We start from the raw sequence: 115343 nt of genomic DNA, 5'->3' as shown, positions 1-115343 counted from the left end.
CCGACATTTTTAACGGTTACAAAGTATATGCCGGTACTTACGTTGATGGACGTGGAAGAACTTGGCAGCCTCAACTACATGGTCTACTTCCAAATAAATACTTCGAATTACTCGCTTATGTAGTTTTCAAAGGCGATTCGGTTAACGTGTTTTATCCAAATCATTTTCTTACCAATACAATTATGGAGGTAATTCACGAATTTATAGGCAATAATTCCCAAGATAAAGCCAGAATGACCTGGACCGAATACTTTTGTTTCGAACTCGATTTTGGCCGCAAATACAAGCCCGGAATGATTAAAGAAAAGCAGGAACCCTCTTCGATCTGTCTACTCCGTTACAACTGTACGACTTTTTTTAGTCAACATCAAGTCGATAATTTAAATTAATAATATGGAAGGTTGGATAAAACTATATCGCAAAATTGCCGAAAATCCCCTCTGGTTAATCAAGCCATTTTCGCGAGGACAAGCATGGATTGATCTCTTAATTTTGGCTAATCACAAACCCGGATTCTTTTATGTCCGCGATGTAAAAGTAAAGGTCGAACGTGGTCAGGTAGGTTGGAGTGAACCCAAACTTTCCGAGCGATGGGGATGGTCGCGCACAAAAGTTAGAAAGTTTTTAAAAGACCTTGCAGAAGAACAGCAGATTGTACTTGGCAAAAAGTCTGTAACACAAATAATTACAATCCTTAATTTCGACGAATGTCAGAAAAAAGAACAGCAGGAAATACACCAGCCAATACCGCAAGATGGACAGCAGCAAGACAGCAGCAGAACAGCAGCAGAACAGCAGCAAGACCCTAACAAGAATGATAAGAATATAAAGAATGATAAGAACTCTCTTTTTAGACAGAGATTTTTTTCAGTTTTAGAAATATTCTATTTCAAGAATTTTAAAAACCCTATTGCTGTTACAAATGCCTTCTTTAACCACTACGAAGGAGTAGGATGGAAAAATGCCCATGGCCTCGAAATTGAAAACGTGGAATCGGTTGCCGAAAATTGGGACAACAAAACCACCGAAGGAATAAATTGCCCCGAAAATTTACTGTTAAAATGGAAAGTAATGTTCGGAATTCTGAAGAACAATACCGAGCACTATAATAAATTCCTTCGTATTCGCCCGGCTAGAATCGAAAATGGGATCCTATTTGTTCGTGCAAAACAAAATGACATGAAACTCATTGAAGACGATAAAAAGCTTTTGGGAGTATGGAAAATTGCTCTGCTTAAATCATTCGGGAAAATAGATATTAAGTACGAAATTGATAAACAACTTGTATAATGAAATCAACAACACTAAAAATTGGCAACAAGGAAATTCCCATATCTGATCTATATTCTTTTATCACTTCCCGACTTAGTGAAGGAGAATTTGATGCAAATCAGACGAAAGCAGTTTTAGAGATGCTAAGTGATTTAGATTGGATTGAACCTGCAATTTGTGGTATTCCTCTATCTGGAAATTCTGAGATTTACCGAACGATATTAACAGAAATGAAAAAGGACATTTTACAGGTTCATTCGCTCGGGTGGTCTGCTATGTGTCATTTTTTTTCAGAGGTTGGAGTTAATACAAGAGAAATGGTCAATACTATTAATGCCAGTGAGAAATTAAGAATAGAAATAGAGTCATCAATCTTATATGAACTAATATGCAATTAACAGTAAAACAAGAAAATTTCGCACAACTAGTAGCAGCTGGAAGTACTTATGCTGCTGCCTACCAAGAAGCATACGACGTGAAAACAGCTTCTAAAAATAACATTTATGTCAAATCTTCCCAGTTAATGGATAGGGATAAGATAAGGATAAGGGTTGAGCATCTTCAAGAAGAAAGTTTAAGACGAAATCAGGTCAATCTTGATGAGGTTTTGACAGAGATGTCGCGATGGATCCGTTTTGATATTCGAGATTTGTTTAATTCGGACAATACTCTAAAAAATATTGACAAATTATCCGAAGATGTAAGAAAAAACGTTGCATCATTTGAAGTGCTAGAGTGTTATGAAGGTTCTGGGAAAAACAGAAAGTTAGTTGGATTCTTGAAGAAAGTGAAACTGCATGATAAAACAAAAGTAGCTGATATGTTTATGAAGAAATTTGGAGCGTATATAACAAAACTAAAAATGGAGGAAGAGGATTTAAGTCATCTTGAGGATTTATTAAATAGCATAAAATCTTAAGAAGATTCTACGGATCATGATGAAGCTTCTAAGTTTGTCAGGAAACTGTATCAATATTCTTCTAATATTAGCTATTAAATAGCCATAAAGGTATACTATATGACAATTCCCGCGGTTACTTGTACTTCTTTAAGCTAGTCGGATTTCTTATTTTTGTTATTAATGGTATTAACGATAGCGAATATAGTACTGAAATAAATTTCAAATTCTCCTTTCAATTTATTTATATTTGTCCAGTACTTATGAATATAAACGCAGATAAAGAATTATGGGAAGACTTCCTTAAAGGGGAAGATTATGCACTTTCTCATATTTATTATCAGCATGTACAGGGACTTTATCGATACGGTAAAAAGTTTACAAATGACGATGAATTGATAAAAGACACCATCCAGGATCTTTTTTTCGATTTGATTCGAACACGGAAAAATCTTCACGGTACAGATAATATTGGCTTCTATCTTATTGCATCCTTTCGTCGAAAACTGGCAACAAGTATTCGGAAAAGTAATGTGTTTTCTGACACCACAGATGAAGAATATTTTCAGGCAGAAATCGTTTATTCGGTAGAGAAGGAGTTGATTGAAAAAGAGGAGCTAACGGAAAGAGAACAACTTTTGCAAGCCGGATTTAACGAGTTAGCGCCAAAACAGCGTGAAATCCTATACTACCGCTATATATGTGAATTTTCGTATGATCAAATCTGTGAAATTACTTCCCTAAAATATGATTCAGCGAGAAAGCAAGTGTTCAGAGCTTTAAAGTCTCTACGTAAGGCAGTTGAAGGTAAGAGCAGTATTGTGTTTTTCCTGTCGTTTTACGCTAAAGAAATACTTTTTCCAAAAAAAAGTTAGCGAATACTGTCCACAAAATTTTCATCCACATCTTTCTATAATAAACAGAGGCAATTAATGTCTTTGTGACGAATAAGGAATTTCGCTTTTCCAGAAAGGAGATAATTCCGAATCAATAATGATCAAACTGAAAGATGGATAAAAAATACTTAAAATATGGTCTGGAAGATTTTCTCGAAGACAAACAATTTGTCGCTTGGATTTTAAAAGGCCATCAAAATGAGGAGTGGAGTACTTTCATTGCTAATCACCCCGAATTACAGAGCAAGGTTAATACAGCCAAAGAAATTGTTCTTTTACTAAAAGATAGATACGACATTCTTGACGAAGAAGAGGTGTTGTCGATGTGGCATAACATTGATCGATTTAATAAATCATACAAGAATAGAGCCCGTACAATTCATCTTCGTCGCACAATTACAATTGCTGCTTCAGTACTAATAGTTATCTCATTAGGGATTTTGGGATATTCCTATTTAAATAACCGGAATTTGGAGTATCAATTTGCATCTTCGGATATACCTAATAGTACCGAGAATGCTCGTTTGGTTCTATCTGATGGTGAAGAGATTGATCTTGAGAATGATAAGTCAACTATTTCTATCGATGACAAGGAGAAAATTACTATCAACGATGAAAGTGTGATTGATCTGTCGGAAAATGAGGAAAAGGACACCGACGACACTAAAATGAACGAAGTAATTGTTCCCTATGGCAAAAGCTCTGAGTTGTTGCTTGCAGATGGAACAAAAGTTTGGCTAAATGCCGGAAGTCGACTTGCATTCCCAACAAAATTTACAAAAAGTACAAGAGAAGTATATCTTGAAGGTGAAGCTTGTTTTAAGGTCACAAAAAATGAGTCGCAGCCATTTATTGTTAATGCCAACGATATAGGGGTAAAAGTACTGGGAACCTATTTTGATGTTTCTGCTTATCCCAATGATGAGCACATTGAAACCATTCTTGTAGAAGGAAGTGTAGTTGTAGGAAAAAAGACAGCATTTGGTATTAGTAAAAACAGTGTTGAGTTAAAACCTTATCAAAAGGCAACGTTTGATAAAGAAGAAAACGACATTGTAGTAGCTGAGGAACCTAATGCAGATGTTTACCTTGCCTGGACAGAAGGTTGGTTTGAGTTTTCACAACAAAATCTGGATAATGTTCTGACCAAATTAGAACGCTATTACAACGTAAAACTTGTTGTTCCGGAAGATTTCAACACAAATAGGAAAATTACCGGAAAACTTGATTTAAAAGATTCATTGGATGATGTATTAAAAGCTCTGTCAGATGTAGCAAAAATGGACTACCGAATTGATGGGAGTAAAGTATTTATTACGAATAAAATGGAGGAGATTCCTATGAAATAAAAAGAGAAAACCGGTTAGCGGGCAGGCTCTCCGGTTTTCAAACTAAATTAAATAAAGTATTTAATCTAAACGTTTCAAAATTATGAAAAAAAAGCGAACAGCGCTTTACTTCCCTAGAGGAAGTATGGCCAAAATTCTATTAAAGATGAAATTACTAACTATCCTGTTGCTTTCAGTCGTTGCTGTTTCTGCAGCAAACGATTCCTATTCGCAACAAACCAAATTTAATCTTGATCTTTCGGAAGTTAGTGTGAAACAGGTGTTTCTTGAAATTGAGAAAAGCAGTGAATTTATTTTACTGTATGATGAGAACACTGTTGACGTCAACAGAAAAGTGGATGTTCAGGTTGTTGACCAAACAGTAGAAAGTATCCTTGATCAGGTACTGAAAGGAACGAACAATTCTTATAAAATTTACGACAGACAGATAGTAATCTTAGAAGAAGAAAATACAAAAGTTCCTGAAATAGATGAAGAACCTTCCGAACTGAAGCCGCAAAAGTTGGTGAAGGGTACGGTAACTGATTCAAACGGAGAAACACTACCCGGAGTGACTGTGGTTGTAAAGGGAACGACCATTGGAACAACAACCGATATGGATGGAAATTATACGCTTGAAGTTCCGAGTGATGATGCTATACTTCAGTTCTCCTTTGTGGGAATGGAAACAATCGAGGTGCCTGTAAATGGACAAAGTACGGTTAATACAACTTTAGCACTTAGTAATATTGGACTAGAGGAAGTTGTTGCTGTAGGATATGGTACACAGAAGAAAAGTGATGTGGTTAGCTCGGTCGTATCTGTTGCAGTTGATGATGTGGTAAAAGTTGCCAGCTCGGATTTAGGTGAAATGCTTCGTGGTAAGGCTACTGGTGTTCAAATTACAACTGCCGATGCCAGTCCTGGAAGTAGTTCTTCAATTTTGATTAGAGGGAAAAGATCAATAAATGGAGGTAACGATCCTCTCGTAATAGTTGATGGAGTACAGGTAACAAACATCAATGAGGTAAATCCGAATGATGTTTCAAATATGGAGATACTTAAAGATGCTGCTGCCCAGGCTATCTATGGAGCCAGAGCGTCAAACGGAGTGATTTTAATTACTACAAAAAGAGGAAAGTCGGGAGAAACTCAGGTTAGCTATTCTGGGTATTTTGGTTTGCAAACTGTTCAAAAACATTTTGAAGCTTATAGTGGAGATGAATTTATCGCCTATAAAAGAGAGGCATTTCGCGCTAATGGAGGACCTGACGGAGATTTCTTGCCAGATGATCAGGTGTTTACAGCTGATGAACTAGAAACCATCTCAAGTGGTGATTATATTGATTGGGAGGATAAAGTGTTGCAACTTGCACCTATAACAAATCATAATGTCAGCATAACCGGTGGAACCGAAAAGACAAAGGTTTTTACAAGTATTGACTATTTTAGTCAGGAAGGAATTATTAAAGGAACCGATTATGATCGCGGAACTGTTCGTTTAAATGTTGATCAAACATTAACGAACTGGTTAAAAGCGGGGGTTAATTCTTCCTGGCAAATTTCTCAAAAGGAAAACCCTGGAACTAGCCATGCAACAAATGAACCTGCCGCTGCAATGTTGGTGAGAACAATTACAACATCACCATTAGGACAAGTTTACAATGATGATGGCTCTTTAAAACTTCATCCAAGTGATGTACAAGATAGCTGGAATCCATTGCTTGATTTACAGGAAATTACAAATGATACGAAGGAAAGCCGGACTATTATGAATGTCTTTCTGGACGTAACTCCATTTAATGGATTCAAGTATAGGTTGAATGCGAGTAGAAATGGATTAAATCGAAAGAATTACCTGTATAACTCATCAAAATCACTATCGGGCACATTAGCAGGTGGAGTTGGATTGGGATCGATTGATTATACTGACAATGCAAATTGGCAGCTGGAGAATATTTTAACTTATAAACCAAATTTAGGTGATGGTACGCATGCACTGGATCTTACATTTGTTCAGAGTTATTTGAAATCAAAATATTCTCGTTTTCTAAACGAAGCAACCAACATTCCAAGTGATGCGATCGGTATTTACTACCTCGCAGCCGGTGTAAATCAACCAAGTATTTTTGCTACAGAAAGAAACTTATTGTCTTATGTATTCCGGGCTCAATACAATTATGGTGGAAAATATTATTTATCAGCATCCATGAGGGCTGATGGATCTAGTGTTTTTGGAGACAATAATAAATGGGGATACTTTCCTGCAGTTGCAGCCGGATGGAATATAAACAACGAAGATTTTTTAATTGACAGCGAAACTATTAGCGTCCTGAAATTACGCGGTAGTTACGGAAGTGTTGGTAATGAAGGTATTCAACCTTATCAAAGTTTAAATACAGTTCTTCCTTACGATTATATTTTCGGTGGTTCCAAAACTGCCGGACTTTTACCTGGAGGAACTCTACCAAATCCCGATCTAAAATGGGAAACAACTACTTCGTTAAATATTGCACTTGATTATGGCTTGCTAAAAAATCGAGTAACAGGAACCATCGAATATTATAGGACCAGAACAAAAGATCTATTGGTGAACAGAGCAATTGAGCAGGTAACCGGATATTCGCGCAAAATTGTAAACCTTGGAGAGATAGAAAATAAAGGGCTTGAGTTTGCTCTAAACGGAGACGTAATTAGAAATTCAGACTTTACATTAAGTCTTGGAGCGATGTTTAATTTAAACAGAAACAAGATAATAAGTCTGTATGGCGAAGACAACGATGGAGATGGTATTGAAGATGATGATATTGCCAATCGTTGGTTCATTGGCCAACCGATAGATGTTTACTACGACTATAAGATGGTTGGTATTTTTAGCACTGCAGAGGAAGTAGCAGCATCAAACACTCCAAATGCTGAACCTGGAGATATTCAAGTTTGGGACAGGGATCCCAACGATGGAGTGTTGAATCCGGATGATAGAGTGATAACTGATCAGACACCAGACTGGTATGGTACATTTAACCTGGATATGACATACAAAGGACTTGATTTTTCAGCTAGTTTCTATACTGTTCAGGGAGTAACAAAGTTTAATACTTTCCTGGTTGATTACTGGACAGGTGGTAACCCAAGAGGTATTTTAAATGGTATTAAACAGGATTATTGGACTCCTGAACATACCGATGGAACTCGTCCAAGGCCGTTAGAAGCGACTGGAAGAAGATTTATGGATCAAGGTAATGTTACTGCTGGTTTGCAGGATGCTTCATTTATCAGACTCCAAAATGTGACAATCGGATATTCGTTACCCGATGCCGTTATCAGTAGGTTAGGTTTATCTAAAGTAAGAGTGTATTGCACTGGCCAGAACCTATTTACAATAACCGATTTTGAAGCCTATAGCCCGGAAAACGATGCACGTTCCTACCCGGAAACTGTTTCGGTAATCGGTGGACTTCAAATTGGGTTTTAATTAGTTAAAAATTAAAATTTTAGTAAAATGAAAGTAATTTTTAAAATATATACCCTATTAAGTATATTCCTTATCTTCTCATGTACTGATCAGCTAGATGAGACACCAATTGATGCGATAGATGCTGATTACATATATAGCTCTGAAGCCGGCCTTGAAGCCGGTGTTACCGGATTGTACAATAAAATGCGGGAATTAAATTACGACGAAGGTACAGGTTCTATATTTTCAAGTGTATTTTTCCGGATTGCTACCGACTTAGGTATAGGACGAGTAAACCTGGATCAATGCTATAATCCTAATAGATATAATGCTAATTGGCCCATGCAAAATTGGGGGCGATTGTATTATATTATTGACAGAAGCAATGCGATAATTGCTTACGCACCAGATATAGAAATGGATCAGACCAAGAAAGATATATTATTGGCTCAAGCCAGAGCAATTCGGGCTGAGGTATACATGCAATTGTATACAACTTATAATAATATCCTCTTTAAACCTGAGCCTACAACAATTGAGAACATAGATGAAATAGATTATACACCTGCAGATCCCGCTGATATTTGGGCATTAATAGACAGTGATCTTGATTTTGCCATATCAAAACTTGACTGGGAGGTTGAACCAGGGAGATATGGCCAAGGCGTTGCAAGACATTTAAGAGGAGTTAGTGCTTTGTGGCAGGAAGATTGGCAAGAGGCTGTTAATCAGTTTGATGCTATTGTTGAAAGTGGTATTTATCATCTCGTAGAAGTGGATGAAGTATTTACGGGAGATAAGAACCATGCGGAGTCACTTTATACCTACCAGGCAAGTCGCGCCTTAGGAGGTGGAAATGAACTTGCCGGTGGTGGACCTTCCGCTTTAGCAAGTATGTTCAATTGCCGCATTTACGAATTATCGAGTGGAGAAATGATCCCGGAAGTTAAGTATGGAGGATTAGCATTCGGATGGGCTTTCCCCAATGACTATTGCCAGTCTTTATACGATCGGGAAAATGATAAGCGATATACGACGTATTATTATGAACAAAATTATATTGTGAATAATCCAGACCACCCGAATTTTGGTCAACCTCTACCGGAATCCTCTATTGAAGATAATTTTAGGAGGTACCATTTTAGTCTGAAAAAGTTCCATGATCCAGACAAACCGGCAAGTTCGGATCAGAGTTACCAAAATTTTGTTCATTATCGATTTGCAGAAACCCTGCTTTTTGGAGCTGAAGCTCACTGGCATTTATCGGGAAGTAACACGGATACAAAAGCTTTAGAGTATATCAATATGGTTAGACGAAGAGCTTTTGGAGACAATAACCACGATTATACAACAATAGATTTGGATAGCTATCTTGAAGAACATGCACGTGAGATGGCTCTAGAATCTTCGCGTTGGTATGTGCTTAAAAGGCTTGGTGTGTTAGTAGAGAGAGTGAATCTTCATTTCCAGGGTGGTTCAAATTCTGGTAATGTTCACGGAGTTCAAATGGAAGATTATATGGTCAACTATCCTATTCCTCAATCTCAGTTGGATTTGATGAAAGGATTTCCACAAAATGACGGCTATACTCAATAGTTAGTTTGGTTAGAGTTAGGGAGGTATCTTCGAAAGAAGGTATCTTCCTTTCTTACTCTATACTATTTTTATGATCAATGTGATATTTTCTGATCAATAGCAAAATATCATTTAAAGTTAAGAATTATGACTCATTGCTTTTCGTTTAGAAGGGGTGAGTTTGAAATTTGATTCTTGACTATCTGTTTCCTGTACAAGGACTGCAAACTCGATATAACGAGATTAACTTTTCATTGTGTAGATCGGTTATTTTCTTTTTCAAATATTCTAAGAAAAACCTGAATCCTACTAACATAAATAAAATTTTATAACCTAAATCGATGCATAATAACAGAAGAAACTTTTTAAAAACCATAGGCTTGGGATCTGCCACACTTGGATTTGGAGGAATAACTTTGTCCTCCTGTTCTACTGAATCCGAACCAAAAGAGTCCTTACCGGAACAAACAGTTGAAGTATCAGAAAATGGAGCTATTGTTGAAACGAAATATGGGAAAGTAAGGGGTTACCGTAGAAACGGAATTTATACTTATAAAGGAATACCTTACGGAGATTCAACAACAGGAAAAAATAGATTTATGGCTCCTCTAGAGCCGGAGCCATGGACCGGTGTGCGAAATGCATTATACTGGGGAAATGCAGCTCCAGCTGAAGCTGGCTTAGGCTATCCGTTCGAGCCTAGTTTTGACCATTTTGATAATAGTTTTACCTACAACTGGGGCCATAAACGATTTGGAGAAGATTGCTTGTCTGTTAATGTGTGGACCCCGGAAATAAATGATAATACAAAGCGGCCGGTACTTGTTTGGTTCCACGGTGGTGGTTTTGCCGGAGGCTCTTCACACGAACTTGATGCCTATAATGGGGAAAACCTGAGTAACACTGGAGATGTAGTTGTAGTAACAATCAATCACCGCCTCAATATGTTTGGGTTCTTAAACCTTGGTGCCATCGGGGGCGAAAAATACAAAGATTCCGCTACTGCCGGAATGCAGGATTGTGTTGCATCCCTGAAATGGGTAAACGAGAATATCATAAATTTTGGAGGTGATCCTGGAAATGTGACCATCTTCGGCCAGTCGGGTGGTGGCGCTAAAGTAAGTATTCTAATGGCTATGCCAGAGGCAAAGGGGCTTTTCCATAAAGCCATGACTATAAGCGGTGCTGCTTTAAACGTTGCATCCTACGAAGCCCAGGCCGAATCTGCAAATGCCCTTCTTAAAGCTGCAGGAATCAGCCCTTCAAATATTGATAAGATACAGGAAATCCCTTGGCGTGAGCTTTATAAAATAAGTCTGGATTCAGGACTAGGAAGAGGTTTTGGAAGATTTGCGCCCTGTTTGGATAATTTGCACATACCTCAACATCCATTTGACCCAACAGCACCTGCTATATCAGCAGGTATTCCTATGATTATTGGCAATACCACCGGAGAACAGTCTCATAGTGGTAATGATCCTTCAATGGAGGACATCACTTTTGATGAGCTGAAAGACAAATTACGAAATTCAAAACAAGGAGGAATATTTGACAGAGGTATACCTTTTGGTAACAACAGAATCGATGAGCTGATAGATGCTTACGCTAAAGTATTCCCTGAGAAAAAGGCTGTTGCTATCTGGTCGATGTTGGGTGGCCGAAATGGTCAGCTAAAACAAGCAGAACTACAAACGGCAAATGGTGGAGCAGTTTACAACTATTGGTTTGACTGGGCTACACCGCTTTATGACGGGAGACCAAGAGCTTACCACAATACTGACATTGCATTCTGGTTCAACAATACGGACTTAATGGACACTATTACTGGTGGTGGTGCAAGACCACGAAGGTTGGCTGAGAAAATGAGTTTGGCGCTTACCAACTTTGCACGAACTGGTGATCCGAATCATCCGGGAATCCCGAACTGGCCAAAATATAATACTACCGATGGAGCGGTAATGATATGGAACGATACCTGCGAAGTAAAGAACGATCCTGACCGCGAAGCCAGGAACCTGGCAAACGAAATAAGAAACTCAAATGCTTAAATAAAACTATGAAACCAATAAATAGAAGATCTTTTCTCATTACCACACTTTCCGGAATCCCGGCAGTAATGTTGGCAGGAAACGGAATTATGAGCTTGCCATTGGCAGATGTTGAAACTGAAACCATTTACGGAAAAGTTAAAGGATATGACTTTGATGGTGTCAAGATTTTTCGAGGAGTTCCTTACGGGGATTCAACAGCCGGAGAAGCACGATTTTTACCACCGAAGAAACCACAAAGCTGGCCCGGAGTAAAAGATTGCACCTCCAATGGGCCACGTTGTATTCAGGGAGGGCGCAGCATTTTTGAGACTGACCGACTAGGCCCTTATTTTTCTGGAGGTCGTACCGATCGATTTGAGCTTAGCCAACAACCCAGTGGAGAAGATTGTCTGAATCTTAACGTTCTCACACCGGGTTTAAAAGGTAAACGCCCGGTAATGGTTTATATTCATGGTGGCGGGTTTCAGGATGGTGGCGGATTACTCGCTGTTTTTTCCGACCGGCATGTGAGGGAGCAGGATGTGGTACTTGTAGGTATTAGCCACCGTTTGAATGTATTTGGATACACCTATTTTGGAGGTATCGATAAAAAATATGAAGTTGGTAATCCCGGTCAACTGGATTTGGTTGCAGCCCTGGAATGGATTCGTGACAATATCGAAAATTTTGGAGGTGATCCTGATAATGTGATGATTTTTGGAGAATCAGGTGGTGGTGCAAAGATTTCCACTCTATTGGCGATGCCTGCAGCAAAAGGATTATTTCATAAAGCTGCTATTCAAAGCGGAAGTTTTGTTGGGAAAGCCACAGACATTGAAACTGCTACACAATCAGCCAGAGAGCTGATGTCGAAACTGGGAATGGATAACGTTGCCGATTTGCAGAAAATACCAGCAGAGGAATTATTTAAAATAAGCACTCAGAGTAGAATCAGAGTAGGACCTGTTGTAGATAATCATTCTTTACCGAGGGATCCATGGTATCCTGATTCTCCTGAGATTTCAGCTGATATTCCATTGTTGATTGGGAACGATAAAGATGAATCTTCGCTTTTTGCATTGAGTAACGAATCACTTTTCAATCTCGATGATGCAGGATTGCGAAGTGCATTGTTGAAAGCAAAGATCCCGGAAAACAAAGTGGATGATTTACTAAAACTTTACAAAAAGAACCACCCGGAAAATAGTCCGAGTGATTTGTATTTCCGTATTTCAACCGATCGTGGAGCCCGCTTCAATGCGGTTAAACAGGCCGAAATGCAATTATCAAGAGGTAAGGCAGAAGTCTTTATGTATTATTGCCAATACAATACTCCTCTGGAAGATGGCAAACTTAGATCATTTCATACCTGCGATCTTCCACTAATCATGCGACTAACTCTATTTCCAGAAACGGAACAACTATCACGTCAATTAAGTGCTGCCTGGGCTGCATTTGCCCGTAATGGTAATCCAAGCACCAAAAATCTTCCCTGGGCTTCGTATGATGTTGAGGACAGGGCTACTATGATTTTTGATGTCGACGAGAGTAAAGTTGTTAATGATCCGGATAAGGATATTCGAAAAATGCTGCTTGAAATGCCGTCTGGTTCATTATTGTAGTTGAAGTATTAAATGTAAACTATCAACAAGAAATTCAAACCATAAAAGAAACCATAAATGAAAAAAACACTCTTAATAATTTCCCTTCTGACTTTTCTATTCGGAAGCGTAAATGCACAGAAAGTTGTGCGCCTTTACGAGGGGAAAGCTCCAGGCTCAGAGGATTGGAACTATGCTGAAGTAGAATTTGCCAATCCCGGTACGGAAACAAAAATGATTCGCAATGTTGTTGATCCAACTCTTGAGGTATATGTGCCGGAAGAATCAATTTCTACTGGTACAGCAGTGGTAATTTGTCCCGGTGGGGGTAATGTCTGGCTTTCGTATGAAAGTGAAGGAACTGCGGTTGCTGAATGGCTCGCTAATAAAGGGATTACAGCATTTGTGCTCAAATATCGGTTGAATAAGACTCCCGAAGCTCCCGAAGAGTTCGATGATTTTTGGAACAACTTTGGAAAGCGGATAAAAGCAATGTCAAAGGAAAGTTCTTCAGAAAATAAACCGGTTGTAAATCCTCGTAACTATGGAGGGGAAGATGGTTTAAAAGCGGTTCAATATGTAAAAGAACATGCCGGTGAATACAATGTCGATCCTGAAAAAGTAGGGATAATGGGATTCTCTGCCGGAGCAGGAGTTACTACACATGTGATTCTTAACAGTGATCCGGAATATATGCCTGACTTTGCAGCACCTATATACGGAGGATGGTTAAGAGGGGAGAGTGTTCCTGAAAATGCTCCACCATTATTCATATTGTGTGCGGCTGACGATCGTATTGCAGCAGGAAGTCCCGATTTGTTCAAAGCATGGCTCGCTGCCGGTAAATCAGCAGAACTCCATATCTATTCCAAGGGCGGACATGGATTTGGAATGGATAAAAAGGGATTACCGGTGGATACCTGGATTGAAAGACTCCACGATTGGTTAACAGCTACCGGCTTCTAATAATCCCGAATTTCAAAAAAAATTATATCAACACATAGAAAAACTAATTATGACTATAAAACGATTTCAACTATTCATTATCACTCTCTTCATAATGACTGTGAGTTTTGCTCAGAGCAATAATGAGGGAAATTCATCTACTCCAATTGACAGACATGAATTGGTAACCCGTCACAACATTCGATGGGGTTGGGAAGAGCGTGGACAGATTCCAATGGGTAATGGCGAGTTTTGTTTTAACGTTGATGGAACGGGACTTCAAACCTTTGGCGGAAATACAATGTCGCACTGGGGATGGCACTCGTTTCCGCTTCCCGAGGGTGTAACTCCTGATGAGGTTCCAGAGACCGGATCTTTCATTAATGTGAAAAATGGAGAGCGCTATATCGGTGCAGATACTGTTCCTGCAGGTAAAGAATCAATCAGGAATTGGATGTATGATAATCCCCATATTATGAATCTTGGGCGATTACGGTTCGTAAGAGGTGACGGTTCGGAACTTACTGTTGAGGATATTACAAGCAATGGTAGCCGGAATCTTGATTTGTGGACCGGAACGCATAGTTCCCGATTTGTGGTAAGCGGTGATTGGGTAACCAAAGGCGATTGGGTGAATCCGTCAGAAGCAGCAGGCAGTGGTTTTCAGGTGATAGTTACTACCTATGTTAATCCGGAGACTGATCAGGTTTCAGTAAAAGTAGAGTCTGATTTGCTTGCCAGGGGGGTAATCAAAGTGGCACTTGATTTTCCTTATCCCACACTAAACAATGAAATTGATTGGGTAGGTGATTTTAAACGAACTGAGAATAATTTAACCACCTTAACACAAATCAGTAAAGTAAGAGCAGACTTTAAAAGACAAGTAGATGATTTTACTTATTACGTTGCGTTGAATTATACGGAAGGCGCTAAGGTAACTCCTTCAACTTATGACGGTGGTAAGGTTTGGTATCTTGAAGGAAATGGAGTATCAACCGTCGAATTTAGTACTACTTACTCACCGACACCTATAGGTGATGAGGTGCCAAATTTTGAGTCAACCAAAAAGGCAAACGCAGAATATTGGGAAAACTTCTGGATGAATGGCGGTGCTATTGATCTTTCTGAAAGTACCGATCCAAGGTGGTATGAATTGGAGCGTCGTATTGTTCTTTCGCAATGGGTAACTGCTGTACAGACAGCTGGAAGTTGGCCATCATCTGAAAGTGGACTTCGGAATATAGATCCCTGGCGTGGACAATTTCATTATGAAATAATCTGGTTTCACCAGGCTCATTATGGATTTTGGAATCGTTGGGAATTAACTGACGAAGCTGTACAGTCATATCAACGTTTTATCCCAACAGCACGTAAACGGGCACAACAATTCGGATTTAAGGGATTAGAATGGCCTAAATCGGCAAGTCCGTCAGGACGCAGTGCACCGTGGGAAGGCAATCAGTCTTTGTTATGGAAGCAGCCTCAACCGCTTCATTTTGCAGAACTGGACTACAAGATACACCCTACGACTGAAACACTTGATAAGTGGGCTGAAGTAGTATCAGGGACAGTAGAATATATGGTAGACTTTTTAACTCTTGACGAAGAAACCGGAATCTATCATATTGTCCTTAATCAGGGACGTGGAGAATGGGGAGCCAACATGGATAATCCTCAAGTTCTGGCTTTCTGGCATTGGGGAATTGAGCAAGGGCAAATCTGGCGTGAGCGGATGGGATTAGAACGTAATAAAGAGTGGGACGAAGCATTGGATAAACTGGCAAAATTTAAAATTGAAGACGGGATTTATGTTGGTGCTAATGGTCGACCATTGTGGTTGACAGGGATCCTTGGTTTGATGCCTCCTTCTAAAGCTATAACGCTCGAAACTGCAACACGCACTCAGGCTAAGATGAATGAACTGAGAGCAGCATCCCGTCATGGGGTTGAAAGTATCTCCGGTGGTGTTGGCTGGGGATCAGGAATGAGTGCAGTAGGCATGGCTAAAATGGGGGATCCTAAAGGTGCTGTAGAAGCGATGCTCGGTGGACTTGGAACCGGCTTTGATAAAGCTGGTATAAACCGTGGACTTGGTGGTGACTACTTACCTACAAATGGTGCTTTGTTATACGCCGTTGCTGTAATGGCTGCAGGCTGGGAAGGAGCACCGGATAGAAATGCACCCGGATTCCCTGATGACGGTTCCTGGGTTGTTAAGTGGGAAGGGCTTATACAAGCACCATAACAGGATAAGATTTAAAAGTGTAAAAACAATACAAAGTTTAGATGAGAAAAAATTCGATTTATCACATATCGCTGTTAACAGGCCTATTAATATTTTTCACATCCATACATAGTTTAGCGCAGATCAAAAAATCAGAGGTGGTTTATATCATCTCTGATTTAATTGACGCTAATGAAAATGTAACGGTTGTTGGTAATCCGATGGAAATTGATTCTCCGTATGGAAGTGCGGTTCACTTTGATGGTAAAGACGACGCTATTTTTATTGATGAAATGCCGTTAAAAGATCTAACTGAAATTACCATTGAAATGATTATCCGTTTCGACAGTGGAGGTAATCAGGAACAGCGCTACTTTCACACCGGTACGGTGAAAAAGGATCGTTTACTAATGGAGATGCGATCGAATGCTGATACCTGGTATTTAGATGGCATGTTCGAATCCAGAAAAAAATGGGTTGTGTTAATGTCTCCGGAATTGACTCATCCCCTGGACGAATGGTACCATATTGCCTTTACCGTTAAAGATGGAGAACAGGCCACGTTTGTTAACGGACAAAAGGAACTGGAAGGCGATGTCGATTTTGCATCCCTTAAAAAAGGAAAAACTTCCATTGGCGTTCGTCAGAACAAAATTTCCTGGTTTAAAGGAGCAATTTATAGCATCAGAATCACCGATAAAGTACTAAATCCCGATGAGTTTAATTTTTCCAAATAGAATGATTTTAACAATGTTGAAAATGAACGTGAACAAAATATTGATTCTTTTAGCCTGCACGTTTTGTGTTACTTCAGTATGGGCTCAAAAGGGAGATTTTTTAAATAACCTATCCTATTACATCGAGAATACTGAGGTATTTGAGCAGGGTCAGGAGGAAGGCAGAGCATTTCATATTCCGGAGCAAAATATTTTACTAAATGGTAGTTGGAAATTCTTTTACTGTGATGTGACTGAAGGTATCCCAACTGATTTCTTTAAAACAGAATTTGATGATTCAGGATGGGATCAAATTGATGTTCCATCCAACTGGGAAATGAAAGGTTATGGAGACCGAATGTTCCGAAATATCAGTTTGACCTATCAATACGGAAGAACAGAAGAGGAAAAAAAGTCAGCAGGCGAATTTGCAGTAATACCTCCGGAAGTACCGGATGAATACAATCCTACCGGAGCATATCGCAAGTCATTTGAGCTGCCATCTGATTGGCAAGGTGAGCAAGTATTTTTACATTTTGAAAAAGTTGCCTCAGCTTCTTTTGTCTGGGTGAACGGTAAAGAAGTTGGATATAACGAAGGTGCTCAAGAACCTTCGGAATACAATATCACATCTTATTTGAACCCTGGTAAAAACACGATTGCGGTTTTAGTGTTGAAGTTCTCAGATGGATACTATTTGGAAGGACAGGATTATTGGCGTTTGGCCGGTATTTTTGACGATGTTTGGGTGTATGCTTCACCACAGGTTCGTCTTTTTGATTGGCAGGTAATCACTGATTTTGATGAAAGTTATACTGACTCAAAACTGTCTCTCAATGTAGATGTGAAAAACTATGGCACGAATTTAACGGGTCATAAGTTGAATGCAACTTTGGAGAGAAACGGTCGGGAGATTTCCACCATTGAAAGTCCGAAATTCGATGTGAAAAACGGTAAGCAAACCATTAGTCTTTCAGAATTAGTTAAACAACCGGAAAAGTGGACTTCAGAAACTCCAAATCTATATGATTTGCGAATGGAGTTACTCAACAGCGAGGGCAATGTAGTTGATCAAATACAGACCAGAATTGGTTTCCAGAAAACAGAAATCATTGGGAACGTTTTTTACCTAAACGGTGTGCCGGTAAAACTGAACGGTACAAATACGCATATGCAGCATCCGGAAATGGGTCATGTTGTGGATGAAGCTACCATCCGTAAAGACATGGAACTGTTGAAGCAATTCAATTTTAACCTGGTTCGTATTTCACACTATCCTCCGGTCAACAGGTACCTGGAGCTGGCGGATGAATACGGTCTCTTTATTGTTGACGAGGTGGGTAATGAATGTCACGCCACTCAATATATGTCAGAATTGCCAGAGTATACTGAAATGTACAGGGATCGAACCCGAAAAGCGGTACTTCGTGATCGAAACCATCCAAGTATTCTGTTTTGGAGTGCCGGCAACGAAGCCGGAGAGGGAGAGAATATAACGGAGGTCGTAAAGGAAGGTAAAAGACTCGATCCTACACGATACTGGATGTATGGCGGAAATGATATGGTTCATCCTTCCGAAGATATAATTGGGCCACGTTATCCATCACCACTGCAGGAAGAAGTCAATCTTGGACTTGATACGACTGATAACAGGCCTTCATTTATGGATGAATATCTTTCTGTAACGGGTAATGGTGGTGGAGCACTTGATGAGTACTGGCGGGTTATTTACAGGCATCCGAGAATTATGGGTGGTGCAATATGGGATTTTGTTGGTAATGGTTTAACCGACTCGGTTCGTATTCTATCTGATAAATCACCGTTTGAAACACCAAGCTACGCAATGGGTAATTCAAAACTGGTAGAAGGAATAAACGGAAAATGTCTGAATCTGAACGGGCATGATGAATGGGTTGAAATATACAGAAGTGAGAATTTAGAAATTTCGGGAGATCAGTTGACCATTATGATGGATGTTTATCCCCGGTTGTTAAATCGTAGTTCCGGTAATTTCTTAACAAAAGGGAGCAACCAGTTTGGAGTGGTACAAAACGGAAAAAATACCCTGGACTTTTACATTTTTACAAACGAGAAACAGGTATTAAGTGCAGCACTTCCCGGAAATTGGGAAGGAAATTGGCATAACATTGTTGCTTCCTACGATGGAACCCAAATGAAGATTTTTATAGACGAGACAGAAGCCGCAAGTATGAAAGTGAGCGGGGAAATTAAAAATTTACCGTACCCTGTAAACGTCGGGAGAAACGCCGAATCTCAAACGCAGGATACGAAAGACTATACCTCTGATTCGAAGATTGATAATGTAAAGTTATTTGCTAAAGCTGTGGCACCAGGTAGCGATATGAAGCCATCCGATGCCATTTTATGGTTAGATTTTGAGAGAACAACAAACGGAGGAACATATTACAGCAATGGTATGGGTGCCCGAACCTATGGCAGTATATGGGCAGATCGCACCCCACAGCCGGAGATATGGCAGATGAAAAAATCGGCACAGCCAATTTCATTTAAATTATTGAACGGGGAAAAAGGAGTTGTTGAAGTTTGGAACCGAAGCAATTTTACAAATGCCTCTTATTGGGAAACAACCTGGACACTTACCGAAGATAATAAAGTACTTCAGGAAGGTAAATTAAACTTAGATATAAAACCCGGTCGACGAATGAAGCAGGTTATACCTTACACAAAACCTGAGATTATTGCCGGTAAAGAATACAGGCTCAATATAAGTTCATCCTTAGTAGATGATGAGACCTGGGCAGATAAAGGACATGAAGTATCATGGGACCAATTTGAATTATCAAGGTGGAACCTGCCGGAACCTCCAAAAGTCCCAACAGAAAAGGTGGCAACACTGTCAACCACAGGGGAATCACATATAGTTTCCGGCGAAGGATTTACTTATACCTTTGACAAAACAGCAGGAGAACTAAAATCCATGTTGATAAATGGAGACGAGATGCTTCAAGCTCCTGTAAAACTAAATGTTTGGCGGGCTCCGGTCAACAATCAAAATGACAGGTGGGCAGGCAGAAGTTTTAGCCAGACCTATTGGAAACCAGAATATGGAACTACCATGGCTACAGATTTATATTCTCAGGGAGTAGATGAGCTGAAGTTTGTTCCACTTGAAGTAAGAGCTGATGAGGCAGAAGGTATGGTATATATTTATGTACGCGAAGTTGCGCTCACCAGGCAGGATGATGATGTTTCAAGTCTTAATTTTCTTATTGAAGGAGGGGCAGCCGGAGCGATAAGCGGTTTTGAAAGTATCTATGAGTACAGGATTTATGGCGATGGCATTGTTGAGGTTAACCACGAGGTAATGCCACAGGGTAAAATGCCTCAGTTGCTGCCACGAATTGGAATTAGTTTGATGATGGATAATGAATATGACCAGGTGGAATGGTATGGCAGAGGTCCCCAGGAAAATTATCCTGATCGTAAAAGTGGGTACAGACTTGGTATTTACAATTCAACTGTAGATGAAATGTACGAGCCCTATTTGGTCCCGCAGGATTATGGCTTGAGAATGGACAATCGTTATTTAAAAATGACGAATGGAAAAGGAAAAGGTCTTATGTTTTCCATGGATCAGCATTTCAATTTTAATGTTCATGCGTTTACAACTGAAAACATCACAAGGGCGCTCTATGCATTTCAATTGAAAAAGGCAGACGGAATTACGATTAATCTGGATTATAAAACTACCGGCGTAGGTGATACCTCGCAACCGGTTTTAAATTCTTACCGCGTGTATCCGCATGCCTATTTGCGAAAATTTACAATAAAACCGATAGGATATTAAATAATAAGTAGTTGAGACAAGAAATCACTTGTCTGGAGAAGGTTCTTTGAAATATTAGAAGATTAGTAATTAGGACTAATTTACCGCTTAGGTTTATCGATTATAAAGTAGTAAATGCTCAAATACCGGTTTAGATACTGTTTAACATTTTTCAGGATTAGAATCCTGATATAAAAAATTGTTTTCTATCTTCACGTTGGAAGAAATGTCAAAACCAATAAACGATACTACACTGGATATTGAACTAGTCAAAAAGCTTCAAAAGGGTGATGTAGAGGCATTTGATAGACTTTTTAGTAACTACGGGAAACGATTATATCATTTTGCCTATGGTTATCTGAAATCAAAAGAAGATGCTGAAGGTGTAGTTCAAGAGGTTTTTCTCCGGGTTTGGAGAAATCGAAAACAGCTAAAATCGGACTTATCTTTTAAAGCATATCTATTCAAAATTGCTTACCATTACATACTCGAACTCTTTGAGCAAATAAACCGACGTAAGGCGTACCAACATCAAATTATTGATGAAACTGTCAGTTTTACTGACGACACCAATGAACGTCTGAACTACCAAATCCTTTTGGAGAAAGTGGAAACTCTTATTGGAAAGTTACCTTCCCGACAAAGAGAAGTACTTATAAAACGGAAAAAAGAGGGAATCCCGGTAAAAGAAATTGCAAAACAATTGAGAGTTTCTCCGAAAACCGTTGAGAACCACTTAACTGAAGCACTCAAGAACATAAAAAAAGGATTGGGCGAGGAAGATATTTCTGCGATGCTGTTTTTTTTACTTTTTGTAAAACCTTGATAGATAGCATTTTCTTTCAAATTTGTCAATTTTTTTTATTTTTCACTAGGGGAATATTTCATTTCTACCCTATATCTTTAATAGAACAATAAAACGAACATCAAACTTTATGGATTTCAATCCGGAAATACTGAAACGTTTCTTTAAAGGGAAGTATTCAAGAAAAGATTTTTTAGCTATAAAATCAATTTTTGAAAAACCTGAAAAACGTGAGGAGATAATTGATCTACTCCAAGATCATTGGTTTGATTATAACAATGAACCACTTCCTGAAGGGAATGTCAACCATGTTTTAGATAAAATTCATCATCAAATAAATCTTGAAAAAAGACGTGAAATCTTTACCGGTTTTATCGGTACTTTCCAGCGTATAGCAGCGATATTAATTATCCCGCTTATTCTTACTTTTTTGGTGGTATTTTATTATCAATCCAATAAACCAGTAGAAAGTGCACTTGCTGAAATTCAGTGTCCGATGGGTGTGCGTACTAAATTTATACTTCCTGATGGAACCACTGGTTTTCTAAATAGTGGATCAACATTGGAATACCCGGTATTATTTGCAAAAAACAGGAATGTTAAACTAAGTGGCGAGGCTTATTTTGAAGTAGCTCATGATAAGGCTCACCCATTTGTTGTTAAAACTTCGAATTTATCCACAAAAGTATTAGGTACACAGTTTAACGTAATTGCCTATGAAAATGAAAATAGGGAAGAGGTTGTTCTTCAAGAGGGGTCTGTGGAGGTATATTCCAATCAGGGCGACAAGCTGGAAACACTCCAGCCCGATCAAAAACTGGTTTTGAATACCGAAACAGGGCAACATAACAAAGACAATGTTGAAGCTTCACAATTTGTATCATGGACGGAAGGTAAACTGGTATTTAGAAATGAAAGTATGGAACTGGTGATCCAGCGACTGGCAAGGTGGTACAACGTTGAAATTGAAGTTGAAGATTCGGAATTGTTAAGTTATGCTTTCCGTGCAACATTTATCGACGAATCGTTGGATGAAGTATTAAAACTAATGGCGTTAACTGCACCAATAAAATACAGGGAAGAAAAACGCGAAACTACAAACGATGGAACTTATAATAAGAAGAAAATAATAATCAGTTTAGACCATAAACGAGAAGAATCTTTTAAATAGAAAAAGGAGAGTGTTACCAGCACTCTCCTAACTATCAAGCAGCGTGAATTAGTCCAATAATTATTAAACTACTTAATGTTTCAAACTTATGAAAAAAAAATGGATTCGAGACGCCATATACGTGTGTCTCAGAACTAAAACTTGGAAAATTATGCGATTAAGTGCTTTTTTTCTTTTCCTCTTTCTCTCCCAGGTTTGGGCGGGAACAGGATACTCACAACAGTCAAAACTTACCTTAAAAATGGACAATGTTAGGGTAATTGATGTACTGGACGAAATTGAAAACAACAGTGAATTTTATTTTTTGGTTAACCAGAAACTTGTGGATCTGGAGCGGAAAGTAAATGTAAATGTCGAAGATTTATCCATCGATAACATCTTAGATGATTTATTCGAAGGAACTGATGTTACTCACCAGGTGAACGACCGGCTAATTATTCTAACAAACGCAAAATCAGAGACGAATGCGGGGACGGTTTTACAACAACAAAGATCAATCTCTGGAAGCGTCACTGACCAGTCAGGGGAACCGCTCCCGGGAGTTACGGTTATAATTAAAGGCACGGCTAACGGAACGGTAACTAATTTCAACGGCGAATATTCATTAGATGATATTCCCGCAGGTGCCACCTTGCAATTTTCATTTGTTGGAATGAAATCAAAGGAAATATTAGTTGAAGACCAGAGTGTAATCAATATAGTTTTAGAACAGGAAACGGTAGGTATTGAGGAAGTTGTCGCTATTGGCTATGGTACCCAAAAGAAAAGTAATGTAACAGGAGCAATTGCTTCGGTGAAAGCCGAAGCGTTAGAGAATCGCTCAACAGGAGATGTTGGACGTGCAATACAAGGTAAAGTTGCCGGTGTTCAAATTATGGCTCTGAGTGGCGCTCCGGGATCAGGTACAAGTTTCCGAATCAGGGGATATTCCAGTAATGGTTTATCGGACCCACTTTTTATTGTTGATGGATTAAAAGTCGATAATATTGATTTTCTCGATCCTGAAAATATTGCATCGATTGAAATTTTAAAAGATGCTGCATCGGGAGCAATTTATGGTACTGAGGCAGGAAACGGGGTTGTGCTAATCACAACCAAAAAAGGTCAAAAAGGAAAGAGTCGGGTTTTCTACAATACACAGTATGGTGTTCAGTCGATGACCAATAAGGTTGATATGATGGATGCCCAGGAGTTTAAACAGTTTTGGTCGGATGCCGGTGTTGCTGACGGTGCTTTTCAAAGTGCTAACACCGATTGGCAGGAAGAAGTATTTGAAAACGGTGAAACTCAAAGCCACATTTTAGGTTTTGAGGGAGGTAACGACCGAGGATTATTTTTTGCGTCGGTAAAATACAGTAAAAACGACGGAATGGTTGTTGGCAACAAGGATGTCAACAAACGTTATATCGGTCAGCTCAACGCTTCCTACGAAATTAGTGATTGGTTAAAGGTTGGAACAACTAATTCGATCGATCACAGCACTACTACATCAATATCTCAAAATGCCTATAACTCAGTTAATAGTGTTATAGGTAGTGCTTATTTTTTCGATCCTACTGTACCAACGTTTTATGGCAATGATGCGGACGCCCCAACAGAAAACGGTTACAACTTACTTCAAGCAGAAGCTGAAGGTTACAACGTACTTCGAAATGATCAGAATCAACTTTACGGTACTTCCCGTTTTATAATCGAACCACAGAACCCTTTGGGGATGATACATAATTCCGATAATTTGAGACGTAATTCATCGATTGGCGGAACGCTTTACGCAGAACTAAAACCTTTCGAAAATTTCTCCTTTACTTCAAGGTTGGGTTATGGTATTGGATCTACTCATAATAAAACATACAGGGAGCCTTATTGGTGGAGTGCAACTAAATACCTTATCAATCCGGCGCTCTCTGAAAGTATGTATCAATCAATTTACTACCAATGGGAGAACTTTGCGAATTACAGCTTTACAAGAGGTAATAGCGAATTTACAGCTATGGCCGGTATGCAGTATACGCAGAATCTTATGGAATACATGTCGGCAAGTACTGACGAGTTAATTAGTACACTGCCGAATTTCCATAATTTGAACAGTTCGTTTACCGATGCAAACGATGGTATTGGTGGAAGTTCTGATAAAACCAGCAATATCTCCTATTTTGGACGACTTGGCTGGAATTATGCTGACAAATATATGGTTCAGGCAAATTTCCGTGCTGATGCCTATGATGCTTCAAGGCTTTCAAAATCTAACCGATGGGGATATTTTCCTTCAGTGTCTACCGGATGGGTTGTGTCGAATGAAAATTTTATGCAGGAAATGAATCAGGATATTTTTTCCTATTTCAAAATTCGAGGATCATGGGGTATAAATGGTAACGTTAACTCATTGAGTAATTACAGGTACACAACCTATGTGACATTGGCAAGTGATTATTATAATTTTAATAATTCGCTTATTGCCGGATCTGCTCCATCAGATGTTCTTCCTAATGAGGGTTTAACATGGGAAGAATCGGAACAGTTCGATATTGGTGCTGATGTTCGTTTCTTTAATGACCGGTTGTCTTTTTCATTCGATTATTACAATAAAACAACTACAAACCTGCTTACTGAGATGACTGCACCTGCAGTTTCAGGAACTTCAAGCCAGTGGGTTAACCTTGGTAAAATTGAAAACTCGGGATTAGAATTTGATCTGGAATGGAAAGATAGAATAGGTGATTTTAGCTATGGAATACAAGCTAATATCTCCACACTTCATAATGAAGTTTTGGAAAGCCCTTATGAAGAAGGTCGTTACCCTGGTGGTGGTGGATTCTTTACTGAGGCTACCTATTTTGAAGTTGGTTACCCGATATGGTATCTAAGAACCAATATTATAGACCACATCGATTATTTAACCGGTCAACCAGTTTATAAAACTAGTGAGGAACTTGGAACAGATGATGGAAAAGATTATGTGGGGTCCAGTATTCCTGATTATACCTATGGAATTACTTTGACAGCAGATTATAAAAACTTTGATTTGAAAGTATTTGGTTCGGGAGTTGAAGGATCAGAACTGTTTTGGGCTATTGCCAGGTTAGATCAACCCAAAGGTAATTTACCAACAGCTATTACCAACGATCATTGGTCAATGGATAATATTGACGGAGTACATCCGTCTCCAAGCATATGGAATAATACTACCAGCTTATATTATTACGGATCATCTGATGATTTCGTATTTGATTCATCATATTTTAAGATAAAACAAATACAGTTGGGATATACATTTCCAACACGTATGATTTCCAAAATAAAAATGTCTTCATTAAGAGCTTATGTCTCACTGGATAATTTCTTCACGTTTACGAAATATCCTGGTAATGATCCTGAAGTAATGTCAGGGCTCTCAAAAGGAGATGAACCAAGAAGTTCGAACGGTATGTCTCAAGGTGGAGGAATGGGAGTTGACAGGGTGCGCTATCCTGCAATGAAACAAGTATTATTTGGTCTTAATGTATCATTCTAATTTTAAGGTATTACAACAATGAGAAAATTCAAAATAATAATAGCACTACTGGTTACCGGGTTTTTATTTACCATGTGTAACGAGGATCTTTTAGATATTGAACAGCAGAGCGTCGCTAACTTAGACAGTTATTATGCAAATGCAACAGACGCTGATGCAGAATCGCTTATCGCATTTGTTTATGCGGAAGTGTACAATGTAACCGGATATTTCTGGGTGAACTTACTAAACTCACTGTCTGATGATTCACCAGCAACAGGAGGTCTTTATTCCAATATTAACGTTACCTCTTCAAATCATAGAGGCAATCAATATTTCACAAATTTCTACAATATCAATTATCTCTGTAACCTGATAATTGAAAAGCTTGAACCTACTTCAGAAGTAAAAGAACAGATTATTGGTGAAGCTTATTTTTGGAGGGCTTATGCATACACAAATCTAATTAGGTTATGGGGTAATCCTCCACTTGTTGATCACGTTCTGGCAACAGAAGAATTAACACCAACAAACGGAACCACTGAAGAACTTTGGAATTATGTAGAGACAAGTTTACAAGAGGCAATTACAAGGCTTCCTGAAAAATCAGGATTAGGTGGTCAACAGGAAATTGGTGGACGAGTAACCCTGCATTCTGCTTATGCCCTGTTAGGTAAAGCACAGTTACTAAGAGGAGATTATACCAGTGCCATAGCAAGCCTTGAGAAAGTTATAAACTCAGGTAAATATGACCTGATTGATGATTTTACTGAATTGTATCACATGCCTGCAGATTTTTGTGATGAATATATGTGGGAGTGGAATGTGGACGACAATTCTACTGCGAGCACTTATATGAATGAAGGAGACTTCAGGTTTATGAGATTTACCTGGAATACTGCAAATGTTACTGTTCCGGGAGGTATAACAGAGCAAGGAGTAAGCGGAGCAGATCTAAATAAGGACTTCTATGACTTTATGGTTGACCGGGGAGAGAAAGGAAAACCCCGTTACTATGGAACCATTTGGGATTACGAAGATATACTACAAAGATTTGTTGATCTTGGTTTAGCCACTGATACAGAAGAGGCAGTATCTAAATTCTGGAAAACGGATGCATCTATGATTAACTGTCAAGGGTATTTTAGAAGCAAAGTTCTTGCCTGGGCCGACGAAGTAGTTCCTGATTCAAGAGAAGCCGGACTACCTTATACCTACACCAATTGGCCGGGAATGAGATATGCAGAAGTACTTTTACTCTATTCAGAGGCATGTGTTCAATCAGGAACAAAAGTTTCGGAGGGACTGGTCGCATTAAATAAAGTTCGTGTTCGTGCCGGCCTAAGTGAGTTAGGATCTTTCGACCTTCAGGATGTTAAGGATGAAAAGAGAGCGGAACTTGCTTTTGAAGGAGAACGCTATCTTGATCTTATTCGTTGGGGAGACGCATCAACAGTACTGGAGAACCGCGGTGTTACAAGCTATACCTTCTATGGGTATGTTCAGTCTTCAACCGAATACGACGTTGTTGAAGAGGCCTTTGCCGGAGCATCAGGTTTCCAAACAGGGCGGGATGAATTATTCCCTTACCCATATTCAGAAACCCTTCTTAATCCAAACCTGATCCAAAATAATGGATGGTAGATTAGGACAGATGTTAAACAATTAGAGTATAAAGTTTTAACAAATCAAAATGAACGTAATGAAAGAACTTAAAATAATATTAGCTGTTTTAATAATCTTTTCATCAGCCTGTGTTTTCACATCATGTAGTGAAGACGATGAAGTAATTATTAAGGCTACCCTTGAATTAGAGCAAGGTGATGTGAGTGTTCCATATACGGAAGGAAGCTTTACAATAGGCGTTGCTGCAAATGGTGAATATAATGTGACTGTTGATGAGACCGGAACAGATTGGTTGTCTTATGAAATAGTTGATGGAGGAGATTCCTTAAAGGTGTCTTTTGTACAAAACGATAGTACTCTTGTGAGAACTAGCCGTTTGATTATCATAAATGATGATGTGATGCGATTTTTGAATGTTGATCAGGAAGGTTTCCCAACAACAAGTATCACTACAGTCGATTTAAATTATACGGTAACTACTGGTGGTGGATATACCATTCTCAGCGTTCCGGACGAAGATTGCGACCAGATTCCTATTGGATCAACCGTAGTCTTTGAATGTGGCGATGCAGGATCAATATCATTCCTTGATGCAACCTACACAGAATATGCAGGAGGCATACCAGTGAATGGAATGTTTAGCTTCGTATGGACCCAGGAAATTGCAAATATAACAGCGGGATCAGGAATCACCACAGGTATTCTTCGAGATGGATTTGAGGTTACGGGAGCGTACGCCATGTTTTCGAAAACCAGTCTTGAGTATACAATTACCGAAGGAGGAGGTTATACAATTTTCTCTGTTACAGCTGAAGAATGTGAGAAAATACCAGTAGGAGCAACACTTAATTTCTCATGTCCGAGCGATAATGGATCTATTTCGCTTCTTGATGCCACATACGCTGAATATGCAGGAGGAAGCCCGGTTAATGGTAAATTCAGTTTTGGCTGGACAAATGCGATTGCTGCCACTACAGCAGAAAGTGGAATAACTACAGGAGTTATTCGCGATGGATTTGATGTATCATCTTTATTCTTCATCGACATGAATACTGAACTTGAGTATTCAATAAATGAAGGTGGAGGTTATACCATTTTTTCGGTATCGCTTGAAGAATGCGCTAAAATTCCTATCGGAGCAACAGTAGTTCTCGAATGTCCAAGTGATGCTGGTACTATTTCATTACTCGATGCAACTTATACCGAATATGCAGGAGGAAGCCCGGTAAACGGAGAGTTTAGCTTTGTTTGGACGAAAGAAATAGCTGCTATAACTGCTACTTCTGGAATCACAACAGGAATACTTCGCGATGGCTTTGATGTAAGCAGCATGCGTTGCCACAACTAAGGATAAGTTTTGTATCAAAAAAAATTAAAGACAATGAAAAAAATATTAGTAATAATCACGAGCCTTATTTTGTTGTTATCCTTTAATCTTTCCTATGGACAGGATGATGCCGATTATTTTGTTGGCAATTGGGATGTTGTAGTTAAAGGTACGCCTAGCGGCGATGCAAAAATGAAAATGCATCTGGAACGTGCTGAAGGGAAGTTAACAGGCAATATCAAACCTGAAGGTGTTGATGCTGTAGAAATCAGCAAAGTGAATGAAGAGGAAAATAAGATCACTGTGTACTACAGCGCAGCTGGATATGACCTTTATATGTCTTTTGAAAAGAAAGATCCGAATAATTGTGAAGGTAGTTTGATAAATATGTTCGATGCGAAAGGAGAGCGCATCGAGGAAGAATAATGTATCTCTTTGATATAAGGGTGGCTATGATGCCACCCTTATTTTAATTCCATAATAATCAGATAAACAATTTTAGAATTTAGAATAATTCTTTGCAAGCAGTCTTAATCCTAATCAGGAGCTAATCAGAAGGCTGTTCAATCTTACACAACAGAAATGAAACGATTTAAAATAATAATATTTGGTCTTTGTTTGCTTACATGTAATGTGATACCACTCGCAAACGTGTACGGACAAGATACGTCAGACCTCCCTCAGTTAGGAAAAGCATCAATCGAGGAAGTAATAGTTGCTATGACGCTTGAAGAGAAAGCTGCGCTAGTGGTTGGTACTGGGTTGAAGATGGGGGAGAAAGAAAACAACATGGGATTTCAGATTCCGAATCAACCTATTCCCGGTAGTTTAGCAGATCAAACAAAAGTACATGTTTCAGGAGCAGTGGGAAGAACCCTGGAAATTCCACGTCTTGGAGTAACAACCATTGAAATGGTGGATGGACCCGCCGGACCTAGTTTTGGCTCTCGAACAACTGCATATCCTATTGCAACTAATCTGTCTTCAACATGGGATGTAGATCTTGTGTACGAGGTTGGAAAATGCATGGGTAATGAGGTGTCAGAATATGGACTTGATTTATTGCTGGCACCTGGTATGAACATTCATCGGAATCCGTTGGGTGGTCGTAATTTTGAGTATTACTCAGAAGATCCGTTGCTCTCGGGTAAAATGGGCGCTGCCGTTGTTAACGGAATCCAATCGCAAGGTGTGGGAACTTCTGTAAAGCACTTTGTTGCAAATAATCAGGAAACTAACCGGATAGCTGTTGATGCTCTAATTAGTGAACGTGCCCTTCGTGAAATTTACCTGAAAGGCTTCAAGATTGCGGTTAAAGAATCTGATCCATGGACACTGATGGCTTCATATAACTCCGTGAACGGTGCCACAGCAACAGGAAATTATGATTTACTAACGACCATTGCCAGAGATGATTGGGGATATGAAGGAATCATCATGTCGGATTGGGATACCGGCAAAGATCCGGTAGAACAAATGAAGGCAGGATTGAGCCTGATCATGCCCGGGCCATATCAGGATACGGTGATTATTCAAGCTGTTAAAAGCGGAAAATTGAGCGAAGAAGTACTGGATAAAAATATCGCATGGATTTTGAAAAACACCATGAGGTCACCAAAATTCAAAGGATATGAATATTCCGGCAAACCTGATCTCGAGAATAATGCTGAAATAGCAAGAAAGGCCGGAGCAGAAGGTATGGTTTTGCTGAAAAATGAAAACAAGGCCCTTCCAATTAAAGATAAAAATCAAAAGATCGCCTTATTTGGAAACGGATCCTATGTTACCAATGTAGGAGGATCGGGAAGTGGATTCGTAATGCATGCCGGTCCAACTGTAAATATTATTGATGGCCTGATCAGTGGAGGACAATCAATCGAAGAAACATCGAAACAGGTTTATACTGATTACATCAAAGAAAATACGCCCAAACAAAATATGATGCGGGCTATCAGGGGCTACATAAAAAGAGCTGTGGAGATGCCTGTGAATGAGGATTTGGCAAAAGAAATTTCTGAAAAAGCAGATATTGCAGTTATTACAATTCGTAGAAATTCAGGTGAAACAGCAGATAGAAAAATTGAAGATGATATTAACCTGACTGATACTGAAAGGAGCAATATTGAAAACATTACTAATGCTTTTCATGCCTTGGGTAAAAAGGTGGTAGTTGTACTGAATATTGGTGGTGTGATTGAAACAGCCAGCTGGAAAAGTATACCAGATGCTATTTTGATTGCCTGGCAACCCGGTCAGGAAGCCGGAGATGCAGTGGCTGATGTAATAACAGGTAATATTAATCCATCAGGCAAACTACCAATGTCATTCCCGGTTAAATACGAAGATGTTTCTTCAGCAAAAAACTTCCCGGGAACACCAGCCGAAAAACCTGAGCAGGTTATTTACGAAGAAGGTATATATGTGGGGTATCGTTATTTCAATTCGTTTAATGTTGAAACGTCTTATCCTTTTGGCTATGGATTGAGTTATACTGGATTTAATTACAGTAACTTAAAACTAAGTTCTAAAACTTTCAAAAATCAAATTGAAGCGAGTATTCAAATAACCAATACCGGAGATGTGGCCGGAAAAGAAGTTGTGCAATTATACATTACTGCCCCTGAAAAGAAACTGGATAAGCCATCTGAAGAATTGAAGGGTTTTGCAAAAACCAAATTATTACAACCTGGCGAATCACAAACAATATCTTTTAAAATCGATGCAGAAAAACTGGCCTCGTTCTATTCTAACAAGTCCTCATGGATAGCAGATGAGGGTGAATATACTGTGAAAATCGGTGCATCGTGCGAGGAAATAAAACTTTCACAAAAATTCAATCTGAAAGATGATATTCTGATTGAGAAGGTGAGCAAAGCACTGGCTCCCAAAGAAACTTTTAACGAATTAAAAAAATAACAAGAAAAACTGGAACATGAAAAACCTAAAATTATTAATAGTTCTACTGGCTGTATTGACTATTTCAAGTTGTACAAATGCGCAGGAACAAAAGCAAGAGCAAAAACAGGGACAACCTGCAATATCGGATGAAGTTAAGCAATACCTGAAGCAACAGGGAATTGACATAAGTAAGCCCGTAGGACCTATGATTTCAACCAGCGTGGCTGAAGCTGAAATAAATGTGGATTGTGCAGAAACGTTAGGTGATTTTTTACATGTTGAGCGCTATAATAATTTCGAAAGCAGCATGGAATTTGTCGATAACAGAGATGCTGATATTGAATTTTTCAACGAGAGCGGTTTGCACGGTAAAGTTTATCGTGTTTGGTTCATTGGAAACAGCTATTATGATGAAAGTACTGATGAGGTAGATCTTAGTACTATTTCTGATTATTTAGCTGATGCCAGCAAAATCTCAGATTATGTATTGGTTAATTGCAGCCATCTTGGAGTTGTGAGAGGATGGGATGTTAATGATGATGTAAAGGTTGAGCGTCTTTCAAAAATTCTAAAAGAGCTAAAAACAAACTTCCCGAAAATAAAATACATTGAAGCAACCAATGAGCCTGATTATGCCAATGAAGGTGTAACTCCAGACAATTACTACAATTATTACAAGATTTATTATCGGGCAGTAAATAAGGTTAATGCTGAATTAAATCCTGAAATTCCATTATTGGTTGGAGGCCCTTCAGTTTCGCAATTCTCGATGGTATGGTTACGACCATTCCTGGATGCCTATGTTGCGGATGCTTCACCTGATAAGCGACTTGATTTTATATCATACCACGGATACTATAAAAAACCCGAAAATGAATATATTTTATTTAAGGATAATCCATCGTTGGTAAAAGATCAGCGTACCCAGCTTAACAGCGAACTTGCAAGTAGAGAAATAAGCACTGATATTCCCGTATTTATTACTGAAATGGGAATTTATCCGGGACCTGCGTTTGACGATTTTGTTACAATGAAAAATGATCATTTACGACAGGCTGCAGGTATGGCTTCATTGTTTTATTGGTACCTGACTACGGCTGATAATACCTATCCTTTTAACTGGGTAATGCGTCACCGTATGGAAGGAAGAAAAGATCAGTTGGTTACACGGGATGAATATGCTCAACCTTTTGTGCAAACAAATAAATTCACTCCGTATGGAAACATGATGATCATGTTGTCGAAAATGAAAGATGAGAAGATTGCTTCTGTTGTTAGTACTGAAATAAAAGAAGGGAAAGGATTGTATTCACTTGCCACAAAAGACGAGTCGGGTATTTCAATTATGCTTTGGAATTTTCAAAGTAGAAATACCGAAGGATATGACGCCAATTTAAAGGTGGATAATTTACCTGCCGGATTAAACGGAAAAAATGTGAAGGTAAAACTTTACAAAATTGATGCTGAACACAGTAACTATCATGCCGACCTGGAGAATTGTAATCTTCAATTGGTAGAAGAAAAAACAGTGAAAGTTGATGCTGTTTTTCAATCGGCATTGCATTTTGAACCTAATACTTTGCAGCTTATTGTTTTGGAACCCGCAGAAACAAACTAAAACATTTGCTATCAGAAGCGAGTACAACATAACTGATGAAAGGCATTTCAATAAATTGAAATTCGAGTAAGCAGGAAAAATTAAAAATATGAGGCCTAAAATTCTTACGATTACTATCTTATGCATTGTAGCGCTTATAAGCATTCAATGTAAAAGGGATACCGGACAAAATCCAATTGACCGTTATTCCCTGGTTACCCGGCACAATATTGAATGGAACGACCTGACTGGGCAAATTCCGCTTGGTAATGGTGAGTTTTGCTTTAATGCAGATGGAACAGGCCTTCAAACTTTTGGAGGAAATACTATGTCGCATTGGGGCTGGCATTCATTTCCACTTCCTGAGGATGTAACATCGGAACAGATTCCTGCAACCGGTACCTTTCAGCAAGGGCGAAATGCAGGACCGGATATTTTTCCAGAAGACAAGGATAATATTCGTCAGTACATGTTTGATAATCCTCATATTTTCAACCTTGGCAGAATTAGTTTTGCATTCGCAAATGGAGTGGAACTGACTCCGGATGACGTAGAAGGTTTGTCACGATCACTTGATCTGTGGACCGGGATATTAAGTTCATCATTTATTATAAATGATCAGCCGGTTCATGTGGCCACTTGTGTCAATCCTAATTCAGATATGGTTTCTGTACAAATTGAATCACCACTTTTGGAAACCGGAGAACTTGTTGTTGCCATCGACTTCCCATATCCTAACTTAGAACGTTACAAACCCTGGGTTGGCGATTTTGAGCAAACCGATAAGCATAAAACAATTCTTCTAGATGGTAATGATCAACGTGCTGATTTTCGTCGAGAAGTTGATTTGGTAACCTACTTTACGTCTTTGATATGGAGTAAAGGAGCTGAGTTAAAACCTATTTCCGAGAATAATGCGCATGCATGGCAACTTGCAACAGAAGGAGTGAACTCGCTTGAGTTTACATGTGCCTATTCGAAATCATCAGACAAGGAAGAGGTTCCTGATTTTGTGCAAACGTCAACAGCTTGTAAGTTACATTGGCCGGAATTTTGGCAAAGTGGCGGAGCTATCGATCTTTCAGAAAGTACCGATCCAAGATGGAAAGAACTTGAACGAAGAATTGTATTGTCTCAATATCAAACTGCGGTACAGTCGGCCGGAAGTTTTCCTCCTGCCGAAGGAGGACTTATGGGAATCGGCCCATGGAAGGGACAATTTCATATGGAAATGATCTGGTGGCATACTGCACATTTTGCTTTATGGGATCGTTGGGAGTTGGCAGATAGTGCTCTAACAATCTATAAACGATTTACTCCCTCTGCACGTGCACTTGCTGAGCAGTTGGATTACGAAGGACTTAAATGGCAGAAATCAGCAAGTCCCGGTGGACGTACGGCTCCGTGGTTAGGAAATCAGGTTTTGTTATGGAAGCAACCTCACCCAATCTTTTTTGCAGAGTTGGATTATCGTTTACATCCAACGCAAAATACACTTGAAAAATGGGCGGATATAATTGATGGAACAGCCACACATATGGCTGATTATCCGGTAAAAGATGAAAGTGGAATTTATCATTTAGATCCGGTAATGCCGCCAAGTGAACAGGGAATTACAAAGGATGCTGTATTTGATTTGGCCTACTGGACCTGGGGATTGAATCAGGCCCAGGTGTGGCGTGAACGAATGGATTTGGAACGCGTTCCGCATTGGGACGAAATTATTAATAACATGGCTTCTTTGCCAGTTGATAGTGGCGTTTATGTGCACTCAGCAGAATGGAAAGATACTTATACAACAAGAGCCTGGGAACACCCTGATCCGATTGGAGTTTTGGGAATGCTTCCTAATCAAAGTAACGTAGATCCGGAAATAGCTCATCGTACACTCCTTAAAGTATGGGATGCATGGCAATGGGAACGATGCTGGGGGTGGGATTTCCCATGGACAGCAATGGCAGCGGCACGTTTAGGGGAACCGAATCTGGCCATAGATGCTTTGTTGAAAGATGCAGGGACTAAGAATTATTATGACGAACGAGGTGTATGTACCGGTGGCCCGTGTCCTTATTTGCCCGGGAATGGAGGATTGTTGTATGCCGTTGCAATGATGTCAGCAGGATGGGACGGTGCTCCTGATAAACATGCTCCGGGATTTCCTGATGATGGTTCATGGACAGTAAAATGGGAAGGACTTAAGCCGGCACTTTAAAGAAGACATACTAACAGAGTAGAGGGCGGTATACTACTCCGAACTTTGAATAAAATTTAAATCAAACCTAATATGAGAAATATAGTTACACTTCTTTTTCTATTGTTAATTACCTATTGCAGTTATGGTCAAAAGGTAATACCTCTGTATAATGGTGAGACACCTCCGGGTAATGAGCTATTAACATTGGAAGAAAGAGTTCGGCTGGATGAAAACGATGAGATTGTTACCATTCGTAATGTCTCAATGCCTACTTTAACTGTCATTCAACCCAAAGAGGAAAACAATAGGGGAACGGCTCTTATAATCTGCCCGGGTGGTGGTTTTCAGGGGCTGGCCTATCAACAGGAAGGAACAGCTACCGCAAAATGGTGTGTAGAGAATGGCATTACAGCTTTTATTTTGAAATACAGATTGATGCCTTTCCCATATGCTGAATTAGACCAGGCAGAGCCATCAGAGCGAGATTCGCTCTTCTCTAAATTTGTTAGTCTTGCTGCTGCAGATGGACTTGAAGCAATAAAATATGTACGGAATCATGCATCGGAGTATGGACTTGATCCTGCCAGAATTGGTATTGTGGGATACTCAGCCGGAGGAACACTCGTTGGTTCTGTTGCCCACATTTATACCCCGGAAAGTAGGCCTGATTTTGTTGTACCTATTTATGCGTATTGTGGAGCAATGCTTGGAGATGAGGTTCCTGTTGATGCTCCTCCCATGTTTCTGGCATGGGCTGCCGATGATCAAATTGCGAGTGGCAATCCCGGACTATACGACAAATGGAAGAAAGCCGGTAAATCAATAGAGATGCATAGTTTTTATTCCGGAGGACACGGCTTTTCAGTTATAAAGCAGGATAAGCCATCAGACATTTGGCCTGAATTGTTTATGGGTTGGATGGAATATCAGGGATTTATAGAATAATATAAAAATGGACAGATGAAGAAACAAAGTATAATTTTAAGTCTACTGTTGGTGTTGTGTTTTTCAGGAATGGCGCAACTCCCTCCAGTGTTTAAGAATCAGGATCCGGATAAAGTCCGATCGTCAAGCTTAATTCGTAAAAATCTTACACCCGAACGAATTGTTTGGAGTTCTGATACTACTGGAAATTATATCCTGAATGCAGAATCGTTGCTAAAACCAAGTAGCGGACAAGCAGATTTAAGCTTTGGAGAGTTTTTTACAATTCAAAATGATGAGGAAACTCAACACGGAATTATACTTGATTTTGGTAGAGAAATTCAAGGGGGGATCGAAATCGTAACGACAAGGGGGAATACAAGTCCTGCAGGAAAAGTGCGTATTCGTTTTGGTGAATCTGTAGCAGAAACAATGTGTGATGTTGGAGAGAACGGGGCTACCAACGACCATGCCATGCGTGATTTTGAAGTGACATTACCAACAATGGGCCGGTTGGAAGTTGGTGAATCCGGATTCCGTTTTGTACGCATCGATTTAGTGGGACCAAATGCCAAAATCTTAATCAAAGAAATTAGTGCCAGTTTCAGGTATCGAGACATTCCTTATTTAGGATCATTCATATGTAATGATGAAGAACTGAATAATATTTGGATGACCGGCGCATATACCGTCCATCTTAATATGAATGAATATCTTCTGGACGGAATAAAAAGAGACCGTCTGGTTTGGGCCGGTGATATGCATCCTGAAATGATGACAATTAATTCTGTATTTGGGTACAATGATGTGGTACCTAAGAGTCTTGATTTTGCCCGTGATCAGTATCCATTGCCCAATTGGATGAATGATATTAGTTCATACTCAATGTGGTGGATACTTCTGCAACAAGAATGGTATAAATCACAAGGAGACTTTGAATACCTTGCCAAGCAAGAAGAGTATCTCGTAGGAATACTTAACCAACTTGCAAAATACATTGACGAGGATGGAAAAGAAACGTTGGATGGAATGCGCTTTTTAGACTGGCCATCCAGTGAAAACGAAGCAGCTATTCATGCGGGGCTGCAATCAATGATGGTAATGAGCTTTGAGGCAGGTGCCGAACTTTGTAGCTTGCTCGACATCCCGGAGACCAGGGAGATGTGTCTCCAGTCAATAGAGAAATTAAAAAAACATATACCAGATATGGCAGGCTCGAAACAAGCTGCAGCATTGTTGGCCATGTCGGGATTAATTTCACCGGAAAAAGCAAACTCTGAAGTGCTTGCTAAAGATGGCGTTCATAAAATGTCAACCTTCTATGGTTATTACATGCTAATTGCACGTGCTATGGCTGGCGATTATCAGGGAGCGATTGACAATATCAGGGAATATTGGGGAGCTATGCTCGACTTGGGAGCTACTACTTTTTGGGAAGATTTTGACATCAGTTGGATGGAAAATGCAGCCCGAATTGACGAGTTGGTACCTGAAGGAAAAGTAAATGTACATGCAACTTATGGCGGCTACTGCTATGAGGGATACCGACATAGTTTTTGTCATGGATGGGCATCAGGTCCGACAGCCTGGTTAACACAGTATGTACTTGGTATAAATGTGGTAGAAACGGGATGTAAAACGATAAAGATCAGTCCACATCTTGGCGACCTTGAATGGGTTAAAGGAACTTATCCTACTCCGATGGGCATTTTGACTGTCGAGCATAAAAAAATGCCGGATGGTTCAGTGCAAACAAAATATACAGAACCTGATGGAGTAAAAATTATTCTGGAATAATGAAGTACTGCCTGATTTTCTCGCTTTTTCTATTTTTTGTACACGAGGCTGTTGGTCAAAATCCAATTGTCCCGGCCGGTATGTATATTGCCGATCCATCAGCACATGTCTGGAACGATGGAAAATTATATGTTTATGGTTCATTGGATGAAAGCACGGAATATTACTGTTCGTTTAAACATCATGTACTTTCAACATCCGATTTAAAGAAATGGGAGATAACTGAAAATGTTTTTTCTTCAATCGGCGAAAATGACCAGGTTCCTTATTCGGATAAAGAACTATATGCTCCGGATTGTCAGTATAAGGATGGTACATATTACTTGTATTATTGCCAACCAGATCGAAAGGCCGCAGAAGGTGTCGCTACAAGCAGTTCTCCCTTAGGGCCATTCATGAACGGCAGAAAAATGGACTTAACAGGAATAGAAGAAATTGATCCTGCTGTGTTTATCGATGATGATGGTCAAGCTTACTATTTATGGGGACAATTTCAGGCAAAAATTGCCAAACTAAAACCCAATATGACAGAAATTGATACTTCGACCATTGTACCTGATGTGATTACCGAAAAGGTGCACTACTTTCATGAAGGAAGTTACATGGTTAAACGCAATGGTATTTATTACCTGATATATTCAGATATGAGCCGTAATAACCGGCCAACTTGTATCGGGTATTCTACCAGCACTTCACCAATGGGGCCCTTTAAATATGGCGGGGTAATAATTGATAATGATCAGTGTGATCCGGCAACCTGGAACAATCATGGTTCTATTGTTGAGTTTAACGGACAATGGTACGTTTTTTATCATCGGTCGACGCATAACAGTCGCATGATGCGGAAAGCTTGTGTGGAACCCATTTTTTTCAATGAAGACGGTTCTATTGATGAGGTTGAGATGACATCACAGGGCGCAGGTCCGCCATTGAATGCCTTTGAAAAAATAGATGCCGAACGTGGCTGCCAGTTATTCGGGAATGTAAGAATCCAACAATTCGAACCTACAAATGAAAAATTAGGTGCAATTCAGGATGGCGATAATGTAGCTTATAAATACGTCGATTTTAAAGATGGAGTAGATGAAATAAAAATGAGGATTAAACCACTCAAAAACGGAGGGACAATTAGCCTTAAACTCAATCAGCCCTGGGGTACCACCATTGGGGCATTGACAATTCAGGGAAATGAAGAAGCAGAATGGGAAACTATTACTTCCAAAATCAAAGGAGTAAAAGGCGTTCATGCGGTTTGGATAACATTTAAAGGGAAAGATAACGAGATATGTGATCTGGATTGGTTTGAGTTCAGTTCATCAGCAAATACCGAAAACTAAAAAATTTAGAAAATGAATTTACAATACAAAACAATAGTTGTTACCGGTGGTGGTAGCGGAATGGGGCGAGAATTGGTGATCGCTTTGTTGAAGAAGGGTGCTAAAGTAGCTGCCATCGATATTAATAAAGACTCATTGGAAGAAACGGTTCGAATTGCGGGAGATTATGGCATTAATGCTAGCACATTTGTCTTAGATATTACAGATAAATCTGCCGTTGAAGAAACAGTAAAAGAAATGCTTGTGCGGCTTAAGTCAATTGATGGGCTCATTAATAATGCTGGAATAATTCAACCATTTGCCGCGGTAAACGATCTGGATGATAAAACCACTGAAAGGGTAATGAACGTCAATTTCTGGGGAACATACTATTTAACCAAAACCATACTTCCGCATCTATTAACGCGTCCCGAAGCACATATTGTAAATGTTTCCAGTATGGGAGGATTTATTCCTTTTCCAACACAAACCATTTATGGTGCTTCGAAAGCAGCCGTAAAAATATTAACCGAAGGGCTTTATGCAGAATTAAAAAATACAGCAGTAAACGTGACAGTAGTTCATCCCGGCGCAATTATGACGAACATTACACAAAATTCGGGATTAGGTGGACCGAAGGTTGATAACAACGATAAGAATAATATGGCACTTTCTCCTTCAAAAGCAGCTCAGATAATCATCAGAGCAATGGAGAAAAACAAATTCAGAGCTACTGTTGGGAAGGATGCCTGGTTTTTGGATAAGCTTTATCGATTAGCTCCAAAATTTGCAACTAACTTTATCGGTAAAATGATGAAAAAGAGCCTGGCTCAACATTAATTGTCAGGAGTTTTGCTTCCTGTATCCTTAATTCAAAAACTACCAATCTTTAAAACCCGACAATATGATCTTTCATTATAGAACAGGAATGTTCGTTTTAATCATTTTATTATCGATGAATTGGGGGTGTAATCAAAAACCAGGAGACATTGCTTTTGAGCGAGAAAAGTTATTTAATAACGGATGGAAGTTTATACGTGATTCTATTGAAGGAGCGGAACAATTGGTATTTAACGATTCTGCCTGGTTGGAGGTTGATCTTCCTCATGATTTTAGTTTGATGGACATCGATGGAGAAGATGCTGCTGACCAGATTGGTCCTTTCTCAAAAAAGTCTCCCGGTAACGGAAATTCAACCGGACATTTTTTGGGAGGAACCGGATGGTACCGAAAAACTTTTTCGATCGATAAAAAGGATGAAGGGAAAACCGTCATATTAAAGTTTGAAGGTGTTTACATGGAATCGGAAGTTTGGGTGAATGGCCATAAAGCCGGCAGTCATAAAAATGGCTATACTCCTTTCTGGATCAATATTACACCGTTTTTGAACACGGCAGAAGAATCGAATGTAGTTGCAGTAAAGGTTGAAAATATTGGCCGAAATTCGCGCTGGTATAGCGGTTCTGGAATTTACCGAAACGTGTATTTACAGGTCACTGATCCTGTTCATGTTGGAGTTTGGGGAACAAAAATAACTACGCCGGAAATCAATCCCAACGAAGCAGTTGTCGAGGCTGAAGTTACGGTTCAGAATGACAATGAAAAGGAGGTAAATGCTGAGATAACAATTAATATTAAGGACGCGAATAATATCTTAGTAGGTACTGTCGACGGATCAGATGTAATTCCATCAAAATCAGAGGCAGTATTAAGAAGTCTGGTCAAAGTTGAAAATCCGGTTCTCTGGTCATTGGATTCGCCTAATCTTTATACCGCAGAAGTGGTCGTTAAAGTAGGGGATGAGGTAAAAGACATATACAATCAAACTTTTGGAATCCGTACTATTGAGTTCTCTGCCGATAAAGGATTTCTTCTAAACGGAGAATCAGTTTTACTAAAAGGAGCGTGTATCCATCATGATAACGGATTGCTTGGTGCAGCTGCATTTGAAAGAGCAGAAGAGAGAAAAGTTGAGGTATTAAAAGCCAATGGTTTTAACGCAATTCGCTGTGCTCATAATCCATTTTCTGACGCTTTTTATAAGGCCTGCGATAAATATGGAATGCTGGTGATTAGCGAATTTACAGATATGTGGCAGAACTATAAAAATCCTCAGGATTATTCGCTGTTTTTCAAGGATTGGTGGGAAAAAGATTTAACCAACTGGATGATGCACGATCGAAATCATCCAAGCATTATTATGTGGAGTATCGGAAATGAAATTTTTGAGCCGGTGGATTCAACTCGTTTACGAATTGGTACTCAACTGGTGAATCGTGTCAGGGAGTTGGATGATAGTCGTGGTGTAACCATGGGAGTAACAGGATTTTTCTATCCAAAAGGGTGGGAGTCAACAACTTCAATGTTTGATCTGCTTGATGTTTGTGGTTATAATTATATGATCGATGAAGTAGAATCCGATCATCAGAAATTCCCGGAGCGAATAATTTATATGTCAGAGTCCTACGCTACATCTGCTTACGATTATTGGGAAACTGTAGAAAAATACCCTTTTGTGATAGGCGATTTTATATGGACAGCCTGGGATTATTTGGGTGAAGTTTCTATTGGAAAACCGAATTATGTTCCGGAAAGTCAGGGACTGGGATTTTCAGGGAATTTCTCCGGATTTAAACTGCCGGAAGGTGTAAATATATTTGATCTACAGGCGATGCGTCCATCTAATTGGCCCTATTTTCTTGCCAATTGCGCAGATATTGATATTACAGGAGAGAAAACTCCTCAAATGCTTTATCGAGATGTAATCTGGGGAAATAGTAATCTTGAAATAAACGTACACGAGCCAATTCCTGATGGAATGATAGAAACAGCTGGAGCGTGGTCGTGGCCAATGGAATTTCCTCATTGGAACTGGCCGGGAAGTGAAGGCAAACTACTTCAGGTAAGAGTGTTTACAAGGGCTTCTCAGGTTAAACTGGAATTGAACGGTGAATTGTTTGCTGAAAGTGAATTAACTGAAGCAGATAAATACATCGCCACATTTGAGGTGCCATATCAACCTGGAGAATTAAAAGCCACTTGTTACGAGAACGGGGTTGAGGTTGAAAGCAAAATATTAAAAACTGCTACGGAACCAAAGACCATCAGGCTTACTGCAGAGCAGAGTAAATTGAAGGCTGATCGTAAAGAAGTATCATTCGTAAATCTTGAAGTGTTGGACGAATCCGAACAACTTGTTCCAACTAATGATATAACAATTGAATTATCTATATCAGGTAATGGAGAAATTATAGCTTCGGGCAATGCAAGTCCCAATGACATGGAGAGTTTTAATAATACAACCATCAAAACATATCAAGGGAAAGCACAGGTAGTCATTCGTCCATTCGCTACAGCTGGTGAAGTAGTATTACAAGCTAGCTCTCAAAAGTTAACAGATGGAGTATTAAAAATTGTTTCCGAATAAATAAAAACATTGAATAGAAAAAATAGGTTCATGGTCATTTAATGTTGTAGGTTTGTAGAAATGATCGATAAATTGATAAATACAATAAAGGAAGACGAGAAGAATTGGTCGCGCTTTCAGAAGGTATTTGTTGAAAGAGAAATTACCTCAAAAACAATCTTGTTACAGGAAGGGGAAATTTCGAAGCATATTTACCTCATTAAACAGGGCTGCCTGCGTGAGTGGTTTAATAAAGATGGAAAAGATATAACCTTCCAATTCTTTTTTGAAGGACAAGCGGTGGCTTCCATTGATAGTTTCATGAGCAATAACACAAGCCTTTTTACTATTGAAAGCATTGAACCAACCACTTTGATTTCAATTCGGAAAGATGATTTCGATGAACTTCTAAATACATACCCTAAATTGCAGCTTGAGTTTCAAAATTTAATTTTTCAACGACTCAGAAATTACAGTCAACTTTTTCTTTCAAGAATCAAGGATACCCCGGAAGAACGGTATAAAGATTTAATTCAGAACCAACCAGAAATCATAAAAAGGGTTCCGCAACATTACATTGCTTCTTTTTTGGGAATTACAGCAATCTCACTTAGTCGGATCAGGAATCGTTAAGGATATAAAAGTTTAAAAATGAAATTATTAAGCGGGAAAATAAAATTGTGGAGTGTTCTGGTTTTTCTGATTCTGTTCAGTCTTGAGTTGGTGGCACAACCACCGGCACATGATCCATGTAAAATAATGCGTGATGGGGAGCGGTACTGGACTTTTAAAACCGAAATGGGTATTGGAGCGGTTTCTGCATCGAGCAGCGATTTTTCCGATTGGCAAAGTGAACCATCAGTTTTTGGCAATACATGGCCATCATGGATCAATACTTATGTTCCTGATTTTGCAGGACATTTTTGGGCGCCGTCGTGTATCTATTTAAATAACAAATACTATTTGTATTATTCATGTTCAACAATGGGGTCGCACGTTTCCGCAATTGGATTGGCAACGACTCCTTCTTTAAATAATCCAAACTGGACTGACCAGGGAATGGTGGTTTATTCAGATGGAAATAACACCGCAACCGTAAGCAATGCTATTGATCCCGCTCTTTTTAAAGATGATGATGGAAAAGTTTGGATGACTTATGGTTCGTGGTTTGGTGGTATTTCGATTGTAGAACTTGACTCAATTACTGGAAAAACAATTGGAGGAAAAACAACGCTTGTTGGAGGTAATCATCAGGATATTGAGGCCTCTTTTCTGATGAAGCATGACAACTATTACTATTTATTTATAAATCGCGGACTTTGTTGCAGAGGTATTGAAAGTACCTATTACATTGAGGTAGGAAGGGCTAGCAGTGTAACAGGGCCATATGATGGCTGGCGAACGTTCTTACAAACTGATGGAAGATATATTGGGCCAGGGCATATTGGATATAATGAAGGCCGCCTAACTTATCACGTGTACGATCGTGATGATGATGGTACTGCAAAAATGATGAACACTACCCTTGACTGGAGTGATGGATGGCCGGTAGCAGGAGAAGTCTCGCAAGATCCTCCGGGTGAACTGCTTCCTAATGGAACATACCGCATTCAATCCTATGATACAACGAAAATTGTAGGTGTAGCTAATAATGCGCCTTTTGAAGGAGCGAATGTCGAGCTTTTGGATTTCTCTGATGATAATCTAAATGGGAATAGTTGGGTAATTAAAAACGTGAATCTTCACCAATTCCAGATCGCCCCTAAAAATTATACAAACCTTGGTATGGATGTGTATAACTGTATCGGTGATGATGAAGCGAACATTGGTCTTTGGAGTTATTGGGGAGGGCAATGTCAAAAATGGGTTTTCGTTGATATGGGTGACCAAAACTACCAGGTAAGGTCGGCATTAAGTAATAAACCCATACAAGTGAATGGAGCATTTGATAATGGTACTAATATCGTTCAAATGAGCAATAATGGCTTGGACTCAACTCAATTATTTATGCTTATTCTGTTGGAAGCTGAAGACACAACAAATAATCAAGAGTATCCACTAATCGTTTCATACAGTTCTGAACAATCGGGTAATCCTGCTTCAAATATTATTGATGGAAATAACTCTGATGGTTACAGGTGGTCGGCTGAAAATTTTCCGCAAAATGTCGTAATCGATTATGGAGATACTTTATCTATTTCCGGAACAAAAATCTGGACTTATCTGGACCGGGCTTACCAGTATACTGTGGAGTTTGATACAGATATTGACTTCTCGGATCCATATATAGTTGACAGAAGGACAAATACCAGTTCCGGTCAACCGATTACAGATAATTTTGAACCTGTAGCGGCCAGATATGCAAGGCTAACTGTTACGGGTGCCTACGATTATACAGGGCCGTGGGTAAGTATAACTGAATTTGAGATTATTGAAGAAGAAGTTGTTGGTGCCGATGTTTTAACCTTAAATGATATTACAAAGATATTTCCGAATCCTGTTGTGGACATTCTGAATATTCAGTTACCTGCAGAATTATCTTCCGGGGCAGATCTAGTAATTTATAACAATGTTGGGCAAGTTGTATTCCGTAAAACTGGCTTAAATAGCGCAACGGAATTATTGAATCTGAGTACATTGAAAAAAGGTATTTACAGTCTAATAATTACAAACAACAAAACATTTGTAACCAAACGATTTGTCAAGTATTGATTCAATAATGCACCGGAAACAGCTATTTTATTTTAATATTTTTAATCCCATGCGGAAAAAGTATTTACTATCCACATCCAGGCTTAGTTCTTCTTTTAAATCTTCGTTCTGAATCGCCAAAATATTCCTCACTGAAATTCCGATGCCGGTATCCAAATATAAGTCTCCAAAGAGTTTGAACTGGTATTCGGGGCCAATAGTTATTCTTGAATAGGAGGCTTTGTTTAAATCTATTGTTGTGGGAATAGCATCAAAACGCACATTATAATAATCTCCATTAACATTTGCCGAAAGACCTATTCTGGAGCTTTCGTTAAAACAGTAAAACTGCGACATGTAGGTTGGTAGCAAGACTGATGTCAGCCAATTATTTTTTCTGTATGTCAGGTTTATCAAAGGGAGCAAAGTTAGTTTTCCAAATCTACTGGTATAGGCTATTCCCATTCCATATTGAAGATTATCTTTTGCTCTTTTTACAGCTAAAGCCGAAAATTGATATATAAAGTCGTCTGAACTTAATTTGTCTTTAAAGTCTGATGCCAATGTTGGAGAAAAATTTAACGCCAATCTCCAATTTTTTGGCAATACTTTTATCAACCCAACAGTGAAGTCTAAAGAACGATATGTCTCCTGAAATTCTAAATCTGTAGATTCCAGGAAAACATTATAACTGAATACAGAAAGATCAATCTTATTATAAAAATATAATTTCCGTTCTTTTAAAGGAATGGCATATTGTAGTGTAAAGTTATATTCGTTCATGCCAATTGTTCCATTTCCCGATTTGGTTTTAAAGTTTGACTTTGGATAATAAAGAAAATCAGTCGTAGCCAACGGAAATTTTGTTAGCGAAACTTGGGATGCCGTATCTATACTGTTTTTTGTATTTAATCCCTTTTTTGAATCTTCGGCTGTTGTTTGCGCGCATAAAACATGTGTAAACAGAATAAGTGCAAGGATTAGGAGGTAGCCTTTACTACTTTCTTTAAACGCTAAATAGAAGTCGTTTGTATTGGTTGCCATAAGAGAATTTGATAATAGATTTTGAAATCAATTTTCTATAAAAGAAGAGGATGCCCAACTATTCCTGGACACCCTCGTTTCTGTCTATTATGTGTTGATACTTGATAGTACTTTTAAGTTCTCATTACTGCGCCACCATCAACACAGATTGACTGCCCTGTAATCCATTCTGACATATCTGAAAGCAGGAAGGCGACAATGGATCCCATATCTTCAGGTTTTCCAACGCGTGGTGCCGGAATCATTTGCAATACCATACCCACAATTTGCTCCGAATTTTGGAGACCACTTTCGGTCATAACCAAACCTGGCGAAACTGCATTACAACGAATACCTTGTTTTCCGAATCGGCTTGCCACATTTCTTGTCATAGCACCGATTCCTGCTTTTGTAACTGCATATGTCACCTTATCGGGCATACCTGCATACAATGCATCTGAAACAGTATTAACTATCGATCCTCCACCTGCTTCCAGAATGTGTGGAATTGCATATTTTGATGTAAGCATAAATCCGGTAAGATTAATATCAATGTTGCGCTGCCAATCGGCTAAGTCAATATCAACCGGGTTTGTGTCTTTCATCACTTCCGCAGGATTGATATTGGCTGCAACATTAAACAAACCATTTATTTTACCATACTCACTAATCGCCAAATCGATTAGTGCCTTCACGTCTTCCGGACTTGAAATATCAGTTTTGGTTGCGATTCCATCTCCGCCAGCTTCTTTTATTGAAGCAACGCATCGTTCAGCGTTTTCTTTTACAATATCGCCTACAACAATTTTAGCACCTCCGGCACCTAAAAATTTAGCAACTCCATCAGCGATTTCGCCTGCACCGGCGAACACTATTACTTTATCTTTTAAACCTTCCATACTATTAAATTTTTTAGTTTGTGATTTTATTAATGCTTTTAAATCTGTCAGTCATACAATTTGTTAAGAGCCTGACAACAGCTCTTTTAATACATGAGCTTTATTTCTGTTTCGACATCTTTATTCAAAAGAATGCTACAATCTTTAAAATCGGGACGCGACAAACCTGGTTTAACGTTTTTTGAAAATCCATACCCTTCTTTTGGCATACCGATTATCGACTTGTCCATTTTTTTATTGTCGTTTTCGTCGTGATAAATTATGAGAGCATATTCTTTTTCAGGTAAATCATTAATAACAAAGCTTCCTTTGGCCTCTTCAACTTTAAACCGATAAATTTTGTACTCTTCATTTTCTTTTAAAAACGATTCGTCATTATCATATACACTTACTTGTATTTCACCTTTTAACGGATTGATATTCGGAACAGTTACGATTAATGTGGTTGATTGACCATGTGCATATTGCCCTATAATTGACAAACAAACAACAACCAAGAATTTGAAAAATCTCATAAATACATTCTTTAATTACACTACTAAATTAGCTGGTAATGAGGAGGGTTTTAATGAAAAATATAGTCAACGGGGCAAATTGGGGAATGAATGGGCACTATGTGAAATGAATGAATTAGCGTCGATAAGAAAAAAGAATAAAAAAAGGATGTCCGAATATTTACGGGACATCCTCAATTCTATTTCTATTTCAATTAAAGAGCAATATTTGCAATGATTTATTCCGAGTATTCAAGCCAGTTAAGAAACTTGGCTACATTTCCTTTACTCACAATAATCTTTTCTTTATAGGGAACTTTCAGGTGCAATGAAATTCTTCTTCCAAAATATTGGGCAGCCTCAATTATTGATTTTCGATTAATGATAAATTGGCGATTTACCCTAAAAAAGTTTGTCCCTATAGTTTGTTCCAGCACTTCAAGCGTTTTGTTCGTTGTATAATTTTGATTGTCGAATGTTGTCAGGTAGGTAATGCCATTCTCAATGTAGAACATAGCGATGTCGTCCAGTTTTACCGGCTTTATTTTGTCTTTAATATAAACCAGAACTGAAGATGAAACCTGATTCTCGTTCTTTTGCAGAATGCCCATAATTGCTCTGTACTGTGCATCATTGGGCAAGAGCATCTTTTGTAAATCTTTATACTTCTTAAAAGCATCTTTAATCGAGCCTAATGTAAACGGTTTGACGATATACGCGATACTATTTGTTTCAAAGGCATTTATGGCATAATCATCATATGCCGTACAGAATATTATCGGAGTTAAAACATTAACCTCTCTAAATATCTCAAAACTTAATCCATCTCCTAACTGAATATCGCTAAAGATTAAATCCGGAGCAGGATTATCCTGAAAATATTCTATTCCTGTCTTCACCGACGAAATAGTAGTGACTATCTCTGCATTCGGTTCTGATTCTTTAATAAGGGCCGCCAAATAATTGGCCGAAATCTTTTCATCTTCTATTATAATTATTTTCATTCTCGATGATTTTTAGAATTACTGAAAATTCCAGATCATTGTCTTCGATAATAATATCTTCATTCGCTAATAAACGGTATCGTTCAGATAAATTAGCCAATCCTGTTTCTGTCGATACTTCCTTGAATCGTTTGATTTGTTTTCGGTTACTGACTTTTATCCATCCATCCTTTTCTTTAATACTAATAACCAGTGGATTTTCGGATGTCAGTTCGTTGTGTTTTATCGCATTTTCAACCAATGGCTGAATCGAAAATGCAAGTATCGATTTCTCTTCCTGAATTTCTTCCGGTATATCCACCGAATAAGAAAGTGCGTCGCCAAATCTTACTTTCTGCAACTCTATATATTCATTACAAAATTTTAATTCATCCTCTATTTTAACTATTTTTTTGTTCTGATTCGATATTGATCTTCGAAGAAAATCAGATAGATTAATTAAATACTTTTCTGCGGCCTTTGTATCCGTCATTATTAATGACAACAGTATACTAAGCGCATTAAATAATAAATGAGGATGTATCTGTTGTCTCAACAATTGGTTTGAAGCCTCAACATTCGCAACCTTTAGTCTTGAATTTTCAATTTCGGCTTTAGTTTTTGCATAATTGACCAAAACAAAATTTTGCATCATTAAGACTAAGGTATTCAGAATTACTATATCTACAATAATGAAGAAGCTTATCCCGATTGTAAAACTTACATCCCTAATAAGACCATAAATAAAAACTATTATAATCGCTATAACCGTATTAATGGTATTACTAATTAGCACAAAAGCCAGTTTATATTTTGAAGCATTTTTGGACCAAGGTTCCGTTAGAATACATAATCCAAGATTTGTAAACGAGGTAAGCAGCGTAATTACAATACTCATTGATGAAATAGTGATTGCCTGTGTTAGGCTATCTGAATCGTGCTTCATTATCAAGGAGAATGTTAATGCAAACAGCGTAACAGCTACTGTTATCCCAAAATTTACAAGGCTTATTTGTCGAACAGGAATGTTTGATTTCGCCTTTTTTATTTTATTCAATTCAAGCAACATACATATTGTTTTAAATCATTGAAAATTAACTACAAAATTAAATAACTCGATAGATGCCTGAATCTTTTTTTTAGGCAACGGGACAAATTCCCGGTTGAACAACTAATTTAATCATTTAGACGGTACACAAATATTTTCTCTAAATAGAATGAAAGGAGATTAATTAACAATTGTTATCGTCCGGCCATTGTTGATAGCTGACCTTTGTGCTGTAATTTTTAAACAAAACAGTTATGAAACTTTCAATATTATTATTCGGATTATGGTTGAAAATGAGAATGGCGAATAAAAAGAATGAACTTTTTAAGCGTCGATTAAATACCAGAACCGGATCGATATTAATTAGGACAGTCGATCACAGTACCGGACGACTTTTTAGCTTTACGAAAGGCCACATATTTACAAAAATTGAGAAAACCGGAGATGCTGATGTGCAGATGGTTTGGAAAGATGCCAATATTGCTTTTAAAACTATGACCAGTAGCGATCCTCAGGCTTTATTCCGTGCCATGGATAAGGGAGATGTGGAAATGGTGGGTGATTTATCGGTAGCACAATGGTTTGGTTTGCTGACAAAAGCGATGAAAGCCAACGACAAAAAGGCAGAAAACAAAAAACCACAACGCGTGGCTATGATTGGGCTCGGTAAAATGGGTAAAGGCATAGCAAGTAACATTCAAAAAGCGGGATTTGATTTGGTTGTGTATAATCGCACAAGCGCGAAAGCAAAGCCATTTTTGGATAAAGGTGCTACATTAGCCAAAACTCCGGCAGAAGCTGCCAGTCTGGCAAACATAGTTGTTACCTCGCTTATGGACGATGCTTCAGTGCTGAATATTGTGACCGATGAAGATGGGATATTAGCTGGTTTAACAAAAGGAGGCATTCATCTTTGTGCTACAACCATTTCACCTGAAATGTCGAAAAAACTGGAAGAGATACATCGTCAACATGGAAGTCATTTTATGATGGGTGCCGTAGTTGGAAGACCCGATGCCGCAGAGGCAGGGGAACTATTAACCTTGATGGCGGGCGATGAATCGCTCATTGATCAATGCAGAGCTGTGTCTTCGGCATATTCGGCAGCAACGCTCATAATAGGTAATAATCCATGGTTGGCAAACTACGCCAAATTATCGGTTAATTACTTTGCGGTTTCTAATATGGAATTAATGGGACAATTATATGCCATGGGAGATGCAACCGGTGTCGGCCGTATGTTTTACAAACAAATCTTTGAATCAAGCTATTCAAATCCGATACTCAGGTTTTATGCGCAAAAAATTATGGATCAGGAATATGATAAGAATGTTGGCTTCGAGCTTTCGGGAGGTTTGAAAGATGTAAAGCTTATGCTTCAGGCATCAAATGTTACCTCAGGTTCATTAAACTATGCACCTATTATTATTTCAAAAATGGAGCAAGCTATGGAATTAGGCAAAGAACATTGTGATTGGAGCGTATTTACAAGTATTTCGGCAGTTAAATAGAAGATAGGTAACGGAAATTTAGGAAGGCATGAATTAATCCCATACTATTAGTGTTTTTATAATAGTGTTAATCCCTGTTTAGCTTGTAATAATCGATCCAGGATTTTATTCTACCAACAAACATCTTTAAATAGTTTTCAGTCAGGAATATATTTGACCAGTCATACCTTTGAGCTTGTACACCGAGATAAAAGATGAAAATAGAAGCACCTGCTTCCGGAATTAGACTTATCTCTTCATCTGTAAGTTGACTTCTTTGCTGGTAGCCTGTAAGAAAGCTTTGAACTTTTGATTCGTATATTTTTTTCTCAGATTCGATGAAAAATAATTGTTTGCAGAAATAACCAACATCTAAAATCAATAATCCATTGCCGCAATTGTCAAAGTCAAATATGGTAATCTCGCTCTCATCTTTAACGCTAAAATTGTCATACCAAATATCAAGATGGACTATTCCTTTTTGAAAATCAGATTGATTAATTTTTTGAAACGTTTTAGAAATCTCATTTCCTATTTCTTTTAGATATTTCATTTCGGGCAATTCCTCGGAAAAAAATTGGGTTAATTGCTTATATGAGTTAATTAAAAGCTGTTCCGAATTGTAATTTGTTCTGTTAATTGATTTGTTTTTCGTTATACTATGAATTTCACTCACTAGAGAACCAATTGCAAAACACGTATCATTGCTCATAAACCGCATTTTTTCACCTTCTGCAAATGCAAATAATACGGCGTAACGAGTTCCTTCGGGCGCATTTATTTCTTGAATGTAATTGAAATTTTTATCGGAAATTGGAAATGAAACTGAAAGGTTATTTTCTTGAAGTAATCTCAGAAGATTTAGTTCTTCTTGAATTTCGATTTTAGTTCTCCAATTATGGCAGTATACTCTGACAACATACTTCTTAGTAGGATTTGAAATGATATAAGTATGATTTACTCCTGTTCTGAATAATTTACATTCAAAATTCTCACTTAATTGGTATCTTATTTTTATGAAATCGCCGAGTTCCTCTTCTGACAGGATAGAAGCGATTACTGGAAAAGTTGTCATTAGGATTTTTTTGTGTTGATTATTGAGAATGATTTGGTTATTGATTTCTTAGGTCTTACCTGATTGTTGTAGGTTTTACATCAATGACTTTTTCGAAAAGGATTCCACCTTTGTACATCCCTTTTAGGATGGGATGAATTTCTTTGCCCAGCTCAGTCAAACTATATTCGACCCTTCGCGGAACTTCAGGGAATACTGTCCGGCTGATCAATCCGTCTGCTTCCAATTCTTTAAGTTGTTTTGTCAGCATGCGTTCGCTAATATCATCCAATAGTTTAACTAACTCACTATACCTCTTGTCTCCTTGATATAGGTGTAGAATGATTGTTCCTTTCCGCTTTCCTTTAACTGTATTAATGAATGTATCAATCGGACAATAACTTTTTTTCATTTTTTTCTCCCCCTCTAAGCCTTGAAAATAGTAAAAACAGTAATAAATGTTCGTATGCTACCTTTTTGTAAGTTGTTGATAGGCAAAATATTTATACCGAGATTTGTACAAAAATAGGTAAAATAAAAAACAAAATATGGTACAGAATACGTCGACATTTAAGGCTTTTCGTGTTGAAGAGAAAGAGGGTAATTATATTGGTTCGATTCAAGATATGGAATTTGGTACTTTAAAGGAAAATGAAATCCTGGTAAAAGTGCACTTCAGTTCGTTAAATTATAAAGATGCATTGTCGGCGTCAGGAAATAGGGGAGTAACAAGAAGCTATCCACATACACCGGGGATTGATGCCGTTGGAATTATCGAAAAATCTAATTGCGAATCGTTACAGGTGGGAGATAAGGTCATTGTAACCAGTTATGATTTAGGAATGAATACTGATGGTGGATTTGCTGAGTATATTCAAGTTCCATCTGAATGGGCAGTAAAACTGCCTGAAAAGATGACCATGAAAGAAGCGATGATATATGGGACTGCCGGATTAACTGCCGGAATGTCTGTTTTACGACTAACAGAGTTGATTAAACCTGAAGATGGTAAAATAGTGGTTTCCGGTGCTACGGGAGGTGTTGGCGCATTAAGTGTTTCTATATTGAGTAAATTAGGTTATCATGTAGTTGCAATTACCGGAAAGGAAAAGGAACGCGGTTACCTCCTAAACCTTGGCGCACAAGAAATAATATTGCGCAACGAATTTGAAGAACTAGATAAAAAACCATTATTGAAACCAATGTTTGTTGGGGCAATAGACACCGTTGGTGGTGTTATTCTTGAAAATGTAATAAAATCCCTGGCACCAATTGGGGTAGTAACTTGCTGTGGTAATGTGGCCTCTCCCAAACTGGACTTAACTGTTTTTCCGTTTATTCTTCGAGGCATTACACTTATTGGAATTGATTCTCAAAACTATCCAATGAATTACAGAACCAAAGTATGGGAGAAACTCGCTCACGACTGGAAACCGGAGCAATTAAATTATACCTGCGATGAAGTTAAGCTTGAGGATATTCAGGATAAAATAGAATTAATGCTTCAAGGCAAGCTTAAAGGACGTACTGTTTTGAAGCTTATTGAATAGAAGGTTGCGGTATGGTTCTGTAGAGTTCGGACCTTTTTAAGTATTCATTGTCAGGCTGCTATTGGTCCATTTCGTGTATTCATATTTGAGTTTTTATAGCAAATCGTCAAAGACGAACTTGAGGTGTTGCAACGAAGAACTGTGGTTGAATTATCCACTGTCCCTCGCATTACATATAGCTTTTATTAAAGGGCGATTTTTATTTCATTTTCCAAATTCTTATAGTATTTGTAATCAAAAGAATATTTTCTGATTAATCGATTTCTTTGTCGTTCTCTTAAAAACTCAAATATATTTTGAGGACTATATTGTTTCTTGAATATGATGAAAAATAGATAAGTGATAATTGCGGGAATTAAACTAATCGGGAAAATATAGTATTGGAATTTTTGCTTATCAATTAATATATAAATAATGATTATTGCAATCAATGGAAGTACTGTATAAAATAACATTTGAATTGTTGCAAAACTTGTTGACTTCTTTTCTAACGCTTCAAATGTAGGTTTTAGCTTGCTATATGTTTCATATTTGTTTTGTTTTATGGCTTCAATCTTTTCTTTATTAATCTTATCTTTTGAAGATTCTATTTCCTTAATTCTATTTTCATATTTGCTGTTAACAGCTTGTATTTTTTCTTTGATTCTTGCCTCTGAATTAGTTGTAATATCATTAATCAGTTTTGCTACTTTTGCGTTCAGTTCTTTTTCCTGCTTTTCATTAAACTCAGAAATTTCATGAATTTGTTTAACAAATTCATCAGGTTTCTTATTTGCAAGTTTATTTAATTCTTCTAAGTTAGTTATTGTTTTACTGGCAATTGCAGATGCAACTCGTACAACATCTTCTGCTTCTACACCTTTAGAGGAATACTTTTGCATGTTCGCATCAAGCTCCTTTAAAACTCTAATATTAGGCATTGAATTACTAATTGCACACGATACAAGTTTTGATAAACCAATATCAATAACATCACTAACATTTATACCTGGATTTGTAAGCCATAAAACATTGATAAGATTATCAGCTCTAATAATCTCAGGAAGAAAACCATTGTTTTTATTAAGTTTTAATTTATGACTCGTATTAGTCACAAACCAACATTTTGATTTATTAAATTCCGAAACATTTTTCTGACGTTTACCTTTCACATATGTAATAGCTGTCGCATCGTGAAGTGCACTGTAGTCAGTAGAACGTATCTTTTGATAAAAAGCATAATCCTTTGAAAAACGTGCTTTGTTTCTTAGTTTAACTGTATTCGGAACCAGATATACATTAAAATCTTTATTCAGCCTAACTGCTAAATTGTTTGAGATAGTTTGTAAATCAGTTTTAGAAATATCTTTTCTATCACAAGCATTGTATATACTTTGGGGGTCAATTTTTTTAGGTAAAAATGAGTTCTCAAAATCTTCAGCCGTTCTGTTTAGTAATGCTTCAGTTTCTTGGATGGTAAAATCTAAAACACTAAGCTTACATCCTAAGTTATTTGCAATCTCAACAATCTTAGAGCATGTATGGTGTTCCTCAATACTTCCCAAGTCCAATAATCCAATTATAAAATTAGTATCAATCAGAAACTCTAAGTCGGTTTTTAGATTTTCTTCTTGTATTGTCAAGTAAGAGGAAATAATCGAGCCTAAGTATACTTTCTTGAGGATTGAATAAATTCTTTTATTGTTCTGTACTGCATTAATAAATTCGGCTTGTAAATGAAAATCCAACTCAGGATCGACCAATTTTTGCTCTGAGAAGTATTTTGAAAGAGAAAGTTTATTTTGTTCGAGAAATTCAAATATGGTTGAATTATTTTCTATACTTTCTTCTCTAGAAATTAGGAAGTTATTATATACTTCATTTAAATAATCAACTTCTGCTTCTTGCTCTTGAACAACTTCTTCATATTCTGAGAATGTAAAATTGTTTATTATAAAAGAACCGTCATCAAAAAACTGGAAATTTGTTTCGCCATCTTTGTTTTGCTCAACGGAAATACTCTTTACTATCTTTGATAAAATAGGATAAGGAATATCTAAAGAATACATATCAAAAACACAGTCCTTAATTTCTTTTAAGTTTTCACCCTTATTTTGTTCGAGACAATTCATTCTTGAAATAACTCTTTTAATAAGAGGACTAAAGATGTCATTAAAGTCTCTGATTCCTACGTTGTTGTTATTTATGTGAGCTAATAAACTATATGTTACGATTCGGTTTTCAAGCATAGGCTCAATGTTGGTTTCTGATTTTATATTTTGATTAGTATGTTGGTCTTCTTAAAATGCCCTATAACGTATACGTATATGCAGTACGTATTTCTATTATAGCCCTAGTTCTTTAGTTTCTTTATTGTTTTATAATGATTATATGCGTATTGTAAATACGTATAGACGTTCGTTATCTTTTACAAACGGCTATTTATTAAGTAAGGGTGGCAGTTCAACTTCTCGGAATCCTCAGCGTGTCACCGGGTTTTATGCGGATGAAGGTAATATATTATTATCATAATATCAAAGGTCTTATGAACAATGTCCATCTCGCAATTGAAAATAATTGCCAGTTTTTGTACCTTCATAATTCAATTCTCATTACAGTGGATATTGAAAACAAGCATATACCCGAAGATGCTAAGTACCTTGCAGAATGTGGCGAGTAGAGGTCTTGAACCGTCTGACTTATGATTACTAATAATTTGATTTTTTGTAAACTAAAAACGGTAATCCCATGTTTTTAGATGGTATTTATATTTTTATGGTACTAGTTTAATTTTTGATGAGGTCCCATATTAAGCCAATGGATAATTTTCTTATTGGCTTCTGAAATCTTATCAATATTGCGTTCAATATAAATATTAGTTGTTTTATGTGCCGATGAGTGACCAAGTGCCAGCGCAATGGTTTCTTCCGGAATATTTAAGTTATGTGCTAATGTCGCCCATGTATGTCGCGACCAATAAGTAGTAATAGGACTTTTAATACCGGCCTTTTTCCCGGCTACCTTTAATTTCTTATTGATTTCCTTTTTAATCGAATCATAATTTTCGTATCTGTCTGCCAGGTTGATGAGGTATATCCCACCACGTAGCTTTTTAACAATCTGCAGTGCTTCCGGCTCCAATTGGAGGTAATATTTCTTTTTTGTTTTAAATCGTGTGTATATCAAGTATCCATCTGTTACGTCTGTCTTTTTTAAATATGCAATATCTTTTAGGCTAATTCCAACCAGGTAGAATTGAAGCATAAAAAGATCGCGGGCCAATCCCGGAACACCAGAAAGCGGAACAGACTTTAACCGACGAAGATCCTCTATGTTTAAATTTCGTTTTTCTGTTTCTTCCTTTTTTATTTTTAAACGACGAAACGGATAAAGACCTAGATCGATAACTTCATCGTCTATTGCCATATTAAATACGTGCCTGATATTTCGCAGGTGAATAGCAAAACCATTTGTAGATTGATTGTAAAAATGTTCCAGTTCGCGTAAGAATTTAGGATTAATGTCGGAGAAAGACAGAGGTGTGCTGTGAAACTTTTCGATTAATTGAAGTGTTCGCCGGTAGATCGTGGCTGTACTTTCTGATTTTATTGAAATAACATACTCAAAGTAAGTATTGAAATTATATTTCTCTTTAACCTGTTTGTTAAGGTATCGTTCTTTAATCTGAGTTGCTGTTAATACCTCTATTTCGTTCTTGTTTGTGAGTTCGGTAAGGAAATCCTGTATGTGTGTTTTTTTACGTAATAATTCGGCATTTTTAGCATTGTGGTCGATAACCCCATTGGCACCCTTTTTAAGCATCTTCTTTTCGTCCCAATGGTTTTTATGAACTTTTATCCCGGAATTAATATGTGTGTGCCTGGATTTGTGTCGTATGACAAATATAACCGGAGATCGCTTTTCTTTGTCTTTGTATGACGAGTTATAAACAATTGATACGGTAGCCATAAATTTTGACTGTTTTGTGACTGTTTTATGACGTAAATGTACAATTTTATTCCACGCACGTCCAAAGGTGTGAATAATTATTTTTGGCAGTGGGCATTAAAAAACCCTGCCAAACCTTAGTTTTAGCAGGGTAATCAAGTGTTTTGAATTTGTCGGGATGACAGGATTTGAACCTGCGACCCCTGGTCCCCCAGACCAGTACGCTAACCGGACTGCGCCACATCCCGAATCAGGAAGGCAAAAGTAACTTTAGAAATTATTTTTACAAAACTTTTTTCTTTCTTTAATCTACAATTTTATTGGGCGTATAGAATTCAGTTATCAAGACTTCATTATTATCGATTGAATTTATGACAATGAATGAGCTATGTTTTGTATTTTTGTGCAACTAAAAATTTAAATGATGTTTAAACCACTTGATATTAACGATAACAACGAGAATAATAACGTTGAACCAACCGGTGCAGAACAAGTAAAATGTTTGATTATTGGTTCAGGACCAGCTGGTTATACTGCCGCGATTTATGCAGCACGTGCAAACCTGAGTCCGGTAATGTACGAAGGGCTTCAACCCGGAGGTCAGTTAACTACAACAACCGAGGTTGAAAATTATCCCGGTTACCCGGAAGGTGTTACCGGCCCGGTAATGATGGAAGATCTGAAAAAACAGGCTGAACGTTTTGGTACTGATGTTCGTTGGGGAATGGCCACAAAAGTTGATTTCTCAGGCGATATTCATAAAGTATGGATCGACGGTTCAAAATTGGTAGAAGCCGAAACCGTTATTATTGCAACCGGTGCAACTGCAAAATATCTGGGTCTTGAGGATGAGACAAAATATGCCGGAGGTGGAGTTTCTGCTTGTGCTACCTGCGATGGATTCTTTTATAAAGGAAAAGATGTTGCAGTTGTAGGTGGGGGAGATACCGCAACCGAAGAAGCCATGTACCTGGCTGGTCTCTGTAATAAAGTTTATTTGATTGTTCGTCGCGATGAGCTTCGTGCTTCAAAGGTAATGGCCGAACGTACCATGAAAACTCCAAATATCGAGATACTATGGAAACACCAGACCAAAGGATTGTTTGGTGACGGAGTTGTGGAAGGTGCTACATTGGTTAAAAACCAGGGAGAAGCAAATGAAGAAGAAGTAAAAATCAAAATTGATGGTTTCTTCCTCGGAATTGGTCACAAACCGAATTCAGATATTTTCAAAGATTTTATCGATACCAACGATGTTGGCTACATTAATACCAAACCGGGAACTTCAAAAACAAATGTACCTGGAGTATTTGCCTGTGGAGATGTTCAGGATGACCAATACCGTCAGGCTGTAACAGCAGCCGGTTCAGGTTGTATGGCAGCAATTGATGCCGAGCGTTATCTTTCAGAAAAGCATGGATAATATAAAATAGATTCGAATCTATAAAAAAGGTCATCTCAGTTTTGAGGTGACCTTTCTTGTTATCTATTCTTCATTAGCCGCGGAAGGCATTTTAAAAGTTCCCAGATTTGTTATCTGATAGGATGACAGATCATAATTGGACGATGTGTTATTATCGACACGGGTAACCTGCATCTTATTCGTATTACCCGAATCTTTGTTTTTCGATGTAGACTCCATTACATAACCGTAGCCCATTCCGTTGGTTAATGCACTGGTTTTGAAAAGCGTGCTGAAAAAATCACGATCGCTGGTTTTTAATTCATCTGTAATCCAGAATTCCGAATCAACATCCTCTGTGTTGTATGTGTATTGTTCGCATTTATAGCCGGCAATCTTTTTTGTTTTTCCCGTCTTTTTTACTCCGGGATGCAAATAACTCATATCCAGAGTTTCTTCATCACTTTCATTCGTGTCATATTCTTCGAAGTTTTCAAAGAAAGTGCCCATGCCGTAAACCATGCCAGTTTTTTCACCATCTTTATTATTTAACATGATCATGGCTTGGTTTTTAGAATCGATAATAAACAACCCTTGATCAGTATCTCCAAAATCATTCGATACCACTTCGTAGGCCAGATTTCCGGTTTTGGCATTTAAATGAGTTATAAATTCCCCGCTTTGTGTTTGTTGCTCATTGTTGTCGTACATTTCAAGGTGCATCTGCACCAATTGGTTGAAGCTGTAATTGTCCTCAACAGGCACAGGATCACCCGACATTCCGAGACCTTGCATCATTGTACTCATACGGTTTTGCATAAGGTCGTCGCTGGAGGTGGGATCTTCATTTTCTGTTCCGGTAATTGAGTCGAGTCGATTCTCGATTTTATCGAGACTTTTGTCCATTTCTTTATCGACCTTCTCGTCGATGCGTTGTTCAATTTTGTTTTTTGCTTTATTCTTTACACGATCTAAAAAACTTTGCCCACAGGCAACTTGCACGAAAAGAATGGCAAAACAAGTTAATAAGGCGATTTTAATAGTTGATTTCATAAGCTAACATTTTTATGGTTTAAGGAAATAAAATACATCTCTTTCTTGCGTTCATTGATAAGGAGATATATAAATTTACGGAACTTTGAGCATATGTCAAAATTCACAATATGATAAAGTTAGCCGGTGAAATAAATCGATTCAGGGGAAGAAGTGAGAATGTGTATGTTTATCTTAGACTGTAAAAAACAGAGAAGAAATGCATGATGCTACCCGCCAATACAAACAAATGCCAAATACCGTGTCCGTATTTTAAATTTCTCCAGGCATAAAAAATTACTCCGATGGAATAACAAGCTCCGCCAATAAACAAAAAAGCGATACTCGATGCCGGCAGATTTTTTACAATTGGCCCAATTGCCATTAGAAACATCCAGCCCATAGCCAGGTAAATGCCAACCATCAATTTTCTGAAACGGGTTAGATAAATCGAACGGATTACCATTCCAAAGATCGCGAGTCCCCAGACTATTCCAAAGAGTGTCCAGCCTAAAGCACCCCGAATTGTGGTAAGAACAAACGGAGTGTACGTACCTGCAATCAGCAGAAATATGGCTGCGTGATCGAAACGGACAAACAGGTTTTTAAGTTTCTCGCGGGTAAAACTATGGTATAGTGTTGACGACAGATAAAGTAAAACTAAACTGCTTCCGAAAATACTGAAACTCACCACGTGCCATGCGTTACCTTTTATAGCCGCAAATACCACTAATAATACAAGGGCAGCAATACTCAGCAAGGTTCCAATTCCGTGAGTGATACTGTTAAATATCTCTTCTCCAAGGGATAATGTGCGATATCCGGCTTCAACTTTTTTTCTCATAACAGTCGCTTTTCGAATAAAACTTTATTCTGTTCGAAATTAGTAAAAAAATACTATGGATAGAACAGTAAAATAGTTTTCAAAATAATATGAAAAGGCATCGCTTTGAAAAAGAGTTGATTAGGGATTTTGTTTTAACAATATTTAGAATTCAGATAAGACTATTTTGGGCCAATCAATTCAATAAAAGTTCCATCAGGATCCTGAACCAACGCAAAAAACTGGTTCTCGCCAATTTGTGATGGTTTGCCACTTAAAACTTTAATGTCGTTGGCTTCAATTCTGTCTAATATTGGTTGGAGATGATTCACCGTTAAGGTAATGTACTGCATACCAGTATCATCGCTCATAAATTGCTGTTTCGGGTGTTTGGACTTTGTGCCCAAACTCATCAATTTCCATTCACTGGCTTCTTCCGAGTCTTCAAGCTTAAGAATGGTCACATCGAGGTTGTAACTATCGGTTAATCCCAGTTCAGTACATTGTTCTTTAGCAACTGAAAATCCTCCGGTTTTAACCATCCCAATTACATTCGTGTAAAAATCGATGGATTTTTCAAGATCTTCAACAACAACGCCAACACCAATTGCCGACTTGCTGAAATTGTTTTGTGCCAAGGAAAATAAAACAAAAAGGACGAGGGTAATTGACATCAGAATTTTTTTCATAGTAGTAGATTTATTTGATTTTAGTGTAGGTAAATTTATGGAATTAAAGACAATAAATAAATTGGGCGGGAAATAAAGTTCATCTATCTTTATAAAAAGAACGAAAATGAAACTACCAGTTGTAAATAATACCAACCTGGAGTATTTGATGGATAAAGCTGAAATTGTTCAGCAAACTGCAGAGCAGATTATGAAAGACTTTGGGATGTTTGGTGTTGAAATCACTTTCTCTGGAGATATCGACAATGCTTATCACGAACTTCATCAGCAGTTAATTAACCAGATAACCGGTTTGGTTGAAACGAATTACGATTTACTGTTATCCGTGCTGTATCAAGTGGATATTACCAACCGCGAAATTGTTCACGCAGAGCAGGAGTTACCACATTATTCGCATATCGAGATTATTGCTCATCAGGTTATCGCCCGCGATTTAAAAAAGGTTTTGTTACGAAGGTATTTTAAAATGAAAGACCAGGAAAACGGAACACAAAAGGGTATTGAACGGGAATAAAAAAAAGCGCCGTTTAGCGCTTTTTAGTAGGAAGTAACTATTGTGCTAACTTCCAAAAACATATCTTACATTAAATCCAAAGCTTCCGCTATGAAAATCAGTATCTTCGATAATTTCAAGCGCAGGCCTGTAGTCTATTCCCAACGCAATTGGTATGGAATTAAATCGGTATTCTAATCCAATTTCAAAGGCAGCTCCAAGGGCGAATTCATCATCGTCACCTTTATCGAAAACACCAAGATAAGGACCAACACCCATATACCAGTTAAATGCTTCTCCACCCAGAGGCTTGTATAAGAAGTCCCAAAGCAAATCAACACCGAACCCGTTACCAAACGATACATCGCCATGGATACGGCTAAACTGACCTGTGCTAAAAATTCCGTCAATTGCAACATTTCCGCCAGAGATGTCGCCAAATCGAACACCAAGTTCCTGTGCATTTGAAGAAATTACCCCACTAATTACTATAGCCAAAACAGCTATAAACTTCATCATTGTTTTTTTCATAATCTTTAATTTAATTCTCGTGTTTTTGAATTTTCAGAACAAAAGTTACGGATAAATTATTTATTTCATCAAATCAAATCGATAAAAAACACGAAAGAAAAATTCAGAAAAGGGAGGTTTTCTGTTGAAGATAAAACTGAAAAAATGGGAATTAAAGCGGGCGTGCAACCATAATTCCGGTGGCGGATTTTCTGGAACTCAGGTAATTGTAAAGTGTTTCTTCGGAGAGAATTACTTTTTGGGCTTTTGAGGATGCATGCATAAAATGTAGTTCATTTCCTTTAAAAACTATTATGCCAACATGTGTTATGTCCAGGCCGTCGATATTGGTTGTAATTCCTATAATATCACCGTCTTTTAGCAACGATTTATGCGCCTCAAGTTCTTCGGTCGGGATGTAGTACATTACCCTTTCTGATAGTTGTTTTTCCTGTTTATCAATGGCCGCCAGAAACACCGCATTATTTGCCAATGCTTTGTAGCTGTCAGGGTGGTGTGACATAAAATTTATTTTCTTTTCAAATTTTGTATTGCAGATGGAAGCAGATACGGACTCTGTAAGCTGTTTCTCCTCATTGTTGGCAATCCAATCGCTAAAATAATGCAGTCGCGATGGGTAACCATCAATTTTTCCATCCCGGTAGCGAATATGCTGGAGCTCCTTTTTAAAATCTTCGAAACCCGAATTTGTACTTTTGCTGGTGCGTGCCAACGCGAGACAGTTTTCGGCAAATGTTGTACAATCCAGTTCGCGCAAATTAACGATTAACTGCTCCGGACTACTTTCAAGAGTATTTGCAACATAGGGCGTGTTCATCAGTAATTTACCTGCCTCAACAACCAATTCGGCTGTTGTTTTGTTGTTCTGGTTTTTTAACTCAAAAAGTATATCCTGGCAAATTTGTTTGTCCTTTTTATTATCAGTGCTTTTAGCCGAAAAGCTGGTGAGAACCGATATCAGGAGTGTAAACAAAATAAGTTTCGTTTTCATCAGACTTGTTTTTGTGCTCTAAAATTAAAGCTAAGTTTTGAATTTTAAAATGATACTGGAGCAGAAGTGTATTGGCAGCGGATCAAATCCTTCCGAATAAACGAAGTCCAAACCAAATGGTAAGTAATAACATTGATAATGCAAATACTGAATACAGGAGGATGCGTTGTTTTTTATTTGGCCTGTTTCCACTTGCGTTCATACTGTAAATATAAATTTTTAATTGTTAGGTTAATTTCTGAGGGACAGAATTTGATTTAAAAAATCTATGCGGATTGTTGAAAATGCTAAAAAAAACAGATATTTTAGAAACATTAATATTTAAGCAGATTCATGAAAAAAATAATGCTTCTAATCATTTTTACTAACTCCTTTGCCTACTTGTGCTTAGGTCAGACTTTCCTGGCCGATGTTGAGTTCGACAAAGTTGGATGTGAGCAGGTTGAGCATTATGTGCAGGGGCAGATTAAGAACAATACTGAAAAGTTTTCGGATGTAAAACCATCATTAGAGCCCACTGCGAGTACTAACGGTTTTAGGTTTCACGAACGCGAATATGTTATAAAAGACAGCCTGGCGGATGTGTGGTCGTTTTACGTACATACCAATCCGTCCATTGCCTGGAATGCATCGCGTTTTTCATTTGCAATGCTGTTTTCGAAATCCAGTAATGAGTTGATATATCCGAACGGATATGTAGATGGAATTGATCCGGGGCAGATAATTTATTTAAACCTGAATTTGTTAAAATTTAAAAAGTTGGCCACTGCTTTTGAAATTACAACCGTGGATAACAACAAAAAGATAATTGAATTTAGTTATGTGGAGGATAACATTACACATGGTAAGCAGCAATTAACTTTTACCCAAATGCGTAAGGGATATACAAAAATTGTACATCGTACTTATTTTAAAAGCGAGTCGACACTTCGCGATCACTTTTTGTATCCATATTTTCACACGCGTTTAACCAACACCTACCACCGAAATATGAAACATTTACTTAAAGCTACCGAGAATTAAACGCTGTTCTGGTTTAAAAGGTCGTTGTAGATTTTATAATTCTCCTCATCAAACACACAAAAGATCACTTCTTCAATTTCATTATTAATTGCCAGAAAATCTTTCACTGTTTGTGTCGCAATTTCTGCTGCTTCATGTTTTGGATAGCCATAAATACCAGTACTGATATTGGGGAAAGCAATGGTTTTTACTCCGTTTTGTAGGGCCACTTCCAAACTTCGGCGGTAACACGATGCTAGTTTTTTCGCTTCGTTGTAATTGCCTCCGTTATAAACCGGGCCAACGGCGTGAATCACAAATTTTGCAGGAAGAAGGTATCCTTTTGTAATTTTTGCATCGCCGGTTTCGCAGCCGTTAAGCTGGCGACATTCGTTTAACAGTTCACGGCCGGCTGCCCGGTGAATGGCACCGTCGACACCGCCGCCACCCAGCAACGATTTATTTGCTGCATTAACAATGGCGTCAACTTGTAGTTGGGTTATATCGCCCCGGTGTAATCGAATTGTGCTCATAACTTTGGCTTTTTCTGAAATATACGAAGTTTTCAATTTTAGCGGGAAATTCCAAGTTTAATGCTTCTTATTCAGCTGCTTCTGGTGGATTCGGGATCTCAAATTTGGCTCATTTCTTGATTTAACGGTGAATCCTAAATGTGTTACGCCTGAAACAGTGATTCCAGAAGGTCGCGGGTTTCGCTATTGTAAAGCCCGTTTATTTCCAGTTCAGGTTTACGTGTTTGTAATTCTTTTACCCCGTTTTCGGTTTTTGTTCCAAAATCGCCGTCAGAGGTGCCGACATTAATGTTCAGAAGTTTCAGTGCATCCTGCAAAGCTACCACTGCTGCTCCTTTACTACCTTTTTCGAGTATCGGATCAGGAATAACAAGTTGCTGGCGTGCTGCCAAACGTTGGTACGACAAAACAGTGTTTATACGATATGCCGAAACCGATACCCGGTTTCCCTGGTTTCCCCCCAAACAGTAAACACGCTTTTTATCGATTGATACACCCAGGAAAAAGCCAACGTGACCTTTCCACGACTCAGGACTATCGCGCCAGAAAACCACCACATCGCCCGGTTCGGGGGTGATGGTTTTTACGCCAACATTTAACCATGATCGGGCATTTGGTTTTTTCGAATATTCCAAACCTGCTTTCATTGCAACCCAGTTAACAAAATTGCTGCACCATGGAATTTCGTCGGTTGTAATGCCCGCAATACCTGACTCTTCTGCGTACTTTAAAACTTCAGGATTGTGATTTGCTCCGGCAAATTCTTCAGTTCCCAGCTCGCCAAAGGCTATTTTTAATAAAGCTTCCATATTAATTTGTTTTAAGGTTCATGACTACGAAACGTTTGTGATTTCACGAAAAAGTGTAGAAACCATCACTATATTTCTCTTTAAAATCGGTGAAAAATCGTTGCATCCGTTCTTGTTTTGTGTTCGTAATCTCCGGGTCACAACTTCAGGGTTTGTAAATTAATTGGATATACAAGTTATGAAATGAACAGAAAAATAGCAACTAAAAGTATTATCTAGAGGGGGTTGGAATGGGGTAATTAAATTGATAGGCCGGGCTAAAAGTAATTAGCCGGCAGCGTTTGGGGGAATTTTTTTTGTCTATTTTTTAGGAAACGTCCGGACTGCTGCTATTAGTCGCTAAACTTAACTGATCCAAAAAATTCCGGGCGATGATAGTCAGGATTCTCAGTATCAATGGCGTTCCAGGTTACAAAATGCGGATCCGATGTTTCATCGCCACATTTGTAGAAATTGGCAGTTGCTTCCAGTCCGTTTAGGCTTTGTATTTTATCAAAAGCCAAACATTGTGTTGGAATACAAATCATCATTTCCCACGAAAAATCCCCAGACTTTTCTTCAAACGGCTCGTTGCCAAGGCTCGATTCTACATCGATTTGACTTACCGTCTCGGGCAAAATTGGTGTACGGTTGTTTCGTCCCGGACCATAACCAACATGCGGTGTTCCAATACAATTAAACTCAAAATTGTAATAATTCTTTCCGTCAATTGAGATAAAAAACTCAACTGTGCTGTCTTTGTACACATCGCCATTTATTTCGGTTTCCTGGGCAAGGATATTTTTTTCCTGAACGTAAAATTTCAGCCAGATTTCGTTTCCGGTGTGCGCAATCCTGAATTTTAGCTCAGGTTTGTACGGAAACGCCTTTTCCCAGTTTAGTATGTCAATGGCTTCAGTGTCAGTGTTTTTTTCCAGAAGCAGTGCCGCTTCTTTTATTGAAAGCGGAGTTGTTGTATCGATTTTCTTAATGATTAGATTCTTCATGTTGTATGTTTTATGGTCGTAAAGATGTTATTTTTCTTTGAACTTTATTCCTGAATAAAGTCAGGTTCCCCGGCAGCTTTTATATATTTGAGGTTCTTTTATTACAACCGATACGCCGGATAAAACTAAAAAGTTCTGTGCGTAACTTTTTTTTGACGTATTAAATGGACCGATTCGAATTCATAATAGCTTTAACCGAGCACCGTTATCTGGGCCTTGTTTTTCAACCTTTTTTGATTGAAAAGCAGGAACGTTTTTATACTGTGGTGAATTTGGTAAAACCGCACGACCTGAACGATCCGGAATACACTTTTAAACCTTACGAGAAAGAACTGGTTCAGCTGATTGAAAAATACAGCGATGAGGTGCTGACTAAAAAGTTTTCGCGTGCGACCAGTGTGTCCGATTTTTATGCTTCGTTACGCCCCGGTTATTTCGAAAAACAGGTGATACCTTTTATCGAGAAATGTATGATGCAGGTGAGCTCCATTTTAATGCTCAGCCCGGTGCGTTTGTTTCGTAAAGCGGCAAAATATTCGAATCTTTATGATGAAGATGAAATAAAAGTACCTCCGTTTTTTGCCCGTCCAGAGTTTGAATTTGAGCGCACCGAAACACAAACCCGCTATAAACTGCGCATATTACTTGAGGATAAGGAAATGCTTTTATCAGCACGGTCGGTTGAAGTAGTAACCAACGATCCTTGTTTGTTGATTTACCGAAATCAACTGGTGGCATTCGAAAAACTCAATGCCAAAAAGTTGATGCCTTTTTTCGAGAAGGATTATGTTACCGTACCCAACACCATTGAAGATAAATACTATTCCGGTTTTGTATTGAACACGGTGCGCGACTACGATGTAAAAGCCAAAGGGTTTGAGGTAGTGACTGCTTCGTCGGGCAAAAAGGCGGTGTTGTCGCTTGAGAATAATCTTCAGTACCGACCATGTTTGGTGCTGAATTTTGAATATGGCGACGAAAAATTTCTTCCTGATTCCGACCGTGAAATGGCTGTGAGTGTAAAAAAGCAAAACGGCACATTTGTATATTATAAAACGACTCGGGATTTTTCATGGGAAAAGAAAATTGTGAAGGTGATTAAAAAGACCGGTTTAAAAGTAGATAATGGATCGTATACCTTAAACGGTGTTTCCTTGCTTGAGCCACAGAATGCTCTGTACTTTTTTGTGAACTGGCTTAACGACCAAAAGCCTCGGTTGGAAGAAGTTGGTATTGAGGTGAAGCAGCATCAATTGGAAAAGAAATTCTATACGGGAAGTCAAAAACTGGAGCTAAAAACGCAAACAAAGGGCGATTGGTTTGATGTTTATGCGGTGGTAAAATTTGGCGAATTCAGCATTCCGTTTATTCAGTTGAAGAAATACATTTTGAATGATATTCGCGAGTTTGAATTGCCTAATGGCGAAGTTGCCGTGTTGCCTGAAGAGTGGTTTGCCCGCTACAAAGGACTTCTTCCTTTTGGAAAACAGCAGGGTGAACACATCAAATTTGAGAAACACCATTTTACCTTGCTGCAAAACTCCATTCAGGAAGTCGACAAGGAGGTAAAACTTAAATATGAAAAGCTGGTTAACGCCGAAAAAGAGAGTCCGGCGATGCCTGCGAATTTAAAAGCCAAACTTCGAAATTACCAGGAAGAAGGTTTTAACTGGATGTACGGTTTGTACCGAAACGGGCTGGGTGGTTGTCTTGCCGATGACATGGGGCTTGGAAAAACCCTGCAAACACTTACACTTCTGCTAAAGCTAAAACGGTTAAAGCAGGAAATTAAAATTCATGATCCTGTTGATGCAAGCGGGCAGCGCGATTTGTTTGCCGACGAATCAAAATCGGAGACGGTGGTACAACCGGCCAGTTTAATTGTGGTACCGACATCGTTGGTACACAACTGGAGCAACGAAATACGAAAATTTACGCCGGCGTTAAAGGTTTATCAGCATGTTGGAACGCAGCGCAAAAAAGCCGAGGAACTCGGAAAAGTAGCATCGTATTACGACGTCATAATAACCACTTACGGAACTGTTCGTAACGATATAGATAAAATACGGGGGACCGAATTCTTTTACCTGATTCTGGATGAAAGCCAGTCGATCAAAAACTCCGGTTCGAAAACCTATAAGGCGGTAATGGATCTTAAAGCCCGCCACAAACTGGTAATTACAGGAACGCCAATTGAAAACTCGCTGTCGGATTTGTGGTCGCAAATGAATTTTCTGAATCCCGGAATGTTAGGGAACCTGGCATTTTTCAGGCGGACTTTTATTACGCCGATAGAGAAACACGCCAACGAAGAACAAATGGACAAACTGCAACTAATGATCCGTCCGTTTGTTTTACGACGCAAAAAAGTTGAAGTGGCAAAAGATCTTCCGCCTTTGATGGAAGAAGTTCGGATTTGCCCAATGGCCAGCGAACAGCAAAAATTGTATGAGCAGGAAAAATCAGTTATCAGAAATACAATACTTTCTTCGATTGAAAAAGAAGGGTTGAAAAAATCGCAGTTTGTGGTTTTACAGGGACTTACCAAATTGCGCCAGCTGGCTAATCATCCGTCGCTGGCCGATGAGGAAGCGTCGGAACGATCGGGAAAATTTGACGAGATATTCCGAATGCTAAGCAACCTTGTTGCAGAGAAACATAAAGTGCTTGTATTCTCTTCGTTTGTGACACATCTTGAATTGCTGGAGAAGAAAATTGAAACCGAAAAGTGGAAGTACAGCAAATTAACCGGACAAACCACTAAACGTGAAAATGTGATAAAAGCATTTCAGGAGGATGAAGACAACCGCATATTCCTGATTTCATTAAAAGCCGGTGGAGTGGGATTGAATCTCACCGAAGCCGACTACGTTTTTATCATCGATCCGTGGTGGAATCCGGCAGCCGAAAATCAGGCGATTAACCGTGCTCACCGTATTGGTCAGAACAAACACGTTTTTGTGTATCGTTTTATTACTGAAAATTCAATCGAAGAAAAAATTCAAAAACTAAAAGACCGTAAAAGTTCGCTGGCCGATAAGTTTATCAATTCCAACGATCCATTCGAACAAATTACGCAGGAAGAGATTGTGGAATTGTTTAATTAGGAAATGGGATTTATACATCAAAAAAAGGATGGAACCTTTAAAGATGCCATCCTTTTTTAACTCATTTACTCAGTCACTTAATTACTTTCCAGCTGAATTGCCGGAATTTTTGCTTCCCAAATCATTTTGTTCAGTTTCGGAATTTCAACTTTTTTAATGTTGTTAAATTCAACAAGCTGAATGTTTATAAGCTCTGTAAGTTCTTCTTTTACCTTGTATTCCTGGTCGGTTGGTTTAAAACTGCCCGATGCAATCACTCCGCCAACAGCAGCCAGTTTATTTCCCAATTTTATAGGGTAATTCAACGGATCCTGGTTACTGCGGTTTTTAGTTTGATACAACTCGTTTTCAATTTTATCCATTTGTTTGATGAGGGATTTTGAAAATTCGATTATCTCTTTGTTTGCCGCCGTGTCTAGTTTAGAATTCAATTCATCGAGCTGTGTTTTTGCAGCACGAATATTTATAATTGTTTCATGCGTTTCAGTGATTTTATCCCTGATTTCCATTAGAAGATCAAATTGCTCTTTATAATCAGCATCGGTGGCCGAAAAATTCGGATTTGCCAATAGTTTGAATGGTTTCTCTTGAGTCGATCCATTAACCGTTAATCTTGCTTTGTAATTTCCCGGTACTGCCTCAGGGCCACGAAGACTTCCGCCCCACATAATTAAGCCCGGAAATCCTTTTGCATTAGGGTAACGCAGGTTCCAAACAAACTGGTTTAATCCTTTATCAATTGTCAATTTCCCGAGCGAGAGATCTTCTTTTATCTTTTTATCTTCTGCATCGGTACAAAATGTTTTAATAACCTGCCCATTCGATTCAAGGATTTCAAGCTTGGCGGTAGTTGAATCATTAACTTCTTTGATGTAGAAATCTATCGCTACTCCAGCCGGAGGATTTTGCCCGCTATTACCACCGCCATAACTTCTGCCTCCAACTTTGTATGAATCGCGTTGATCGAACAAAACAAATTCTTTTTCAATGTTCTCTTTGTTCAGTTGTTGTAAAATGGTCAAATCGTCAAGTATCCAGATACTTCGTCCTTGTGTGGCAACAATCAGATCGTTATCCTTAGCCAATAGATCGGTAATGGGAACAACCGGCAGATTTAACTGAAAGGGCTGCCATAACTCACCATCATCAAACGAAATGTACATCCCACTTTCAGTTCCGGCATAAAGCATTCCAGTCCTGTTTTTATCGGCACGGATAACGCGGGTAAAATGGGTCTCGTCAATCCCGTTTGTAATTAACTCCCACGATTCACCATAGTTAGTGGTTTTGTACAGATACGGAGTAAAATCATCGTTTTTGTATGAAGTTGCAGCCACGTATACACCTCCCGCTTCGGTTTGATGTGGTTCAATACTGTTAATCATAGTCCACTCCGGCATAATCGAAGTTGGTGGAGTTACATTTTCCCAGTTATTACCACCGTCTTTTGTAATATGAATCAATCCATCGTCGCTCCCGGTCCAAATTACGTTCTTATCCTGCAATGATTCGCAGGCGGCAAAAATGGTCCCGTAATATTCCACACTGGTATTATCCTTTGTAATTGGGCCGCCCGAAGATCCCATTTTTGTTGTGTCGTTACGGGTTAAATCAGGGCTGATCTGTTCCCAGCTTTGTCCTTCGTTTGTAGTTTTAAAAAGTACCTGAGCAGCTGTAAACAAGGTATTGTCGTCGTGTATTGAAAAGAATATGGGGTAATTCCATTGAAAGCGGTATTTCAAGTCTTTGGCTCCCCAACCCATTGGATTATCCGGCCAAACGTCGACCAAGCGCTCTTCACCAGTTTTATGATTTATTCGCGTTAAATATCCGCCGTATGATCCTCCGTAAACAATATCAGGATTTTTAGGATCTGGTGCGATAAAACCACTTTCTCCTCCCGCAGTTCCTTCCCAGTCGTCTTCGGTAATTCCGCCACCTAAACTTCTGCTTGCTATCCGGACGGTTGAATTATCCTGTTGTGCTGAATAAATATGATAAGGAAACTGGTTGTCGGCTGATAATCTGTAGAATTGAGCAGTTGGCTGGTTCATCATTGATGAAAAGTTTCGAGCACCATCCATACTGATTTGTGCGCCACCATCGTCGCCAATAACCATGTAGTCGGCATTATTTGGATTAATCCATAGATCGTGGTGATCGGAGTGGGGAGTATTAATCGATTTGAAAGAGCTACCTCCGTCCTGTGATACCCAGAACTGAACATTCAGTACATAAACTTTTTCTGCATTTTCAGCGTCGGCATAAATACGGCTGTAATACCAGGCTCTCTGACGCAGGTTGCGATCCGTATTGGTTTTTTGCCAGGTTAAGCCGGCATCGTCGGAACGAAACACACCACCGTCATTATTTTCAACAATCGCCCATAATCGGTTTCTTTTTACCGGAGATGCAGTAATGCCAATAATTCCCAGCGTTCCCTTCGGAAGACCTTTGTTTTCGGAAATGTTGGTCCAGGTGTCGCCACCATCGGTACTTTTCCAAAGTGCCGATCCTTCTCCGCCACTTTCCAGACTGTAAGCCGTTCTCCGCATACGCCAGGTAGAAGCATACAAAACCAGTGGATTAAACGGATCGATGATCAGATCGATAGCACCGGCATCTTCGTTGGCAAAAAGCACCTGTTCCCAGTTATCGCCGCCGTCTTTCGAACGATAAACTCCCCGCTCTTTATTGGGACCAAATACATGACCCAAAACTGCAGCATAAACAATATCAGGATTTTTAGGATGTACCCTGATTCGGGGAATATTCTGACCTTCTTTTAATGCTTTGTATTCCCATGTCTCGCCGGCATCCATCGATTTCCAAATTCCATAACCATAAGAAACGTTTCCGCGAACTGTTTTTTCGCCGCCGCCTACGTAAATAATATTTGGATCCGACGGAGCAACTGTAACTGCGCCAATTGATCCTCCAAAATAACCGTCGGTAATGTTTTTCCAGGTTTGTCCGGCATCCTCGGTTTTCCAAACCCCACCACCGGTAGAGCCGAAATAGTAAAGATCTGGATTATCGGTAACGCCACAAACAGCAGCAGAACGTCCGCCTCTGAAAGGGCCAATATTTCTGTATTTTAAATTGCCGTATACCGAAGAGTCGATTTTTGGAAGCTTCACTTCCTCTTTTTTCTTCCCAAGCGACTGAAAGCTAACAGATAGTAACAGTATTGCCGATATCGACGCTAAAAAGGTTTTGAAAGTCATAATAAAATAGATTTTGTTATTGGTTCTAAATTACAAAATCTACTTTATTATGATAGTATGATGGTGCTTTTTATAGGTATATGTTAATACCGAAAATTAAAGAGCAGATGTTGTGCTCTTATTTCGCGATTATCAGGAGAATCAAAACGATAAACGGATCAGCTGTTTTTTGCCAATGCCGATTATAAGCATTTCTTTTACATGTATTGATGAAATATTGTCTCCAAAGTTCAATACCGCGAACTTTAAATTGTTTCCCGTCTTTGTACTCTTTTCCAGGTAGTTAAGCGAAATATGTTAACCGTTAACCCGAAATTTTCACATTCAGCGCAGTCGGTCCTTTTGCGCCCTGACCTTCTTCGTAGGTAACACGATTTCCTTCTTTAATTTCTCCTTCAACCTCGTTGATGTGAACAAAAATATTCTGGTTGTTCGACAGGTTGCGAATAAAACCATAACCTTTTTGCTCGTTAAAGAAAGTTACAATTCCCTGCTTCTCTTTTGGTTCAGCTTCGCCGTAACCACCTTTTGGTACACTTACATCAATGTCTTCGGCTTTAATTTCTTCTTTAGCCGTTTCTTCTGGTGGAGTGTCGGTAATGTTTCCAAACTCATCAACGTAGGCAATCATATCGTCAAGTCCTGAGTTACCTCCATTTTCTTTTCGGGCCAGCTTTCTGGCTTCTTTTTCTTTCCTTTTCTTCTCTTGTTTTTTTCTAACTTCTTTTTTACCGAATGTTTCTTTTGATCTTCCCATATATGGTTTTAATAATGATTCAAGCTACATGATTGTAGATAGATAATATCATGAAAGCTTATAAATATGTTTTACTGTTGAGCGATAAGATTTTTAAAAGCAAATATCCTAAAGACGGGGATTAGGAGGAAGAGCAATCTTCTTATACCCAAAATCTGAAGCAAAGGTACATTAATTTTATTGACTACATAAATAAACGATTCTGTTTAACCCGATCTGACGAAATTGATAATATACGAATTATGAAATTGATTTTTTATCGAAGAAATGGGGATAAACAGGTCTGAAACTCGCATAAAAACTGAATGTGTAATTTTCACACAAAAAACAAGAACAAATCTAACCTTAATGTTAACTGCCTGATTTTTATGTTGTAAAGCAGGTGGTGAATTTGATTTTTTTTGAAGGCCATATAACTTATTCATATTTAAATATTTGGATATGTAAAAAGAAATATTTCTTTATTGCAACTTTCAAAATGATAGTAAAACGTTAAAAATGCTTACAAAATGAAATCAAAATGATTCTCTATGTGATAATGAAGTATATATTTGCAAGCTTTAAAAAATCAATTCAAACTAAAAAACTAAATATGAACGAAGCTTTAAAATTGATGTTAACGGGCATGAGTACCGTGTTTTTCATCCTGATTATGGTGGTGGTTTTAGGTAATGTGATTATTCGGATTACCAACCGTTTTGAAGTAGCTCCGCTTAGTGCCGCCATACAATCCGGCAGTAAACAATCAGAGCTTGAGTCATCGAAATTGGCTGCGATTGTTTCAGCAGTTCAAATTACAACCAAAGGAAAAGGAAGAGTAACATCAGTAGAGAAAATGAGTGACTAGTAAATTGATACCAACTTCTGAAGCTTTTTCCAAGAGGCGATTCGACAAACCAAACAGAATAGAGCAAATGAAAGGAAAAACAGAAGTGAAGAAGTAAACGGTATCTCATTTATCCAATAAAACCAAAATAACCAGAAATGAAGAAAGAAATTAAATTCAGCTTGCTGTATAGAGATATGTGGCAGTCTTCAGGGAAATACGTTCCCAAAGTAGAACAATTAGAAAAAGTTGCACCCGCAATTATCGATATGGGTTGTTTCGACAGGGTCGAGACCAATGGTGGGGGATTTGAGCAGATCAACCTTTTATTTGGCGAAAATCCAAACATTGCCAACCGCAGATGGACACAACCTTTTAACGATGCCGGTATTCAAACGCACATGTTAGAGCGTGCTTTGAATGGTATTCGTATGAGCCCGGTTCCTGCCGACGTACGTAAACTGATGTTTAAAGTTAAGAAGTTGCAGGGAACTGATATTGCCCGTTCATTCTGTGGTTTGAACGATCCGCGTAACCTCGAAAACTCGATTAAGTTTGCCAAACAAGGTGGAATGATTTCGCAGGCAGCTTTGAGTTTAACTATTTCAGAAGTTCATACGGTTGAATATTACACCGAACTTGCGAACACGTTAATTGAAATGGGTGCCGACGAGATCTGTGTAAAAGACATGGCCGGTATCGGTCGTCCAGCTTTTATCGGGAAAATCATTAAGAATATAAAAACTACACATCCAAAAACTACTGTTCAGTACCATGGTCACTCTGGTCCCGGTTTCTCAATGGCAAGTATTTTAGAGGCTGCACGCGCTGGCGTTGATTATGTCGATGTTGCTATGGAACCACTGTCGTGGGGTACCGGTCACGCCGATGTGTTGGCTGTTCAAGGTATGTTAAAAGATGCCGGTTATGCCGTTAAAGATGTGAACATGAAAGCCTACATGGAAGTACGCTCGATGACACAGGAGTTTGTCGACGATTTCCTTGGTTACTACATCAATCCGAAAAACCGTCACATGAACTCGTTGCTGATTGGTTCCGGTCTTCCTGGTGGAATGATGGGTAGTTTAATGGCCGACCTGGGTAACAACCTCGAGAGCCTGAACAAATGGCTGATAAAACGCAATAAACCAACCTTAACTCAGGACGATCTGTTGATCAAACTGTTTGAGGAAGTAGAATATATCTGGCCAAAACTAGGTTATCCACCGCTGGTAACTCCATTTAGTCAGTACGTGAAAAACCTTGCACTTATGAATGTGTTGCAGGTAATTAAAGGCCGTGAGCGCTGGAGTATGATCGCCGATAATATCTGGGATATGATCATCGGTAAATCAGGAAAACTTCCGGGAGAATTAGCTCCTGAAATTGTTGAGCTGGCAAAAGCAAGCGGAAAAGAATTTTTTACCGGCGTTCCTCAGGATTTGTATCCTGATAACCTGGATGTGTTCAAAAAAGAAATGGACGATAACGGGTGGGATTACGGTCAGGACGACGAAGAGTTGCTTGAAATGGCAATGCACCCTGAGCAATATCGTGCTTACAAATCGGGTAAAGCAAAAGCCGATTTTGAAGCCGACCTCGCTGAGAAGAAAGCTGCTGCAGAACCAAAACCTGAGGTTGTAGAAGTTCCTGCTGGTGCATTCGAACCAAAATCGATGATTATTGATGTAAACGGTGAGAAGTTTAAAGTTGGTGTTAGCTACGATGAGATAGTTGAAGCGACTGCTCCGGCCACAAATGGAAATGGTACAAACGGATCGGCAGCGAAAGCAGAAGCTGCTCCTGCAGCAAACGGAAATGTAGCTGCAGAGGTAATTGCACCGCTCGAAGGAAAATTCATGTTAACAAAAGATACATCGGAAACAGCACTAAAAGTAGGAGATAAAGTAAAAGAGGGTGACCTGGTTTGCTACATCGAATCGATGAAAACCTACAATGCTGTGGTTGCCGAAAGCGACGGAACAGTGGTTGGCATTTTAAAAGCCAATGGCGATAACGTTGATGAAGATGATGTTTTGGTACAACTGTCATAAACCAGCTTTATGGAGATTTTATCAGAACTGTTTAACATGACCGCACTGGGCGATATCACCTACCAGACACTGATCATGTGGGCGATAGCGTTTGTGCTGCTTTATCTTGGGATAAAGAAGGGATACGAGCCACTGCTGCTTGTTCCCATTGCATTTGGTGTGTTGCTGGCCAATTTTCCCGGGGGACAAATGGGAGTTGTTAATCCCGAGTTGATTGAGCTGGAAGGACACCGTTATATGAACCTGTTTGAAATTGCGCACGAATACGGGATTATGAATTACCTGTATTATTCGCTGATCAAAACCGGCTTGCTGCCTCCTGTAATTTTTATGGGAGTTGGCGTACTCACCGATTTTGGCCCGATGTTGCGTAACCTTAAACTTGCATTGTTTGGTGCCGCTGCACAGATTGGTATTTTCACCATTCTTCTTGGTGCTATTGCTGTAGGATTTACTCCGAAAGAAGCTGCTTCGCTTGGTATTATTGGTGGTGCCGATGGCCCAACCGCTATTTACACTACCATTAAACTGGCTCCGCACTTGCTCGGACCGATTGCAATTGCTGCTTATTCGTACATGGCGCTGGTGCCTGTTATTATACCGTTGGTTTCAAAATTGTTGATCACGAAAAAGGAGTTCACCATCAACATGAAACAAATGGAGAAACAGTATCCTGCAAAAGTTCAGATCAAGAATATGAAAGCTGCCAAAATTATTTTCCCTATTGCTTTGGGAACATTGGCTGCGATTATGGTGCCATCTTCGGTGCCACTGTTAGGAATGTTACTGTTTGGTAACCTGATTAAAGAGGTTGGCTCGTCTACAAGCCGTTTGGCCGACGCTGCTCAGGGACCGATCATGAACACCGCAACTATTTTCCTTGGTCTTACCGTAGGTGCTACCATGACTGCTGAAGTATTCCTTTCGGCAAAAACACTTGGTATTGTGGTTGGAGGTTTTGTGGCCTTTGCTATTTCAATTGCCGGTGGAATTTTTGCAGTGAAACTCGTAAACATGTTCAGCAAGAAAAAGATCAACCCGCTTATTGGAGCAACCGGACTGAGTGCCGTACCAATGGCCTCGCGTGTGGCGAATGAGCTGGCGTTAAAATACGACAAAAAGAACCACATTCTTCAGTATTGTATGGCCAGTAACATTTCCGGAGTAATCGGCTCGGCTGTTGCTGCAGGGGTGCTTATTTCGTTTTTAATGTAGACTAAACCAGTACTTTAGTTATAATTAGAATTTGATATTAGGGGAAGCCGCAAGGTTTCCCCTTTTTTTGGTTTGCTATTCAACAGGTGACTTCAAGTCACCTGCTGAATCTGCACTAAAACAATTGTTGGGTATGTAGTGTTTGTAGCAATAGATATTCAGATGTCCGTATCAATTTCCAAAAGAGTTAAATTATGGAAAAAACAATTTTTGAGATCACAAAAATGGATTGTCCTTCGGAGGAAAATTTAATCCGAATGAAACTGGATGGCATTTCGGGTATTAAAAACCTGGATTTCGACATCGCGAACCGTAAACTAACTGTTTTTCACATTGGTCAAATTGAGCTAATCGAAAAATCGATAGCAGAATTGAATTTAGGTGGACAAAAATTAACTACTGAACAGACTGATGAATCAGGATTTGAAGAACATTCCAATCAACGCAAACTACTCTGGACAGTTCTTGCCATCAATTTTGCTTTTTTTATTATTGAAATGACCACCGGCTTGTTCTCAAAATCGATGGGATTGGTAGCCGACAGTGTAGATATGCTTGCCGACTCATTTGTTTATGGCATCAGTTTGTTTGCTGTTGGCGGTACGCTGATCCGCAAAAAACGAATTGCAAAACTTGCCGGATATTTCCAGATATTATTGGCCGTAATTGGTTTTGCTGAAGTAGTAAGACGATTTTTAGCTGCGGAAAAAATGCCCGACTTTTCGACTATGATTGTCATTTCCATTTTTGCCCTAATTGCAAATGGTGTTTGTTTGTATTTACTGCAGAAATCGAAAAGCAAGCATGAAGCACACATGAAAGCCAGTATGATTTTTACGTCGAACGATGTGATTATTAACCTGGGTGTTATTGCTGCCGGACTTCTGGTTAACTGGCTCAATTCAAATAAACCCGACTTAATTATCGGGGCTATTGTTTTTGTGTTGGTCATTCAGGGGGCTGTCAGAATTTTAAAGGTGGGGAAATAAAAGAATTGAAATTACGTGACAAAACTCCGATGAAAATTCTCGAACTGGAAATACCGACAAATAATCTCGAACAAACAAAACGATTTTATACCGATGTGCTGGAGTTAAAAGTTGCAGAATCGACTGCTAACTCTGTTACTTTTTTAGCCGGCTACTCTCGCTTACGTTTTACTGAATCTGATAACAAAAACAGGAACTACCATTTTGCATTTAATATTCCGTGCAACAAAATTGATGAGGCTTTAAAGTGGTTATCTACAAAGTGTGAAGTAATTAAAAACTCAGCCGGAGAGCTCATCACAGTCTTTAAGAATTGGAATGCACATTCCATTTATTTTTACGATGCCAGTAATAACATTCTCGAATTTATAGCCCGCCACGATCTGGAAAACACATCTGATCAATACTTTGGAAGAAAAGATATTTTATCGATTAGCGAAGTTGGAATTGTAGACGATAAACCACTGGATTTAGCGGAAAATCTGATTGAAGAAGAAGGATTGTCTTATTTTGCGAGAGGGCCAAAACGTGAAGACTTTGTAGCATTGGGCGACGACAACGGACTGATCGTAATCTCTGGTTCGGAACGGAATTGGTATCCAACCGACCACCCGGCGGAAAGAGACGAGTTAAAAATGAAACTGGAAGTAAATAATGCTACGCGGGAAATAACCATTTCCACTTGAGTGAACACCTCATTTTGAATTTAAATGTTTGCTAAGCACAGCCAGCATGTTTTCTTTTTGAATCGGTTTTTCAATAAAATCATCGCATCCGGCGGCAAAAGCTTTTTCTTTATCCTGACCGGAAACATAGGCCGTTTGCGCAATTACCTTGATAGCAGGAAATGTCTCCTTAATCTTTTTTGTGGCTTCGTAACCGCTGATATCGGGTAGCCCAATATCCATAAGTACAAGGTTGGGCTTTTTTTCTTTGGTTAGTTCCACTGCTTCTTCGCCGTATTCGGTATGCAATAGTTGAAGCCCGGTGTCGGCAAGCATCTTCTGGATTAAATGTGTATTGGCCAGGTTATCTTCCACCAGCAAAATGGTTTGTTTGTTAAAACTGTAGGTTTCATTTATTGCAGCCGTGTGTACCTCTATTTTGTTTTTTTCACCTTTTACATACGGAATGGAAAAATAGAAAGTAGTTCCACCTGCTTTTCCCGTTGTCAGATCTTCAAGTTCCGACTCCATCCGGATAGAGCCGTTTAACAGGTTCAAAAGTCCTTTTACTATTGAAAGTCCCAGACCTGTACCGCCATACATATTTTTCTTATCGGTGTTTAGCTGGGTAAAGCGTTCAAAAATAGCTTCCTGTTTATCGGGTGGAATTCCGGAGCCGGTATCACTAACATAAAATTCGACATTATTACCTGACACCTTGCAGCCAACAACAATTTTTCCCTTGTCGGTAAATTTAAATGCGTTACTAATAAGGTTAATAAGAATTTGCTGCAACTTCCCTTTGTCGGTAACTATTGTAGTGTTTTGGTTGCTTGTCAGTTCCAGTATAAAATCGATGTGCTTTTTGTCAATGTGGCGCTTGAATTCATTAAAAAAGCTGTGTAGTTCATCAAACAGGTCGGCCAGCTCGAAGGTTTCCTCTTTTAGCGGCAATTGCCCCGATTCAATTTTGGCAATATCAAGAATGTCTTCAATAATTTTCAGCAGGTTTTTGCAGCTTTGATTAATAATGGCAGAGAATTGTTCCAACTGCGGCTTATTGTCGTAAAAGTCCACCATCAACGACGAGAATCCCATTATGGCATTCATCGGTGTTCTTATCTCGTGGCTCATGTTATGCAGGAAAGCCGATTTTAGGTTGTTGCTTTCCTCGGCCTGCTCTTTGGCGATTATAAGTGCTTTTTCAGCCTTCTTGCGCTCAGTAATATCGTGAATAACGGAATGGATTACCGCCCTGTTTTCAATCTCGATGATACTGCTAAAAACTTCAACATCGCGTATTTTATTATTTTTCAGGCGATGTTTAAATTCAAATCGTATACTTCCTTGCTTGCGCAATTTCCGCAGTTCGTTATCAATTTTTTCTTTTGAGTAAGTATTGATCTCGTCAATTGTCATTCTGCGCAGTTCTTCCCTCGACCATTCATAAAATTTACTGGCCGATTTATTCGCATCGATTATCTCCGATGTTATCGGATCAATCAATAATTTTATGGCAGAATGCTCTTCAAATAATTTCCGGAACTTCTCTTCACTCTTCAGTAAAGTCTTTTCTGCTTCCCGTCGTTGTTTCTCCACCTTTAAAACATTGCGGACTTTTGCCAGCGAATAAAAATAAAATGCCAGCGCGATGAGCAACAGGACGAATGCTATAAACGAGTGATTCCGAAAACGCATTAACACATCGAAAATGTCGGATTCGGGCGATGAAATCAGAATGGTCCAATAGGTATTTCCCAGCGTGGTGCGATAGAAGGTTACATATTGGTCAACTAATGAGGCCTCTCCATGGCTCTTTTCCAGTTCGTGAAAACTTTTTACTACTCCGCTGCTATCGCGGGCAACACTTTCCATCAGGAGCTCGGCCTGTTCATCGTGATAGGTATTGTCGAGAAAAGTATGGCCGGTATGTCCTTCCACCGAACAATAAATTTCGGTTCCGTTTTTACTCAAAATCCAGGCCTGACCGGTGCCAATGCTTTTTAAATTTCCGAGGTATTGTTTTCCCAGTTTGTCCATCGGAATCAGAATTGCAAGACTTCCTACAAATGTAGAGTCCTTAAAAACGGGTACATGACAGGCAATACTTAAATAGCCCTGAACCGACATAAATACATCGCTGAAAACCGGTTTGTGCGTTGCAAGAACCTCTTTCACGTGATCCTGGTAAGATATATCCTTTCCAAGTACAGATTTTTCCGGGTAGCTGGACACAATAATTCCGGACGAATCGATTCTGGAAATTGTCGCCAAAATAGTATTATGAGCGTCATAATATTTTTGCATTATTTCTTCACTCTTCTTGGTGGTGTTAATAACATCATCCAGCGAGGCGAGAAAATATAAATCGGATTCAGAATCTTTGATAAAAGATGTGATCCCGTTTGAGGCTGATCGGGCCAATATTAATTGTTCGTTGTTGTACTCATTTATGGTACGGATTTTTATGTTGCGGTATACCAAAAAGAAAACAACAGAAAACACGGCAAGCATTATGGGTATGAACAGGTACCGATGAAGTGTTTTTATTTTTGTTATTAACGAATTTTCCATGGTTGCCGCATCTTGCCAATGTTATATTTTGTAACGGGTAAAGGGTTGTTGTTGAGTTCTAAAACTAGTTAGAATTCTTATGGTACACAACATCAGGCAAATAAATTTTGTTTAAAACAAAATCTGTTAAACTTAATTTTTTGCGATGGAGAAATTTTTGGCAGAAATAAGCTGTTTCTGAGCGTGAACTCAAAATCTGCTTGCAAAGGGGGCGGAAAATAAAATTTATAAGGTACTTGAAGTTATTTTGGCGAATTACTCATGGTAAATATTAACTCTCCACCTTCCATAAGTTGTTGGTGAGTGATAAAATTTTCGGTCAGCGCTTTGCCATTCAGCGTTACCGATTGTACATACACATTTTCCTTACTGTTGTTTTCGGCTTTTATGGTAAATGTTTTTCCATTTGGCAGATCGATTATCGCTTCATCCAGTGAAGGACTGCCCAAATAATAAACACCGTTTGCCGGATTTACAGGATAAAATCCCATTGAGGCAAACACGTACCACGCCGACATTTGACCACAGTCTTCGTTTCCGCAATAGCCATCGGGTTTGTTTGAATATTGTGTTTCGATAATTTCGCGCACATATTTTTGTCCTTTCTCAGGTTGATCGGTAAAGTTGTACAGAAACGGAACATGATGACTGGGTTCGTTACCGTGTGCATATTGCCCGATCATTCCCGTGCTAAAAATTGGCAAATCATCATCAGCTGCAGGGTAGTAGGTAAACATGCTGTCGAGTAATTCGGTGAATCGCTCTTTCCTCATCAAATCTCGAAATCCTTCAATGTTGTGCTGAGCCGCAAAAAGGTAATGCCATGCGTTACTTTCGCAATATACATTTGTATATTCTTTCGAAACGAAAGGCTCTAAAAAGTTACCGTCGATATCTTTTGCCCGGAAGAAATTGGTTTTTTCGTCGTAAAGGTTTTTCCAGTTATCGGCTCTTTTCGAGAAAAGTGCATAATCCTGCTCTTTCCCCAGAGTTTTCGCAAATTGAGCGATGCACCAGTCGTCGTAAGCATATTCCAGTGTTTTCGATACCGACCAGTTTTCGCCTTTCTCGCTAAACGGAACATAGCCGTATTTTCGGTACAATTCCATTTCTTCCGAATCATTCATACCCGAGGCACGGCAAGCTGCATAAGCTTTTTCGGCGTTCATTGGCAGGCCCTTAAAATACGCATCAACTATTACAGGAACGGCGTGGTACCCGATCATCATATTCGTTTCATTTCCGGCCATCGACCAAACAGGTAACAATCCGGTTTCATCGTAATGCGCCAATATCGATTGGATCATATTTTCAACCTCATCGGGGCAAACAATCGTGTAAAGCGGATGCGCTGCACGGTAGGTATCCCATAACGAAAAAGTATCGTAGCGTTTAAATCCGTCGGCAACCTTTGGCTTTTGATCGGCACCTTTGTAAGTCCCGTCAACATCGCTTAACAAACTTGGCGTAAGAAACAGGTGATAGAAGTTGGTGTAAAATACCTCCTTTTGGTAATCACTTCCCTCAACTCTAATTGATGAAAGTTGCTCTTCCCATTTTTTATCGGCTGCTGCACGTACTGCATCAAAATCCCAATGATTGAGTTCGGCCTGCATATTTCTTCGCGCTCCTTCAACCGATGCGGACGATAGTGCAACTTTAACCAAAATTTGCTCACCTTCAGTGGTGCTGAATGTGGTTTCGAAACGTGCATTTTTACCGCTAACTTCCGTATCATTTTGCATATCGGATTCAGGAGTTAATGCAATATTTTCAAATGGTTTTGAGAATTCAGCAACAAAAAATACATGCTGAACATTGGCCCAGCCGGTTGACTTGCGAACTCCCGAAATTGAATGGTCGTTTTCGATTTTAATTGTTGTTTCGGTTGGAGCATCCCAGTTTAGAGCATAGCCCAAATCAAGGATGATCTTACTTTGTACGTCTTCCGGAAAAGTGTAACGGTGCATGCCAACACGATCGGTAGTTGTCAATTCTGCTTCAATACCCGAGCTTTCCAAAAGTACTTTATAATAACCGGGCGAGGCTTCTTCCTTCTCGTGACTGAATTTCGAGTAAGGACGGTAAGCCTTTTGATTCGGCCATAGATCGTCGGTAAAACGCGAGTTAGTGGGGAACAACAACAGATCGTACATATCGCCGGCACCAGTGCCGCTTAAATGCGTGTGGCTAAAACCTGCAATGGTGGAGTCGGGCCAAAAATAACCGGCAATACGATCCCAGCCACCAATACCATTATCAGGACTGAGTTGCACCATCCCAAACGGAACAACAGCACCGGGATAAGTATTTCCCGGCCCGTCGGTACCCACAAATGTGTTTACGTATTGTGTGAGGTTTTCAGTGTTTGGTGTTTCCTTTTTAGTGCAGGCTAACAAAGCAATTGCCAGAAATAGTATTGATAGTTGTTTCATTGGTTCCTTTTTTCTGTCATTTCGATCCGTCAGTTGACGGAGAGAAATCTGTTCCTTAATGTTAGAGATTTCTCCTCCTCCGTCGTCGAAATGACAGGAGTATGTTACTGCTTAATCTCCAAAACGCCGCCTTTAACCAAATCAGCGTGGTTGATAAAAAACGCTTTTTGTTTTTTACCGTTCAGCGAGATGCTGCTGATTTTGTCTCCCGAACCACTTTTTTTAATTACAATTTCCGATCCCGGGTAGAAATTCTGATCCAGCTGAATTGTCACTTCATCGAAAACCGGCGAGGCGATGGCATAATTCATATCGCCAGGTAAAACAGGGTAAATTCCCATCATTGAATACACGATCCATGTCGACATGGTGCCGGTGTCGTCGTTACCCGGTAAACCACCGGGAGCGTTTTTAAAGTAGGTTGCCATCAATCGGTTCAGCTCTTTTTGGGTGCGCCATTCTTCACCTTTCACATAGTTGAAAAGCCATGGATAATGAATATCGGGTTCGTTCGCCATATCAAAATGTCCTTCGTCGAAAATGGCCTGCAATTTTTTTACAAAGTTCTTTTTACCGCCGTTTAGCGCGATCATACCATCCATATCGTGGTGTGCACAAAATGTATACTGGTAGGCATTTCCTTCGTGGAAACCCGGACTTGGCTCAAAATTCTCTCCCTGTCGCGGATTAAATTCGGGCATAAATTCGCCATTCTCCAGTTTCGGGCGGATAATTCCAAACTCCTTGTCGTAGTACTTTTTATAGCCTTGCGATTGTTTTAGAAAACGGTCGTAATCATCTTCTTTACCCAAATCTTTGGCTAGTTGTGCCAGGTTCCAGTCGGCAATATAATACTCCAGTGCATGAGACACCGAGTTATCATACTGCGCCACTAAAGGCACATAACCATGCGAAATATAATGGTCGATATCCGGACGAATTTTGTTTTCGGCGCCGGGTGTAGTTGCCGATTTATACATGGCCCCGTATGCTTTTTCAACATCAAAATCCTTTATGCCGCGAAACCAGCTATCAACAATCACCGGTAGCGCCGGGTCGCCTTCCATTACATGTGTTTCGGTGCTGTTTAGTTCCCAGCGCGGCAGCCAGCCGCTTTCGTCGTACATTTCTATCATCGATTGTACCACATTTAATTGTTGCTGCGGAAATGCCAGACTCATAAACGGATGCAGGTTGCGGTACGTATCCCACAACGAAAATACGGTGTAACGCTCGCCATTCGGGTGTGTTTTTATCTCGAACGATTCCATGGCCGGATACTGTCCGTTTACATCGCTTAAAATATTCGGGTGAATCTGAATATGATACAAACCTGTGTAGAATACTGTTTTCTGATCATCGGTTCCACCTTTTACCGTAATTGTTGAAAGTGCTTCGTTCCACTTTTCTTCCGCTTGTTTGCGGGTAGCGTCAAAATCAAATTTTTTCGATTCGAAATTTAAATTCAATCGGGCATTTTCGATACTCACATACGAAATTCCGACTTCTACAAGAATCTCTTCGTTGGCATCGGTGTTAAAAGTAAACCAGCTACCAATGCTGTCGCCGGCCATTTCTGCCTGAAAATTTTTGTAGTATTTAATTTTATCGCTGGTTGCCGACCAGTTTGCTTCCGGACCCATTTTGGGCATCTTTTTCCACACGCCGAATTCTTCTGCAGGTTTGCTAAAACGCGCTACAAAATATACCGGGCGTTCAGTGCCGTCGTTGTAACAGAACGTTCCGGTCATGCGCCAGCCTTCAATTTCGCGGTTATTTACAATTTTTATGGAGGAGCCGCTTTCGTTGGTCAAACCATTACCAAGGTCGATAAGAATATTTGATTGTCCGGCAGGGAAAGTAAAACGGCTGATGCCTGTTCGTTCCGTCGCCGACACTTCTGTTTTAATGTCGTATTTATTCAGGTAAGTAGAATAATATCCCGGGTGAGCCACTTGCTCAGTCATCTCGGAACCATATTCACGATGATCGCCGTTTACCTGGCCGGTTGTTGGCATCAAAAGAATAACACCTAACTCCGGACAGCCAACACCACTCAGGTTAACGTGCGAATAGCCGGTAAAATATTTATTGTCCCACGAATAGGGTGTCGACCACCAACCATCGTCTTTGTCGCGTTTATTTAACGGCGAGTTGCCACTAACGTTAAACGGTACTACCGATACCATCCCGCGCGGCACCACCGCTCCCGGGTTGGTTGTTCCGTAGTTGGTTGTCCCGATAAACGGATTTACCCAATCTGCCGGTGCTTGTGCCGAAATCGAGTAGGCACAAAACAAAAATGCGAACACTTGGAGGCTTATCTTCTGTAGATTATTCATATTGGTGTCGTAGTTTTTAAAATATTTTATAAAGTACAAATATAAAAATATCTTTAGCTAAGAATATCGAATGAGACAATAATCATGTTTTAGTTCTTATCAATTTTGTTTTTGGTTTATCATCGCTATCTGTTATGTTTAGACGGAGTTGGATGAGGAATTTTTTGAAGACCAATCTGAATTGGAGTTCCAAAAACTGAAGAAGCTGGTTTGATTAAAGTAAAAAAGCCTTCTCGCAACAAGAAAGCTTTTACAATATCTTTTATGAAGAAGGTTGAAAGCAGTTATCTAATAAAACTTACTTCCCAGTTGCCCGGCTCGTAAAATTCTATTTCAAAATTATTGATCATTTGAGCCATGCTATTGAATGGATTTGTGAAATTGTTTGAAGGACAGAAAAGGGTAAACTTGGCAGGGAAATTAAGTTGATCATAACCTTTTTTTCTTCCCAGCTGATAGGGAACTCCGTTCGTTGGAGAAATTTGTGTTTCCTTCGGTAAGTTTCTCGATCCATAGGTTACACAGAATACCACCTTGTTTCCGTTACCTTTTTTCGTAACAATGTATTTAATTGTCGGAGCTTTTTTGAGCACCTTGTAGGGTACTTCTTCTTCCATGGTAAGATCTGAAACGGAATTGTGCTCCGTTACCTGAGTTACGAGTTGTGTTGTTTTTGTTGAATCGACTTCTTGAGAATTGGATTGAAAACAAAAAAGAATAAGTGGTAAAATAAGTAGTAAAGTTCTCATAGTATGAAGGTTTAAAGTTTTTTATGTTCAAACAAATATTATGCCAGTGTAACAGATTTATACGATACATTATTTGTTTTATTAATTTTACAGGAAATAAAATGCATGGAAGAATACGCCGTACTATATTCTTATTTCGAAAAAATAATAAATCGGGAGCTGACTGAAGCCGAAGAAGAGGAAATCTCGTCGGTGTTCAGAAAGGAAACTTTTAATAAAAAGCAGCGGATTTTTAATGCCGGCGAGAAAAATACGCGTCACTATTATATTGAAACAGGCTTGCTGCGCATGTATATTATCGACCAGAGCGGGAAGGAGTTTAATGTGCTTTTTGGTAAAGAACGGCAATGGCTGGGCGACCTTGGAACGCCTGCATCCACTTCCTACTTTTTAGAAACTGTGGAGAAAACTACTGCTTTTTCGATTTCGGAAGATGCATTTTCAATCCTTATGAATAAGTATCCCGACCTGGGAACTAATATCCGGCGTTCGTATATTTTCCTGCAAAAACGTTTTGTGGCCATTTTATCAAAAACTGCCGAAGAGAATTACGAGGAGCTTTTAACTAACGATCCCGACCTTGTTCAGCGCCTTCCGCAATACCATATTTCTTCTTATTTGGGAGTCACTCCCGTTTTCTTGAGTAAAATAATTGCAAAAAGAGTTAAAAAAAGAGACTAATAGGTATTTTATTAAACTAGTTTATTTTTTTGGTTTCATTTCCCCCGTATGTTTGCAGTATAAATTATTCGTAAACATTAAACAAAAAATGAAAATGAAAAAATTAACTACATTATTAGTACTTGCGATAACAATAACAACAGCAGGTTTTGCATCGAGCGTAGATGGCGATAAAGCAACATACAGTGTTGATACAAAAGCCAGCAAAGTATATTGGACAGGTAAAAAAGTTACCGGAGAACATACAGGTTACCTTAATTTAGCAGGTGGCGAAGTATTTGTTGAGGGTAACGATGTAACCGGCGCTAACTTAAGTTTGGATTTAACTTCAATTGAAGTAACCGATCTTCAGGGCGAGTGGAAAGACAAATTGGTGGGTCACTTAAAATCAGACGATTTCTTTTCGGTAGAAAAGCACCCGGTTGGGAACTTCAAAATTACTTCAGTGAAAAATGACAAAGTAACCGGGGACTTAACCATTAAAGGTATCACCAACGAGGTGTCGTTTCCTGCAGAAATAAAAGTTGACGGTAAAACCTTATCGGCATCGGGTACTGCATCGATCGACCGTACAAAATGGGATATCAAATATAATTCAGGTAGCTTCTTCAGCGATCTTGGTGATAACATGATCAAAGATGAATTCGAAATCAAATTCGAATTGAAAGCAACTGCCAGCGAAGGAGTGACTTCAAGCAAATAAAAAGATTTAAGCCAGAGGGGAACAATAATACAATTAAGGTTCGTTTAAGAGGGATTAGTGAGGATTTCGAGATGGAGGGAACCTTTGCCGGTGTCTGAAAATGCGAAAGCATAGCCGGGCACCGGCATTTTTTTTAAGAAGTTTTCTAAATTATTTTATCTGACCCCTAAATCCCCCGGAGGGGGACAATTCCTCTCCGCCGGCTGGCGGAAGGTTAGGAGGGGTGAAAAGCCAGAGCAGTTAATTCCCGGATAACATGAATATTTAAAGAAAAGAAAGCAATGAATACAATTTTATACAAAGCCGATTCAAGAGGATACGCCAATCACGGTTGGCTGGAGGCAAGGCACAGTTTTAGTTTTGCGAATTATTTCGATCGCGAGCGAATGAATTTTGGGGTGCTGCGTGTATTAAACGACGATGCCATTGCCGGAGGACAGGGTTTTGGAACGCACCCGCATGACAATATGGAAATAATTACCATACCGTTGGAAGGCGATCTGGAACACAAAGACAACATGGGCAACCAGGCTGTTATTCACTCGGGCGATGTGCAGGTGATGAGTGCCGGAACAGGTGTTTACCACAGCGAGTTTAACCATCATCCGGATAAAACACTAAAACTTTTCCAGATCTGGCTGTTCCCGAACAAACAAAATGTACAACCGCGCTACGATCAGATCTCCATTCGCGATGTGGCCGAAAAGAATAAATTGTACCAGGTGCTTTCGCCCAATCCCGACGATCAGGGGGTGTGGATTCACCAGGATGCGTGGTTTATGTTGGGTAATTACGATGCCGGTAAAACGGATTCGTATACCGTTAAAAACCCTGGAAACGGAATTTATGTAATGGTGATCGAAGGAGAAGTGAACATTTCGGGGAATGAATTGTCGAAACGAGATGCGATAGGAATATGGGATGTTGAATCGATTGATATTAGTGCAACATCGGATGCACGGATCTTATTGATGGATCTGCCCATGCAAATTCGCTAAAAGTAAATCAGATCAAGAGGAATATGGAAGTTATGACAAAATACGATATCCATCCCTTACTGGAGAAAAGATGGAGTCCGCGGGCATTTTCACCGGAGCCCATTGCCGAAGAGGCTATAAATGAAATTTTTAATGCTGCCTCGTGGGCTGCCAGTGCCATGAATGAGCAACCCTGGCAATATGTTTATGCTATGCGTGGCACGCCGGGATTTGAAGCCCTTTGGGACTGTCTGGCCACGGGTAACAAACCCTGGACAAAACAGGCGGCGGTGTTATTCGTTGCCATAAAAATAGATACGTTTTCCGATAACGGAAATCCAAATAAATGGGCCATGCACGATGTGGGGATGGCCAATGCACAGTTGCTGCTTCAGGCAGCCAGCAAAGATATTTACGGGCACTTAATGGCCGGTTTTGGCAGCCGGATGGTAAAAGAGGTTTTGCAGCTGGGTGAGAATCTTACTCCGGTTTGTATGGGAGCTTTGGGCTATTTAGGCGATGCCGATTTGCTGGATGAACCATACCGGTCGAGAGAAAAAGCACCGCGCAAAAGAAAAGAATTAAAAGAATTCGTGAGGAAGATTTAAAATCAATCGCGCGAAATTTGCGGAGAAGAAAATATAGCTTACTCAAAAAATTTCAAGATTATATTAAGTCACCTACCAAAAGAAAGATGCTATTGTCTTATCAGACGGATTTTACTATTTGGCTTAGCCCAAATAGTAAATATGAGGAAGGCATTTCCGAAGCAAGGCTGCGCCCGCTTCCCTCGGAAAAGCTACGCGATGCCGGCTAAAATTCCTGAAACTCGTCGTACCTCCTCAAACATCAGTGATTTTTTAACGCCGTCACCTCTTGTTTTCCGGCTCACCGGACGAGGCCGGGCTCCGATGTCGCTGACGTTGCAAAACGTCGACGGCCTCTTTTGGTATTTGCCCGGAGTTGAAGTAAAACCTTAATGAGAGCGGGAAGCTCCGAGGAATCGAGGAGATCACCCGTCCGAATTTAGGTTTTATAAAACGTAGGGGAAGGACCAAAAGCAGCCTTGTCTTTTTTGCTTCGTTTTTGTGGCAAGACAAAAATGAAGGCCTCCGGCAGGAAAAATAAAAATTGACTTACTGCACTTAAATTATACTCCATCGGGTTTTTATACTGATCTTTTAAAATCGATCTCAGGTTAGAGTTTCATAAAAAATCCCGACCTGTTTCAGGCCGGGATTTATTTTGGTTTAAATTAAGCGTGTCTTTTTTATAATTTCCTGATTTTAATGTTTCGGAACCATACCGTATAACCGTGGTCCTGCAAACCGATAAAACCTTCTTTTGAAATTCCTTCCTGGAAACCTTCAAAGTTTTTGAATTTGCTGTTTTCCACCAGTTGGTCCCACTCATCGCTCCAGTGGCTGTACTTCACCACTTCAGTACCGTTCATCGAAACTGTAACTTGTCCGTCTTTTAGTTTTATTACACATGTATTCCATTCGCCAGCCGGATTAACAGTTGAAGGATCGGCGGCAATCATGTCGTACAACGAACCGGCCAGATGACTGTCAACTTTATTGTCGGTAGCATCTTTATTGTCGAGCACCTGAATCTCGGGAGCTGCATAATAAATTGGTTTTCCGGGCACCTCCCTTACATTGTAGAAAATTCCGGAGTTGGCCATTTTTCCGGCTTTCCAGTCAATCGAGAATTCAAAATCCTTGTACTTCTCGTTCTGGAAAATAATATCGCCATTGGCTCCCTGTCCCGGCTCTTTACCTTCTCCGGTAAAAACTTTCATGGCATCATCTTCGATCACCCAGTTGGCAGGCATGGCCGTTCCGTTACATTGACGCCAGCCGTCGAAATTTTTGCCGTTAAACAGCAAAACCCAGCCGTCTTTTTTTTCTTGCGACGACAGTTTGTTTGCTTTCTTCGAGAACGCTGGACTGGCAATCAACAATGCAGCCATCACAGCGAAACTGTAAAAAATACTTTTTCTCATGATAATTTTATTGAAATTTCGGTTTAATTGATATGCCATAAAGATAGCAAAAACAATCACTGCCTGCCACGATGAACAGGCTTTCTTTCAATAAGTACTTTTATCGCAAATTCGCTTAGCAGAAAATTAGGAGTGTCCTTTTACCACTATTTTCATGATCTTCAGGTTCAATCTGAAAAAGTTATAGAGCTGAACCGGGAAAAATGTTCGCCAGAATCTGGTCGAACGCGTGGGAATTGGCGGATAGAATTCGTCTTTATAAGCTGTGGTTAATCTATTTTGTTTTTCCATGATTTATATTTTAGTTTCGAGTCGCTAGCTACTAGCCGCTAGTCAGAATTTTATTTATTTGAAATCAATCCTTCGGTCCTTCAGTCCTTCAACTATTCCGGTAATAACCACCAGAACGGATAACCTTTGGCTTTGTGCAGAAACATGTAATGCAGGAAGAGTTTTATCCAGTGCCCTGCGGTACCGATCTCGCCAACAGTTGAGTTGATGTTGCGGCCCCATTCCGGGTATTTCTCCCAGTCGGGAACCACGGGAGACACGGTCATTGTAGCACCCAGGCCTTTGGTTAAACTGTACCCGGCCGAAACGATACATGCAGCTCCCATTCGTCCCATGTTGGCTGTGTGTTTATGCTCGAACGATCCTTTTTTAATTCCCTCGGCAATATTCTCTGCCACGATCTTTCCGATAACTCCCGATGGCATTCCGGTGCGTGGGGGAGCCGGGAAAATCGCCCGTCCACTAGGACTTTTCATCGGTTTTGATATGGAGTGGGGTGGTGCAAAAGCAATTCCTGTGGCATACATATTTGCGTAAGCCGGACTTTGATAGGTTTGTGGCCAGTCGTTAATGCTCCATTCCTCAAAAGGTTTTGGTGTGTAATCGGCATCTACTTTCATAAAACCGTTGGGAGCAAAAACTTTCGCGGTAATGTCTTCGCCCTGTTTGTCGAAGGCTTTAAAAGGCTGTCCCGAAAAGCCGGGAATCAGCATGGCAAAGTCGAACTCGATGGATTTTTCCTCGCCGTCAAGAGTCTCATAATATGCTTTTCCCGGATCGATTTTATAAACGCCGGCACGTTTTATCCATTTTATATTGTTCTCGGCAAATACCGATTCGGTGAAAACTTTAGTCGAAGTAACGTAACCGCCACGTTTAACAAAAGCACCTCCCATACCAAAATCGCCCACTTCGTATTCGTTCGATATCCAGGTTATTTCGGCAAGATGCAACAACTTGCGTCGTTTTAGCTCGAAAGCAATGTTCAGCGCGTATTCAAAAGCCGCTCCCTGGCAGGTGGCCATGGCATGACCGGTACCGATGAGGAAACGCTGCTTTTCACCCTTTTTCATTTTTTCGATGCTCTTCTCCAGTTCTTCCCAGGCGTGTGCAGCATGATCGTACGAACATACCGAAACCGTGTTTTGGCCCGGTCCCAATCCCTCCGTTCCACCAAAATTGAGTTTTGGCCCGGTGGCGTTTACCAGGTAATCGTACTCCACTTTTCCGGTTTTGCCGCGTTTATCTTCCGAGGTGTATTCAATGTCGACAAAAGCGGTATCGGACGACGTATCGCCTTCAGGATGGATGGCGGTTGCTTTGGCCTGGTGGAACTCGATGTCCCAGCGTTTGTATACTTTGTGTAATTTAAAACGGACCTGGTCGATGCTCATACGGCCAACACCCACCCATATATTCGATGGTATCCATTGGTAATACTGGCTGGGAGAAACAACGATTACCTCGTGTTTATTGCCCAATTTTTTCTTGAGAAATGCTGCTGCGGTGTGTCCGGAAATTCCGGCGCCGAGGACGACTACCTTCATAAGATCAGATTTTTGAGTTTTGCTAATTAAACAAAAGTTCACCTCTGAAGGTTTCGTTTTTCGGGGGCGTAAAATAATGTTATTGAGCAGTTTGTGTGATCTGTGTTACATGTTTGCATTATGCAGGTGGTAAACATTTGGTCTCTTTGAGTTTGCAAACCACATGGTGTTTGTTCTCGCTGCAAACGCACAAAAGTCCCGAGGCCTTAATTTTCTCGAGTGTTTCAGCCCGTGACTGATGCCCGTCTTCAATAACGATAATTCCGTGAAACATAACAATGCGTGCCAGTTCGCGGATCAATTCAGTCGGTTGCTCGATCATATGAAACATATCGAGGGCGTAAACCACATCGGCAATGCGATTGGGCAGGGCACACGAATAACCATCTGCCTGAAGGGCTTCCACGTTGGTGAGCCCGTGTTTTTCAATTTTGCGGTTTACGTTGCTGATGGCCATGGGATGTATATCGATGGCAAATACTTTTCCGTTGGGACCAACCGTTTCCGAGGCATTTTTTACATAACGTGCCGGACCGCAACCGTAGTCAACAACAATTTGTCCTTCTTTTAAAGGTAGCCGGCTAAAGTTTCGCTCCGACTGCCCAACAAAAAGATCGCTGATTTTCATGGCAAATTCCATCAGTTTAAAACCGATGTTTGGAATATTCTCGTGGCCGTAGCCGGTAATTCTGTTAAGGTGTACTGTGTGTGTAGTTTCCATTATTTCTATTGTTTTTTGTTTTTGGCTGCAACAAAGTTAGGGATGTGTATGAAAATGAAATTGTTTTTTGGTTGAACGGGGGAGTTTTATCGGTGAACAGGTTTTGTGTGGTGGTTTGAATGGATATATGTAAAGATATTGATGTTGAGGGCTAAAGCCAGGTAATGATGATGGTGTTTAACCCCAGGCTTAAGCCTGGGGTTAGTGAGTATGGTCGATTAAGCGGTGCAATCGGGTAGTTGCTCGGGCTTGTTGGTAGTTTGCACCGCAATTGTGAAGAGATTGCTTCTCCGTCAGTTGACGGATCGCAATGACGATGTGATGTAGTAGAATAGGGCAGCGGACAATGAACTAATTCATTCAGGCACGATTCACGACTGTCCGCTGCCTTGTACCAATAATATATGTGTCATTGCGATACCGGTGAGTGAAACGAATCGGGAGAAGCAATCTGTAAGCACTACATCAAAGTTGCCGACCGATCTTTACAACTGTTTCCCCTCGCGAGGGGAAATGGCTACAGCCAAAGGGGTAAGGTTTTGTTAAAGAATAACAAGGAAATTGCCCTTCTCCCCAAGGAAATCATAGATATTTCCTAAGGGATTGCTTCCGTTACTTAGGGAATATCTATTATCCCCAAGGTAATTATCGTTCTCCCCTTGGTAATTGCTCTTCTACCCAAGGGAATCATAGAGATTACCTAAGGGATTGCTCTTATTACTTAGGAAATATCTATTATCCCCAAGGTAATTATCCTTATTACCTCAGTAATAATCGTTCTCCCCAAGGGGATTATTACACCGAAAAGGGCTGAACTCCTTTGTTGACGGGGATTTGTGAGATTGCTTCTCTTGTTCCTTGCTCGCAGTTGCAAATTATACCACCCCACCGCTGTAAACGCGGTACCCCCCTCCTGAACCCCCATTGTTGGCCAGCACACAAGCCTTACTCTGACATTTCCCCCAATTGGGGGAAACAATAAGGAATAGTTGATTTCTTGGAGGGGAAATTGGGCTTTTAGTCGATCGGTTTTGTAGATTAGGTAATATTTGTAGCATGAACGTTTCTCCTCCTTCCAGGAGGAGTACGCCCCGACGAGTCGGGGCGGGAGGTGGTGTCGAATCTCCCTGGTGTCGTCCCGCCGGGACTTTGACTTGTGTTTACGTTTTGTTTTACCGGTTTATCGTCCCTAACGGGACTTTTTCATCCATAGATTACGGAAGCGAAGCTAACCCCGGAGGGGTGAAATGTCTGTAGCCCCGTCTTTTAAGGCGGGGTAATGAGCGCAGCGAATAATGCGGTGCAATTGGGGTCGTTGTTCGGGCTTGTTAGTCGCTTGCACCGCAATTGTGAAGAGATTGCTTCTCCGTCAGTTGACGGATCGCAATGACGATGTGCTGTAGTAGAATAGGGCAGCGGACAATGAACTAATTCATTGCGGCACGACTCACTTCTGTCCGCTGCCTGATATTGTAACTAAATGTGTCATTGCGATACCGGTGAGTGAAACGAATCGGGAGAAGCAATCTGTAAGCACTTCATCAAAGTTGCCGACCGAACTTTACAGCTGTTTCCCCTCGCGAGGGGAAATGGCTACAGCCAAAGGGGTAATGTTTCATAATTTGCACTGCAATCTAATCCACCGAATTTTGTTGGTGTTGCTTTTTAAACATAAGATGGCTAAATTTAAGCTACTAAATGGTTAAGCCGTTGAAATTGAACCCAACTATTGGATTTAAGCACCAACTACATGTATGTACTGTAATCATCATGTATATGCAGTCGCTAAAAACAGATACGGATATATAGAAGAATTAAGCCTTAAATCAGAGAACATTACAAACAAAATAAATAAGAACACTTTTAAATATAGTGTAGAACTTTAACGACAACTTATGAATGTATTCCAAAAAATAATAAATATCGCAGAAAGGATAATAATTATAATCTTAATCGTATTTATGGTTATTGTGCTTATTATTTCTGCAGTTGAGGTAGGTATTGTTATTATACATGAGCTTACAAATCCAAATATGTCAAATGGTGCTATTATTAATATCGATGGATTATTGGACATTTTTGGTTTCTTTTTAACCGTATTAATTGGTTTAGAATTATTTGAAACAGTAAAATTATACTTAAAGGAGAATGTCTTTCATGGAGAAGTGATTCTCCTGGTGAGTCTTATTGCTGTTGCCCGAAAAGTAATAGTTCTTGATTACAGTAAGGAAGAACCATTGACTATTATTGCAATTTCAGCGCTGGTTGCAGCTATTTCTTTAGGTTACTATTTAATAAAAAAGACTATTAGACAGGATAAAGGAAATAACTAAGTGTCTGATAATTATTGATTTGCCTGGTAGCCCGATTGCTTTCATAAAAACTAATATTTTTAAAGCAATAAGAAACCAAATACCGGACAAAATAAAAATGGTATCCCCGCTCGCGCCTCCCGATGCAACAATCGGGACAGGCTCTTTAAAAAAAGGAGGACGCGGCTAAAGCCAGATTGCTTCTCCGTCAGTTGACGGATCGCAATGACGATGTGCTGTAGTAGAACAGGGCAGCGGGCAATGAACTAATTCATCCCGGCACGATTCACGACTGTCCGCTGCCTTGTACCTATAATATATGTGTCATTGCGATACCGGTGAGTGAAACGAATCGGGAGAAGCAATCCGACCCCATTCCGGCTGTTTTTATCCTGGAATAACAGGGAATAGTCATTCTTCCCTAAGGAATCATAGAGATTCTCTAAGGAATTGCCCTGCTGCCTTAGGGAATATCTATAATTCCAAAGGGAATTATATTTCTGACACAGGGAATTACTCCTCTTCCTTCAGGAACAATAGTTATTCTCTAAGGAATTGCTTTGATTCTATAGGGAATATCTATTATTCCCAAAGGAATTATCTTTCTTCCCGAGGGAATTGTTCTGCTTCCTTAAGGAATTAATTTGCTGCCAATGCGCGAAATCCTTTGCTGACGAGGGATTCCATCGCATGGTCGGTTAAGATAAGGCATTAGCCACACGATAAAATCGTGCGGCAGCGACAGAGATTGCTTCTCTCGTTCCTCGCTCGCAATGACGAGGTGCTGTAGTAGAACAGGGCAGCGGGCAATGAACTAATTCATCCCGGCACGATTCACGACTGTCCGCTGCCTTGTACCAATAATATATGTGTCATTGCGATACCGATGAGAGAAACGAATCGGGAGAAGCAATCTCCTTTAAAAAAGGAGGACGCGGCTGCTTAGTCCCCCTTGGCGAAGGGGGAATCAAAGGGGGATTGGCTGATCAGTTACTTGTTTTAACAATCGAATCCTCCGTCCGTCAACTGACGGACACCTCCTTTTAAAAAAAGAGGACGAGCAAGCCACCTAATCCGCCGGATTTTGTTTGGTTTTGCTTTTTAAACATAATATAGGTACATTTAAACCACTAAAATTTAAACCGTTCAATTCGCACCCTGAATTAGCAGCATCGACTATTTACAAGTCGTTATAACATGTTAGTTCAAAGCACATAATAAAAAATCTATGAAACAAAGCATCGTACTCCTAATCTTTACATTATTGGTTTTTGGTGGTTGTAAAACAAAGGAATCAATTACACAAAAAACTATTAGTTCACCAGAATTATCAGCCGATGAAATAAATACTAACCTGAAACAACTTACTATTGAATACAATCATTTGGTTGTGTCGAAGTATTTGGAAGTTATAGAACAAACGGGAGAAATTCCGCGGCTTGGATATTTAGATTGGGATCACGTGCAAACATACTGGGATAGTATTCCGGATTTAAACAGACTGAGAGACGATTTCGAGAATGCTAGTGTCGACTGGGTTAACTTCAAAAAGGAACACGATGACAATTATAAGCAAGCTTTAAGTCTTTATGAAAACGATAAAATAAAGCAAAAGGAATTTTTGTTCCGCACCTCAAATACAGACCAGAGCTTAACAAAGAAATATCCCTCAGAGTATAGAACTGTAAAAGGTTATCAAGCTGGTAAACTTGGCATAAGTAATCGAATTACTCTTAAATATATGATCGATGATTATGATTCAAAAGGTAAGTTATTCCCAATCAGCTGGATTCCCCAAAAGCACTTATACGAAATTGAAAATGATAGTACTATTCAAAAAATTTCAAACGAAATATTGACTTTAGAAAATATGTTAGAAGAACATGAATAGAAAATATTTGCAGGGCAAGTACAGTGGATAGCAACTTTGAAATTTCCTTTCCCTCTTTGGTGGATCTGTAATTGGTACCTTTGTTCCAACCAAACCGACATATTGGCACCATAAAAACAAAAAAGCCGGCAAAACCGGCTTCCTTTATTATATCTCGTTGCAAATTTTAGCAATCTGATTTTTTTCCTTCAGCTTGTTCTTTAAACCAGCTAAGCGGGTGCGAAGTCGGACGCTCGATCGGCATACCGTAAATACGGTCGTTAACCAACGATGCCAGTACTCCCAATGCACGCGATACACCAAACATTACGGTGTAGAAAGTGTATTCCTTAATTCCGTAGTGGTACAGCAACGAACCACTGTAAGCATCAACGTTTGGCCATGGATTTTTGATCTTTCCAACAGAACCCAAGATTGGAGGAACTACGCGGTACAACTGGTTAGCCAGGTTAATCATTTTATCGTCTTTGATGTACTTGTTGGCAAATTCCTGTTGCGCGGTAAAACGTGGGTCGGTTTTACGCAATACAGCGTGTCCGTATCCCGGAATTACACGACCACTCTCCAAAGTCTTTTTACAGTATTCAGCCACCTGCTCGTCGGTAGGCGTGTCGGTATCCAGTTCCTCGATCATTTCGAAGATCCAGAAAATAACATCTTGGTTGGCCAGTCCGTGTAATGGTCCGGCCAAACCAGTCATTGCAGCAGCGTAGCAGTAGTATGGATTACTTAAAGCAGAACCTACCAGGTGGGCTGTGTGTGCCGATACGTTTCCACCTTCGTGGTCGGCATGGATGATCATATACAGACGGAACAAACGACGAATATCTTCCGAGTCAAAACCCATCATATGCGCCAGGTTACCTGCCCAGTCTAAACGTGGGTTTGGCTCAATGTGGTCGCCGTTGTGGAACTGACGACGGTAAATGTAAGCTGCAATACGTGGTAAACGTGCAATCAGGTTCATTACGTCTTCGTAAGTGGCATCCCAGAAATATTTTTTGTTTACACCTGCACGGTATGCTTTCTGGAAAGTCGATTCGGTTGCCATCGAAAGGATCGCAGCGCTGAACTGTGTCATTGGCTTCGATGTTTTTGGCATCGCATCGATAACGTCGAAAGTATGTTGTGGTACGTGTGCACGTGTTGCCAGGTCTCTCGACAGGTTCAGTGCATCTTCCTGCGATGGGATCTCGCCGATCAGCATCAGGTAAAGCAGTCCTTCAGGAATTGGTTCGCCATCAGGATTTATTTTGGGAAGTTTTTCCTGCAATTCAGGAATGGTATATCCTTTAAAACGGATTCCCTCTTCCGGGTCGAGTTTTGATGTGTCGGTAACCAAAAGAGGTATACCTTTCATTCCGGTTAATACCTGGCCGAGTTTTACTTCTCCGAGAACCACATCGGCATGTTCACTTTTGAGTCTCTGGAACTCTTTCGCGCATTTATTCGCTTTCTGGTAAAATCTGTACTTAATGTATTCCATCTGTTATTGGTATTGATTATTAAACTTTTCTTTTAAAACTGTCATTTCGAATGAGCTGAGCGATAAATCTGTAGCGTTAGTGCTACTTTGTTAGAGATTTCTCCTCCTGCGTTGTCGAAATGACATGTCGTTAATGCATATTTTTAATTATGGCATCGGCAAACTCCGAAGTCGACAGCAGTGTAGCTCCTTCCATTTGCGCATGCAGATCGCTGGTAACTTTACGTTTTGCAAATACGTGTTCCAGTGCGTCGTAAACATGTTCGGCAGCTTCGGTCCATCCCATATATTCCAGCATCATTACCGCCGACAGGATCAACGATCCCGGGTTGGCTTTTCCGGTTCCTGCAATATTTGGTGCCGTTCCGTGTGTAGCTTCAAAAATGGCGTAACCACTTTGGTAGTTAATGTTGGCTCCGGGTGAAATTCCGATTCCGCCCACCATTGCTGCCAGCTGATCGGACACGTAATCGCCGTTCAGGTTCATGGTAGCAATTACGGAGTGATCCCACGGGTGCAACAACGACTCCTGCAAAAAGGCATCGGTGATACAATCTTTTACGATCACTTTTCCGGCTTTTTTAGCTTCTTCCAGTGCTTTGTTGGCATCCAGTTCGCCTTTGTCCTTTTTCAGGGCTTCGTACTGTCGCCAGGTAAAAGTCTGTTCGCCGAATTCATTTTCTGCCAGATCGTAGCTCCAGTTTTTAAAGGCACCCTCGGTAAATTTCATAATGTTTCCTTTATGAACGATGGTAACCGATGGCAACTGTCGGTCGATGGCATATTCGATAGCCGCGCGTGTTAAACGCTCCGATCCGTCTTTCGATATGGGTTTTACGCCAAACGACGACGACTCTGGAAAACGAACCTGTTCTACACCCATTTCGTTGATGAGGAAATCGCGGAACTTTTTCGTTTCTTCTTCGCCCATCATGTATTCGATACCGGCATAAATGTCTTCGGTGTTTTCGCGGAAAATGTGCATGTCCACCATCGACGGGTAACGGATAGGCGAGGGCACCCCTTTGAACCAACGCACCGGACGCACACAAACGTACAAATCGAGCGTTTGGCGCAAGGCCACGTTCAGCGAACGTATTCCGCCACCAACAGGTGTTTGCAGCGGGCCTTTTATACCGATGAGGTATTCTTTAAACGCTTCGATCGTTTCGTCGGGCAGGTAACTTCCGGTTTCGTGGTAAGCCTTTTCTCCGGCCAGCACTTCTTTCCATGTGATCTTTTTGCTCTCGCCGTAAGCTTTTGCCACGGCAGCATCGATCACCCGTTGAGAAGGGCCGCTAATGTCCTTTCCGATTCCGTCGCCTTCAATAAACGGAATGGTTGGATAATCCGGCACTACCAGCTTCCCGTTGATTATTTTGGTTTTTTCTGTCATATTTTATTTTTCATTGTCATTTCGAAGGAGGTAACGACTGAGAAATCTGTAGCTTCAAAGAGCTAATGAAACAGATTTCTCTCTGCGTTCGAAATGACAGTTAATTCAACTTTGCCTGTAAATTTTCGTCCAACGCTTCCAAAAACTGCTCTGTAGTTAAATAATGAGCTTCCTCCAATGCTTTTCCGTGAACGATCAATGCCAGGTCTTTTGTCATTTTCCCTGATTCTACGGTTTCAATACAAACCTGTTCCAACGCATGCGAAAAGTTTATCAATTCCTGGTTGTCATCCAGTTTGCCACGGAAAGCCAAACCTCGTGTCCATGCAAAAATCGATGCAATTGGATTTGTTGATGTTGGTTTTCCCTGCTGGTGCTGTCGATAGTGACGTGTTACCGTTCCGTGAGCTGCTTCGGCTTCCATGGTTTTTCCATCAGGAGTAACCAATGTTGAGGTCATTAATCCCAACGAACCAAAACCTTGCGCTACGGTGTCGCTTTGTACATCGCCGTCGTAGTTTTTACAAGCCCAAACAAATCCGCCTTCCCACTTCAGGGCGGCAGCTACCATATCGTCGATTAAACGGTGTTCGTACCAAATACCTTTGGCTTCAAATTTTTCTCTGTAATCATTTTCATACACCATCTGGAAAAGGTCTTTAAAGCGACCGTCGTAGGCTTTTAAGATAGTATTTTTAGTTGACATGTACAAAGGCCAGCCCTTGTCAAGCGCCTGATTCATACATGAATGAGCAAATCCGATGATTGATTCGTCGGTGTTGTACATGGCCATAGCCAGTCCGTTTCCTTCAAAATCGAAAACTTCGTGCGAAACGGGTTCGCTACCGTCTTCAGGTGTAAATGTTAAGGTAAGTTTTCCTTTTCCTTTGGTAAGGAAATCGGTAGCGCGATACTGGTCGCCAAAAGCGTGACGACCGATACAAATTGGCTGTTTCCAACCCGGTACCAAACGCGGAATATTCGAGATCATGATCGGCTCGCGGAATACGGTTCCACCTAAAATATTACGGATGGTTCCGTTTGGCGACTTCCACATCTTTTTCAAATCGAATTCTTCCACACGGGCTTCGTCGGGAGTGATGGTGGCACATTTTACCCCAACACCATATTTTTGGATGGCATGGGCTGCGTCTATCGTTATTTGGTCGTCGGTAGCATCGCGACTTTCCATTCCCAAATCGTAATATTTCAACTCGATATCAAGATAAGGAAGGATGAGTTTTTGTTTGATGAAATCCCAAATTACCCGGGTCATCTCATCACCGTCGAGCTCTACTACCGGATTTTGTACTTTAATCTTCTGCATGGTCGTATTAATTAATTTACTGGTTATAATTATTTTATGTGATGTTCTGATCTTGCGGCGAATAGTTGGCTTTACTTTCTTTTGTACTGAACCGGATTCGCCTTTCGTTATGTTTGTTTATAGTCCCCGGGCTGAAGCCCGGGGTTAATCATATTTTGTACTCAATTGTGATGATCATTGAAATAGGAAAATTCAAGGCGTGAACTAATTTGAATACCGGAACTTACTTTGGTAAGCGAGGATTTCAAATTTGTGAAACAACGCCGAATTTTTCAATTTAATGGTTATCACGCGTTTTGTTGTTTGATCAAATTCAGCGCCGAACCGGCTTTAAACCATTCAATCTGTTGCGCGTTGTAGGTGTGGTTCAATTTGATGGTATCGGAAGATCCATCGGCATGTACCACTTCAAGCGTAAGTTGTTTGCCCGGAGCAAAATCAACCAGGTCAACAAAGTTGAAGGAATCGTTTTCCTGGATCAGGTCGTAGTCGTTTTCATTATCAAAAGTTAATCCTAACATTCCCTGTTTTTTCAGGTTTGTTTCGTGGATACGTGCAAACGATTTTACGATTACGGCTTTTACACCCAAATGACGAGGCTCCATAGCAGCGTGCTCACGCGACGATCCTTCACCGTAGTTCTGGTCGCCAATTACCACCGTTGGAATTCCCTCGGCTTTATAATGGCGCTGAACGGCAGGAACTGCATCGTACTCGCCGGTAAGCTGGTTTTTCACTTTGTTGGTTTCTTCGTTAAACGCGTTAACGGCACCAATCAGCATGTTATTCGAAATATTATCGAGATGACCACGGAAACGTAACCACGGTCCGGCCATCGAGATGTGGTCGGTGGTACATTTTCCCTGTGCTTTGATCAATAATTTTGCGCCCGAAATATTTTTACCGTCCCAGGCTTCAAACGGATACAACAGTTGCAGACGTTTTGAGTCGTCGGCAACATTTACCACAACATTTGAACCGTCGGCTGCCGGCGCCTGGAATCCAGGATCTTCTACAGCAAAACCTTTGGTTGGAAGTTCTTCACCTGTTGGCAGGTCGAGTTTTACTTCTTCTCCGTTATTGTTGGTTAATGTATCTGTTGCCGGATTAAAATCAAGACGTCCTGCAATTGCCAGTGCTGTTACCAGCTCGGGCGATGTTACAAAAGCGTGGGTATTTGGGTTACCGTCGGCACGTTTCGAGAAGTTACGGTTGAACGAGTGTACAATCGTATTTTTTTCTCCCTTTTCGGCACCGGGGCGTGACCACTGACCGATACAAGGCCCGCAGGCATTGGCAAAAACTTTACCTCCAATTTTCTCGAATGTATCTATAAAACCATCTCTTTCGATGGTGTAACGTACCTGCTCCGATCCCGGCGTAATGGTAAATTCTGCCTGGGTAACCAATCCTTTTTCTTCGGCTTGTTTGGCAATCGAAGCAGCACGCGAAATATCTTCGTATGATGAGTTGGTACAACTACCGATCAAACCTACTGAAACTTCCATTGGCCATCCGTTGGCTGTGGCTTCTTCTTTCATTTGCGAAATAGGAGTTGCACGGTCGGGAGTAAAAGGCCCGTTTACATGTGGCTCTAATTCCGAAAGATTTATTTCGATCAATTCGTCGTAATATTTTTCAGGATTTGCATATACTTCTGCATCGGCATCGAGGTACTCTTTTACGTCGTTCGCTGCATCAGCAACTTCTGCACGGCCTGTAGCGCGTAAATAACGCTCCATACTTTCGTCGTATGCAAAAATACTTGTGGTAGCACCCACTTCTGCACCCATGTTACAGATGGTTCCTTTACCCGTTGCTGAAAGCGATTTGGCACCTTCTCCAAAGTATTCGATAATAGCACCGGTTCCACCTTTTACGGTCAGTATTCCGGCCACTTTCAGAATAACATCCTTTGGAGCGGCCCAGCCACTCAATTTTCCGGTAAGCTTAACACCGATCATTTTTGGCATCTTTAGCTCCCAGGCCATTCCTGCCATCACATCAACGGCATCGGCACCACCAACTCCAATGGCAACCATTCCCAGACCACCCGCGTTAACAGTGTGCGAGTCGGTTCCGATCATCATTCCACCCGGGAAGGCATAATTTTCCAGAACAACCTGGTGAATAATACCGGCTCCCGGTTTCCAAAAACCTATTCCGTATTTATTCGAAACGGATTCCAGAAAGTCGTAAACTTCAGCGTTTGCACTTTTTGCCACGCCCAAATCGGTTTTTCCTTCAACCTGCGCCTGAATCAGGTGATCGCAATGTACAGTTGACGGAACCGCCGTTTGTTTTTTTCCGGAGTTAATAAATTGGAGTAAAGCCATCTGCGCAGTGGCGTCCTGCATGGCTACACGATCGGGTGCAAAATCAACATAATCGATTCCACGTCCGAAAGCAGCTAATTCCTGCGCTGCAAACAGGTGAGAATAAAGAATTTTTTCTGCGTACGTCATCGGCTTATTCAGAAGCCCTTTGGCTTTTTTTACCTTCTCAGGAAGTTCTGAATACACTTTTTTTACTAGGTCTAAATCAAACATAAGAAATTTAGTTTTTTTTAATATTGTCGGCGTATTAATTCGTTTTTACTAACAATAAACGTTGTAAAAAGTTGACTGAAAGGCGATAGAATTTTACTATCGTTCTTTAGTTAAATTTAATATAATTAAGGTACGAAATAATTGCTATTCCAGTCAAGTGAAAAAATATCGGGTAGGATGGGAAGAAAGTCGAGCTCATTCCAAGAGCTGCTTATGGAAATGTAATATTTTATTCATAAGGTCTTAAGGTTGTTGATAGTTTCTATAAATTAACCTTTTTCTTATGAAAAACATTGTAACATTAGTCACATAGTGGAGGTGGATATTGACCATTTTCGAGGTGTTTTACAGCGTGTTTTTAATAATCTAGAATGCCGTAAAACATACGAAATTTTATTTCTTGAGATGAAATGGAACCTTTGGTTGATTAGGGATTCTGGCTAAACGAAAATGTGTTCTTCCGGATGCCGGCGGCATCACATATTTATAGAAAATTCCATGGTGTTTCAATATGCGACTCCTGCCGGAGTCGAACCTTCTTCAAATAACATGGTTTCTATAAATATTCAAATCCGCTGGATTTGATTTTGTTGTTTTAGATTCTAACAATACAAGAATCAGGCAGCCATCCCTTATTACCGTCGGCCAGTTTAATTTCTGTCCATTTGTCGAGCTGATCGGTAATTTCCAGCTTTAATCCTTCGTAAATCAGGAACAAGTCGGTACCGCTTTCGCTTGGCGAACTTTTTACAGTGACACGCGGGCAAAAAACGATGGCAGTTTTCCGGTTATTGATCTTCGCTTTTTGTTGTGCTGCATGCGAGACTGCAAAAACGGACAAAAGCACCGAGAATATTCCAATCCAAAACGAGAGGCGTTTTAAAGCAACCGATTTGCTAAATAAGAATGCACCAAGAAGCAGCAAAAACAGCACAAAAGTTACAATGCTAATGTAAGCCCAGGTATCGGTTGGGTATTTATTGATCACCGAATCTTTCCAACGCAGGAAAAAAGGCTTTGGTAATTCTTCAATTTGTGTAACCACATACTGGTTGGCCACCTGCAGGTTAAATGCAATGTCTTCATCGTGCGGAGCCAGCACTTTGGCACGCTCGAAGTTTAAAATGGCGTTATTGATATCGCCGGTTTTAAAATAGGCATTACCCAGGTTGAAATATACTTTTGCCGACTCTTCACCTGTGGCTAAAATTTGCTCGTAAGTAGAAACGGCCTGCTGGTATTCTTCGGTGGTGTAATAAGCGTTCGCTTTCTCCCAAAGTTGCTCATTTGTTTCCTGTGCGAAACCAAAAAACGGAGCTATAAGTAGTATGAATATTATAATCTTTCTCATCGTTCTAGCGTTTAATTTGTTTTTCAAAACGGCTCATTGTGGTCTCAGCCTTCTTATACAAATCATGACGTGCTTCTGATCCTCCGGCCGGAGCGTAACGTGCAAATTCGCACTGGTCAACAACTTCTTCAAAGTCTTTAATCACTTCTTCGGCAACATTTCTGTCCTGCAGTTTTGCCAATGCTGTTTCGCGGTTAAGGTCGGCAACCGGAATTCCAAGTTTGTCGCTCAGGTAACCCCAGAATGCTTTTAAAATCGCTTCGTGGAAGGCTTCGTTGTTGTTTTGTTTCATATAACCGGCAGCCGCTTTCAAACGTTTTACGGCAATGCGGTTGGCTTTTTTATTTCGAACAAGTGCAATGTTGGCATTTTCGCGGGCCTTTTTACGATATACAAAATACAACACCACAAACAGCACTGCCGTAATCAGGTAGATCAGATAAAAGATGGTGCTTCCATAAAAGGTATGTCCTTTTACCTGCAACATTGGTTTCCCCGATTTGATAAAACGGATATCCTGTCCGATCAGCTGTAAGTCTTCTTTGCGTCGTGAACTTATTACAGTAGTTGATTGCTCTTCTGTTCCTTTCTCAACATGCAGTGTGTAGGCCTCTGTTGATTTAGTTACATACTTTCCTGTTGAAGGATTGAAGTAAGCAAACTTGATCGGCGGAATTTCATAATCGCCCTCAAAACGCGGCTGGAACAGGTACTCGATGGTCTTCGTTCCTGAAACACCATTGTCGTTGGCATTTACATTATCGGTAGCGCGTGGGTCGTACACTTCAAAATCGCTTGGCAGCTCCAACTCCGGAGATCGTACCAGGCGGATATTTCCGTTACCGGTGATTTTCATGGTAAGCGTAACTGCGTCGTTGGTGGTTACATTGGTACTGCTAATGTCTGACGACACATTAAAGTTACCCACACCGCCCATAAAATTGGCCGGTTCGGTAGGCAGGTTTTTAACATTCACCGAAACCGCATCGCTGGTAACGCGTGCTTTTACAGTGCGGTAATTGTCGAAAAAGTCATCGAAGAAACTACGCGCTTTTACCCGCTGGCGAATCAACAGCGCCATGCTAAAAGGATCGATTGTCAATCGTCCGTTTTGTTGTGGGAAAAGGATGGTTTTTTTCAGTACTCCAACCTGGTAAATTTTATCGTTGTACACCTCCCGGGTGAAATTAATCTGTTGCGGAATATCAATGTCCTGAGTGTAAAAGCCTTCGTAAGTCGGCAGGTTTACTTCGTCGAAACCATGGATCGGCACATTCGGGTTGACATACAATTTTACGGTGGCAATTATTTGCTCGCCCCGGTAAACATTTCGTTTGCTTAAATCAACGCGTACAAAAAGGTTGTCTTTGTCAAGGTCCACATTTTGCGCTGTGCCTTGATCTTGCTGCGTTGCGCCTCCCTGCGACTGACTTGATTGAGCCTGTGCCTTCACCACCTGGATAGCCAAGGAATTGGATTCGAAAACCTTGCCGTTTACTTCTATCGATCCCGGGCGGATTTCGAAAGTTCCCTCTGCTTTGGCGCGCAAAATATAGGTGTAGGAAAACGTTACTTCCGAAGTTGTTTTCCCGTTAATGGTTTGGATGCTTGTTGACTGTCCGGTACTTGGCCCCATCAGAATCTGGAAATTGTCGCTTAATCCCGGAGGAAGCTGCAGGTTTGTTCCCCTGTCGTTAAGTTGGAAGCTCAGTCTGAATTGTTGTCCCATTTCAACGGCGCTTGGTGCCGACATGGTAAAACGTGTTTGTTCGGCCCGGGCTGCAATCACCGTGCAAAAAAGAAAAATATATATTACGAGTTTCTTCATCATTGTATCAAAGCCTACAAAATTATTGTTTTTGTTTAATTGCTTCTTTTTGTATCCGATTAATCCCAAATAATTAATCTTTCATCATTAATCCTTTATCCTTAATCGTTCATCTTTCCAACTACCATTCTTTCTCCGATCGCGTACGTTTGGCTTTGGCAGCTTTCGCTTTTTTTACCTTGTTCTGAATGTCGCGCTCGTCATTTTGTAAAGCCTGCAACAGTTGCTCAGCATCCTGTTTCGATATTTTATTTTGCTGAGGTTGTTGTTTCTGCTGCTGATCTTTATTTTGGTCTTTGTTCTGATCCTGATTTTGCTGATTCTGATCTTTATTCTGGTCTTGCTGATCCTTGTTCTGCTCTTTGTTTTGATCCTGCTTGTCCTTATTCTGATCGTTTTTGTCCTGGTTTTGATCTTTGTTCTGGTCCTTATTTTGGTCTTTATCCTGATCCTTGTTCTGATCTTTATTTTGTTTATCTTGCTGCTCTTTTTTCTTTTTCAGCATTTGGGCATAGGCCAGGTTGTATTTTGTCTCCAAATCGTCGGGATTTTCACGCAGTGCCTTTTTGTACGATTCGATACTTTCATCCAGCTTTTCCTGCATCAGCTGTGTATTTCCCAGGTTGTGATTAACACGGGCACGCTCAACAGGTTCTTCCATTTTCTCCGCTAGTTCTGTGAATTTCCCTTCGGCATCCTCGAATTTTTGCTGTTTATACAAAGCATCTGCCAGGTTGTAATTCCACTTCAAATCTTCAGGACGTTTTTCCAGCGCCTTGCGATACTCTGTTTCTGCATTAATGTATTTTACGGTGTCAACCTTCATGGTGTCTCGCACGGCTTCCATAAACAACTTGTTACCGTTGCGTACAAATTTCCGTTCGTTTTGCCCGAAAACAATTCCGGAAACCGTTAGCAGAAATAGTATGAAATATATTCGTCTCATCTTAAAATCGTTTCAGGTTGCAAGTTACACGTTGCAGGTTCTTCTCAATCTTTTAACCTGCATCCAGTAACCTGTAACGTGTTATCCAAATAACTTAATTCGCTTCAAATACTTGTTTTTGCGTTCAAGAATTACAAACTCCAGCAAGAGCAAAAACAATCCCACAGCAAAGAAATACTGGAACTGGTCGTCGTACTCTGAATACGAACGTGTTTCCAATTCCTGTTTTTCCATTTTATTTATTTCATCAAAAAGGGCATTTAATCCCACTTGTGCATTATTGGCGCGTACATAAATTCCACCTCCGGTAGCAGCAATCTGCTCCAGCATTTGTTCATTTAACTTGGTTACTACCACGTTTCCGTCGCGGTCTTTCAAATAATCCGTTTGCCCGTTGCGTAACACCGGAATTGGCGATCCTGACGGTAATCCCATTCCGATGGTATGTACAATTGCTCCTTCGTCCAAGGCTGCCTGTGCTGATGCCAGTGCATCGTCTTCATGGTTTTCTCCATCGGTGATGATAATGATCGCTTTATTGGCCTCACCGTTTGGCGTAAACGATTTTCGTGCCAAATCAATGGCCGCTCCAATCGCCGTTCCCTGTTTCGGAACGATTTGCGTATTCACCGAATTCAAAAACAGTTTAGCTGAATTGTAATCGGTGGTAATTGGTAGCTGCGTATAGGCATCGCCGGCAAAAACGATCAGTCCGATCTTGTCGTCTTTTAAACGATCAACCAGGCGTGAAATTGCTCTTTTTGCCCGTTCCAAACGGTTGGGCTGAATATCTTCGGCCATCATACTGTTCGACACGTCCAACGCGATCATCAGCTCAACACCTTCGCGTTTTTCGGTTTTTAATTTCGAACCGAACTGCGGGCGGGCGATACCAACAATAAAGAATGCCAGCGCCAACATCAGGATGAAAAACTTAATAACAGGGCGATTGCCTGAGCTGTAAGGCATCAGTTGCCCAAGGATTTCCTGCTGACCAAACTTTTTTAATGCACGGCGGCGCGAAATGCGCGACCACACAAAAAACACTGCCAACAGCGGAATTATTAGCAATCCCCATAAATATTCAATATTTCCAAATCTAAACATTTCCATACTCAATCAACTTATGGGATACTTCTAAAAATGGTTAAACGCAGGAATAAACTCACAATCAAAAACAGTGCACCAAGCAAGGCAAAAGGCATAAACTCTTCCGACTTGCGGCTGAATTCGCGCACTTCAATTTTCGATTTTTCCAATGCGTCAATTTCTTTATAAATCTCTTCGAGCTTAGTATTACTGGTTGCTCTGAAATATTGTCCGTCGGTAATCGATGATATTTCCTGCAAGGTCTCTTCGTCAATTTTTACCGGCATGTCACGCAACTGAACGCCAAACTGTGTTTGCACAGGGTAGGGCGCCGTTCCGATGCTTCCCACACCAACTGTGTAAACACGAATGCCAAATGTTTTGGCAATTTCTGCAGCTGTTACTGGAGCAACTTCACCGCGGTTGTTTTCTCCGTCGGTAAGCAGAATTACCACGCGGCTGATGGCTTCGCTGTCTTTCAGGCGGGCAACCGATGTTGCCAGTCCGTTTCCGATTGCAGTTCCATCTTCTATCATGCCACTTTCAATGTCTTTAAACAGGTTGAGCAACACGGCGCGGTCGGTCGTTAGCGGACATTGCGTAAATGCCTCGCCGGCAAAAACCACAAGTCCCATGCGGTCGTATTCACGTCCCGAAATGAACTCCATTGCCACATTTTTTGCAGCCTCCAAGCGGTCGGGTTGAAAATCCTGAGCCAGCATCGAGCTTGAAATATCGAGCGCAATAACTATGTCGATACCTTCTGTTTCGCTGGTCTCCCAGTTTTTCGACGATTGCGGACGAGCCAATACAACCACAAAAAAACTGATCGCAATTAACAGGCAAACAAACACCAAATGGCGCAAATAATGTCGGATCGTTTTTGGAGCTCTTATTACCGAAGCTGTGGATGAAACCTGGATGCTTGCGGTATTTTTTTTCTGCCTGAACACATACCACGCCACCATGGGAATGAGTACCCATAAAATGTGGAACAGCTCGGGGTTTTTAAATATTAATCCTTCAAACATCTCTTTCTATTTTATCACAACTTCTTCAACATTTTCATCATCTTCGGCTTTGTTTTCAGCCTTTTTCTGTTCCTCTTTCTTTGTGTCGTTAACAAAGAAGTAGGCATTTACCAGCGACAGATTATCGTCGTCGGGCAGCGGCTGATATTTGGCAAATTTTACCAGGTCGGCCATTTGCAGCAATTGGGTAAGATTGGTAAAGTTTTTATCGCTAACCAATCCTTTTTGCGAACGGAAACTTTCAATGGTTTCGTCGGTGGTTTGCTCCATTGCCCGAATAGCAAAACGATCTTCAATGTATTCGCGCAATGCGTCGGTAAGTTCGCTGTAATATTGTTTTGTTTTGCCTTTCTGCCACACTTTTTCCGTTTTAATACGATCCAGTTCGCGTAAGGCAATAATGTGCGCCGGTTCTTTTGGCTTCTCCGGACGCGCAAATATCGGCTTGTTGTTTTTCTTCCGTTTGATCGAATACAACAGGAAGAAAATGATAGCACCGATAAGAATCACTCCCAAGATGTAAGGCGTAACTTCTTTTAGCGTTAGCGGAGCGCCATATGGCATTTTAATATCTGTCGGACCCTTTGTAGTGTCAATCTGCATGGTATAAACATTCAGTGTTACACCGTTGCTCGGAATAGAATCGATCGTTCCGTCGACGTTGATTTGAAACCAATAGGGCGGAATACGGTAACTTCCGCTGTCGAAACTGGTAATGGTGTAGGCCTGAATTTGTTTCATTAGCGTTTCATCGTCCAGCTCAAAAGTGTCGACAGCCGAACGGCTGATCACTTCAATCAGACTGTTTATTGTATCCGGAACCGCCGGAAACTGTACGTCTACATCTTTCGGATGATCTATTTCCAGGAAAAGTTTTACCTGGTCGCCAATCAGAATATTTGCAGAATCGAGGCTGGCAGTGGCTTTTATTTGCTGTGCCTGCGTTGTTCCTGCAAACAAAAACAGGGTAATAAACAACAGCATAACTCCGGTGTTAATCACCCTTCGACTCCCGATGCTACGATCGGGACGAATTCGCTCAGGATGACAGTCACAGTGAGCGGAGTCGAACTGTGCTTTGTTACTCTTTAAAATATCTCTTTTCAATTGCATGCTTCTCTATTTTAATGCCCGTTTTTTAAACAGTGACATTAACGATTTTACATAGTCTTCGTTGGTGTTTATCGATACATAATCAACACCGCTTTTTTTGAACATCACATCCAGCCTTCCCATGTGTTTTATCCACCAGTCGGCATAAAGTTTCCGCGTTTTCCGCGAGCTGCTGTCAACCCAAACGTAGTTGCCTTTTTCAGCATCTTTTAACTTTATCATTCCAATGGATGGCAGTTCCGTTTCGCGCTCGTCGTAAATGTTCAGCGCGACCATATCGTGCTTGTTGTTGGCGATTGAAAGTGCCATATCCAGATCTTTATTATCGTCCATAAAGTCGGAAATAATAAAAGCCGTACAGCGTTTTTTAATGGCGTTGGTCATGTAACGAACAGCCTCGGTAATGTCGGTGCCGTTACTTTCCGGGTGAAAGTCGATCAACTCGCGAATGATGCGTAAAATGTGGCTCTTCCCTTTTTTCGGCGGAATAAATTTCTCAATCTTATCCGAAAAGAAGATCACCCCGATTTTGTCGTTGTTTTGAATCGCCGAAAACGAAAGCACAGCAGACAGTTCTGTTATTACATTTTTCTTCAGCTTTTCAAACGATCCAAAATCGCGCGAGCCACTTACATCAATCAGCAACATCACGGTGAGTTCGCGTTCCTCTTCAAATACTTTCACGTAGGGATGGCTGTAGCGGGCGGTAACGTTCCAGTCGATGTTACGAATGTCGTCGCCAAACTGGTACTCGCGCACTTCGGAGAAGGCCATACCGCGCCCTTTAAAAGCACTATGGTACTCGCCGGCAAAAATATTGCGCGACAAACCACGTGTTTTAATCTCAATCTTCCGTACTTTCTTTAATAAATCAGTTGTCTCCATGAAATTTGTTTCATGTTCCACGTTTCATGTTGCAGGTTCAGGTTGATTCAAACTTGAAACTCGCAACCTGTAACTTGTAACCGTTTAAGGTACTTCTACCTGGTTCAATATGTCGGTAATAATTTCTTCCTGTGTAATGTTGTTGGCCTCTGCCTCGTAGCTTAATCCAATACGGTGACGCAACACATCAGGACAAACGGCACGCACATCTTCAGGAATTACATAACCGCGGCGCTTGATAAAAGCAAAAGCTTTTGCTGCCTGCGCCAAACTGATTCCTGCCCTTGGCGATGCTCCGTAAGCGATCATATCGGCATATTTCTCCAGCTTATATTCTTTAGGCTCGCGTGTTGCAAAAACAATGTCAACTATGTATTTCTGAATTTTTTCGTCCATGTACACATCTTTCACCACGTTACGGGCTTTAATAATGTCTTCGGGTTTCAGAATTGTTGTTGTTTCAGGAAACTGTGCCAACAAGTTTTGATTGATGATCTGGCGCTCTTCCTCTTTTTTCGGG

86 protein-coding genes and 1 tRNA gene (2 of these 87 cut by a window edge) are annotated in these 115343 nt (G+C 39.9%); 47 read left to right on the top strand and 40 right to left on the bottom strand.

From position 1 onward, the window contains the following. From SLH46_RS18410 to SLH46_RS18265, 30 genes are all read left to right on the top strand, one after another. A protein-coding gene (locus SLH46_RS18410) for a hypothetical protein (RefSeq protein WP_320282686.1) crosses the window boundary here: on the top strand, nucleotides 1-389 show its 3' portion. 127 nt of this gene lie to the left of the window's left edge; only the last 389 of its 516 coding nucleotides appear in the window; its start codon lies off the left edge, out of view; its stop codon occupies nucleotides 387-389. A 4-nt stretch (nucleotides 390-393) separates the two neighbouring features. Next, complete coding sequence (locus tag SLH46_RS18405; RefSeq protein WP_320282685.1) at nucleotides 394-1290, top strand: hypothetical protein; 897 nt, start codon at nucleotides 394-396, stop codon at nucleotides 1288-1290. Next, nucleotides 1290-1670, top strand: a complete 381-nt coding sequence (locus SLH46_RS18400) for a hypothetical protein (protein WP_320282684.1) — start codon at nucleotides 1290-1292, stop codon at nucleotides 1668-1670. The genes SLH46_RS18405 and SLH46_RS18400 overlap by 1 nt, the downstream gene beginning before the upstream one ends. Beyond that, nucleotides 1661-2191, top strand: coding sequence for a terminase small subunit (locus tag SLH46_RS18395; protein WP_320282683.1), 531 nt, complete (start codon nucleotides 1661-1663; stop codon nucleotides 2189-2191). The genes SLH46_RS18400 and SLH46_RS18395 overlap by 10 nt, the downstream gene beginning before the upstream one ends. Before the next feature lie 242 nt (nucleotides 2192-2433). Next, nucleotides 2434-3045: an RNA polymerase sigma factor gene (locus tag SLH46_RS18390; protein WP_320282682.1), complete on the top strand. Its 612-nt coding sequence runs from the start codon at nucleotides 2434-2436 to the stop codon at nucleotides 3043-3045. Between the two features lie 134 nt (nucleotides 3046-3179). After that, the gene (locus tag SLH46_RS18385; RefSeq protein ID WP_320282681.1) at nucleotides 3180-4415 is read left to right on the top strand and encodes a FecR family protein; all 1236 of its coding nucleotides are present in this window, start codon (nucleotides 3180-3182) and stop codon (nucleotides 4413-4415) included. Between the two features lie 145 nt (nucleotides 4416-4560). Further along, the gene (locus SLH46_RS18380; protein ID WP_320282680.1) at nucleotides 4561-7869 is read left to right on the top strand and encodes a SusC/RagA family TonB-linked outer membrane protein; all 3309 of its coding nucleotides are present in this window, start codon (nucleotides 4561-4563) and stop codon (nucleotides 7867-7869) included. A gap of 27 nt (nucleotides 7870-7896) precedes the next feature. After that, complete coding sequence (locus SLH46_RS18375) at nucleotides 7897-9447, top strand: RagB/SusD family nutrient uptake outer membrane protein (RefSeq protein ID WP_320282679.1); 1551 nt, start codon at nucleotides 7897-7899, stop codon at nucleotides 9445-9447. Between the two features lie 320 nt (nucleotides 9448-9767). Continuing rightward, nucleotides 9768-11474, top strand: a complete 1707-nt coding sequence (locus tag SLH46_RS18370; RefSeq protein WP_320282678.1) for a carboxylesterase/lipase family protein — start codon at nucleotides 9768-9770, stop codon at nucleotides 11472-11474. Nucleotides 11475-11482: 8 nt separating this feature from the next. Next, the gene (locus tag SLH46_RS18365; RefSeq protein WP_320282677.1) at nucleotides 11483-13078 is read left to right on the top strand and encodes a carboxylesterase/lipase family protein; all 1596 of its coding nucleotides are present in this window, start codon (nucleotides 11483-11485) and stop codon (nucleotides 13076-13078) included. 57 nt (nucleotides 13079-13135) lie between these two features. After that, a complete protein-coding gene (locus SLH46_RS18360) occupies nucleotides 13136-14023 on the top strand; it encodes an alpha/beta hydrolase (protein ID WP_320282676.1) in 888 nt (295 codons plus the stop codon). A 49-nt stretch (nucleotides 14024-14072) separates the two neighbouring features. Beyond that, the gene (locus SLH46_RS18355; RefSeq protein ID WP_320282675.1) at nucleotides 14073-16247 is read left to right on the top strand and encodes a hypothetical protein; all 2175 of its coding nucleotides are present in this window, start codon (nucleotides 14073-14075) and stop codon (nucleotides 16245-16247) included. A gap of 41 nt (nucleotides 16248-16288) precedes the next feature. Beyond that, nucleotides 16289-16963, top strand: a complete 675-nt coding sequence (locus SLH46_RS18350) for a LamG-like jellyroll fold domain-containing protein (RefSeq protein ID WP_320282674.1) — start codon at nucleotides 16289-16291, stop codon at nucleotides 16961-16963. 22 nt (nucleotides 16964-16985) lie between these two features. Then, entirely contained in the window at nucleotides 16986-20771 is a 3786-nt protein-coding gene (locus SLH46_RS18345; protein WP_320282673.1) for a glycoside hydrolase family 2 TIM barrel-domain containing protein, read from the top strand. A 205-nt stretch (nucleotides 20772-20976) separates the two neighbouring features. Further along, nucleotides 20977-21576, top strand: a complete 600-nt coding sequence (locus SLH46_RS18340; RefSeq protein ID WP_320282802.1) for an RNA polymerase sigma factor — start codon at nucleotides 20977-20979, stop codon at nucleotides 21574-21576. 109 nt (nucleotides 21577-21685) lie between these two features. Next, nucleotides 21686-22726, top strand: coding sequence for a FecR family protein (locus SLH46_RS18335; RefSeq protein WP_320282672.1), 1041 nt, complete (start codon nucleotides 21686-21688; stop codon nucleotides 22724-22726). A gap of 241 nt (nucleotides 22727-22967) precedes the next feature. Continuing rightward, on the top strand, nucleotides 22968-26237 hold the full coding sequence (locus tag SLH46_RS18330; protein WP_320282671.1) for a TonB-dependent receptor: 3270 nt from the start codon (nucleotides 22968-22970) through the stop codon (nucleotides 26235-26237). Between the two features lie 72 nt (nucleotides 26238-26309). After that, nucleotides 26310-27860, top strand: a complete 1551-nt coding sequence (locus tag SLH46_RS18325; RefSeq protein ID WP_320282670.1) for a RagB/SusD family nutrient uptake outer membrane protein — start codon at nucleotides 26310-26312, stop codon at nucleotides 27858-27860. Between the two features lie 58 nt (nucleotides 27861-27918). Continuing rightward, nucleotides 27919-29190 (top strand): hypothetical protein, encoded by a 1272-nt coding sequence (locus SLH46_RS18320; RefSeq protein ID WP_320282669.1) that lies wholly within the window; start codon nucleotides 27919-27921, stop codon nucleotides 29188-29190. A gap of 33 nt (nucleotides 29191-29223) precedes the next feature. Continuing rightward, nucleotides 29224-29595: a hypothetical protein gene (locus tag SLH46_RS18315; RefSeq protein ID WP_320282668.1), complete on the top strand. Its 372-nt coding sequence runs from the start codon at nucleotides 29224-29226 to the stop codon at nucleotides 29593-29595. A 156-nt stretch (nucleotides 29596-29751) separates the two neighbouring features. Then, on the top strand, nucleotides 29752-32085 hold the full coding sequence (locus tag SLH46_RS18310; protein ID WP_320282667.1) for a beta-glucosidase: 2334 nt from the start codon (nucleotides 29752-29754) through the stop codon (nucleotides 32083-32085). Between the two features lie 16 nt (nucleotides 32086-32101). Then, nucleotides 32102-33685: a GH39 family glycosyl hydrolase gene (locus tag SLH46_RS18305; protein WP_320282666.1), complete on the top strand. Its 1584-nt coding sequence runs from the start codon at nucleotides 32102-32104 to the stop codon at nucleotides 33683-33685. An 88-nt stretch (nucleotides 33686-33773) separates the two neighbouring features. Further along, the gene (locus SLH46_RS18300; RefSeq protein WP_320282665.1) at nucleotides 33774-35876 is read left to right on the top strand and encodes a hypothetical protein; all 2103 of its coding nucleotides are present in this window, start codon (nucleotides 33774-33776) and stop codon (nucleotides 35874-35876) included. Between the two features lie 72 nt (nucleotides 35877-35948). Continuing rightward, nucleotides 35949-36803, top strand: coding sequence for an alpha/beta hydrolase (locus tag SLH46_RS18295; RefSeq protein WP_320282664.1), 855 nt, complete (start codon nucleotides 35949-35951; stop codon nucleotides 36801-36803). A 15-nt stretch (nucleotides 36804-36818) separates the two neighbouring features. Continuing rightward, nucleotides 36819-38579, top strand: a complete 1761-nt coding sequence (locus tag SLH46_RS18290) for an alpha-L-rhamnosidase-related protein (protein WP_320282663.1) — start codon at nucleotides 36819-36821, stop codon at nucleotides 38577-38579. Next, nucleotides 38579-39916, top strand: coding sequence for a family 43 glycosylhydrolase (locus SLH46_RS18285; RefSeq protein WP_320282662.1), 1338 nt, complete (start codon nucleotides 38579-38581; stop codon nucleotides 39914-39916). The genes SLH46_RS18290 and SLH46_RS18285 overlap by 1 nt, the downstream gene beginning before the upstream one ends. A 12-nt stretch (nucleotides 39917-39928) precedes the next feature. Further along, entirely contained in the window at nucleotides 39929-40735 is an 807-nt protein-coding gene (locus SLH46_RS18280; RefSeq protein WP_320282661.1) for an SDR family NAD(P)-dependent oxidoreductase, read from the top strand. A 64-nt stretch (nucleotides 40736-40799) separates the two neighbouring features. Next, nucleotides 40800-43322, top strand: coding sequence for a glycoside hydrolase family 2 TIM barrel-domain containing protein (locus SLH46_RS18275; RefSeq protein ID WP_320282660.1), 2523 nt, complete (start codon nucleotides 40800-40802; stop codon nucleotides 43320-43322). A gap of 60 nt (nucleotides 43323-43382) precedes the next feature. After that, nucleotides 43383-43934, top strand: coding sequence for a Crp/Fnr family transcriptional regulator (locus tag SLH46_RS18270; protein ID WP_320282659.1), 552 nt, complete (start codon nucleotides 43383-43385; stop codon nucleotides 43932-43934). 18 nt (nucleotides 43935-43952) lie between these two features. After that, entirely contained in the window at nucleotides 43953-46013 is a 2061-nt protein-coding gene (locus tag SLH46_RS18265) for a family 43 glycosylhydrolase (RefSeq protein WP_320282658.1), read from the top strand. 27 nt (nucleotides 46014-46040) lie between these two features. Here SLH46_RS18265 and SLH46_RS18260 read toward each other — a convergent pair whose 3' ends face one another. From SLH46_RS18260 to SLH46_RS18240, 5 genes are all read right to left on the bottom strand, one after another. After that, a complete protein-coding gene (locus SLH46_RS18260; RefSeq protein WP_320282657.1) occupies nucleotides 46041-47036 on the bottom strand; it encodes a DUF6268 family outer membrane beta-barrel protein in 996 nt (331 codons plus the stop codon). A 113-nt stretch (nucleotides 47037-47149) separates the two neighbouring features. Continuing rightward, nucleotides 47150-47914 carry an SDR family NAD(P)-dependent oxidoreductase gene (locus SLH46_RS18255; protein ID WP_320282656.1) on the bottom strand — a complete coding sequence of 255 codons (765 nt, stop codon included), beginning with the start codon at nucleotides 47912-47914 and terminating at the stop codon, nucleotides 47150-47152. Between the two features lie 86 nt (nucleotides 47915-48000). Next, nucleotides 48001-48429, bottom strand: a complete 429-nt coding sequence (locus tag SLH46_RS18250; protein WP_320282655.1) for a DUF2141 domain-containing protein — start codon at nucleotides 48427-48429, stop codon at nucleotides 48001-48003. 218 nt (nucleotides 48430-48647) lie between these two features. Further along, complete coding sequence (locus SLH46_RS18245) at nucleotides 48648-49412, bottom strand: LytR/AlgR family response regulator transcription factor (protein WP_320282654.1); 765 nt, start codon at nucleotides 49410-49412, stop codon at nucleotides 48648-48650. Next, nucleotides 49387-50460 carry a sensor histidine kinase gene (locus SLH46_RS18240; protein WP_320282653.1) on the bottom strand — a complete coding sequence of 358 codons (1074 nt, stop codon included), beginning with the start codon at nucleotides 50458-50460 and terminating at the stop codon, nucleotides 49387-49389. The genes SLH46_RS18245 and SLH46_RS18240 overlap by 26 nt, the downstream gene beginning before the upstream one ends. A 233-nt stretch (nucleotides 50461-50693) precedes the next feature. Here SLH46_RS18240 and SLH46_RS18235 point away from each other — a divergent pair, with 233 nt between their 5' ends. Continuing rightward, nucleotides 50694-51950: an NAD(P)-dependent oxidoreductase gene (locus SLH46_RS18235; protein WP_320282652.1), complete on the top strand. Its 1257-nt coding sequence runs from the start codon at nucleotides 50694-50696 to the stop codon at nucleotides 51948-51950. A gap of 67 nt (nucleotides 51951-52017) precedes the next feature. On the opposite strand, the gene SLH46_RS18230 is transcribed toward SLH46_RS18235, so the two are convergent. Then, nucleotides 52018-53004 (bottom strand): phosphotransferase, encoded by a 987-nt coding sequence (locus SLH46_RS18230; protein WP_320282651.1) that lies wholly within the window; start codon nucleotides 53002-53004, stop codon nucleotides 52018-52020. Nucleotides 53005-53059: 55 nt separating this feature from the next. Further along, complete coding sequence (locus SLH46_RS18225; protein WP_320282650.1) at nucleotides 53060-53395, bottom strand: winged helix-turn-helix transcriptional regulator; 336 nt, start codon at nucleotides 53393-53395, stop codon at nucleotides 53060-53062. Between the two features lie 136 nt (nucleotides 53396-53531). On the opposite strand from SLH46_RS18225, the gene SLH46_RS18220 reads away from it, so the two are divergent. After that, nucleotides 53532-54533 carry a YhdH/YhfP family quinone oxidoreductase gene (locus tag SLH46_RS18220; protein ID WP_320282649.1) on the top strand — a complete coding sequence of 334 codons (1002 nt, stop codon included), beginning with the start codon at nucleotides 53532-53534 and terminating at the stop codon, nucleotides 54531-54533. Nucleotides 54534-54718: 185 nt separating this feature from the next. Here SLH46_RS18220 and SLH46_RS18215 read toward each other — a convergent pair whose 3' ends face one another. From SLH46_RS18215 to SLH46_RS18205, 3 genes are all read right to left on the bottom strand, one after another. After that, the gene (locus tag SLH46_RS18215) at nucleotides 54719-56644 is read right to left on the bottom strand and encodes a hypothetical protein (RefSeq protein WP_320282648.1); all 1926 of its coding nucleotides are present in this window, start codon (nucleotides 56642-56644) and stop codon (nucleotides 54719-54721) included. Between the two features lie 649 nt (nucleotides 56645-57293). After that, a complete protein-coding gene (locus tag SLH46_RS18210; protein WP_320282647.1) occupies nucleotides 57294-58481 on the bottom strand; it encodes a tyrosine-type recombinase/integrase in 1188 nt (395 codons plus the stop codon). Between the two features lie 152 nt (nucleotides 58482-58633). Next, a tRNA-Pro gene (locus SLH46_RS18205) sits at nucleotides 58634-58708 on the bottom strand. Between the two features lie 176 nt (nucleotides 58709-58884). On the opposite strand from SLH46_RS18205, the gene trxB reads away from it, so the two are divergent. Further along, nucleotides 58885-59883 carry a thioredoxin-disulfide reductase gene (gene trxB / locus SLH46_RS18200; RefSeq protein WP_320282646.1) on the top strand — a complete coding sequence of 333 codons (999 nt, stop codon included), beginning with the start codon at nucleotides 58885-58887 and terminating at the stop codon, nucleotides 59881-59883. Between the two features lie 63 nt (nucleotides 59884-59946). Here the strand turns inward: trxB and SLH46_RS18195 are convergent, their stop codons facing one another. The 3 genes from SLH46_RS18195 to SLH46_RS18185 form a co-directional block, all read right to left on the bottom strand. Further along, entirely contained in the window at nucleotides 59947-60915 is a 969-nt protein-coding gene (locus SLH46_RS18195) for a DUF4412 domain-containing protein (protein WP_320282645.1), read from the bottom strand. Nucleotides 60916-61084: 169 nt separating this feature from the next. Continuing rightward, nucleotides 61085-61738 (bottom strand): PAQR family membrane homeostasis protein TrhA, encoded by a 654-nt coding sequence (gene trhA, locus SLH46_RS18190; protein WP_320282644.1) that lies wholly within the window; start codon nucleotides 61736-61738, stop codon nucleotides 61085-61087. 161 nt (nucleotides 61739-61899) lie between these two features. Next, a complete protein-coding gene (locus tag SLH46_RS18185; RefSeq protein WP_320282643.1) occupies nucleotides 61900-62406 on the bottom strand; it encodes a VOC family protein in 507 nt (168 codons plus the stop codon). 106 nt (nucleotides 62407-62512) lie between these two features. On the opposite strand from SLH46_RS18185, the gene SLH46_RS18180 reads away from it, so the two are divergent. Further along, nucleotides 62513-62920: a hypothetical protein gene (locus SLH46_RS18180; protein ID WP_320282642.1), complete on the top strand. Its 408-nt coding sequence runs from the start codon at nucleotides 62513-62515 to the stop codon at nucleotides 62918-62920. Nucleotides 62921-62965: 45 nt separating this feature from the next. On the opposite strand, the gene SLH46_RS18175 is transcribed toward SLH46_RS18180, so the two are convergent. Continuing rightward, entirely contained in the window at nucleotides 62966-63430 is a 465-nt protein-coding gene (locus tag SLH46_RS18175; RefSeq protein ID WP_320282641.1) for a hypothetical protein, read from the bottom strand. A 151-nt stretch (nucleotides 63431-63581) separates the two neighbouring features. Next, entirely contained in the window at nucleotides 63582-64421 is an 840-nt protein-coding gene (locus SLH46_RS18170; RefSeq protein ID WP_320282640.1) for an N-acetylmuramoyl-L-alanine amidase-like domain-containing protein, read from the bottom strand. A gap of 333 nt (nucleotides 64422-64754) precedes the next feature. On the opposite strand from SLH46_RS18170, the gene SLH46_RS18165 reads away from it, so the two are divergent. Then, nucleotides 64755-65444, top strand: a complete 690-nt coding sequence (locus SLH46_RS18165) for a hypothetical protein (RefSeq protein ID WP_320282639.1) — start codon at nucleotides 64755-64757, stop codon at nucleotides 65442-65444. On the opposite strand, the gene SLH46_RS18160 is transcribed toward SLH46_RS18165, so the two are convergent. The 3 genes from SLH46_RS18160 to SLH46_RS18150 form a co-directional block, all read right to left on the bottom strand. Further along, complete coding sequence (locus SLH46_RS18160; RefSeq protein ID WP_320282638.1) at nucleotides 65441-65956, bottom strand: O-acetyl-ADP-ribose deacetylase; 516 nt, start codon at nucleotides 65954-65956, stop codon at nucleotides 65441-65443. The genes SLH46_RS18165 and SLH46_RS18160 overlap by 4 nt on opposite strands. A 143-nt stretch (nucleotides 65957-66099) precedes the next feature. Beyond that, nucleotides 66100-66765: a C40 family peptidase gene (locus SLH46_RS18155; protein ID WP_320282637.1), complete on the bottom strand. Its 666-nt coding sequence runs from the start codon at nucleotides 66763-66765 to the stop codon at nucleotides 66100-66102. Nucleotides 66766-67097: 332 nt separating this feature from the next. Beyond that, nucleotides 67098-67751 carry a carbohydrate-binding family 9-like protein gene (locus SLH46_RS18150; protein ID WP_320282636.1) on the bottom strand — a complete coding sequence of 218 codons (654 nt, stop codon included), beginning with the start codon at nucleotides 67749-67751 and terminating at the stop codon, nucleotides 67098-67100. 164 nt (nucleotides 67752-67915) lie between these two features. Between SLH46_RS18150 and SLH46_RS18145 the strand changes: the two genes are divergently transcribed. Next, complete coding sequence (locus SLH46_RS18145) at nucleotides 67916-70858, top strand: DEAD/DEAH box helicase (protein ID WP_320282635.1); 2943 nt, start codon at nucleotides 67916-67918, stop codon at nucleotides 70856-70858. 77 nt (nucleotides 70859-70935) lie between these two features. On the opposite strand, the gene SLH46_RS18140 is transcribed toward SLH46_RS18145, so the two are convergent. Continuing rightward, nucleotides 70936-74085, bottom strand: coding sequence for a WD40/YVTN/BNR-like repeat-containing protein (locus SLH46_RS18140; RefSeq protein WP_320282634.1), 3150 nt, complete (start codon nucleotides 74083-74085; stop codon nucleotides 70936-70938). Between the two features lie 304 nt (nucleotides 74086-74389). Next, complete coding sequence (locus SLH46_RS18135) at nucleotides 74390-74842, bottom strand: cold-shock protein (RefSeq protein WP_320282633.1); 453 nt, start codon at nucleotides 74840-74842, stop codon at nucleotides 74390-74392. 592 nt (nucleotides 74843-75434) lie between these two features. On the opposite strand from SLH46_RS18135, the gene SLH46_RS18130 reads away from it, so the two are divergent. The 5 genes from SLH46_RS18130 (at nucleotide 75435) to SLH46_RS18110 (ending at nucleotide 80612) form a co-directional block, all read left to right on the top strand. Then, a complete protein-coding gene (locus SLH46_RS18130) occupies nucleotides 75435-75689 on the top strand; it encodes an OadG family protein (RefSeq protein ID WP_320282632.1) in 255 nt (84 codons plus the stop codon). A 137-nt stretch (nucleotides 75690-75826) separates the two neighbouring features. Continuing rightward, nucleotides 75827-77722 carry a biotin/lipoyl-containing protein gene (locus SLH46_RS18125; RefSeq protein ID WP_320282631.1) on the top strand — a complete coding sequence of 632 codons (1896 nt, stop codon included), beginning with the start codon at nucleotides 75827-75829 and terminating at the stop codon, nucleotides 77720-77722. Nucleotides 77723-77731: 9 nt separating this feature from the next. Then, complete coding sequence (locus tag SLH46_RS18120; protein ID WP_320282630.1) at nucleotides 77732-78937, top strand: sodium ion-translocating decarboxylase subunit beta; 1206 nt, start codon at nucleotides 77732-77734, stop codon at nucleotides 78935-78937. Nucleotides 78938-79131: 194 nt separating this feature from the next. Then, complete coding sequence (locus tag SLH46_RS18115) at nucleotides 79132-79926, top strand: cation transporter (RefSeq protein WP_320282629.1); 795 nt, start codon at nucleotides 79132-79134, stop codon at nucleotides 79924-79926. A 29-nt stretch (nucleotides 79927-79955) separates the two neighbouring features. Further along, on the top strand, nucleotides 79956-80612 hold the full coding sequence (locus tag SLH46_RS18110) for a VOC family protein (RefSeq protein ID WP_320282628.1): 657 nt from the start codon (nucleotides 79956-79958) through the stop codon (nucleotides 80610-80612). Between the two features lie 9 nt (nucleotides 80613-80621). Here the strand turns inward: SLH46_RS18110 and SLH46_RS18105 are convergent, their stop codons facing one another. The 4 genes from SLH46_RS18105 to SLH46_RS18090 all read right to left on the bottom strand — a co-directional run bounded on the left by SLH46_RS18105 (nucleotide 80622) and on the right by SLH46_RS18090 (nucleotide 88691). Continuing rightward, nucleotides 80622-83165 carry an ATP-binding protein gene (locus SLH46_RS18105; RefSeq protein WP_320282627.1) on the bottom strand — a complete coding sequence of 848 codons (2544 nt, stop codon included), beginning with the start codon at nucleotides 83163-83165 and terminating at the stop codon, nucleotides 80622-80624. Between the two features lie 242 nt (nucleotides 83166-83407). Continuing rightward, nucleotides 83408-85600, bottom strand: coding sequence for a GH92 family glycosyl hydrolase (locus SLH46_RS18100; RefSeq protein ID WP_320282626.1), 2193 nt, complete (start codon nucleotides 85598-85600; stop codon nucleotides 83408-83410). 104 nt (nucleotides 85601-85704) lie between these two features. Next, nucleotides 85705-87942, bottom strand: coding sequence for a GH92 family glycosyl hydrolase (locus tag SLH46_RS18095; RefSeq protein WP_320282625.1), 2238 nt, complete (start codon nucleotides 87940-87942; stop codon nucleotides 85705-85707). 284 nt (nucleotides 87943-88226) lie between these two features. Then, the gene (locus SLH46_RS18090) at nucleotides 88227-88691 is read right to left on the bottom strand and encodes a hypothetical protein (RefSeq protein WP_320282624.1); all 465 of its coding nucleotides are present in this window, start codon (nucleotides 88689-88691) and stop codon (nucleotides 88227-88229) included. 105 nt (nucleotides 88692-88796) lie between these two features. Here SLH46_RS18090 and SLH46_RS18085 point away from each other — a divergent pair, with 105 nt between their 5' ends. The 4 genes from SLH46_RS18085 (at nucleotide 88797) to SLH46_RS18070 (ending at nucleotide 91660) form a co-directional block, all read left to right on the top strand. After that, the gene (locus SLH46_RS18085; RefSeq protein WP_320282623.1) at nucleotides 88797-89372 is read left to right on the top strand and encodes a Crp/Fnr family transcriptional regulator; all 576 of its coding nucleotides are present in this window, start codon (nucleotides 88797-88799) and stop codon (nucleotides 89370-89372) included. Nucleotides 89373-89466: 94 nt separating this feature from the next. Beyond that, on the top strand, nucleotides 89467-90075 hold the full coding sequence (locus tag SLH46_RS18080) for a YceI family protein (RefSeq protein WP_320282622.1): 609 nt from the start codon (nucleotides 89467-89469) through the stop codon (nucleotides 90073-90075). 281 nt (nucleotides 90076-90356) lie between these two features. Further along, nucleotides 90357-91073 (top strand): pirin family protein, encoded by a 717-nt coding sequence (locus tag SLH46_RS18075; protein WP_320282621.1) that lies wholly within the window; start codon nucleotides 90357-90359, stop codon nucleotides 91071-91073. A gap of 32 nt (nucleotides 91074-91105) precedes the next feature. After that, on the top strand, nucleotides 91106-91660 hold the full coding sequence (locus tag SLH46_RS18070) for a nitroreductase family protein (RefSeq protein ID WP_320282620.1): 555 nt from the start codon (nucleotides 91106-91108) through the stop codon (nucleotides 91658-91660). A 662-nt stretch (nucleotides 91661-92322) separates the two neighbouring features. Here the strand turns inward: SLH46_RS18070 and SLH46_RS18065 are convergent. From SLH46_RS18065 to SLH46_RS18050, 4 genes are all read right to left on the bottom strand, one after another. Beyond that, nucleotides 92323-93060, bottom strand: a complete 738-nt coding sequence (locus SLH46_RS18065) for a 3-keto-disaccharide hydrolase (RefSeq protein WP_320282619.1) — start codon at nucleotides 93058-93060, stop codon at nucleotides 92323-92325. Between the two features lie 126 nt (nucleotides 93061-93186). Beyond that, on the bottom strand, nucleotides 93187-93351 hold the full coding sequence (locus SLH46_RS18060) for a hypothetical protein (RefSeq protein ID WP_320282618.1): 165 nt from the start codon (nucleotides 93349-93351) through the stop codon (nucleotides 93187-93189). Between the two features lie 92 nt (nucleotides 93352-93443). After that, nucleotides 93444-94898, bottom strand: a complete 1455-nt coding sequence (locus SLH46_RS18055) for an NAD(P)/FAD-dependent oxidoreductase (RefSeq protein ID WP_320282617.1) — start codon at nucleotides 94896-94898, stop codon at nucleotides 93444-93446. A gap of 118 nt (nucleotides 94899-95016) precedes the next feature. Next, nucleotides 95017-95619 (bottom strand): class I SAM-dependent methyltransferase, encoded by a 603-nt coding sequence (locus tag SLH46_RS18050; RefSeq protein ID WP_320282616.1) that lies wholly within the window; start codon nucleotides 95617-95619, stop codon nucleotides 95017-95019. A 1895-nt stretch (nucleotides 95620-97514) separates the two neighbouring features. On the opposite strand from SLH46_RS18050, the gene SLH46_RS18045 reads away from it, so the two are divergent. Together SLH46_RS18045 and SLH46_RS18040 are read left to right on the top strand one after the other, a co-directional pair. Next, nucleotides 97515-97952 (top strand): phosphate-starvation-inducible PsiE family protein, encoded by a 438-nt coding sequence (locus SLH46_RS18045; protein ID WP_320282615.1) that lies wholly within the window; start codon nucleotides 97515-97517, stop codon nucleotides 97950-97952. 1207 nt (nucleotides 97953-99159) lie between these two features. Further along, nucleotides 99160-99822 (top strand): hypothetical protein, encoded by a 663-nt coding sequence (locus SLH46_RS18040; RefSeq protein ID WP_320282614.1) that lies wholly within the window; start codon nucleotides 99160-99162, stop codon nucleotides 99820-99822. 166 nt (nucleotides 99823-99988) lie between these two features. On the opposite strand, the gene SLH46_RS18035 is transcribed toward SLH46_RS18040, so the two are convergent. From SLH46_RS18035 to SLH46_RS17980, 12 genes are all read right to left on the bottom strand, one after another. Beyond that, nucleotides 99989-101308 carry a citrate (Si)-synthase gene (locus SLH46_RS18035; protein WP_320282613.1) on the bottom strand — a complete coding sequence of 440 codons (1320 nt, stop codon included), beginning with the start codon at nucleotides 101306-101308 and terminating at the stop codon, nucleotides 99989-99991. A gap of 130 nt (nucleotides 101309-101438) precedes the next feature. Beyond that, entirely contained in the window at nucleotides 101439-102704 is a 1266-nt protein-coding gene (icd, locus tag SLH46_RS18030) for an NADP-dependent isocitrate dehydrogenase (protein WP_320282612.1), read from the bottom strand. 100 nt (nucleotides 102705-102804) lie between these two features. After that, complete coding sequence (locus SLH46_RS18025; protein ID WP_320282611.1) at nucleotides 102805-104031, bottom strand: isocitrate dehydrogenase (NADP(+)); 1227 nt, start codon at nucleotides 104029-104031, stop codon at nucleotides 102805-102807. Nucleotides 104032-104318: 287 nt separating this feature from the next. Continuing rightward, nucleotides 104319-106580 (bottom strand): aconitate hydratase, encoded by a 2262-nt coding sequence (locus SLH46_RS18020; RefSeq protein ID WP_320282610.1) that lies wholly within the window; start codon nucleotides 106578-106580, stop codon nucleotides 104319-104321. Nucleotides 106581-107175: 595 nt separating this feature from the next. Continuing rightward, nucleotides 107176-107931, bottom strand: coding sequence for a tetratricopeptide repeat protein (locus tag SLH46_RS18015; protein WP_320282609.1), 756 nt, complete (start codon nucleotides 107929-107931; stop codon nucleotides 107176-107178). A gap of 4 nt (nucleotides 107932-107935) precedes the next feature. Next, nucleotides 107936-109759, bottom strand: a complete 1824-nt coding sequence (locus tag SLH46_RS18010) for a BatD family protein (RefSeq protein ID WP_320282608.1) — start codon at nucleotides 109757-109759, stop codon at nucleotides 107936-107938. A 121-nt stretch (nucleotides 109760-109880) separates the two neighbouring features. Then, on the bottom strand, nucleotides 109881-110705 hold the full coding sequence (locus tag SLH46_RS18005; RefSeq protein ID WP_320282607.1) for a tetratricopeptide repeat protein: 825 nt from the start codon (nucleotides 110703-110705) through the stop codon (nucleotides 109881-109883). Between the two features lie 81 nt (nucleotides 110706-110786). After that, a complete protein-coding gene (locus SLH46_RS18000; RefSeq protein ID WP_320282606.1) occupies nucleotides 110787-111818 on the bottom strand; it encodes a vWA domain-containing protein in 1032 nt (343 codons plus the stop codon). Between the two features lie 11 nt (nucleotides 111819-111829). Then, nucleotides 111830-112825 carry a vWA domain-containing protein gene (locus tag SLH46_RS17995; protein WP_320282605.1) on the bottom strand — a complete coding sequence of 332 codons (996 nt, stop codon included), beginning with the start codon at nucleotides 112823-112825 and terminating at the stop codon, nucleotides 111830-111832. Nucleotides 112826-112831: 6 nt separating this feature from the next. Then, nucleotides 112832-113938 carry a hypothetical protein gene (locus SLH46_RS17990; RefSeq protein ID WP_320282604.1) on the bottom strand — a complete coding sequence of 369 codons (1107 nt, stop codon included), beginning with the start codon at nucleotides 113936-113938 and terminating at the stop codon, nucleotides 112832-112834. A gap of 6 nt (nucleotides 113939-113944) precedes the next feature. Further along, nucleotides 113945-114823: a DUF58 domain-containing protein gene (locus SLH46_RS17985; RefSeq protein ID WP_320282603.1), complete on the bottom strand. Its 879-nt coding sequence runs from the start codon at nucleotides 114821-114823 to the stop codon at nucleotides 113945-113947. Nucleotides 114824-114907: 84 nt separating this feature from the next. Beyond that, nucleotides 114908-115343: the end of an AAA family ATPase gene (locus SLH46_RS17980; protein WP_320282602.1), read on the bottom strand. 560 nt of this gene lie beyond the right edge of the window; only the last 436 of its 996 coding nucleotides appear in the window; its start codon lies off the right edge, out of view; its stop codon occupies nucleotides 114908-114910.

It is taken from the genome of Draconibacterium sp. IB214405 (genome assembly GCF_033963885.1).
In the GTDB taxonomy this organism is placed as follows: Bacteria; Bacteroidota; Bacteroidia; order Bacteroidales; family Prolixibacteraceae; genus Draconibacterium.
The sequence above is the reverse complement of the archived record's forward strand: the minus strand, read 5'-3'. Positions and strand labels throughout refer to the sequence as shown.

Excerpts from the sequence above, each read along its gene's own strand:
- SLH46_RS18075 (WP_320282621.1), top strand. The coding sequence starts at position 90,357 with ATGAATACAATTTTATACAAAGCCGATTCAAGAGGATACGCCAATCAC.
- SLH46_RS18290 (WP_320282663.1), top strand. The coding sequence starts at position 36,819 with ATGAAGAAACAAAGTATAATTTTAAGTCTACTGTTGGTGTTGTGTTTT.
- SLH46_RS18110 (WP_320282628.1), top strand. The coding sequence starts at position 79,956 with ATGAAAATTCTCGAACTGGAAATACCGACAAATAATCTCGAACAAACA.
- SLH46_RS18310 (WP_320282667.1), top strand. The coding sequence starts at position 29,752 with ATGAAACGATTTAAAATAATAATATTTGGTCTTTGTTTGCTTACATGT.
- SLH46_RS18375 (WP_320282679.1), top strand. The coding sequence starts at position 7,897 with ATGAAAGTAATTTTTAAAATATATACCCTATTAAGTATATTCCTTATC.
- SLH46_RS18305 (WP_320282666.1), top strand. The coding sequence starts at position 32,102 with ATGAAAAACCTAAAATTATTAATAGTTCTACTGGCTGTATTGACTATT.
- SLH46_RS18400 (WP_320282684.1), top strand. The coding sequence starts at position 1,290 with ATGAAATCAACAACACTAAAAATTGGCAACAAGGAAATTCCCATATCT.
- SLH46_RS18065 (WP_320282619.1), bottom strand. The coding sequence starts at position 93,060 with ATGAGAAAAAGTATTTTTTACAGTTTCGCTGTGATGGCTGCATTGTTG.
- trhA (WP_320282644.1), bottom strand. The coding sequence starts at position 61,738 with ATGAGAAAAAAAGTTGAAGCCGGATATCGCACATTATCCCTTGGAGAA.
- SLH46_RS18050 (WP_320282616.1), bottom strand. The coding sequence starts at position 95,619 with ATGGAAACTACACACACAGTACACCTTAACAGAATTACCGGCTACGGC.
- SLH46_RS18385 (WP_320282681.1), top strand. The coding sequence starts at position 3,180 with ATGGATAAAAAATACTTAAAATATGGTCTGGAAGATTTTCTCGAAGAC.
- SLH46_RS18260 (WP_320282657.1), bottom strand. The coding sequence starts at position 47,036 with ATGGCAACCAATACAAACGACTTCTATTTAGCGTTTAAAGAAAGTAGT.
- SLH46_RS18115 (WP_320282629.1), top strand. The coding sequence starts at position 79,132 with ATGGAAAAAACAATTTTTGAGATCACAAAAATGGATTGTCCTTCGGAG.
- SLH46_RS18335 (WP_320282672.1), top strand. The coding sequence starts at position 21,686 with ATGGATTTCAATCCGGAAATACTGAAACGTTTCTTTAAAGGGAAGTAT.
- SLH46_RS18245 (WP_320282654.1), bottom strand. The coding sequence starts at position 49,412 with ATGAAAATAATTATAATAGAAGATGAAAAGATTTCGGCCAATTATTTG.
- SLH46_RS18340 (WP_320282802.1), top strand. The coding sequence starts at position 20,977 with ATGTCAAAACCAATAAACGATACTACACTGGATATTGAACTAGTCAAA.
- SLH46_RS18315 (WP_320282668.1), top strand. The coding sequence starts at position 29,224 with ATGAAAAAAATATTAGTAATAATCACGAGCCTTATTTTGTTGTTATCC.
- SLH46_RS18070 (WP_320282620.1), top strand. The coding sequence starts at position 91,106 with ATGACAAAATACGATATCCATCCCTTACTGGAGAAAAGATGGAGTCCG.
- SLH46_RS18015 (WP_320282609.1), bottom strand. The coding sequence starts at position 107,931 with ATGAGAAAGATTATAATATTCATACTACTTATAGCTCCGTTTTTTGGT.
- SLH46_RS18040 (WP_320282614.1), top strand. The coding sequence starts at position 99,160 with ATGAAACAAAGCATCGTACTCCTAATCTTTACATTATTGGTTTTTGGT.
- SLH46_RS18005 (WP_320282607.1), bottom strand. The coding sequence starts at position 110,705 with ATGAGACGAATATATTTCATACTATTTCTGCTAACGGTTTCCGGAATT.
- SLH46_RS18390 (WP_320282682.1), top strand. The coding sequence starts at position 2,434 with ATGAATATAAACGCAGATAAAGAATTATGGGAAGACTTCCTTAAAGGG.
- SLH46_RS18000 (WP_320282606.1), bottom strand. The coding sequence starts at position 111,818 with ATGGAAATGTTTAGATTTGGAAATATTGAATATTTATGGGGATTGCTA.
- SLH46_RS18355 (WP_320282675.1), top strand. The coding sequence starts at position 14,073 with ATGACTATAAAACGATTTCAACTATTCATTATCACTCTCTTCATAATG.
- SLH46_RS18185 (WP_320282643.1), bottom strand. The coding sequence starts at position 62,406 with ATGAAAAAAATTCTGATGTCAATTACCCTCGTCCTTTTTGTTTTATTT.
- trxB (WP_320282646.1), top strand. The coding sequence starts at position 58,885 with ATGTTTAAACCACTTGATATTAACGATAACAACGAGAATAATAACGTT.
- SLH46_RS18225 (WP_320282650.1), bottom strand. The coding sequence starts at position 53,395 with ATGAAAAAAAGTTATTGTCCGATTGATACATTCATTAATACAGTTAAA.
- SLH46_RS18380 (WP_320282680.1), top strand. The coding sequence starts at position 4,561 with ATGAAATTACTAACTATCCTGTTGCTTTCAGTCGTTGCTGTTTCTGCA.
- SLH46_RS18060 (WP_320282618.1), bottom strand. The coding sequence starts at position 93,351 with ATGGAAAAACAAAATAGATTAACCACAGCTTATAAAGACGAATTCTAT.
- SLH46_RS18180 (WP_320282642.1), top strand. The coding sequence starts at position 62,513 with ATGAAACTACCAGTTGTAAATAATACCAACCTGGAGTATTTGATGGAT.
- SLH46_RS18370 (WP_320282678.1), top strand. The coding sequence starts at position 9,768 with ATGCATAATAACAGAAGAAACTTTTTAAAAACCATAGGCTTGGGATCT.
- SLH46_RS18405 (WP_320282685.1), top strand. The coding sequence starts at position 394 with ATGGAAGGTTGGATAAAACTATATCGCAAAATTGCCGAAAATCCCCTC.
- SLH46_RS18300 (WP_320282665.1), top strand. The coding sequence starts at position 33,774 with ATGAGGCCTAAAATTCTTACGATTACTATCTTATGCATTGTAGCGCTT.
- SLH46_RS18090 (WP_320282624.1), bottom strand. The coding sequence starts at position 88,691 with ATGAGAACTTTACTACTTATTTTACCACTTATTCTTTTTTGTTTTCAA.
- SLH46_RS17995 (WP_320282605.1), bottom strand. The coding sequence starts at position 112,825 with ATGTTTGAAGGATTAATATTTAAAAACCCCGAGCTGTTCCACATTTTA.
- SLH46_RS18175 (WP_320282641.1), bottom strand. The coding sequence starts at position 63,430 with ATGAAAAAAACAATGATGAAGTTTATAGCTGTTTTGGCTATAGTAATT.
- SLH46_RS18275 (WP_320282660.1), top strand. The coding sequence starts at position 40,800 with ATGATCTTTCATTATAGAACAGGAATGTTCGTTTTAATCATTTTATTA.
- SLH46_RS18020 (WP_320282610.1), bottom strand. The coding sequence starts at position 106,580 with ATGTTTGATTTAGACCTAGTAAAAAAAGTGTATTCAGAACTTCCTGAG.
- SLH46_RS18025 (WP_320282611.1), bottom strand. The coding sequence starts at position 104,031 with ATGCAGAAGATTAAAGTACAAAATCCGGTAGTAGAGCTCGACGGTGAT.
- SLH46_RS18035 (WP_320282613.1), bottom strand. The coding sequence starts at position 101,308 with ATGGAATACATTAAGTACAGATTTTACCAGAAAGCGAATAAATGCGCG.
- SLH46_RS18155 (WP_320282637.1), bottom strand. The coding sequence starts at position 66,765 with ATGGAAGCTTTATTAAAAATAGCCTTTGGCGAGCTGGGAACTGAAGAA.
- SLH46_RS17990 (WP_320282604.1), bottom strand. The coding sequence starts at position 113,938 with ATGCAATTGAAAAGAGATATTTTAAAGAGTAACAAAGCACAGTTCGAC.
- SLH46_RS18285 (WP_320282662.1), top strand. The coding sequence starts at position 38,579 with ATGAAGTACTGCCTGATTTTCTCGCTTTTTCTATTTTTTGTACACGAG.
- SLH46_RS18345 (WP_320282673.1), top strand. The coding sequence starts at position 16,986 with ATGAACGTGAACAAAATATTGATTCTTTTAGCCTGCACGTTTTGTGTT.
- SLH46_RS18130 (WP_320282632.1), top strand. The coding sequence starts at position 75,435 with ATGAACGAAGCTTTAAAATTGATGTTAACGGGCATGAGTACCGTGTTT.
- SLH46_RS18230 (WP_320282651.1), bottom strand. The coding sequence starts at position 53,004 with ATGACAACTTTTCCAGTAATCGCTTCTATCCTGTCAGAAGAGGAACTC.
- SLH46_RS18250 (WP_320282655.1), bottom strand. The coding sequence starts at position 48,429 with ATGAGATTTTTCAAATTCTTGGTTGTTGTTTGTTTGTCAATTATAGGG.
- SLH46_RS18135 (WP_320282633.1), bottom strand. The coding sequence starts at position 74,842 with ATGGGAAGATCAAAAGAAACATTCGGTAAAAAAGAAGTTAGAAAAAAA.
- SLH46_RS18125 (WP_320282631.1), top strand. The coding sequence starts at position 75,827 with ATGAAGAAAGAAATTAAATTCAGCTTGCTGTATAGAGATATGTGGCAG.
- SLH46_RS18080 (WP_320282622.1), top strand. The coding sequence starts at position 89,467 with ATGAAAAAATTAACTACATTATTAGTACTTGCGATAACAATAACAACA.
- SLH46_RS18085 (WP_320282623.1), top strand. The coding sequence starts at position 88,797 with ATGGAAGAATACGCCGTACTATATTCTTATTTCGAAAAAATAATAAAT.
- SLH46_RS18150 (WP_320282636.1), bottom strand. The coding sequence starts at position 67,751 with ATGAAGAATCTAATCATTAAGAAAATCGATACAACAACTCCGCTTTCA.
- SLH46_RS18360 (WP_320282676.1), top strand. The coding sequence starts at position 13,136 with ATGAAAAAAACACTCTTAATAATTTCCCTTCTGACTTTTCTATTCGGA.
- SLH46_RS18165 (WP_320282639.1), top strand. The coding sequence starts at position 64,755 with ATGAAAAAAATAATGCTTCTAATCATTTTTACTAACTCCTTTGCCTAC.
- SLH46_RS18105 (WP_320282627.1), bottom strand. The coding sequence starts at position 83,165 with ATGGAAAATTCGTTAATAACAAAAATAAAAACACTTCATCGGTACCTG.
- SLH46_RS18235 (WP_320282652.1), top strand. The coding sequence starts at position 50,694 with ATGAAACTTTCAATATTATTATTCGGATTATGGTTGAAAATGAGAATG.
- SLH46_RS18055 (WP_320282617.1), bottom strand. The coding sequence starts at position 94,898 with ATGAAGGTAGTCGTCCTCGGCGCCGGAATTTCCGGACACACCGCAGCA.
- SLH46_RS18215 (WP_320282648.1), bottom strand. The coding sequence starts at position 56,644 with ATGAATTGTCTCGAACAAAATAAGGGTGAAAACTTAAAAGAAATTAAG.
- SLH46_RS18350 (WP_320282674.1), top strand. The coding sequence starts at position 16,289 with ATGAGAAAAAATTCGATTTATCACATATCGCTGTTAACAGGCCTATTA.
- SLH46_RS18280 (WP_320282661.1), top strand. The coding sequence starts at position 39,929 with ATGAATTTACAATACAAAACAATAGTTGTTACCGGTGGTGGTAGCGGA.
- SLH46_RS18325 (WP_320282670.1), top strand. The coding sequence starts at position 26,310 with ATGTGTAACGAGGATCTTTTAGATATTGAACAGCAGAGCGTCGCTAAC.
- SLH46_RS18265 (WP_320282658.1), top strand. The coding sequence starts at position 43,953 with ATGAAATTATTAAGCGGGAAAATAAAATTGTGGAGTGTTCTGGTTTTT.
- SLH46_RS18100 (WP_320282626.1), bottom strand. The coding sequence starts at position 85,600 with ATGAAACAACTATCAATACTATTTCTGGCAATTGCTTTGTTAGCCTGC.
- SLH46_RS18010 (WP_320282608.1), bottom strand. The coding sequence starts at position 109,759 with ATGAAGAAACTCGTAATATATATTTTTCTTTTTTGCACGGTGATTGCA.
- SLH46_RS18195 (WP_320282645.1), bottom strand. The coding sequence starts at position 60,915 with ATGAAATCAACTATTAAAATCGCCTTATTAACTTGTTTTGCCATTCTT.
- SLH46_RS18145 (WP_320282635.1), top strand. The coding sequence starts at position 67,916 with ATGGACCGATTCGAATTCATAATAGCTTTAACCGAGCACCGTTATCTG.
- SLH46_RS18170 (WP_320282640.1), bottom strand. The coding sequence starts at position 64,421 with ATGAAAACGAAACTTATTTTGTTTACACTCCTGATATCGGTTCTCACC.
- SLH46_RS18295 (WP_320282664.1), top strand. The coding sequence starts at position 35,949 with ATGAGAAATATAGTTACACTTCTTTTTCTATTGTTAATTACCTATTGC.
- SLH46_RS18160 (WP_320282638.1), bottom strand. The coding sequence starts at position 65,956 with ATGAGCACAATTCGATTACACCGGGGCGATATAACCCAACTACAAGTT.
- SLH46_RS17985 (WP_320282603.1), bottom strand. The coding sequence starts at position 114,823 with ATGGAGACAACTGATTTATTAAAGAAAGTACGGAAGATTGAGATTAAA.
- SLH46_RS18120 (WP_320282630.1), top strand. The coding sequence starts at position 77,732 with ATGGAGATTTTATCAGAACTGTTTAACATGACCGCACTGGGCGATATC.
- SLH46_RS18255 (WP_320282656.1), bottom strand. The coding sequence starts at position 47,914 with ATGGAAGGTTTAAAAGATAAAGTAATAGTGTTCGCCGGTGCAGGCGAA.
- SLH46_RS18210 (WP_320282647.1), bottom strand. The coding sequence starts at position 58,481 with ATGGCTACCGTATCAATTGTTTATAACTCGTCATACAAAGACAAAGAA.
- SLH46_RS18330 (WP_320282671.1), top strand. The coding sequence starts at position 22,968 with ATGGACAATGTTAGGGTAATTGATGTACTGGACGAAATTGAAAACAAC.
- SLH46_RS18240 (WP_320282653.1), bottom strand. The coding sequence starts at position 50,460 with ATGTTGCTTGAATTGAATAAAATAAAAAAGGCGAAATCAAACATTCCT.
- SLH46_RS18140 (WP_320282634.1), bottom strand. The coding sequence starts at position 74,085 with ATGACTTTCAAAACCTTTTTAGCGTCGATATCGGCAATACTGTTACTA.
- SLH46_RS18365 (WP_320282677.1), top strand. The coding sequence starts at position 11,483 with ATGAAACCAATAAATAGAAGATCTTTTCTCATTACCACACTTTCCGGA.
- SLH46_RS18095 (WP_320282625.1), bottom strand. The coding sequence starts at position 87,942 with ATGAATAATCTACAGAAGATAAGCCTCCAAGTGTTCGCATTTTTGTTT.
- SLH46_RS18395 (WP_320282683.1), top strand. The coding sequence starts at position 1,661 with ATGCAATTAACAGTAAAACAAGAAAATTTCGCACAACTAGTAGCAGCT.
- SLH46_RS18320 (WP_320282669.1), top strand. The coding sequence starts at position 27,919 with ATGAAAGAACTTAAAATAATATTAGCTGTTTTAATAATCTTTTCATCA.
- SLH46_RS18270 (WP_320282659.1), top strand. The coding sequence starts at position 43,383 with ATGATCGATAAATTGATAAATACAATAAAGGAAGACGAGAAGAATTGG.
- icd (WP_320282612.1), bottom strand. The coding sequence starts at position 102,704 with ATGACAGAAAAAACCAAAATAATCAACGGGAAGCTGGTAGTGCCGGAT.
- SLH46_RS18220 (WP_320282649.1), top strand. The coding sequence starts at position 53,532 with ATGGTACAGAATACGTCGACATTTAAGGCTTTTCGTGTTGAAGAGAAA.
- SLH46_RS18045 (WP_320282615.1), top strand. The coding sequence starts at position 97,515 with ATGAATGTATTCCAAAAAATAATAAATATCGCAGAAAGGATAATAATT.